The organism is Sphingobacterium sp. UBA7038 (assembly GCF_002494055.1).
GTDB classification, from domain to species: domain Bacteria; phylum Bacteroidota; class Bacteroidia; order Sphingobacteriales; family Sphingobacteriaceae; genus Sphingobacterium; species Sphingobacterium multivorum.
In genome coordinates this window covers 1-83,588 of record NZ_DLAV01000028.1, presented here as the reverse complement: position 1 = coordinate 83,588, position 83,588 = coordinate 1, and the positions used below count along the sequence as shown (strand labels likewise).

Below are 83,588 nucleotides of genomic sequence, written 5' to 3'. Positions count from 1 at the left end.
ACCAGCTGAACTACCAGACCTCAACCCTTCTCCTCAGAAGGTGTGCAAATATAGCGTTTGTTTACGTATCTGCAAAGATTTTTTGAAAAAAAACTAATCTACTTGGCCATCTTTCATCTTCTCTGCATTCTCAGCAAACTGCAATGCATCGATAATTCCTTGAATATCACCGTCCATAATTGCCGGTAAGTTGTACATCGTCATTCCAATACGGTGCTCCGTTACGCGACCTTGAGGGTAGTTATATGTGCGAATTTTTGCCGAACGGTCTCCTGTAGAAACCAAAGTTTTTCTTTTTGCAGCGATGTCGCCGTTCTTTTTGTTCAACTCGAGCTCATAAAGTTTGTTCCGCAACATCTCCATCGCTAACTCACGGTTGGCTAATTGGGAACGTTCTACCTGACAAACAACAACGATACCCGTCGGTTTATGCGTCAACTGTACCTTTGTTTCGACCTTGTTGACGTTCTGTCCACCAGCACCACCTGAACGGGATGTCTGTAATTCTATATCACCAGGATTCACTTCAACATCGACTTCCTCAGCTTCTGGTAACACAGCTACTGAAGCTGCGGAGGTATGTACACGGCCTTGAGTTTCGGTATCTGGAACGCGTTGTACACGATGTACTCCTGATTCGTATTTCAATTGTCCGTAAACGTCTTCACCGATAACTTTTAAAATCACCTCCTTGTAACCGCCAGAGGTTCCTTCGGTAACGTCCATTACTTCGTTGCGCCAGCCTTTGGTTTCGAAATAACGTGTGTACATGCGGTAAAGGTCACCCGCAAATAAGGCTGCTTCATCACCACCTGATCCACCACGAATTTCGATAATGGCATTTTTCGCATCTTCAGGATCCTTCGGAATAAGCATTAGGCGAATTTCTTCTTCTTTTTCTTCTTTTGCTACGTATAAAAGATCCAATTCCTCTTTGGCCATCTCACGAAGTTCTTGATCCTTCTCGTTCATGATGATGTCCTTATTGGTATCAATATTACTCACCATATTTTTGTAAATATGGTATTGGTCCACAATTTTGCCCAAATCTTTGTACTCTTTATTCAATTTGGCAAAACGTTTCATATCTTGCATGGTATCAGGGTTGCTCAATTCAGCTTCCACTTCTTCCCATCTTTCTTTTATCGCTTGTAATTTGTCTAACATATATCAAAAATGCTTCTTCTAGGAATGTATGACCTAGATTACTATTGAGTGTACAAAAGTAAGGAAATTTTGTTGCTTTTAAACAACCTAGCCTGCTATTAATGAGAGGAAACTGCTTTTAGTCCTACGATGGAAGCAATCAGCGTGAAAATAAAGAATATGCGCCAGAAATCTGCTGGCTCCTTAAAGAAGAAGATCCCCATTAAAACAGTACCTACCGCACCTATTCCGGTCCAAACAGCATAAGCGGTGCCCAAGGGAAGTGTCTGTGTGGCTTTGATCAATAAGCCCATACTTGCAAATAGGAATACAACAAAGGCACCATACCAGAACCATTGCCCATTCCCGGTTGCATCTTTGGCTTTACCCAAACACGTGGTGAAACCAATTTCACATAATCCGCCCAATATTAAAAATATCCAGTTCATATCGTTTTCTATTTTTTATTTTGGTACAAAGTTCCAGCTTTTGGCCGATAATAATTTTTACAAATGTTAAAAATTTGTGTGAATAGTTGCGCGAATCCGACTTAAGGTAACTTGACTGACGCCGAGATAGGAGGCGATGTAACCAAGTTTGATCCGCTGGATATATTGGGGGTATTTTTGAAGTAACTCGGCATAGCGCTCTTGGGCAGTATTAAAGAGCTTGGACATGGTTCGTTGTTCGGCCTTGATGAATTCAAGTTCAGCCATCTTTCTTCCCCAGTTTGCAATGGCAATATCACTTTCGTAGAGGTCAAAAAGTTGCTTTTGGTCTATCTGATAAACAACACTATTTTCTAAAAGGTCTATGTTTTCATAACCCGGTGTATCATGGACATAACTATTCATGGATATGAGTGTTCCGCCGGGTGAAACAAAATCCAGGGTAATCTGGCGGTTGGCCGTCTCGTAGTAAACGCGGGCTAATCCTGAAGCCAGAAAATAGATGTCTTTTTGAATTTTGTCCTGTTCGATCAACAGGCTATTTCTTTTCGCCGTAATTTTCTTACTGACCTGCTCCAATTTTGCAGCACTTTCAGGTGTTAGAAAGTGATAACCATTCAGGCAATCGGATAAAGAAATTAGGATTTGCTCGCCCATTTTTCCAAACGTAAAGTTTCACCATCCCAAACTGCATAGGTATGGTAATTGATCCATTCCCCTAAATTTAGAATACGACTATTGGAGTTCAGCTCAACATCATAGGGAAGATGTCTATGGCCAAAGATATAGTAGTCGTGATGTTGGGTTGACTCCAGTTCCTTTGCATAACCGATCAACCATTCTTTGTCTTCGCCCAGAAACTTTTCGTCCTCATTATTCGAAAGCCTGCTATGTTTGGACCAACGTGTCGCGATTCCGATTCCGAGATTTGGGTGCAACCGTGCAAATAACCATTGACAGAGACGGCTCCGAAATACTCTCTTGAGTATCTTGTATTTGTAATCTCCCGAACCTAAACCATCGCCGTGGTGAATGTAAAAATGTTTTCCGTTGAGATGTAACTCCAGCTCATTGTCGATGATGCGTACATTTAATTCCTTTTTGAGGTAATCAAACATCCACATATCGTGGTTGCCTTTAAATAAAGTAATGGGAATGCCGAGATCTGCAATTTCGGCTAATTTACCCAAAAAGCGGATATAGCCTTTTGGGACAACAGTCGCATATTCAAACCAGAAATCAAAAATATCACCAACAAGATAGAGCTGTGCAGCATCCGTTTTGACCTGGTCCAGCCACTGTATAATTTGCAGCTCCCTTTCCCGTGAACGTTCCAAGGGGTAAGATCCAAGATGAAAGTCGGAGGCAAAATAAATTTTTGTTCTTGTTGACATGTGGCCAAAACTAAAAAAAATGGAGGCGAATACAAAATTCGCCTCCACAATATATTTTGCTATGATTTAGATAATTCGGTGATCAGCGCTTTTAGATATTCGGTAGCATCGGGATCAATGCGGTTCAAGGACTGCTGAAGTTGATCTGGATAAGCACTTTTTATTGCCATGATTGAACTTGCGATAACCATATAGGATTTGTCGGTTACAGCATTCAGAATTAGACTTTTGTATTTTTTATCTTTTGTCTGTGCAAGCTTTTGAATCGCAGAGGCACGGATAACAGAGGCTTCGGACTTCTCTGCAAGTGCCAAGATGGTTTTTTCGGCTGACTTACGGACCGCGGGATTGCTTAGATCGAGACCTTGAATCGCTGTTGCGGCAAGATCCGCATCGGTATCCGCCAATGCTTTTGTTAAGATTTGCTGGCTGATGGTATTTGTCGGATTTTTTGAGGCATAGGCAATCGCACCGACGCGGTTGGCAAATGAAGGTGCATGCTCATATTGATATAGATAGTCGGCATCTGATTTATCGATTTGAATTTGACCCACGAGTGTTTTTTCGGGATCAATATCAATAAATTCAACAGCAGCAGGTAGCGGGATCATAAATTGGGCATTCCGCCTGTTGAGTTGAAATGTCTGTCTGATCTTTCCATTTTTGGTATAGATATCGACGGCCAAGGGAAGCTGGAAAGTCTGTACCGTAGAATCTTGAATTTGGGCTACATTCAGTATGACACTGTTCTCTCCGTTTCTTGTTGTGATCTTCAAAATTGGATGTCCGCCTTGGTAATACCATTGATTGAAGTACGGAGCCCAGTCTTTGCCGGTCACTTCTTCCATTGCTAGACGGAGCTGTTGCGGCTCGCCGGTTTTAAAGGAATTGTCTGTCAAGTATTTTTTCAACGATTGATAGAACGCTTCATCACCCATTTGCTCTTTTAGGGCATAGAGAATCAATGAGCCTTTCGCATAGCTGATATTATCAAACATATCTTCTTTATCATGATAATAATAACGGGCTAAAGTCGGGCTTTTCCCATTTTTAGTCGATTTGAGATAGGACTGGAGTTTTTCAAATCTAGATTTATCTCCACGATCTTTACCGCCATCGTGCTCACGCCAGATAACTTCGCCGAAAGTGGCAAAAGATTCGTTCATGGTTAAATTGGACCAAGATTCTGCTGTGACCAAATCACCAAACCACTGGTGAAATAGTTCATGCGCAATCGTTCCTTCCTGATTATCGTCCAACAATTCGCGTTTCGTCTTTTGTACATGTTCGCCATGTAGTGTTGCACTTGTATTTTCCATGGCACCTGAGACATAATCGCGACAGACGATCTGTGCATATTTATTCCAAGGGTAAGGAACACCCAAAGTCTTGCTGTAGAAGTCCATCATCGCTGGTGTCTTACCGAAGATATCTTTGGCATAGGGCGCATATTTCGGTTCAAGGTAATAGTCAACGGGGATATTGTTGTATTTGTCCTGATAGATTTTAAAATCACCAACGGCCATCATAAATAGATATGGGGCATGTGGTAAATCCATTGTCCAGGTATCTGTACGGGTACCGTCATTATTTTTCTGTTGCTTGCTCAATACACCATTCGATAGGCTGACATAGTTGTCAAGAACAGTCATGGAGATTTCTGCTGTAGTCTTTTGGTTGGGGCGATCAATCGTCGGGAACCAGGCTGATGATGCTTCAGTCTCACCTTGTGTCCATATTTGACGAGGTTTGTTCGGCGCGCGCTCATCAGGGTTGATAAAATATAGTCCCTTAGCATCGTTAATCGCTGCGCTGCCCTGAACTTTTAATAAGTTGGGTTTTGCTGTGTAATCGAGGTATACTGTATATTGTTCCTTGGCAACGTAATTACGGTCCAGCTTGATCAGCAGGGAATTATTGTCATAGCTATACTTTAAAGGGACCAATTGTTGGCCATTGACTAGCGACACCTGTTTGATATCCATGCCTTTTGCGTCGAGACGAAGGGAATCTGTTGGATAGAAATGGGGTTGTAACGTGATCCACTCTTTTCCATTGAGGAATTGATTGGTATAGTCAAAACGAACATCCAGCTTGGTGTGGACAAGATTGTTGATCTTCGTAGGAGTGGCTCGATATTGTTGATCTATGGGAAGTTGTTGTGCTTCGCTTATTCCAATTTGAAGAATGGAAATTGACAAAGAGAGATATATGACTTTTTTAAACATTGTTGTGATATTTTCAAGATTTAAATAAATCTAAAGAAATTTCGGTTGCTATGAAAATATACCGCAAAGAAATATGTGTATAATGTTGCTGGATAGGTTGTTGTGCGTTAAAAAATGCAGGTGTATCGTATATTTTAAGATAAGAGATCGATAAATTTATTTATATTCAACTCAAATTGAATTTTCAGGTGCTAAGTGAATAAAACTTAGGTTGGTTGAAACAAGTAGACGATTTTTTATGATAAACAAAAATTTTGGCCTTATTCTAATGATGATAGGTATGGCAGGTACGGCGACGACCGGTTATGGACAACAGTTAACATATCCGAAGACAAATAAAGGAACCGTCGTGGATGAATTTTGGGGTGAAAAGATTGCAGATCCTTACCGCTGGTTGGAGGATGATCGTTCAGCTGAGACAAAAAACTGGGTACAGGCAGAGAATAAAGTGACTTTTGACTATTTGAATGCAATTCCATTCCGTACAAAATTAAAAGATCAATTAACCGAAATATGGAATTATGAAAAAATAGGGACTCCGTTTAAGGAAGGTGCATATACTTATTTTTTTAAGAATAACGGCTTACAGCAACATGCTGTGCTTTATCGTAAACTAGGGGAGACGGGAGGAGAAGAAGTTTTCTTGGATCCAAATACATTCTCGAAAGATGGATCAACTTCATTGGCCGATGTTTCGTTTTCAAAGGATGGCAGTTTAGTCGCCTATTCTATTTCTGAAGGAGGATCAGACTGGCGGAAAGTCATTGTACTGAATGCCAAGGATAAGTCGCCTGTAGGTGAAACGCTAGTGGATGTCAAATTCTCTGGTATTGCATGGAAAGGAAATGATGGTTTTTATTACTCGAGTTACGATAAACCAAAAGGATCTGAACTTTCTGAAAAAACAGACCAACATAAATTATACTACCATAAACTTAAAACAGCCCAATCTACAGATAAATTGATTTTTGGTGGCCCTGAAACACCGAGACGTTATATAGGAGCTTCATTAACAGACGATCAACGTTACCTGATTATTTCCGCTGCAAATACGACAACAGGAAATGAACTTTATTATCAGGATCTCAATCAGCCGAACGGCAAGATTGTCTGCTTACAAGATCATTTTGACGCAAATACAGGTGTCGTTGACAATATTGGGGATAGTTTCTTATTGGAGACGAACTACAAGGCTGCCAACAACCGTTTGGTAAAAGTTGATTTGAAGAATCCTGCAAAGGAGAACTGGAAAGATGTTATTCCAGAAACTGAAAATGTACTTTCGATCAGTACGGGTGGAGGCTATCTTTTTGCAAACTATTTGAAAGATGCCGTTTCGGTTGTGATTCAATACGATTATACGGGTAAAAAGATTCGGCAAATAGAATTGCCTGGTGTGGGTACGGCGAGTGGTTTTTCGGGTAAGAAAAAGGAAAAAGAAATCTATTTTGGTTTTTCAAATTACATTACACCTTCTTCAAGTTATAAGTTTGACGTAAATTCTGGTCAGTCTACACTTTATATCAAACCTAAGGTGAAATTTGATTCCGATCAGTATGAATCGAAACAGGTTTTCTACACATCCAAAGATGGTACTAAGGTTCCGATGATTATTACGTACAAAAAGGGGATTGTCTTAAATGGGAAAAACCCGACGATTGTGTATGGTTATGGCGGCTTTAATATCAGCTTGACACCTGCCTTTAGTACTTCCGTTGCAGTTTGGTTGGCCAATGGTGGTGTTTATGCTGTTCCGAATTTGCGCGGAGGGGGTGAATATGGTCAGAAATGGCATGATGGCGGTAGACAATTCAACAAATTGAATGTGTTTAACGATTTTATTGCCGCGGCACATTATCTTCAGGAGAATGGTTATACATCACCCGAGTATACTGCTTTATCGGGGGGCTCAAATGGTGGCTTGCTCGTTGGAGCAACAATGACAATAGATCCCAAAGTAGCCAAGGTCGCACTGCCTGAGGTTGGTGTTTTGGACATGTTGCGTTATCATACCTTCACAGCTGGTGCAGGTTGGTCCTATGATTATGGTACGGTCAGTGATAGCAAAGAAATGTTTGATTATCTGAAAGCATATTCTCCGGTGCATAATGTGAAATCTGGGGTTTGTTACCCTGCGACGATGGTCTTTACCGGAGATCATGATGATCGGGTGGTACCGGCGCACTCCTACAAGTTTGCTTCCGAACTGCAGTCAAAGCAAGCGTGTGATAACCCCGTATTGATTCGTATTGAGACAAAAGCTGGCCACGGTGCTGGACGGTCAACAGAAGTTCTGATCAATAGTACAGTTGATAAATATGCTTTCGCGCTCTGGAATATGGGTATTAAAGAGTTAAAGTAAGTAGACAGTTTTCCAGTGCTCAAAGCATTATCTGTTGGTTCAAAGCACTGTTTGTAGAGCAATGAATAAAAAAGCCGCGATCAAGTTATTGACCGCGGCTTTTTTATTCATCGACGATTAGAATATCTTCTTATTGCCAAGTCTTTTCACCTTTTTTCATTTTTTGTAAGGTCGCTACATATTCTTCTTTTTGGGTAGCATCTGTGATAAGTGAAATTGCTTTTTCTTGCGTTTTAATAGCTTTTTCTTTTTCTCCAAGGCGATACAATATGTTTGCAAAAGTGTCTAGATACATCGGCGCATCTTTTTCTTTCTCATTGGACAATTTACTCCATTCCGCTGCTGCTTTTAAACAGGCAGGATCATTGCAGTTTTCAAAAATAGACCAAGCCATGTTGTTCAATTCCGCTGCTGTGATGGTCGAACCATATTTTGCAATATATTTATTGAAGCTATCTCTTAAGCCCGGGTAATTTTTGGTATAACCGTAATAACGTGGTTGCATTTCGAGACTTGCTTTTTCTGTATTGACAGTTGGATATTTTTGCGCCAATTCTTTTTCTATGCTTGCGAAATCAACCGTTTCCTTTGCACGGATTTTGGTGTTTACGGCGTTACTAACCAACAGCTGGGACAAGAAGTCATTTGCTTTTACTTTTTCACTGACGGCGTCAAATTTAGCAGGGTTATCTTTGATTAAATTAAAAGCCTTAGAATCGACAACATTTGCCGCCGAAAGTAATAAATTGATATTCTCCTTTGTAAAGATTTGATCTGTAGTCAAGGACGCTAATACGACTCCTTCCGCTTTTGCCTGTGTCTCTTGATCATAAGCTTCTTTGGCTGCCATAGCCATACTTTTAGCAATGTTTACATTAGTTGGGTCGGCATTAAATTTTGCTAATAGCGTTTCATATTGTGTATTTGGATCAAGTGATTTTTGTGCTTTCGCTATAAAATCGTCCGCTTCACCGCCACCAACGATACGATGAACAAGGGTACCTTTTGAATCAAAGATCAGAAAAGTTGGGTATGCCCTAACTTTATAATCTTTGGCAAAACGGTCGGCCTCTTCGTACCATGATTTTACATCTTCATTATCATTCTTGGTTTTATCCATCTGAATTTTTGCATTGATAAACTTTGCATTGAAGAAATCACCTACTTTAGCTTGTGGGAAGATAGTACTCGACATATATTTACAAGGGCCACACCAGGTTGTAAAACAGTCTACAAAAATGAATTTGTTTTCTTTAGCCGCTTTTTCTTTAATCTGACTCCAGTTGAGCCCATGCTCAAATTTGACCCCCTCGCTTTGCGCAAACAGTAGGGTAGGGATTAGAAATAGCATTAAAATCAATTTTTTCATAATGTTGGTATTTTAGATTTTTAATTTAATCGTTCGCATTAGTTGGGATAAGGTTAGTTCTCCCAAGTTTTTATTCCTTTCATCATTTTGTCCAGTGTTTCTTGATAGATAGGACGATCGTCCTCACTGGCCATTTCAATAGCTTTGTTTTGCCACTTTATGGCTTTTTCTTTTTCTCCTTTCTTATAGAGTAGGTTTGCATAGGTATCCAAGAATGCACTGCTTGGATCTTCAATGATGGATTTCTTGCTCCAGCTTAACGCGGATTCAATACATGCAGCATCGCTACTATTGTTAAAAATAGTCCAGGCAAAGGTATTTAATTGATGTGGAGTAAAATCTTCTGACGAAAGGTAATCATTGATCGTATTCTTCATGGCTACATAATTCTTCACCTGAAGGTAGTAGTGTGCTTTTATCTTCTTGAACATCGGAACGAAATCGATGTCTGGATATTTTGCAGCAAGTTCATTTTGATAACTATCCCAGTTGGGTTCATGTTTGGCATCTATTTTAATCTGAAATAATTCGTTGACGACAACATTTGCCAGAGTACGGTTGGCAATACCTGGTGACTCTAATAGAATATCAATTTTCTCTTTATTGTTGCGAATAAGATTGAAAGCTTTTGAATTGGTGAATTTGGCAGCCGCCAATAAAATATGGACATTTTCTTTTTTGAATAGTTCATCCGTGCCCAATGAATTTGCTAAGGTATTTTCTGCCTTTCGTGCTGTATTTTCATCGTAAGCGATATTTGCTGCTTTCAGCATCTGCTTTGCTGTATAAATATCTTGAGGTCTTTTCTCGAATTTTTTTAACAGCGTGTAATACTGTGTTTCGGGATAGAGTCCATCCATCACATGACCGACAAATTCGGGAGCGTCACTTGCACCGACAATCCGGTGTACCGCTTGCCCATTGGGATTAAAGATAAGAAATGTGGGAAAGGATTGAATATTGTATTCATTGGAAATAGCACGCGCATCGGCATACCATTTTTTGACATTGGCATTGTCGGACTCTGTGGAATCCATTTGTACCCTGACACTAATGAAGTTCTGATTAATTGGCTGCCCCACCTGCTCTAAGGGAAAGATCTCATTGCTCATATATTGGCATGGGCCACACCAGGTTGCAAATAGCTCTACGAAGATAAACTTGTTCTCAGCTTGTGCCCGCTCCTTTATTTGTTTCCAACTCAACCCTTCTACAAATTTCACCCCCTTGGTCTGGGCCTGAGCCAAATTCCCGAATAAAATTGTAAGGCATAATGCGATTATACTTCTCATACTCACTCAACAAAAGATTCATAATTATGTTTAAGTTATTAAATTAATCTGAAAACAAAAACACCTCTGAAGTATTAATTTCAGAGGTGTTTTCGTGGACTGATAAATCGCTTATTTGATATTTATCTTCGATTTTAAATCTTTTGTTAGACCGTCTTTATGTAACATCAAAGAAGTTGTTTTATAACGTACAAATTCTTTTGACGCATACAAATAACCATGATAGTCATTTGTTGTGCCCCAAGAGTTTTTAACGATGTAATACTCTTTTCCGTTTTGATCTTTTACAAGACCTACGATATGCATGCCGTGGTCATCTGTAGTTTGCCAGTTGTCGAAAGCTTTTTGTCTTTCTTCCGCTGTTACTTTTAACTCTGGTTTAGGACCAACGAACATCGTTGACTTTTCCTGATCTGTCATTTCCTCGAAAGGTTTTTCTGGCACATAAGCTACACCGTTTTTCCAAGAAAAGCCTTTTTCTGATACGTCAGTTGCCCAAGCTACAGTATAGCCCTTTTGTAACGCATTGTCAATGATGTCCGTTAAATCGTTCATCTTAACATTATAGAAACGGTCGAATGACCAGTTGTCAGGAATCAACAATACGAATTGGCTATAGTATGGATGGTCAGTTACCGAAGCAATACCAACGTAATCATCCGGATTGATACCGATTACCTGATCTGCAAAAGTGCGTGGTGTATAAGATTTACCGTTGTAATCAAATTTCTCAGGTACTTCTCCAAGATAAGAATCCATCGCTGCGGTATATGCTTTCTCCCAGTTTGGCGTTAATGTTTTGCCTTTTACTACTGCTCCTAACATCGCATCCAACATATTTGTCATTTCACCAAAGTTGTTACGTGTAGTGCCGTAGTGAAGACCTGTGTAAGCAGATTGCGGCATTGTACCGTATTTACGGAAAGAGTTCAACACATCATGGAATTGACCACCTTCACCCAATGACAATCCGCCATGAAGGCGTACATACGTGCGTGCTTTATCTAAATACGTGTTGCGCGCGGTATAGATTTGTGAGATCTCCACTGGTTTTTTACCCATACGGATCATTTCTGACTCCAGGAAAGAGTTACCTGAATAAGACCAACAAGTACCAGATGAACCTTGGTTTTTGATGGATGTGTTACCAAGATTGATAACTTCAGTAAATGTAAATCCAGATTTGCTATTGTCATTTTGATTTGCTTTTAGCGCATTGATCAAATTGTCTTGTGCTTGTACTTGGAATGAAGCTGCGAAAAGTGAAGCAGCTAGTACAATCGTTTTATTCCAATTCATTGTTAGTATTTTGTTAATTTAGTGTGGTGCTAAATTAAATAAATAAAATTTAGTAAGGTAAATTCCTCTGTAAAATAATTGTTCTTAAAAATCTGCTGTTTTCTGCAATCTTTTGCTGGAGAATAGGATATGCATAAAGCATAATATCACATAAAAATGGTCAGAAATTTCTTTCTGACCATGGTGTTCTGTATCGTTTGTAATTTCGCGCGGATTACCGGAGTTTCTCGCCGAATAATGACCGTCGGTACGCTTTCAATAGTCGTTTAATCAGTCGGTTCAGCTTTTTTCGGAAAAAGCAGCGAAGCAATGATACTCAATACAAGTATGCCGACAATAACGATCAACGAATGTGTTGTTGTAAAACCTACTTCGGCCAACCAATGATGCAGCAGCATCTTTAGACCAATGAAGACCAGCAAAAATGCTAAACCTACTTTGAGGTATTGGAATTTGTGGATGATATTGACCAAAAGGAAGAACATCGACCGCAATCCAAGTATTGCAAAAATATTGGAGAAAAATACAACATAGGGATCTTTGGTAACCGAGAAAATTGCAGGGATAGAATCCACAGCAAAAATCAAATCCGTAAATTCTATGACCAGTAGTACAAGAAATAGCGGTGTCATATATTTAACGCCGTTCTCTACATGGAAGAAGTGTCCACCATCTAATTTGGGGGTTACCTTAAAGTATCGGGAAGCAAATTTAACGACCGGGTGATTCTGTGGATCCACTTCTTCGTCCTGGTTACGGTTGATAAACATTTTGACCCCTGTAAAGACCAAGAAAGCACCAAAAACATAGAGGATCCAGCCGAATTTAGCAATAAGGGTTGCGCCAAGGAAAATAAACAAGAAACGCATAATGATTGCGCCCAAAATTCCCCACACCAAAACTTTATGGTAATAGCGCTCTGGAATGCCAAAAGAAGTAAATAATAATACCATCACAAAGATATTATCTACGGATAGGGCATATTCCACAACGTAACCGGTGATATATTCCAGACCAAGGTTTTTGTTGTAGAGCTCGAGACTCGCCGCTAAATCACCGGGAATGATTTTAATATCGTGGTGGTGTTTGGTAATGATTTCTTGAAGGTGGTCCAAGTCATGGATATTGTGCAATTCAAATCCATAGTGACGGAGAAGCCAATAGAAACCCAAGGAGAATAAGACCCAGATGGCGCTCATGATGCTAGCCATCTTTAGGCTAACAGGTTTGTCGCCTTTGGAGAATAAGCCTAGATCTATTGCTAGCATAAGTGCAATAAAGATGAGGAATCCGCCAAAAAACATTAATTCGTGACTCATTTTATTTTTTTCTTTCTGTTGTATATTTTACCAGCTGCTCCAACCCCGATTTGTATTCACTGTCGGGAAAGTCTTCCAAGATCCGGAAAGCATCTTGTTGGTATTCCAGCATCTTATTTGTAGCGTATTCGAGCCCACCACTCTGGCGGACAAAGTCGATGACTTCAGCCACTTTGTGTGTGTCTTCATTATGGTTTTTAATCAAATTAATGATCCTTCGCTTTTCACTTGAAGTCACTTGATTCAAGGCATAGATTAACGGTAAGGTCATTTTCTTCTCTTTGATGTCATTGCCGAGTGGTTTGCCAACGTCATCTAAACCAAAGTCGAATAAATCGTCCTTGATTTGAAATGCAATTCCGATCTTTTCACCAAATTGATGGAGCTTGTCGATTGTCTCCTGATCTGCATTCGAAGAAGCCGATCCACAGGCACAGCAAGAGGCAATCAGCGAAGCTGTTTTCTTTCGAATGACCTCAAAATAAATAGACTCTTCGATATCCAGTTTACGGGCCTTTTCGATTTGAAGCAATTCACCTTCGCTCATCTGATCAACAGCTTCCGATACAATTTTTAGTAAGTGATAATCCTGATGTTTTACAGAAAGGAGCAGGCCCCTTGACAGCAGAAAATCACCCACCAAAACAGCAATTTTATTTTTCCACAAAGCATTGATGGAAAAAAAACCTCTGCGTTCGTAGGAGTTGTCTACCACATCATCATGTACGAGTGATGCGGTATGCAGCAATTCTACGAGAGCAGCTCCTCTGTAGGTGGATTCATTGATTCCGTTGCATATCCCAGCAGAAAAGAACACAAACATGGGCCGCATTTGTTTGCCTTTACGTTTGATCAGGTATTGTGTAATGCGATCCAACAAGGGGACGGAGCTTTTCATTGAAGCTTTGAATTTTTTTTCAAAAGCCTCAAGTTCATGGGCAATAGGACGTTGGATCTCTCTTAATTTTGACATGAATTGGGGTGAAATACCAAAATAGTTAAAGCTTAAAGATAGTGATTTTGTTACAACTCTTCGACTGCTTTCTCAAGATTTTTGTACCATTCCTCACCATAGGTTCGGATGAGAGGATCCTTTAAAAATTTAAATACAGGGACCTGTAATTCTTTACCAAATGAGCATGCATCTTTACAGATATGCCAACGGTCATAGTGTAGTACGTCGAATTCGGGGTAATGTGTTGTCCTGATAGGATAGAGGTGACACGAAACGGGTTTTCGCCAATGCACCTCGCCAAGTTCGTAAGCTTTTTCGATAGCGCATTTTGTAGTGCCATTTTCCCAGGTCACATAGGCACATTCTTTATTCCCATCAACACAAGTGGTCGTTAGATCGCCATCAATATCGACAACATACTTCCCTTGCTCTTCAATCGCTTCAATACCTTTCTCGGTCATATAGGGCTTTACTTTGGGATAAATCTCCTCCAATATAGCCTTTTCACTCTCCAATAAAGGTGCGCCTGAATCGCCTTCAATACAACAAATTCCTTTACATTTTGATAAATTACACACAAAGTCATTGTTGATTAGATCTTCGTGCACCAATACATTTCCTACTTCAATCATTCTAATTATTTTGAGTAGCTTGCTTTCTGTCCCAATTTGTATTTTAATCCACTGGCTTCGAGTAATTCCAGTGTTACCGAACCGATTAGAATATCTACATTGGCTTTGACCGGAATACGGTTGCCATCATTGGTTACCCACAGATAAAGCTTGCTATTTTTTTTAAAGATACGTCCTGGTTTAATCTCAGGACTGAATTTGAGACATTCTAAAGTGCCTAATTCCGTTTTTATTTTTTCTATTCCAATATATTGTATGCCTAAGGTGGCAATCTCATCATTCAAAAAATAAGTCAGCTTAAAAGATTCTCCTGGTTTAACAGTCGACAGATCTAGATTTCGGGCGAAATAATAGGAAGAAAGCAAGTCGAAAGTCTGATCTACCTTCGAATTGAAAGTCCCCTTGTTGCCTACAACACTATTTGTTTCCTGGTTGAAGCGCACCTTATCGTTCCGTCTATATCCTCCTTCACGAATGTTTTCCGTATAGTAATACGGTAAAAATGTCTTGCTGTTGATATACGAGTTGTATTCATTTCTCACCGTATATATGGCAAAGGCGCCAGCTGTTTTGCCGGCAGCGTATAGATGAAATGAAGGGTTTCCGGCTCCATCCTTGGTATCCTCAACGGTTAATGTCCCTGTTGCGGCTGAAATAAAGCCATAACGGAGTTTATATTTTAATTTCTCGCCACCTTTAAATGCCGATTCTTTTAAATGCGGTAAATCTTGAGCGAAAGCAGTACTTACGATAACGGATAAGTAAAGGAGCAAAGTCGATATAAGTTTCATGTACGTAAGTTTACGAAATTTGTTTGAAAAAGAAATGTTAATTTCATTCAAATAAATTTAACTTTTGGAGTTAATGAGACCTTCATGGACGATGACATATACTTATGTTGAGCTGAGTTATTTAGGCTGTGTCCGCTTAAATACGGGGACCGTAGAACAGGGTTCACCATACATAATACTCTTTGCTACCTTACTCAATTTTACCGTAAACTGCACAAATGTAGACTCTGGGATAAACGTATCGCCACAACCTTTCACAACCACACGTTGATCTCGAAATTGTTCCATGTCAATCTGTTCAATTGCCGCAGCATACTGTATACGCAACAACTCCTCTGAATCCCCAAAAATAACTGTCTTCGCATAGGGTTCCAATTTGTTGGCTAATAACATATAAGCCCAGGTCGGAACAATAGCATCGGCAGTACACGTAATTGCGACATGTTTACCTTCGTATTGCGACCAGTCGTGTGTCTTAATGAATTCTCGGAAATCCTTTTCTTTAAGAATCAAGCCATGGAAGAGATTATCCTTAATATCATAGACTACATTGTCTGCTTTAGGATGGTAGTTGGCCAGGTCAACTGTGACTAACCCACTTTGCGCAACTTTGTTGACAATATCTGTTTGAATATCCATATTTACATCAAAAAAAAAGCCGGACGATAATTCGTCCGGCTACAAATTTACTTAAAAATCTTTTAAAAGAATTTCACTCTATTGTCAATGATTTCAGCTTTGTCTTGTAAAGCGCGGAAAATAGATCCCCAAGCGCGTTGTGCTTTAGCTGCAAGCATTTGTTTCTTTTGTCCGTTGATATCCGAAATCGCGGCAGGATTGGTAAAACCATTTACTTGTACAACATATACACCGGTATTGCCTTCAATCGCTTTGGAAGGTTTGTTTGGCTGTAGCCCAAAAACAGTACCAACCACTTTGTTTTCTAATGCAACACCAGGAATAACTGGGTTTGCGAAGACAACATTTTCAACGTGAATAGCTGCTTTACCAACTTTTTGTGCTACTTGATCAATAGAAGATGTACCTGCTAAAGCCTTGTCAAATTTATCTTTCAAGATTCTAGCTTTAACCATATTTCTTACTGCAGGTTCGATATCTTTCTTAACAGCATCCAAGGAAAGAGTTCCTTTAGGCTGTATGTCGACCAAGTTTGCTAAGATATAAGAGGTTTCAGTTTCGAAAACTTTATCTGAAATATCGCCTTTTTTAGCTTCGAAAGCCCATTTGATTAAATCACGTGGAGCTTCGGCGCCATCTAATACATTGTCCATCGCTGTTACGCGTGAGGCTGTTTTTGCTTCCAGACCAATTTTTTTCGCTTCTTGAGCAAAGTTCTGTGCTGTAGCTGCAGATAAGAATGCTGTTGCTTTGCTATGTGCATTGTTCAACGTTTCTTTTCCGCTGTTGATCACTTTGTCAATGATAGCAACTTTTGCATATTTTGAACTTCCTGATTGTTTTTCAATTTTAATGACATGGACACCATATTGTGATTTTACAACTTTGATATCGCCTGTTTTACTTTCGAAGATGGCTGTCTCAAGATCTGGAGCCATACGGCCTCTTGTTAAAGTACCCAGCTCGCCACCGTTGGTTTTGCTCTCTGGATCTTTGCTGAATTGAACCGCCAATGCCGCAAAATTGTCTCCTTTTTGAATCAATCCTTTGATCGAATCTGCTTTCGCCAATGCTTTATCCATTCCACCTTCGGCAGCAGGATCCAATAGTATGTGTGATGCTTTCACAGAGTCAGGGCTTACGATCGTCGAAACAACTTTTGCAATTTCATACGCATTGTTGTTTAAGAAAGGTCCCACAGTTGTTCCGGCCGCAACATTGAAGACAACGGAATCCAATGAAGGACTCAACTGTCCTTTTTTCACATAAGTAAACGGAAATTTGTTGTCTGAATTGATCGAAGCAAATAAAGAGTCATCTTTAGCAACGATTAAATCTTGTTTCAATTTATTGATCGTCTCTTTTACGGCCAATGAATCTTTTGCAAGAGGTTTTGCATCCACCATTACGTATTGGATCGCACGTGTTTCCTCTTGTGTTTTGAACATACTTTTATGCTCATTATAATATTCTTGGTAATCTGCATCAGTCAATTTGGCATCAGCATCCTTAACAGAAGCGTAATCCAAAAGAATGTATTTGAAGTCTGCTAGTTTATTACGCTCTTGGTATTCTTCGTTTGCTTCCAAAGAAGTAACATATACGCTATTAGAAAGCAATTCGCCATATTTGCTGCTTAAACGCTCATCTCTAACGCCTTTCAGTAGTTCCTCCCATTGTTCAGCCACTTGTTGGTTACCTGATGTGTTCATTTGGGTGATAAAAGCACGCAGTTGACTCGGGTCAAATTGTCCTGTTTGTGGGTTGGTAAACGCTTGAACGATTTGAGGTGAAGGGTTGTTACCTTGCACTAAATCATTTAATTCGTCTTTGCCGACAGTCAAACCGATTTTTTCAATTTCCTTTTTCAAGATTTCTCTTGATAAAAATTGATTCCATACTTGTTGAACAGCGTAGGTCCGCATTTGAGGGGTCACTGCACCGCCCATTTGTTGTTTGAACATTTCCTCTGTTTGTTCAACTTGCTTACTGAACTCAGGATATTCAATTTCAGTTCCGTTGACTTCCCCTACACGATTTTGATGTCTCGCCCAAAAAGGAGCTCCCCCTCGAACGACATCGCCTAGTAAAAATGCTAAAATTGCGATAGCCATAGCTGCGGTCAAGATGACACCAGCTTTGTTACGCAAAAAGCCCATTAATCCCATAGTCTGCTTATTGTGTTTATATTGTGTAAATACTTGTATTTCGTTAATTTATGCATAGCATAGCAAAATGCGGTGCAAGATACAATTTTTATAAAAAAAAACGGAATATTTTCCTGAATGTAACAAAACAAATTTGAAAACTATTTGTATAAAGTGGAGTTTTTTGTGCTCTTTTAGTTCAAATGATTCGTTTTGAACAACTTAATCGTATAAATAAACTGCCTGGAGGTATTGTCTCGGATCTATACCTGCTGTTAAGCTAAACCTGAATCTGGTTTATGGCCTGCAAATAGTTATTTACCTAAGGAAGGGAAGAGACTATTGTTGGTGATCACCGTATAACCAGTTGCATTGGCTATATTGACGTGTTTAAAATCCTTGTCCGAAGTAAATGATGAACCTTGTAAGTTACCGCGATTATCCCGAAAGAATGCCGTAATGGGAACATGATTATAAAAGGTCATGTTGCTGTTGCTATCGGCTTTACTTTCGTCATAGATGATCTCTTCTGTTTTGATGACAGAACCGTCAGCCATAGTAACCACCACATTTTTGGTAAATACGGTGGTCTTTTCTTTTTCCCGCCGAATAGCATGGTCGGAAGTAATTCGCTGAGTTTCCTTTAAATTGTCGTCGTAAAAGATGATTTTTATGCTTTTTGGAAATTCGTATACTTCGGTGCTATCGTGTTTGATACGCATTTCAGGGGCTGTAAGATTCGCTTTTACCCGTGTGGAATCGCTATAAATAATATCGACATGACGCGAAATGTCGACCGCCTCTTCCTTTTTCATATTGGCAATGCGGTCTACCTCTTTTAGATCCGGTTCGCAAGAGGTCAATGAGAGCGCCCCTAGTAAAAATAAGATTACTAGGGGCGATATATTTTGGAATATGGATGAAGCAAATGTCTTGCGTACCATCGTATTAATTAATCTAAAGGCGGTTTTCTAAACCAGCGGTCATTGAGGGTAAAGCCGATATTAAAGTTAATATAGCGTTCACGTAGGAGACTGTTGCTGATTTTGCCCATTTGGCCAAATTCTGCAGAGAAGTTTATTTTAGAGAAAGCTCCTGAAAATTGATTTCTTGCCAACGGCAGTCCCACACCTACAGTAACCGCCATATCGTTGATATTCTGGTCGCTTAAGAAATATTGTGTTTTATTATACCTGAAACCAACTCTATAGTCTACTTGGTTCAGATATTTAAGCGAAGTAACATCTGGTGTAATCTGACCACCAATCGCTACGCCATAATTCTTCCGTAGTTCGTTTTCACCCGCTCTGGTCTGAAATCTTGACCAATCGGCATATTTAAAATCGGCCCCGATTAACCATCGGTTGTTACGTGCAAGGGTAATACCTACATTATGTCGCAACGGAAGCGTCAAATGCCTGCTGCTACGGTCCGAAACATAGGTGCTATCCAACGGGATATTTTGGTTGTCTGGATCCGTTGAAGGTGTAACCCGTGTATTAAAAATTGTTGCTCTTTCTTTGATATCATTATTGAGCGACCCTGAATAACCAACGATCAACGAGTATTCTCTATTTAAAGGTTGTTCGTATTGCAGACCATAATCAAAGATAATCCCTTGGATTTCGCGCTTATTTTGTTGTTGTGTATTTAATGCTCCGGATGAAGGCAAAAACTCTACACGGCTATAATCATTTAGGGTTCCAAATAGATAAGACATATTGGCACCAATACTCAGACCTTTTACAATGCGTACCCCCCAACCTGCATAGGCTTTAGTTAAACCACCTTCGCCCGTGAAAACTTTCGTATAGGGATCAGAATTGACTGTTCCCGTTGAAGATGTCCGATAGCCTATATCTGAATAGGGAAGGATACCCAAGCTGATACCACCAAATCGTTTCATTGGGAATGTCATGGTGATGTGGCTAAAGGCAAAGTCAGCGGTATTATCCGATCTTGTTGTCGAATTTAACTGCGTGTAGTTCCCGTATAAACCAGCATCAAAGGTCGTAAACTGTGTAGCAGAATAAGATGCAGGGTTGCTTGGGTTGGTATTATACACGCCATTGATTCTCCGGACAGCGGTATTGACACCTCCCATCCCTCTATATTGTGGCAATAAATCTTCACGCATCTGACCAAGTCCAAATTGAGAATAAGGTGATGCGGATGTCGTTTTTTGTGCAAATGCGGTAGTAGAACTAGCTAAAATTCCACCTGCTAACAACAGTTGGAGTGATTTATTTCTTAGAGAGCTTGTAAAGCGTTTCTGCATGGTCAATCTATAAAATTGAGAAACTAATGTTTATTTAGTTTTAGTGAAATTTTCGAGTTATCTGACTCTTATATTAAATGTTCTTTGCTTTTAATCGCATACAAAACTATTCAATTTTTGCGAGCTTGTTAAGCCGATTTTGTTAAAAAAGGTTAAACACTTATTGTACAGTCGTTTAGAAAAACTGAAAGTAGATTATGGTCAGTGTTATGATGGCATATACAACTTCAAAAAACCATTTCTTTTTGGCATAAGTGAAATAATAAGCCATATAAATAGCGATGGAGGGGGCACAAAGTAAAAAATGGGCCTCCGTTAGTTTTTTATTCCAGTAAAAAGAAACTATCGCAAGGCATAACATAAAAAACAACAGTTGAAATGACTTGCGAATATGCACGACACTTTTGAAAAAATTGTCTTTCAATACCAAGAGGAAGAGTATTAACGTAAAGATTACTGGGACGAGTACCAGATAATCGACTAACTGAATGCGAATAGCAGTAGGGAATTTGTAGGTAAACGGTAGCCAAATGGTATAAAACTGCTCCATTTTACCCATCCAAAGGTAGATAACCGCTAAGATGAAATAGACCGTTGCTAGGCCAAGTAAAGGTGTAATCCACTCGCGCCAGTTGAATGGCCTAAAAATGAGTAGGCCTATCCATAGTAAGGCGAACATACTCAGAAAAGGGAAGTAGATCAGACTTCCTATCCCTACAATCATACCGAGATCAAACATTTCGGCTTTAACATCTGTCTGCCGATAGAGGGAGAGCAATTTGCTTAACATCCATATCGAAATGAAATTACAGATCAGTGTGGGTGAAAGTACCAAAAATGGTAAAAACAGGCTGGCCAGTGTCATGTACATCAAAGCAACCAAGAAACTGGGTTTACCCAGCAGGTTAAAATGGCTTGTGATGCGATTGAGTATCGTTGCCTGAGAAATCGTCAGGATCAGTGTGATAAAAACATTGGTCGAAGGAGAGAGGTTGATTAAGTTATTTTCTCCCAAAAGATTCCCCAAGGCAGGCTCAAAGATTACAGAATCAAGTTTGTCCGGAAGGTGAAGAAATATGCCTAAGCATAAAACAAAACCCACGATGGATAGAAATAAAATATTGATGGGTGAATAATTTCTAAACTGACTTATAATCATCGTATGCAATCAATAAAATGCTATTTATTCTTTTTTTCCAATTTGCTGATACGGCGATCGAGCAAGAAAAGGAAGAAAGCCAAACCCAGAAAAATGACCAACATGACCAATACAACAACGTAGATCTTACCTTCGCTACGTAATCCAGTCGCCATCTCGACATCATCCTGTGCAAATGTGCTCAAAGTTGATAAGAGTAGTAAGGCGATTGACAATGTTATTTTTTTCATTTGTTTAAAATATTATTCGTGTCGTTTTCATTGTTATGTATGATTCGATACACGCTATTTGATTTATGTAATATTCTGTTTTTTACTGATTGGGTTTTACCGGATTTCTTTATTTTAGAAATAAAGTACGGTATTAGCCGTTCAATATTATGCGTTCAAGTCTTTCTTTTCGAGCAGGCGTACCCTATAGCGAAGTGAACAAATCCAAGCTGCAATCATTGGCCAGCCGATCATCGCGGCATAAAATGTAGGGCGTAGCTCGCTGCTCATTTTTAAATCGCCAAAGGCTGCGTTTCCTCCACTTCCAGGGTGAAGAGAGTCTGTCATCTTTGGTAGAATATAAAGTAACACGATGATAATCGGAAATGCAAAGATATTGTACACAGCCGATATTTTGGCTCTTTTTTGTTCTTCTTCCAGCGCATTGCGGAGCACCAAATAGGCTAGATACATCAGTGTTGCTATGGCAGAGCCATTAAGCTTCGGGTCGTTTGGCCAAGGCTCTCCCCAGGTGATGTTTGCCCAAAGCATACCTGTTGCAAGTCCAAGAAAACAAAATGTTATTCCGGTATTAACGGCTTCAATGGCCATTAAATCATACTCCTGTTTGCCCGTATTGAGGTATTTGATACTATAAATAACAGACACCAGGTACATAACGAACATAGCCGACCACATTGGGACATGAAAATAAACGTTGCGTATGCTTTCGTGAAGGATGAATAGGCGGGGAACAGGTCCCAAAAGACCATTGATAATGACCGCACAGATAATCATTACCGCTAATATTTTCCACCATTTTTTTCTCATGGATAAATTGAATTTAGTTTGTTCTCAATTCTGACACTTAATCTCGCCAAAGGTACGGAAATAACAATAAAGAAATAGTGATGGTGATTACATTAATTGCAAGTAATACGATTATTTCTTTGCTGCTGGAAGCCCTTTCCACGCCTTCTATTGCATTGCGGGATAGCTTGATTAATACGATTAACAGTGGGATGATGGCGGGGAAACTCAAGATGGCCATTAAGGTGCTGTTGTTGCCAGCTTTGGAGCTGATCCCGGAGATCATGGTAAAGACTGTGGCGAAACTGATGCTGCCTAAGATGACCGAAATGAAGTAAAGTGTTGGATCACCGACAGGGTTTCTGAATATCGTCGAATAGACAAAATATGCAATGATCGCCAGCAGGGTCATCATCATCATATTGTAAATGACTTTCGCTAAAATGATCGCTCTGGGATCAACCAGTGAATAGTAGTAAAGTTGCCGGTTTGGGTTTTCTTGGACGAAGCTTTTGTTGATTGCATTGATCGAAGCGAAGAGCATAATGATCCAAAATAATGCATTCCATGTAGCCGTATCAACTGATTTGAACGCTTGATAGCAGACGAAAACAGTTGATACGACATATAGTAGAATTCCGTTAATAGCATATTTTGAACGCCATTCCAGAATGATGTCTTTAAGAATTAAAGTTTTTACCTGTTGCAGCAAAGTCATATGCAGCAAAGATACAAATGTATTTTGACCACGGGAGTGACCAAAACCATCAATTCTTAAAAAACTGTTTTTTTACTTATGCGTTAGAAATTTTGGATTTTGCAGCATCAGTTGTATTGTCGATTTTGCTTGCCAAATTTTGAGCGGCATTGTTAGCGTGGTCCAAAGCTTCTCTGCCGGCTTCTTTTGCTTTGTTTTTCAGTGCATCTGCATCATCCGATGCTTTGCTGAAAGCTGCTTGTGCTTTTGATTTCAAATTGTCTAATTCAGCCGAAGCTCTGTTCGCTAGTTTTTGTGCCTTTTTAGCTTCTTTTTTTGAAAGATCTTTCAATGACTTAGTTAAGCTTTTAATGCCGTCATTTGCACGATCTAATTGTTTTTTCCCATCATCAGTTCCTAAAAGATACCATGCAGCAGCTCCCGCAGCTAATCCTACCAAAGCAAATGCCACTAATCCATTTTTGCTATTTTTCATAATTCTTCTATTTTGTTATATATTCAAATGATAATCAAGTATGATACCAAATGAACAATCCCAGGGTGAATTTGTTTAAAAAGAATCAATAATTAACAAAATTTTACATATCAATTTTCTGCTGCTTTGATTGCAGATTATAGAGGTGCTGATAAAGACCGCTTTCTTTTTGGAGCAGTTCAAAGTGCGTACCGCTCTCAGACACGATTCCATTTTCGACAACGATAATTTTATCGGCATCAATAATGGTCGATAGTCGGTGTGCAATAATGATCGAGGTGCGTCCACGCATTAATTCTTCCAACGCCTCCTGCACTTGTCTTTCTGATTCTGAGTCTAGGGAAGAAGTGGCTTCGTCCAAGATAAGGATTGCAGGATCTTTTAATAGTGCACGCGCAATGGCGATTCGTTGGCGCTGACCACCAGAGAGTTTAACGCCACGTTCACCAACTAAGGTGTCATAGCTTTCGGGGAAATTTAATATAAATTGATGTGCGTTGGCACGTTTTGCAGCCGCTATTATTTCATCTTCCGTGGCATCGAGCTTACCATAGGCTATATTTTCACGTATTGTTCCGCCAAACAGCAAAACATCTTGCGGCACGATAGCGACCTGGTTGCGGATATCGCAAAGTTCAAAATCGGATGCCGGTTTGTCATCGTAATATACTTCCCCTTTATTGGCTGTATAGAATTGAAGAATCAATGAAGCTATTGTTGATTTTCCGGTTCCACTCGGTCCAACGATGGCTATTTTATCGCCAGCATTGGCTGTAAAGTTGATGTCTTTCAGAATTTCAATATCGGGGCGGCTTGGATAGGCAAAGGAAACATGGTTGAAGCTTAGTTTTCCGGTCATGGTCTTGTGCACTTCCTTGCAAGTTGGTTTTACATTGAGGTGTTCTTGGGGCTCATCTAAAATTTCCAAGATCCGCTCACTTGCACCCAAAGAGCGTTGGATATTGGCATAGAGTTCGGGGAAACTGCCCATGGAGCCTGCAACAAACATCGAATACAAGATATAAGTAGTCAGGTCGCCTACAGTCATTTCATGGATAGAAACCAATGCTGCGCCGTACCAGATGACAGCAATCACCGCACCGAAAATACAGAAAATAATAAAAGAGGCAAATGCACCACGGAAAGTAGCTCCTTTGACTGCCAACTTTACCACTGAATCCATTTGATTGCTGTAGCGATTAAACTCGAAGTACTCATTCACAAAGGCTTTTACGTTGCTTATCCCCAATAATGTTTCTTGAACGATACTATTTGACTCGGCCATTTTATCCTGGGCCTGTCTGGACAATTCGCGGATGAATTTTCCGAAAATAATAGCAGCTACAACGATAATCGGTAAAATACAAAGGTTCATGAGGGCAAGTTTGGGCGATACCCAAACCAAAAGGAACACACCGAAACAAAGACTAATCAACTGTCTTAAGATTTCAGCCAAAGTTGTTGTTAACGTATCCTGGATCTGTGAAAGGTCAGCAGACAGGCGGCTGTTTAATTCCCCAACACGACGATTGGCGAAAAATTCAATTGGCAAAGAAATCAGCTTAAGATAAGTATCCTTGCGTAATGCGGATAGCGTACGTTCGGCAATCTCAACAAAAATTCGGATACGAAAAAAAGAAACGACTGACAGAAAAGACAGAATAATAAAGGCAATTCCACCAATATAATAAACATGTGGTGCAAGCCATGGATAAGTTTGCTTGCCTTGCGCGGCATCAATCATGGCGCCAAGCAAAGCCGGAAAGGCGAGCATGGCCAAACTGGATAATACCAAGAAAAACATGCCGACCCCAAATTTAAAACGATAAGGTTTTAAATAGGTCATCAATTTAGATGCTCTCAATAGGAGCTCTTTATTCAATTTTGGTTTTGGTAGATCTTCTTCTTGTTTGTTACCGCTGTTGAATCCTCTTGCCATATCCGCTACTTCAAATTTTGTTGCGAGGACAAATGTAAAGAGATTAAAAATATTTTGCTATCATACTTTAGTCAATTTTTTGAACTAAACCGTACTTTTTCTGATTTAAAACGGCTGTTTTAAGTGGCTTGTACTTGTGCAAATGCTTGTTGCTGCTGCTTTATCCTAAATTTTGTTGTTTCGAAGCTGTTAGTTGCGCGTTAAATTTATACAATAAATATCCTAATACGGCGATAACAAGTAAAGCGATATAGAGCAGGATATTGCCTATACCTCCGTTGCCTGATGTTTTGTCAATCTGTGCCCGCAGTTTCTCGTTCTCTTTTTGAAGCTTACTTATGGTGCCGATATAGGCTGATACCTGCTTGTCGTAATCTGTTGCCAATTGTTGGAATTTATCTTTCTCAAAATCTTTGATTTTCAATAGTTTTTGAGTCTCTAAGAAAATGTTATTGTCGGTGATAACAATATCTTTAAGGATATCAATGCTCTTTTGCATGTCACCTTTTGATTTGAAAAGGCCAAAAAGCCCTGTTTTTTGAGTGAGGCTCGTGTCATAGGCGCCGAATTTCTGTTGACGGGCATCGAGTAGGTCATTTACACGGCTTCGTTGGACCTCAAAAGAGCTGGAGTCTGGGTTGTTTTGCGACTTGGCCTGTCCAAAGAAGCAAAATAGAACGGCGATTGGAAGTAGGAATTTTAAGAATTTCATCATGTATTTGGACGATCTATTTAATCAAATGTCTAGTTTAAACTAACGTTGATGGTAAAATTTTATTTTGCCACGAAGCTACAACTACAATTTTAGCCTTGTGGTCAGTTTGACCAAGGATAAAAAAATGGAGCGAAAGCACGACAAATGAATTTATGAAATTAATCTTTAAATTCTATACGAATAACATTGGAATCGTCATCATGAAGTCCGAGTAGCTGGCTGGCATTACCTTTATTGATGGCGATTTCAAGGTAGTTGGAAATACCGAATAAACAAAGTTTCTCTCCTTCTCCCACTTCATTGTAATGCCAGGAAAGATTGGTAATGGTTTCATTACGTTTAAAATAAAGGACAAAATGACGTCCTTTCTGAACTTTATTGAATAGATCTTTCGAGATATTGGTAATGGCGTTGCCGAATGCATCAACATAAATGACGTTGCCTCGGATCATGTCTTTATCAAAGATGGGCTGCAAAGTTACTTTTTCGATGAGCTGTTGCATTGAAGTACCGATTTCTTTCAGTTTGCCCCCCTTAGCAATATGACAGGCGGATTTAGAAAGAATATCTGCGAGCGGAAAGTGTAGATACCGAAGGTCTTGCATTAAGTTGAGCTCATAGAGTTCCTGGGGTTCGTTGCCATTCAACAATAAGCTGAAAATACCGTTGTCGGCTCCGACGAAATAATGATCGTTGTATTTCATGCCGATATATTTCGACTCTTCATGAAACAGGGTGTTAATGCCGATAATATGTACGGTTCCTTTAGGGAAATAATGATAAGCGTTGCCTAACACAAAGGCCGCTCGAGGGATATTGAATGCTGGAATTTCGTGGGTAATATCAACAATATTGGCACCGGACAATTGCGATAAAAGACTACCCTTTAACGCGGCTTGATAAAAATCTTTGTGTCCTAAGTCTGTTGTTAATGTAATTACTGCCATTATAATCTAAATCCTAGATCGAATTGCTGTCGAATTCCCTTAAATATACCCTTAAATTTATCTAAATAGTGGACAAAATTACTATTTATCAGATGATTTATAAAGTTAATTGGATAACTTATTTTGAATCTGTCTTTTTTCGATTGATATACACAAACATAGCGAAGATTTTATGCATAACGAAATCTTTGTGCCCCTTTGTCGGCTGTCTCCATAAGCTTATAAATCATCGTCGTTTGTACGCCGTATCTTCTTGGTTGTTTCGTTAGAATACGTTAATTTTGAATAGTATTATACAGGAACGATATTGTGTAATGGCTACAATCTAATTAATTCTAAATAGGATAAAATTTGAACGAATTACTAATTGCATTAGATGGTCTGAATTTGCCCATATTATGGGGAGCAGACAATGAGCACTTCGATTATTTGAAGAAGCAATTCCCAAAACTGCGGATTGTAGCTCGCGGAAGTGAAATGAAGGTGTTGGGAGACGCGAAGGAATTAGACCTGTTTGAGCAATCGTTTAAGGAAGTCATGGCTCATCTGGAGAAATTTAACAACATTACTTTATTGGATTTTGAAAATCTCCTTGGAGCAAGTGCAGGTTCTGCTGTTCAGCAGGAAAAAGAACTTGCGGCCAAACATGCAGCCTTTGGATCCGAACCGATCGTGTATGGACCTAATGGCCTTATTGTACGTGCACGTACGGCCAACCAACGGAAGATGGTGGATAGTATTTCGAAAAATGACATCTTATTTGCTATCGGACCGGCGGGTACAGGAAAGACCTATACGGCGGTTGCATTAGCTGTTCGGGCACTTCGAAATAAAGAAATCAAAAGGATCATTCTAACGAGACCAGCCGTCGAGGCCGGCGAAAATCTCGGGTTTTTACCGGGCGACTTAAAGGAGAAGGTAGACCCCTATTTGAGACCGCTCTACGATGCATTGGACGATATGATTCCAGCAGAAAAGCTAAAAGGTTACCTGGAAAATCGGACCATTGAAGTTGCACCTCTAGCGTTTATGCGTGGACGAACATTGGACAACTGCTTTGTGATTCTGGACGAAGCTCAGAATGCAACGGATATGCAGCTGAAGATGTTTTTGACACGTATGGGGCCAACGGCAAAATTTATCGTTACCGGTGATATGACACAGGTAGATTTACCGAAAAAAAATCAATCTGGATTGTCTACTTCAATTCGCCTATTGGAGAATATCGAAGGAATAGACATTATCCACCTCAGCGGTGGAGATGTGGTTCGCCATAAATTGGTTCGCCGCATCCTCGAAGCGTATGGCGATATTTAATCGGTCTATGCTGCAAACGTATGATTTGGGATATCCCAGTTTGGCATGGGTACAAAAGGTGCCGACTGATATAGTTCAAATAGCCTTATTAAAAGGCAAATCGAGTACAGTGAGCTCTTAAATAAATGCGCTGCATTTATGAATGCCGTTGAAAGCAGTCATAAATGAACAATTACTTACATTTGAATTTTACGTTGAACATGAATGCTATAAAAGAAACAAATTTCAATTTCGAAAACCAGACTGCTTTTTACCGGGGAAAAGTACGTGACGTGTATACGATTGCCGATACGTATTTGGCGATGGTTGCCTCAGATCGTATTTCGGCATTTGATGTGGTACTTCCACGTCCTATTCCTTATAAAGGACAGGTGTTGAATCAAATTGCAGCCAAATTTTTAAAGGCTACGGCTGATATTATTCCAAATTGGGTCGTGTCTGTTCCGGACCCCAGTGTAACTATCGGTCAGCTATGCGAGCCGTTTAAAGTGGAAATGGTTATTCGGGGCTACTTGTCAGGACACGCTTGGCGCGAATATGCTGCGGGTAAACGGGAAATATGTGGTGAGGCATTGCCAGAAGGACTGAAAGAAAATGACAAATTACCTGAGCCAATTATTACACCGACAACAAAGGCTGCTGTTGGACATGATGAGGATATTTCACGTGTCGATATCTTGAAAAAAGGCATCGTAAGCGAAGAAGACTATGTTCAATTGGAGCAATATACCAAAGCGTTGTTTCAAAGGGGTACCGAAATTGCCGCGCAAAGAGGGCTTATTTTGGTGGATACAAAATATGAGTTTGGAAAAAAAGATGGGAAAATTGTGCTGATCGACGAAATTCATACACCAGATTCTTCCCGTTATTTTTATGCGGAAGGTTATGCGGAACGTCAGGAAAAAGGGGAGGCACAAAAGCAATTGTCGAAGGAGTTTGTTCGCAAATGGTTAATTGAAAACGGCTTCCAAGGGAAAGACGGTCAGGTTGTTCCGGAGATGACGGATGAGATTGTCGCTTCCATTTCTGAACGTTATATTGAGCTTTACGAGCATATCGTCGGAGAGAAGTTTGTGTATCCAGATCAGGAAAACGTACTGGAACGTGTGGAAAGAAATGTGGCAAAGGCCTTGAAAACGCTAAATTATTAGTACATTGTATCCTCAAACAAAGGAGATAGACTAATGAAGTATACCATTGATAAGCACGATCGCTATATTGTCATAGAACCTCATGTCGATGTGATTGACGCGGATAATGCCGCTAAACTCAAAGGGGAGTTTTTGTTGCGGAATACGATTGGACAACGGAATATCGTTTTGGATATGATCCACGTTAAGCAAACGGACGAGGTCGGTATCCGTTTAGGTGTGCTTGCCCATCGTTTATGTCAGTCTGTTGGGGGCATATTTATTTTGGTTAATCTTTGTCCAACGTTAATGGATATGGTTCGTGTGTCGCATTTGGATAAATCGCTTAAAATAGCACCATCTTTAAAGGTGGCGGAAGATTTAATCTTTGCACACGAATTGGAATCTGAGTATCGCGGGGCAATCGAGGATTAATATGAAGTTTGAAGTTCTGATATTAGGAAATAGCTCGGCCACACCGATGTTTGATCGTCATCCGACTAGCCAAGTGTTGAACTTTAATGAGCAATTGTTTTTGATCGACTGTGGAGAAGGTACACAAATGCAACTTAGCCGATACGGCATCAAAAGCAATCGTTTAGGACATATATTTATTAGCCATCTGCATGGGGATCATTATTTGGGTTTGGTGGGGCTGCTTTCATCGATGCACCTTGTCGGCCGAAAAAGTGATCTCCATTTGTATGGGCCACCTGCGTTAAAGGAAATTTTAGACGTGCAATTTTTGCATTCCGAGACTATTTTACGCTATAATCTTGTTTTTCATCCGATTTCACCCGAACAGCCAGGGGTCATTTTTGAAAACAGAACATTAAAAGTAAGCACTTTTCCATTAAAGCATCGTATTGCCTGTACAGGCTTTCGTTTTGATGAGGGTCCCCGTGCACGAACATTGCTTGGCGATGTCGTACAGGAACTGAATATACCCACCGCTTATTTTCCGATGATCAAAAAAGGATTTGAATACGTCGATGAAAGTGGTAAAGTATATACTGCAGATGACCTGAGCCTTCCCGCTCCCTTATCGCGCAGTTATGTGTATTGTTCGGATACCGTACGGACGGCAGAATACCTGCCTTATGTGCAAAAGGCTAATCTGATGTATCATGAGTCCACATTCTTGCACGATATGGTCGACCGCGCAAAAGAGACATTTCACACCACTGCGTTGGAGGCTGGAGAGATCGCCCAGGAAACTCATGCAAAGAAGTTGCTATTGGGTCATTATTCAGCGCGGTACAGAGATTTAAATCCCCTATTGGAAGAAGCGAGAACTGTATTCCCAAATACGGAACTCTCTGTGGAAGGTCGGTGGTTTTCCGTTTAATTTTTTTGAATTTTCTCTGATATCCCAACGATAAACGGGTTAACACCTATGAATAATTGCTTATTATATTGCATATGATGAACAATTTATCTAAGTTTACGGCTCTAATTTTTTTATAATGGATAATCCATTCAACTTAAACAACCTACTACGGGAAAATATTAAGAAGCTCGTACCTTATTCATCCGCAAGAGATGAATTTAAAGGGGAGGCATCCATATTAATTGATGCCAATGAAAATCCTTTTGGATCCCCCTTAAACCATGATTACAACCGATATCCAGACCCTCTCCAACATCAAGTTAAAGCAAAACTTTCTAAAATAAAAGGTGTACCATCAGAGAATATCTTTTTGGGAAATGGAAGTGATGAAGCTATTGATATTTTATACCGTGCATTTTGTACCCCTGGTGTTGACAATGTCATATTAGTTCCGCCAACCTACGGGATGTATGAAGTCTCGGCGAACATCAATGATGTTGCTTTCAAAAAGGTAAACCTTACTGCTGATTACCAGCTGGATTTGGATGGTATTGCCAATGCAATAGACGCACATACTAAACTGATTTTTATCTGTTCTCCGAATAATCCAACCGGAAACTCAATCCGTCGTCAGGATATTGAAGCAATCCTGAATAATTTCCAGGGGCTTGTGGTAGTGGATGAGGCCTATATTAATTTTTCTGCTGTCAAGTCATTTACGCAAGAACTGGCTGAATACCCCAATCTAGTGGTATTGCAGACCTTATCCAAAGCCTGGGGGCTTGCGGCCTTACGCTTGGGTATGGCTTTTGCCAGTAAGGAGATTATCGCTGTTTACAATAAAATAAAACCACCATACAACATTAATCAAGCGACACAAGATATTGTATTGGAAGCCTTAGATCAGGTTGATCAAGTCAATGACTGGATCAAGGAGACAGTAGCAGAACGTGAGCAACTAGTGCGTGGATTGCTTGAACTGGATTATGTGCAGCATATTACACCTTCTGATGCCAACTTTATTTTGGTGAAGATGGAGCAGCCACGTGAAGTTTACGATTATCTCGTTCAATATGGAATTATCGTTAGAGATAGATCCAAAGTCGAACTGTGTGAAGGCTGTCTACGGATCACGGTCGGTACACCGGCTGAAAATAAAACATTGTTAGAAAAACTTAATCAAATCAATAAATAATACTATGCCTGATAACTTAAAACGTGTACTGTTTATAGACCGCGATGGAACATTGATTTTGGAACCTGAAGACGAACAAATCGATTCTTTTGCCAAATTAAAATTCTATCCTGGTGCTTTGCAGTATCTACCACGTATCGCAAAGGAGCTGGATTTCGAATTGATCTTGGTTTCCAACCAAGATGGTTTAGGAACGTCTTCCCATCCGGAAGAGAATTTCTGGCCAGTCCATCATTTTGTGATTGATACGTTTGCAGGAGAAGGCGTAGTGTTTGCCGAGGAACATATTGATAAAACCTTTCCACACGAGAATGCGGAAACCCGAAAACCGGGAGTTGGTATGCTTGGAGCCTATTTTGATGCGTCGAAATACGATTTGAGCCAATCCTTCGTCATTGGCGATCGTGTGAACGATGTTAAATTGGCACAAAACCTCGGTGCAAAGGCAATTTGGCTGCGTGCAAACGATCAATTAGGTGCTTTGGAAAACCTTGCGATAGATTCAACTGTTATAGCTTTAGAGACAACGGATTGGAAGACGGTGTATGAATTCCTTAAATTGGGTACGCGCACTGCCGAACATCATCGTAAAACCAATGAAACGGATATTTTTATTCAGTTGAATCTGGATGGTTCGGGTAAGTCAGACATCGAAACGGGGTTACCGTTTTTCGACCATATGCTGGATCAATTGGCTAGACATGGAGCACTTGATTTGACCATTAAGGCGAAAGGGGATCTTCATATCGACGAACATCATACCATCGAAGATACGGGTATTGCGCTGGGCGAGATCTTTTTGAAGGTTTTAGGGGATAAACGTGGAATTGAGCGCTACTCCTATACGTTGCCGATGGATGATTGTTTGGCTCAGGTTGCATTGGATTTTGGTGGTCGCAACTGGATAGTGTGGGATGCGGCATTTAAGCGGGAGAAGATCGGCGATATGCCTACGGAAATGTTTTTCCACTTCTTTAAGTCGTTTTCAGATGCTTCACGATCGAATTTAAACATTAAAGCTGAAGGTGACAATGAGCACCATAAGATTGAAGCGATTTTCAAAGCTTTTGCTAAATCTATCAAGAAAGCGGTAAGACGCGATGCCGACCATATGCAATTGCCAAGTACAAAAGGAGTATTGTAAGATGATAGGAATTATTAATTACGGTGCGGGGAATATTTTCTCCTTGACAGCGGCACTGGATCGTGTTGGGCTTACCTATGGTATGGTCAATACTGCCGATGAGATCGATCAATACGATCGTATCATCATTCCTGGAGTGGGCCACGCTGGAGCCGCGATGGACAAACTACAGGAATCGGGATTGGTGCCCTATATCAAAAAGCTAAAAAAGCCTGTATTGGGTATTTGTGTTGGTATGCAATTACTGACGGCTTTTTCAGAAGAAGGAAATGCCGAAATGTTAAAGCTATTTCCTTTGAAGACCTTACATTTTGATGCCGAAAAGTCGGGTAAAGTACCACATATGGGCTGGAATAGTGTTTCCGTGCCAGCAAACAGTCCTTTATTTGCACATATTGAAGACCAGACTTATTTTTATTTTGTCCACTCGTACTTTATCGAATTCGATGCGACATATACCGCGGCGAAATGTGTCTATGGACAGCCTTTTTCGGCTGCAATTTCCAAAGACAATTTCTTTGGCGTACAATTTCATCCAGAGAAATCTGGAAAAGCAGGAGAGCAGCTGCTGCTCAATTTTTCAACTATTCAAATTGATTAAAAATATTCGACTATGTATATCATTCCAGCAATAGATGTCTTGGACAAAAAAGTTGTCCGCTTGAGAGAGGGTAACTACAATGACGTTACAACGTATGCGATTAGTTTAGAAGAGCAAATCGAAACCTACCGTGCAAATGGTACGGAACTCGTCCATATCATTGATTTAAATGGTGCAAAAGGAGACTTCAGCAATCAGGCCTATTTATTTGATATCATCCAAAAGACAGATATGAAAATTCAGTATGGCGGTGGTGTAAGAAGTATCGAAAAGGTTAAGGAATTGGTTGATGCAGGGATTTATCGCGTTATTGTCGGAACACAGGCAATCACCAATCCTTCATTCTTGGAGGAGCTGGCTACGTTGAACGAAGGTAAAGTAAAATATGCCGACCACATCGTTATTGCAATCGACGTTTTGGATGAGGTAATCAAATACTCGGGTTGGTTGGAAAGTTCGCCAATCAAATTGATCGAATATATTGATAAATGCTTGGTTTTAGGATTCTTTAGGTTCTTATGTACCGATATTAGTAAAGATGGAAAATTGGGCGGTGCAGGCGTTGAACTCTACCAAAAGTTGTTGAGCCATTCTCCGATTATCAAGTTAATAGCTTCTGGCGGGATCAGTTCAATGGACGATATTCAGAAACTTCAGGAATTGGGCAGTGTAGAATCTGTTGTCGTTGGTAAAGCAATCTATGAAAATAGAATCTCGATCGATGAAATCAAAGATTGGAATTTAAAATCGTTAATCAGATTTTAAAATGCTGGCAAAACGTATAATTCCCTGTTTGGATGTCAAAGATGGGCGGACGGTAAAAGGAGTCAATTTTGTGGATCTGCGCGATGCAGGTGATCCTGTTGAATTGGCCTATGAATATTCTCAACAAGGGGCTGATGAACTCGTTTTCCTAGATATTACAGCAACGCATGAGGGGCGTAAAACGACAATTGATCTGGTCAAAGCAGTCGCACGTCAAGTGAATATTCCCTTTACAATCGGCGGTGGTATCAATGAAATCAGAGATGCTGATATCTTGTTGAATGCAGGTGCGGACAAAATATCCATCAATTCCGCTGCGGTACGCAATCCTGCTCTTATCAACCAGATGGCTGCAGCTTTTGGTGCACAATTTGTTGTGGTTGCTGTGGATACCCGGTCGATCGAAGGTCAGAATTTTGTGCATCTGAGCGGCGGACGCATTAAGACGGAATTGGACACAGCGGATTGGATCCTTGAAGCGCAAGAACGTGGAGCAGGAGAGATCCTGTTGACGTCAATGGATCATGATGGAACAAAAAATGGCTTTGACAATGGTTTTTTAAAAACAATAAACGACCAGATTCATATTCCACTGATTGCTTCTGGCGGTGCCGGTAATCAACAGCATTTTGTCGATGTTTTTCAACAAGCTAACGTGGATGCTGCCCTGGCGGCATCGGTCTTCCATTATGGTGAAATATTGATCCCCGATCTTAAAGCTACCTTACGCCAAAATGGTATTGTCGTAAGATAGGATAGCGGAGTAAAGATCGATAATCAAAGGGGTGGAAGTTATAAACTTGCTGAAAGAAATCCTGAGAAATTAAACTGGGCTCATGGCTCTTCGAAAATAATTAAAATTGAAATACTAAAATCATGTTAGATTTTGCAAAAAGTGACGGCCTTGTTCCAGTGATTGTGCAGGACTTCCAAACATTGGAAGTGTTGATGTTAGGCTATATGAACGAGGAAGCTTGGGAGAAGACACAAGCAGAGAAACGCGTTACGTTTTTCTCCCGAAGCAAAAATCGCCTCTGGACAAAAGGAGAGGAAAGTGGAAACTTTTTGAATGTAAAAAGCATCCATGTTGATTGCGATAAGGATACTGTTTTGATCAAAGCAGAACCAATGGGACCTACCTGTCATACAGGAAGCAGAAGTTGTTTTAATACAGACTTCAACCAAAACTTTCTGTTGGAGCTAGAGCGTATTGTCAACCATCGCTATGAACATCCTTCTGACGAATCTTATGTCAATCGTCTGCGTTCTCGCGGTATCAATAAGATTGCGCAAAAGGTTGGCGAGGAAGCCGTAGAAACAGTCATTGCAGCATTGACCGAAACGGATACTGATTTTATTAATGAAACTTCAGACTTATTGTTTCATTTGATCGTATTGTTGCGTGAGAAAGGATTTTCTTTGGAAACAATTGCGAAAAACCTCGAGAGCAGACATCAATAGGTATTTGGACGACGGCATCAGCGTTGAACAAAATCTGAAGCGGAAAGAAGGCTTTAAGCTAAGATGACAAAATAATCTAAGAAGTGCAGTATATTTGTGGATATACTGCACTTCTTGTTTCTACCGACTAACAATGCGTATTGCTGTATTGATCTTTACTGGATCACAGCTCAGTCAGCGGAGAATTCGGTCCTATAACATAAAAAATAGGCTTAAAACAGGTGCTCCGAATAGAGAAGGCGTTTTAGCGAATTACTATGGATATTACATTAAAATCGACGTTACCAGGGCATCAAAACCCTATTTTTTGTGTAGAGAAGGGCTACTATGCACATACTTTTTTTACGGCAGGTAACGATAAGGGCGTTGTCGAATGGGATATTGAGCAAAATGCATTTAAGCGTATTCTCTGTGCGGTAAGTTCATCGGTTTATGCTTTACGGTTGATCCCGGGGACGCCGATTCTGGCCATAGCCTTGCGTGAGGGTAAACTGCTTTTTGTAGATGTCGAAGAGCAAAAGCTTGTAGCAAGTATACAGCTAAGCAGCAAAGCTATTTTTGCATTGGCTTATATGTCCTGGAAAAATGAGCTTCTGGCAGTAGGTGAAGAGGGAACATTGTACGTTATTGATCTGACAACTTATAAATGTATTTATGAGAAGCGAATATCCCCAACAACAATTCGCGCAATTGCAATTGATGAAGGACTTGGAAGAATAGCATTAGGGGATAAAGATGGCAAAGTTTATACCTTGGACAGTGCTGATTTTCATATTATTGCGGATTCAAAATTGCATAGTATGCCCGCTACGTCGCTGGCATTTATCCATAATAAATTGCTAAGCGGTGGACGGGATGCGCAATTGGTGATTTCAGACCCCAATCAATTGACAACTAATTTTTCGTTTGTACCGCATCTGTTTACCGTATATGGAATATATCCCCATCCTGAAGCACCAATTTTTGTTACTGTCAGTCGCGACAAATCGTTGAAATTTTGGTCCACAGCCGATTTTGCACTATTGAAAAATATGAGCCGCGAGAAGATGCAAGATGGCCATCATTTATCTGTAAATGCGGGAGCATGGTCCGAAAATGGTCAATATTTCTTTAGCGTCAGCGATGACAAACTGGTGAAAGTCTGGGAATTTCATGTATAAAATATCGGGTAGGAAGTGCGGACTAACTTAGGGGCATAAAAAGTAAAGTCATTTGTAGCGAATTCATAATTATATCGTTAACTATGGTAATTATAAATTTAATTGACCTTATAGTTATATTTTATGAAAAGAATTTGGCTTATCCTATTAGGCTGTATAGCGCTTTCGAGCTGTGATAAAATCGAAAGTAAAGGAATGTATCTAGCTAGCGTGCCCATATTCGAAACAATGGAAAGTATACGAGCTAAAGCTAATCCCGTAAGCAGCCCTACGACAATTGTTCAAACCGGAAAGATTTATATTTATCAAGATTACTTGTTTATAAATGAGCCACGGAAAGGAGTTCATATCTTTAATAATGTTGATCCGTCAAAACCCGTGGCGATGGCATTCTTAAGTATTCCCGGCAATGTGGATCTTGCGGTTCTAGATGGAAAGCTGTATGCGGATAGTTTTACAGATCTGTTGACCTTCGATCTCGAAAATCCTGCATCTCCAAAATTATTGACACGAAATAAGGATGTGTTTAAGATGTTGCTTCAAATGGATTACTTGAATAATACTGCCGATCGCATCATTACAGGATACCGAGATAGCCTGGTAAGCTATAGCCAAAAAGATAAATATTCACCTTATGACCGAAAAGAACCTCTCTATAACGAGACCAATTCGGGCTCGGGACAGGGCGGATCCATGGCGCGATTTACCATTGCCAATAAACATCTATATGCCGTGGACCAAACGACGTTGCACCTTTTTGACGTGCAGAATGCGAGTAAACCTGCCTATGTAAAGGATATCAAAATAGGTCCTGGCATCGAAACAATTTTTCCCTTTAAAAACAACCTGTTTATCGGCTCCAATACAGGTATGGTGATTTATGATATCACGACGGCATCAGCTCCCGTAGAGCTGTCGCGTTATACACATATTCGTGCCTGTGATCCTGTCGTTGTCAATGAGAAATATGCCTTTGTAACCTTACGTGCAGGCGTGGTATGTGGGGGGCAGCAAAATTTGTTGGAAGTTATCGATATCCAAGATCTGACGAAACCGATGCTGAAACATAGCTTCACTTTGGAGAATCCTTACGGACTGGCGCTATCGGACCACACGCTGTATATCTGTGATGGAAAATTTGGGTTGAAGTCATTCGATGCCAGTGATGTTAGTCAAATAGGTAATAAGCTTTTAGAAACTCACAAAAACCTGATGAGTATGGATGTTATCGCTGGACCAAAATCGCTAATTATTGTTGGAGAAAAAGGTGTACATCAATATGATTATAGCAATAAGGCCAAATTGAAGGAATTGAGCATTATTCCTGTTATTAGACCCAATTAAGACACTATTTCAAGAGCTTCATTATTCTGATATGAAAAGACTTTCGATTGCCATTTTGGCTCTTCTCGGGTATTTAACTGTTGATGCCCAAACAAAAAAATATACAAATCATAATGAATTTTCGGTTATTACTTATGGCCCTGCTTTTCTGGAATCTGGATTTGGCTTACATACATTGCATGGGGTGCAGCTCCATGAAAATATCGCTCTGGGTTTAAATACAGGGGTGGATAGGTATGCTGTAAACAATGAAGGATCAAAATGGTTTTTACCACTCTCAGCCAAAGTAAATTATGTGGAATTCCCTGACAGAAAACGTAGTTTTTTTGCAGGATTGGATTTAGGCTATAGTTTTGCTTTCTTGAATAAAAATCTAGTCGAGAGCAATTTAAAATATGAATATCAGGGTGGCTCGTTGGTAAATCCACAGCTGGGTTGGCGCTTTAAATTTAAGAATTCAGCGAAATATTGGTCTTTGGCAACAGGATATCGGTATCAGCACTATAGCCGAAAGGATACTTATACGCGACCCTCAGCAAGTTTGCCAGACACTAGCATAGGGTATGGAACAACACAAATGGATAAAAAATATGATCTGCACCGTTTTACTTTACAGGTAGGATTTGGTTTTTAGGTATCGATCGGATGTTTTTTTTATTAACAGGTGTCGATAGCTTGAAATGTAAAAAAATAGCGTAAGTATACGGTTCGTTTTTCAAATCTAGGCCGATACTAACGCTATTTCACTCTTTTTTGTGGAGCTTACTTATTCGCCGTCTAAAAGCTGTAATACCTGCGTAAGGTATTTCTCATCGACTTCATCAAAACTATTTAATTCACTACTGTCAACGTCCAGCACACCGATAATCTGTCCCTGTTTAAAAACGGGTAGCACGATTTCGGACCGCGAGAGCGAACTACAGGCAATGTGTCCCGGAAATTGCTCCACATCAGGAACAATCAATGTTTTTTCCTGTGCCCAAGCACCCCCGCATACACCACGACCTTTCTTGATACGCGTGCATGCAACGGGTCCCTGAAAAGGGCCTAACACGAGCTCGTCTCCATCAACAAGATAGAAACCAACCCAGAAAAAATTGAATTGTTCTTTCAGTGCAGCAGCGATGTTAGCCAAATTGGCAATTTGATTCGGCTCGCCTTGCAAAAGTCCCTCAATTTGAGGAAGTAAATTTTGATATTGTTCTTCTTTGCTACCTTTAGCTATTTGTAAATCCTCTGCCATAAAAATCTATGTAAAAAAAATAATCATGCATTTGCTATCAGGATTACAATTGCCAAGCATGTTTTGCCTGTCCGGAAAGCTTCACGGCATATTGAGTTCCAACCTGCATGAAATGAAAAAGCGCTAATACGCTGTTCAAAGTTAACAGAATATTAGCGCTTTCTTATCAGGCAAATGTTATTATTTCTTGGTGTTGATAATATTCACCCGAATGTAGTTGCTTCTTTTGCCGGAAGGCGTTACAACAACGGCTTTGAAAACACGTTCCTTACTATTAGGAACCGTAATTTTCACTGGACCTGTATATTCTAAATCCAATTCTGAAGGATCGTAGTTGTCCAATGTGTAATAAATTTTGGCCCCTTCAACAGATGGTTTCAAGCCTCTGATCGTATATTCCGAAGCATATACGGTGGTATCTGTTATGCCATATACTTCCGGTACACGATAGAATGTATTGGTTTGGTCAAGTTTAGCCAGCTGATTTGCTGCACGCTGTTCTGAGAAATTTTTCCAATTCTTTTTCTCTGGCTGTGTCCAGGCAATTTCAGAAAGCGCTAAAACGCGCGGTAACACTGTAAATTCGACTTTATTGGATGATCCAATATACTCTGTCCAAATATTTGCTTGTACACCTAGAACGTGTTTCTTGTTGTTTTCAGCAATTTTGCTAGGCATTGGGTCTGACGAATATACTTTGCTCAATGTGGAAAGTCCGCCGATACTTAAAGGTTCTCTGTTTTGATCAGGACCTTGTTTGTGATCAAAATATAGACCATAGCTGTTTGCCGTTATGATCACATCGTGACCTTGATTGGCTGCATCAATCGCACCTTGATCGCCTCTCCAGCTCATGACAGTCGCATTAGGCGCTAAACCACCCTCCAAGATCTCATCCCATCCAATGATACGTTTACCTTTGCTATTGATATATTTTTCCATACGTTGGATAAAATAGCTCTGTAACTCGTGTTCATCTTTGAGGTTGTTATCTTTGATTCTTTTTTGACAAAATGGACATGTTTTCCATTTTGTTTTTGGACATTCATCACCGCCGATGTGGATATATTCACTCGGGAATAGGGGAATGACTTCATCAATGACATCTTCCAACAACTTGAATGTTTCTTCTTTTCCAGCACAGAAAACATCGTCAAAGACCCCCCAAGTCTGCGCAGCCGTGTAAGGTCCTGGCTTATCACCACAGCCCAATTCTGGATAAGCCGAAAGTGCTGCTAACGCATGCCCAGGCATTTCGATTTCGGGTATAACCGTTACATATTTAGCTTTAGCATAAGCAACCACTTCTTTGATTTGGTCTTGGGTATAGAAACCGCCATAAGGTGTGTTATCATAATCACCATCTGTCTTGTAGTTACCCAGTAGTGTTTGCTTGCGGTAACCGCCAATCTGAGTCAATTTTGGATGTGATTTGATTTCGATACGCCAGCCTTGGTCGTCTGTCAAATGCCAATGAAACGTATTCAATTTGTAAGACGCCAGAATATCAATGTATTTTTTTACAAACTCTACTGGAAAGAAATGACGGCCAACATCGAGATGTAATCCACGGTAAGCAAAGCGAGGTTCATCCTGGATTGAAGCTTGTTGAATTTCTATGCTGGCCTTTTTATCCACAGGTAGCAACTGGATCAACGATTGCATACCATAAAATAGACCGGCAGCTTTTCCGCTAATAGTTGCGCGGTCTGAACTTATGTTAAGTTCATACGCTTCAGCATTAGTGGATTTTGCGTTTTTGGAGGAGAAATAGATCGTATTGCTGCTCGCTGATTTCACTAGGGATAAATTGAGACTGTAGTTGCTTTTTAGGAAATCCTGAAACAGCGTTGCAACTTTTTTGTCCTCTTCGCTATCAAAGGCGATTTTGGTGTTAGCGTTGATTTTAAATGTACCATTTTTAATTTGAACCTGTTGCGGTAAGGGCACAATGTTCAAGGTAGCATCTTTCTTTTCTTGCGCAAATACTGCTGCTCCTATACTTAGAGCCAGCGCAAGTGAAAATAGTTTCTTCATGCGTGAGATTATAACTGAAATAAGAAGTTCTAAAAATAGGTGAATAAATACGTTTTAGCAAAGAGGAAATGTAACAAATAGGGTATGAAAACACTGTTGAACGTATTTTTGGGCACTTAGAAGTAGTTTGGATAATAACGTGTTTGGGTTAGATCAATCGTTTGTTTAGTCTGTTAAAGGGGATATTTTACTTCGGGGAATAGTATCCAAATTTAGGTAAAAAAATTTATGCCTTTTTAAATGTTCGTATCTCCTGTGAGCTGATGCTTTATCACTAAACCTTCTTTCGTTGTACAGATTATTTCGATCACGTGAAGGGAAGATAACGACCTTATAACTTCTTCTGAATGATGTCATTTTTGATCCGTTTTTAATGCTTAGTTTATAGGTACATTCAACGGAGCTGATAGGGCTTTATCCGAATAAGGTCCGAATGAGGTCCCTATAAAGTCCCTATCAGCTCCTTATTATTTATAGCAATATCTTTTTGATGTTTCAAATTTGAAGCACTGTTAATAGGGCGCGAAGTATTGCAAAACTGAGGTTCGGGAAATGACAAAGGAACCCGAAGGTTCCTTTATATCTTTTACGTTACAGCATGAATAGCACGTATCCGTCATCTAATGATTAATATCGGATATGTTCAGCAAATGTTTATGCATTAAAGTCGTTTCAATGCTAATTTGATCATATCCTCTACGGAAAGATTGCTTTCGGTCTTTAAAATGGTATTTAACACCTTCTCTGCCGCGACTTTGTTGAATCCGAGCATCACTAGTGCTGACAATGCTTCGTCCGGAACTGATTGGGATTGGATAGGTGATGCCAAAGCTTCGAAGCCCTGTTTTTTTAATTTATCCTGAAGTTCCAGTATAAGACGTTGTGCTGTCTTAGGGCCAATTCCTTTAATCTTTTGAATGAGGACAACCTGGCCATTGACGATGGCAGACTGGATCTCATCGGGTGTGTTTGACGATAGGATCATACGGCCTGTATTGGGGCCAATACCAGAAACAGAGATCAAATTTTCGAATAATTTTTTCTCGCCTTCTGTTGCAAAGCCATAAAGCGTGTGTGAGTCTTCCCGAACTTGAAGTGAAATAAATAATTTACAGTTTTCCTGATCCTTGATTTGGGAGAAGGTATAGAGCGAGATGTGGACATAATAACCAATCCCACTCACATCGATAACAACATGAGTGGGGGCTTTATATGCTAATTTTCCAATGAAATATTCGTACATAGTATACGAATATAGGAAGATTTTAAGCTATTCTATAAATTTTTAAGATGTGCTTGTACATCTACTACGGCAATGGTAACCATATTGACGATTTCGCGCACAGAGCTATCCAGTTGCAATACGTGAATAGGTTTGTTCATACCCAGAAGGATTGGACCTACTGCCTCAGCTTCACCAACTTCTTGCAATAATTTATAAGCGATATTTCCAGACTCCAAATTAGGGAATACAAGTGTATTCGCCGATTTTCCATTCAAGCAGCTGAACGGGAAGTTTGCGGTCAACATTTCGCTGTTTAAGGCGAAGTTTGCTTGTAAATCACCATCAGCAATAATCTCTGGATGTTGATCGTGTAGAATCTGCGCTGCTGCTCTTACTTTTGTTGGCGTTTTTCCTTCACTTGAACCAAAATTAGAGTAAGATAGTAATGCAATACGTGGCTGAATGTTCATACGTTTCACAGCTTTATCCAGTAACAGGGTAATGTCTGCCAATTCTTGTGCTGTAGGGTCTTCATTTACGGTTGTATCGCCCATGAAGATTGGTCCTTTTTTGGTTAACATCATGTACATACCTGCCACACGGCTGCCTGGCTTAGCACCGATTACATGCAATGCCGGACGGATTGTATTTGCATAATTTTTGGTCATACCGGAAATTAGGGTATCAGCTTCGCCAAATTCCACTAAAGAGGCACCAAAATAGTTACGGTCGTACATCAACTTACGGGCGTCGTATTTCGAAATACCACGACGTTGTCTTTTGCTATAAAGATGCTCAATAAATTTCTTCGAGCGCTCCGTTTCGCCATCTACTTCAGCAACCGGGTCGATAATTTCAAGGCCATCCAGTTCAAAAGCATATTCTTTGATTAGACGTTCGATTTTATCTTTTCTACCCAAAAGAATTGGAATAGCAATGCCTTCTTCTTTAACAATCTGTGCCGCACGCAACGTTTTGTAATTGTCTGCTTCTGCAAAAACAACACGTTTAGGATCTCTTTTAGCAGCCATGGTTAAATTGCGCATAATCGCATCATCTTTACCCAGACGTTTACGTAATGCGTCGCTATATTGATCCCAGTCTTCGATTACGGTCTGTGCTACACCTGATGCGATGGCAGCTTTTGCAACAGCCATGGAAACTTCAGTGATCAATCGCGGATCGGTAGGTTTTGGAATAATATATTCTTCCGAGAATTTTAAATTGCTGGTGTTATAGGCTTGATTTACTTCTTCGGGAACAGGTTGTTTCGCCAAATCTGCAATTGCATGCACTGCCGCAATTTTCATTTCTTCGTTGATTGCTGTTGCACGTACATCCAAAGCACCCCGGAAGATGTATGGGAAACCCAATACATTGTTTACCTGGTTAGGATAGTCTGATCGACCTGTACCCATGATAATATCGTTACGTGTAGCCATTGCCAAATCGTAAGCAATCTCCGGATTTGGATTTGCCATTGCCAATACAATTGGGTTTGGAGCCATCGATAACAACATCTCTGCCGACATAACATCCGCTGCCGATAGACCAATAAATACATCCGAATCTTTTACAGCATCTGCCAGGGTGCGGATATCGCGATCTGTTGCATATTGTGCTTTCATGCTATCCAGATTTTCTCTATCCGTACGGATAACACCTTTGCTGTCCAGCATCACAATATTTTCTTTGCGGGCACCTACTGAAATATACATTGCAGTACATGACATTGCAGCTGCGCCAGCGCCATTCACGACGATTTTCACTTTAGAAATATCTTTTCCGATAATTTCACAGGCATTGATCAATGCAGCACCCGAAATGATTGCCGTACCATGTTGGTCATCGTGCATCACTGGGATGTTCATTTCTTCTTTTAGACGACGTTCGATTTCAAAACATTCCGGTGCTTTGATATCTTCCAGGTTGATCCCGCCAAAAGTAGGTTCCAATGCTTTGACGATGTTGACGAACTCATCGACATTTTTGGTGTCCACTTCGATGTCAAATACATCAATGTCGGCAAAAATTTTGAATAATAATCCTTTACCTTCCATGACTGGTTTACCAGCTTGGGCGCCGATATCGCCTAAGCCCAATACTGCTGTACCATTACTGATAACAGCAACAAGGTTTCCTTTTGCGGTATATTTATAAGCATCTTCTTTGTTCTCAGCAATAGCCAAACATGGCTCCGCTACACCCGGAGAATATGCTAATGACAAGTCTCTTTGCGAATTTGTTGGTTTGGTCGGAACAACAGCTATTTTACCAGGTCTACCCATTGCATGGTAGTTTAACGCTGCCTGTTTACGATTAGTGTTACTCATTACGATTTTATTAATTTAAGGCTACAAATCTATCATTCTTTTTGATAATTGGAAATATTTGCCAATATCTTATTATAATTAGACAATAATATGTTACTTCAGCACATCCAATAGTTTAAACATTTGCTGGCGCATATTGGACGCAGACCCAGAATAGTTATTGACCAGCAAAGTATAGGTAAATGACTGTCCTGTTTTATTGGTATGTACACCTGTATAACCAAGTACGCCACCAATTGTTCCACTTTTCATCTTCATATTGTTATATGTAGGAAGACTTTCGTAGAAGGCGGGGTACCAACTTTGTTTTTGTGCATATTGCATAATCTTATTCATGGCAGATGTGGTCACCCTATTTTGAGGTGATAGACCAGAGCCATCCATGCTATTGAGTTCACTGGATTTTATGCCTAATTTGGCATTCCAATATTTCTGTATATAATAGGCGCCATCTTCGGTGCCCGTTTTACCAGCTGTTGTATAAGCAATCGCTTTCAACAAGGCCTCTCCGTAAAGGTTGATGCTCTTTTGGTTAAACCAGTAGACAATTTTGTCTAAGGTTGGAGATAAATGGATATCGAGGGTCTGTTTTTTTGAAATATCAACTGAATCCATCTTGGTCCCGGTAGCTGGTAGTTCGCTGGCGGTAATACCGTTGTTACTTAGTACTTCATTTAATTGATAAGCGAGATCATAGGCCGGGTCTGGCGAAGAGAGCTCGATAGTTTTCTTGAGGTCCTGTCCATAGGTGCCGCGCACAAATATCTTGGTCGAATAGGGAGCGGCATAGGCGTACACATTGTCTCCGCTTCCCGATTTACCCGTGGTTGTTTCATTGATGATTTCCAGATACGGAACTGGCGTTGTGTAATTGGCGATCTCAGCTTTAGCTCCGACTTTAGTGCTTGGCAGAAAATTTATGCCGAAGGCATTTTCACACCAATTGAGGGAAGAAATTCCAGCACCATAGTAATTGCCCATGTCGGTCCAGATCCAGCCCCCTGGAAGCTGGTTGCCATTGTAAAGCCGGTCATCGGCGATGATTGCGCCATTTATACTTTTAATACCGGCATTCTGGACTGCTGTAAGCCACTTGTTCAGTATCGTTGTTGCTTGAGTCTCCGGGTAGCGGGCGCTGCCGAGGGTAGGATCCCCCGTACCTGTCACAATAATATTTCCGTTTAACACTCCGTTCTCGTCGATTTCACCTGTATAATACAGGGTTGTTTTGAAGTGAAAATTCTTGCCCAGGAAGTCCAAGGCCGTAGCCGAAGTGATGACCTTCATGGTGGAAGCGGTCGCCAATCCGACGTTCTCATTTGCTGCGAATACAGTCTGGCCTGTTTTTGCGTCGAAAACGGTCAATGAGCTCAAACCATTTCTGAGGTTTTCCTGATTTTGAAATTGCGTGAATGCATCCTGAATTTTACTACGAAGATCCTGTGCATATACTGGCGTAGCAACGGTCGTTAACGTGTAGGCAGAAAAAGCAATGGCACTTAGCACAAATTGGTTCATATATCATGTTTTTATAGTCCTATGGTATATCCAGCTTATCTTCGATGAGCTTGTTGGCACGGTTATTTTTATTCGTGTTTGGAACTCATGGATATTCCATTGGACGTATTGTAATTCCTGGAACGCTGCCAATTTTAGGGAAAAGCGTTCGCTGTGTTTCGTTTGTTTTATTTGGCTTAAAGTTAGGCATTCGCCCCTAAAAAATCCTAACTTGCGTAAAATTGTATAAACGACATGAAGCATATCGAAAAATTAGCTGCCATTCGTGAGGCGATGAAGGCTCAGGGAATCGATGGATATATCATCCCATCATCAGATCCTCATATTAGTGAATATCTACCGGAACGTTATAAATGCATCGCCTGGGCATCGGGTTTTACCGGATCAGCAGGTACTTTGGCAATCACGCAGGATTTTGCGGGCCTTTGGACCGATTCTCGTTATTTTGTCCAAGCAGCAGAGCAATTGGCGGGAACAGGCTTTGAATTGGTGAAATTGAAAGTGCAAGGTGCAGCGGAGTATGCAGATTGGTTGGGCGAACAGTTGGGCGCTGGTGCTAAAGTTGCGTTTGACGGCAATCTCGCTTCTTTATTAGTGGCTCAATCTGTTCAGCATACTTTGGAGCCTTTGGAGATTAAAGTAGATGGTCATGTTGACCTGTTGTCATCATTATGGGAAGGACGACCAGAACTTCCTAAGGCACAGGCCTACCTGCTGGACGAAAATATTACGGGACAGTCAACGGTTTCTAAAATTGAAGCTGTCCGCGCGGAGATGAAAAAGAATAGAACGGAGGCTCATCTGATCTCATCTTTGGATGACCTGGCCTGGTTATTAAACATCCGTGGTCAAGATGTACCTTGTAACCCTGTTGTTTTAGGATTTGTATTAATTACAGCAGAAAATGCAACGCTTTATATCGAACCTTCGAAGCTGACAACTCAGGCAACTGAAGAACTGAAGGGCTACGGAGTGGATATTGCAGCTTATGAGGATCTCTTTGAGACAGTTCCGACATTGGAGGTTGCATCTATTCTTATCGATCCCAAACGCACCTGTTTTGCTGTTTTCGACAGCGTACCTAAAGGGGTTAAAATTGTTGAGAAAATAAACCCTTCGACGAGTTTAAAAGCAATTAAGAATAAGGTTGAAGTTGAAAATAACCGCCATACGTTTGTAAAAGACGGTATAGCGTTGACTCGTTTCTTCAAATGGTTGGAAGAGAATGTCTCCTCTGGTGAGCTTTCTGAATTATCTATTGCTGACAAATTACGTGGATTTCGTGAAAGTCAAGATGGCTTTGTTGACGTCTCATTCACGACAATTGCGGGATATTTGGATCACGGTGCCCTGCCGCATTATTCGGCTAATGAAAAATCGAATTATACACTAGAGCCTAAAGGTTTACTATTGGTCGATTCTGGGGGGCAATATACTACAGGGACAACGGATATTACCAGAGTGGTAACGCTTGGAGGTCTTACGCAGGAGGAAAAAGAGGATTATACCCTTGTGCTCAAGGGAACAATAGAAGGCTCTCAGGCTATCTTCCCTACTGGAACGCGCGGCTATCAGATCGATGCAATTACGCGTCGTCCATTGTGGGAAACATTACGCAATTATGGGCATGGTACGGGACATGGTGTCGGTTTCTTCTTGAATGTACACGAAGGTCCACAAGTGTTCAATGCAGCAGCAATAGATGTTGCTGTTGAACCAGGTATGATCACTTCAATAGAGCCTGGATTGTATCGCGTCGGCAAACATGGTATTCGCATTGAGAACCTCGTGTTGACCCGTAGAGCAGGATCTTCCGAATTTGGAGACTTCCTGGACTTTGAGACACTAACAATATGTTATATCGCAACTGATTTAATCGAAAAATCCTTATTGGATAAGAAACATATTGCCTGGCTAAATAACTATAATCAGTGGGTATTTGATCAATTATCGACTCATCTTACGGTTGAGGAAAAGAATTGGTTGGCAGACAAGTGTCAGGCGATTTAATCGCTCAAAAAGAATAACGACAGTGGCTGTCCGCTGTCCACAACAATAAGTTGTCAAAATAAAAAGCCCTCCAATAATTAAGTAATAAAGTTTTGGGGGCTTTTTTTTAATCGATTTTTTTCAAAATCTCGTAAATAGATTCTTTTCCAAAAGGTTTCAGAATAAAACCGCTTATAAAAGGATAATTAGCCAGTTGCTCCTGATCGCTTTTGCTCGTAGAGGAGCTGACAATAAAAATCTTGGTTCGTTTGATGAAGTCTGTACTATTTTCAAGTACATCCATTAACTCCCAACCAGTCATAAATGGCATATTGATATCCACAAAGAGTATGGGTGGCATCAGCGACTGGCAGATGTCATTGTTATCCAAAAAATCCAATGCATCCAGTGCATTTTTGAAGGAATGAAAGTCAATCTCATAGTCGGTAAATCCCTGTAGCATATGGCCGAAAATAGTACGTAAAATGGCATTATCATCAATGAGAATGATCGTTCTTTTAGTTTCAGGAGTCATGGTCTTTTTGATTAATAATGTTTTCATCGTGTCAATAAACCTCATCTTTGTCGTTGATTGACATCGCAGTTTTTCTTTTACTCTTTTACTTGTGAGATCACGCTGTCCAGGATCTTAGCAGTTATTTTCTACGAACAGGATTGAACGCTATTTTTTATAGTTGTATCAGCGGATTTTTATATGCTTTTTCTAAAAATTTGACATAAAAGGTACTACCCGAATCGATTTTACTTTGTACATCGATCTTTCCGCCCAATGATTCGATCTGATATCTTATGAGAAACAATCCGACACCTTTAGTCTCAAATCCACGGTGAAAAACCTTTTTGAACATAAACAGCTCAGATTTGTATTTTGGTAGGTTAATACCCAGCCCGTTGTCTTTAACCGTTAATAAGGTTCCTTCTTGTTCCAGATGCGTATGTATTTCGATCCTAGGGGCTCTATCTTTTGCCGTAAATCGGAGTGCATTACTCAGGAGATTGCTTAAGATACTTTCCAGGTAAATCTTAGGATAATAAATATCTTTTACATTGAATTCGATGGAAATAGTCGCATTTTTTTGCTGTATTTCTTCCAGAAATTGCTGTTGCACTTTTTTGAATACATCGAGAAAATTACATTGCTCGTAAATCAGTGAATTGTTTGATTTGATATCAAGTATACCCCCCAAATCATGTAATGTTTCAGTCAGGTTGTCACTGCTAATATCCAGAAGGTTCATAAAATCTGCTTTTATTTTTTCGTCATCAGTTACCTTGATTTCGTCAATAAGCATCTGTATATTACTGAGTGGGCCCTTTAGATCATGAGCGAGGATGTTAGCAAATTCTTCCAGTTGTCGTATTTTGGTTTCAAGATCTATTTTGACTAGATCCGATTCAATCTTTTGCCTCTTTAGAATTTCTATATTCTTTTTTGATTCGGAAATATCCTGCACCTGGACGATCAGAAATTGTGCGGTATTGGCATTATCAAAAACTGCCGCAACCGTTACAGAACACCATACAAAATGTCCTAATTTATGTAAATAGCGTTTTTGAAGCGTAAATGCTTCAATTTCGCCCCTGACAAGTTTTTCTCTAAGTTCAACATCTTTATCTATATCGTCTGGGTGTGTTCGATCAGTAAACTTGGTTGTCGACATTTCTTCATGAGAATAACCAAGAATTTTGGTTAACATGTTATTGGATTCTATGCAGTAACCTTCGAGGCTTGTCAAAGAGATTCCCAGACCAGATAAATAAAATGCTTGATTAAATTTGTGTTCATTGAATTTACTCTTTTCATTGGACTCGACTTGTTTTGTAATGTCGGAAATAACCAGGGCTACCCGGTTCAGCGCCCTATGTATAGGTTTTATCTGTAAACGGTACCATTTGTCTTTGTGCTCTTTTAAATTGGATTGAAAATCCATCTTAAGTTCGCGGTCCAATTTTAATGAACTTTGTATTAATTGAAGAGCGGGCACTGCAAGATCAGGTGGGAAAAGCTCCGTGAGGCTCTTATTTAGAAATTCTTCTGGCGTATAGAACAATAGATCCGGATTGTTGGTCCAGTAGTTTTTAAATACTCCAGTATCGGTTACTTCGAATACAAGATCATTCAATGAGGCAACAAGCAATTGAAGTTGGTGTTGTTTATCTTCTAGGACACGATTTTTATTGACCAATTTCGATACATCAATAAATGAGATTGAAAGACCTTTTTTATTGTCTTCTATAGTAAGATGAACATTGAATTGATACCATCTAAACTCTTGATCCTTTTTTCTTCCTAGGATAATTTCATTTTGGTTTTGGTTTTTGGAAAGAGCACTAAAAAATGGCGTTTCTGTAGGCGATAGTTCCGAAAGATCATCTGCTGAGTAAAATGTAATTAAATCATGTAGTTTGTTGGTGGTTGCCGTACTTTCGAGGTCTAAAAGCTCTTGTGCGCGTTTGTTAAACAGTAGAATAGTGCCATCATCGGTGGTCGTGATTAATCCCTCCAACCTTGTATTTACAGTTTGGTCAGAAAGCACAGATAAAGAGTCCCGTTGCAGATGCATTATCTAACAATGTTTAGGGTTAATTTTCTCATTTATAAGCATAAGTGGCCTATCAGCCCCTATTTGCAAAATTGGTAACTTTTACCCCAAAATAATAAATAAATAATAAAATATGTAACTTTTTGTATAAATTGCTAGCAAGCAGATTGTTATGTAGGCATAGTAATCTGCCTGCTGGTGTTTTACATGTTCTGTACCGAGGAACGTATGTTTAATTCTTCATTTTTTCGAGCCAAATCCAGTTAAACCAAAGTGGCTGTAGTTCTTTACTTTTAAAGGTTACGATATATTTTCCGGGCTTATCGAATTTAAATTTGCCGATGCGGTTTTCGACAAATTCTTCTGTGTAGTTGTTTTCATTGGGCTCGACCACCATTTTGTTTGTAGGAGCAAAACTTCCTTGCAACCGCTGATTGGCAGTACTGACTTCAAAAACACTGTTTTGTTTATTGGGATTATGTGCTGAAAAATCGAGTGAGTAGACGCCTGCTTCAGGGATGGTTACCTCCCAATCGATCTTCGTATCACCCGTCAGGATCGCATGCGTTGGATTTTTGCCGTTATAGCGTACAATTTTGAGTCCTTGGTTGAGGCTATTGGTTGATTTCAACGAAAAGCCACCAAAGGTTGATTCCGGGATTGTATTTTTGTCCAATTCTAGCGGGCTGTTAAAAGTCAATTTAACTTCTGAAACATAATGATCAGGTTGCGCGTCAGGTAATTGGATATGGATTAGACTGAGACTTTGATCAAATTTTAGCGCCGTAGATACACTTCCGTTCATCAGGGAAACCTGTTCTGGGGTCGATTTGATTCCTGTAATCCGAAGTGTATGATCTAAGGGCCAATTAAAGACGTGCGCATATACGACTGTTTTTTGCCCTTCTTTTTTGGTCGTGAGGTAACCCCAATCGAAATGGTTGTTTTTTAGATCAAGGCCGGTGCTGCCATAGATGCCCTCTCCATAACTGTTTAGCCAATCTCCGACTTCGTGCAGACGACTGACACTTTCGTAGGGAACTGTTCCATTGGCACGTGGCCCGATATTTAAGGTGAAGCCCCCGTTGAGACTTACATTGGAGATCAACGATTGGAAAATTTGACTGGTTGATTTCCATTCATTCTCCTGACCGTTGTAACCCCATGAATGGGCAATCGTCCCAGGGGTTTCCCATGGATGGTTAATGTAATTGCTGCCAAATTGGTTATCTCCTAATGTCTCAAAATCCACGTTCTCCGCATCCGTAGGAAGACCTAGACGTGAATTAATCAAGCAATTAGGCTGTAGTTCACGGATCAGTTTGACAACTTGCAGTAATTGTTCTTTTTTTATGATCGACTTTTGATAAGGGATCCACATGTCGAACCATATCAAGGCAATGTCGCCATAGTTGGTCATCAGTTCGCGAAGTTGAGGGATAACTTTCTCCTGCCAATATTGATTGTATTGGGCATCGGTAACATGTCCCGACAGCTCCTGTTGATGATTCCAGCCGTATGGATGTTCCCAGTCAATCCAATGGGAATAGTAAAAACCTAATTTCATGCCGTGCTTTCTACAAGCCTCTGCGATATCTTTGATGACATCCCGATTGGAACCACTCAATTTTGGGAGGCTATAATGACCAACTTTTGTGTCCCAAAGGGCAACACCATCATGATGTTTGGCGGTGATGATGATATATTTCATCCCAGCCTCTTTTGCTAGAAGAACCCATTGCTCAGGATCTATTTTACTCCAGTCGAAACGTTTTGCCAAGGTACCGTATTCTTCTTTGGAGACGCGGTTGCGATATCTTAACCACTCGGCATAGTTATTCATATAACGCAAAGGTTCGCCCTTCCACATGCCTTCAGCTGCACTGTACAGCCCCCAATGAATGAACATGCCAAAGCGGGCATCTTTAAACCATGAGGCTTTTTCAGAAGTTTGTGCAAATATTTTGGCCGAAATACTGAATAGCAATAATGACAGAATCAGTAGTCGCTTGATTGATGGTATCATAAAGGTTGTTCTGTTTTTTGACTTACAAGATAGGCAAAAAATCGAATATCGATCCTTAAATTGGGTTTTGAAGTGGCTGTGAAGGATAAAATGTCGTCTGTAAAAAAGTGAAAACCCCTCGTATTTAAACGAAGGGTCTTTGTTTAGTATGAAGCTTTAACGCGATTATTTCAAGTTAAAGGCCTGGATAATCTTTTTAAAAACTGCTGTATTGTTGTAGATGCCAATAAAATTTTGCGCACCTGGTCCATAAGCAAAGACAGGTACCATAATATTGGTATGGTCATCGCTACTGAAATTGCCCCTAACAGTTCCCTTTTTATAATTGGCATCCAACAGGGAAAGTCCGCCAGTTTCGTGATCTGCAGTGACAATGACGAGTGTTTCACCATCTTGGTCCGCAAATTTTAGGGCTTCCCCGACAAGCCGATCAAAGTCATGTTGTTCGGTAACAACATAGGGAAGATCGTTGGCATGGGCTCCATAGTCAATTTGTGCACCCTCGGCCATGATAAAGAAGCCATTTTTATTTTTAGACAAAAGCTCAATCGTTTTTGAGAGGGAAGTTTTTAGCATTTCTCCCCGTCCATCGAGTATTCTTCGTGTCGCAGAATCCGCCAGGAGTACGAGCTGTTTGCCTGATGTCGCTTTTTCAAAATCACCTAAATTTTGCTGAAGCTGATACCCTTTTTCGGTCAGTTGCTTCATCAGCGTGTTATCCTTGTTGTTGAGGAAGCTTTCGCGACGGGATCCAACTAAGATATCCACATGGCTATTTTTGAAATCTGCCGCAATTTCCTGTGACATGGTCCGATCGATCTGATGTGCGTAAAATGCAGCCGGAGTGGCATCTGTAATATCTCCCGCACTGATTATACCGCTTTTGATCCCGTGTTGAGCAAGTGTATCAGGAATAGCGCTCAACAATTTACCGTCTGCATCCACGCCAATGTAACGGTTATTGGTTTTATGTCCAGTAGCCAAAGCTGTCCCGCCCGCAGCGGAGTCGGTAAAATCCGAATTGGATGCTTCGGTGCGTGAAAGACCAATATGTTTCATATTGATGATATTGGACTGACCAAAATTGGCACTTAAACCCGCTTGTATTTGAGCCAAGCCCATTCCATCACCAATAAGTAAAATAACGTTCTTAACCTTGCTCGTTGCACCATCATTTTTATAGGTTGGCTGATAGGGAACGTAGGCCTTTGGATTTTCGTATTCGACTTTAGCGTTGTTTAAATAGAAATTCTTAAGCGCAGTAGGATGGTCTGTATTGATCCAGTCTACCCCCATGTGACCAAGTTCTTTCCAACTATTGGGACTGTCTTTGGTTGCCCAGAAACGAAAGGTTTTCCCCAATTTATGCGCTTTGTCTATCACAGATTTCATCTTTTCAAGGTCGGGTGGAGTAGGTGTCCCTTTGCCATTCCAGACAGAATACTGCTTAATATCCTGACTGATCATCCCAATATGTTTGAGCTGTGCCGGCGTATAATCTTTTTCCGGCCGGCCATCAAAATAAATCATCGATGGATAATTGTCGAACTTTTCCGGCGGCGGGATTTCACCGCTGACGACAATTTTAATGGCGGAAGGATTTTTCTGCTGGTCGAATATAGATTCGTTGCCCTTCAAATCGGCCAACAATTTAGACAATACCTGTTCGTAATTTTCTTTGATATCAATCACGAGCTGCAAGGTCTGCTCAGGTTTGGCATAAGGTTTATTGCCGTTCTCCTTAAAGAAAGCAATTAAAGGGTCGATGTAAAGTTTTTTTAACGTCTTCCCTGGTTTGATTTCGCTGCTTTCATGGGCGACGTAAAGCTCTCCATTGCGATAGAAGACGTCCGCTTCGATAGAGCCCATTCCAGCATAGTAAGCCTCCAACAGCGGGATTTGCTGTTTGTAATCATTGTGGCTGTGACCTGCATTGGCAGTCAGTTTCTGTTGTGCAGAAACTGACTGAATGCTTAGGCCGGCAAATAGCAGCCACATTAATTTATTGTTTTTTACCATCCTGCATTTTGTTTAATGACGCCGGAACTGTTGTTGATCTCGCGTTGTGGAACTGCCCAAACATCATGTACTTGCGGATTGAAATTTCTAGCCGGCCAAATTACAGCACCATCGAAATCGTGTAAAGGTTTGGCATAGGTAGCTTGCGCATCGCCCCATCTGACCAAATCACGGTGACGGTCTGCCCATTCACCAGCAAGCTCATTGCGGCGCTCGCGTTTTAGGTCTACAAGAGTCATTCCGCTTTTTGCTATTAAACCAGCTCTCTTCCTAATTTTATTTAATTCAGTATCACCGGCTCCAGCCCCATTTAAATTAATGGCGGCCTCAGCTTTAATCAATAATACTTCGGCATAACGCATCAATGGTACATTGAGGTCTGTTGTTCCGTTGTCGCCATTTGGATTAACGTGTGTTGGAATAGGGTTGGCGTATGAAAATGGTTCCATATACTTTTTGAACTGGTAGTTCGAAGTCGCACCACCGTCTTTTGTAAATGTACGTTCTTCGCCAAAAAACTGGAATTTATCCCCTGGTTTCAAGATTGTTGCTTCACGACGCAAGTCACCTGTTTCAAAAGAATCGTAAAGTTCTTTTGTCGGTAGATAGTAGCCCCAGCCGTTGTAGATTCCCCAAGCTTTATTGGTAAGCATAACACCTGGAAGTTTGCTGCCCCAGCCAGTACCACCACCATTTGGCGTACAGACCACCGACCAAATATATTCTTTGGACCAGTTGTTAGCCGCCTTAAACACATCCACAAAATTGGTCAATAAATCATGTTTGCCCGAACTGATCACCATATCCGCGTACTTCGCAGCATTGGTATAATCTTTTTTGTACAGATATACTTTTGATAAATAGGCCCATGCAGCTGTTTTGTGCGCTTTACCATAATCGGTATCCTTCATCTCAGAAAAATAAGGAAGGTTGTCGGCCGCTTTTAATAGTAGTGAAATGATATAATCGTAGTTTTCGTTAACGTTGTTGGCTCTAGCTACAGGAACAGAAGCATCTGTTTCAGGCGTAACAATAGGCACACCCGCCTTGTCGTTACCATAGTTTGCCGCTAATTGAAAATAAACCAGACCTGCATTGAAATAGGCATCGCCAATGATCTGTTTTTTTCGCGCTTCATCCATGCTTATATTGGGAACATTGATAATAATATCGTTGGCCCTCTTTATAATCGCATAACGCATGCTCCATTGAGATTCTGTATAACCACCACCGATGTAATTGCGGTTGAAGTTTTTAATATTGTCGGCTTCGGGCTTGTTACGTCCTGTCACCATGTCGTCACTGGCATTAATAAACCAAAACATCCCGCGACCGTAATAATCCTCTTCATTGTACTTTTCGTACATCCCGGCTTCTGCTTTGATCGCATCTTGTTCCGTTTTCCAGAAATTCTGTGCGGAGGGAGAACCCTCTGGTGTTATATCTAACTGTTTATTGCACGATGCAAAAAGTGCTACTGCTGCTATTGCAAGGTATTTTATATTCGTTTTCATCGTTTTATTTTTTTTATGGCTGATGAGTATAAATCATCGGCTTTTTTTAGATTAAAAATTGACATTTAAACCAACAATAAAGCTTCGGGCTTGTGGGTAACGTCCCACGTCGAGACCATTGTTATCCATTCCAATTTCTGGGTCAAAACCTGTATATTTCGTAATGGTAAATAGGTTGTTGGCCGTTGCATAAACGCGTACGTTGCCCATCTTAAATTTGTTTGCAATTGATTTTGGTAAGGTATAGCCTAATGTAACGTTACGAATGCGGAGGTAGGAACCATTTTCGATGTAAAAATCGGACGCATTGAGATTGCCATTTGCATCTGAAGTGGAGATGATCGGCACTTTACCGTTTGGATTTTCTGGAGACCAGGCGTCCAAAATGCCCGTTAACTTATTGTAAGAAGGTCCACTCGCACTATACGTTGTTCTTTTGATAGCGTTGAAAAGCTTGTTGCCTTGAACGCCCTGAGCAAAAATATTGAAATCAAAATCCTTATAATTCGCATTAAAGCTCAATCCATAGGAGAAATCCGGGTATGCACTGCCCGCAAAATAACGATCTTCAGGTCCGATTGAACCATTGCCATCGATGTCTACAAATTTGAAATCGCCCGCTTTTGCATTCGGCTGAATTTTTTGTCCATTGGCGTTTTTGTAATTATCAGCTTCGGCCTGACTCTGGAAGATACCATCTGTTTTGAGCACATAGTAGCTGTAGAGCGGTTGACCGACGGTAATAGAGAGCGGAGCCAATTCATTTCTGAAATTAGTACCTACGGCAATGGTGTTCAAGCCCGGTGCTAATTCTTCAACCTTGTTATTTAATTTGGTTAAGGTTGCGTTGATGGAATAAGTAAAGTCGGAATTTTTTGAACTATTGTACGTTAATCCCAGCTCAATTCCTCTGTCTTTGACTAAACCCGCGTTGATCGTTTGACTATTTAAACCTGCTGTACCTGGCAGTGATCTGGTCAGGATCATTTTATTTGTTTCCTTAATAAAGTAATCGGCGACTAAGTTAAAATGGTTGAAAATTCCCAAATCTACACCTATATTGGTCTGCTTACTTTCTGCCCAAGTGAGGTTCTTGTTGGCCAAAATCGTTTGTACGTATCCTTTTTGTAAGGTCGGTGTTTGGCCGAAATAACTTTGTGTCGATGCTAGTAGCGGGTTGACAGCTGCAGCTGACAAACTACCGAGATTTCCTAAAATACCATAGCTACCGCGTAATTTTAATTGATCTAACCAGGTTGCTGATTTTAAAAACTCTTCTTTACTGATTACCCATCCTGCAGAAGCAGAAGCGTAGTTTTTAAATCTATTTTCTTTTGTCAACATGGATGAACCATCGCGTCTACCAATTAACGATAGTAAATACTTGTCGTTATAACTGTAGTTTGCTCTTAAGAATAGCGATGATATTGCTGTTGAAGCATAGCCACTTTCCGAAGGTTGAATGGTATTCGCATTTGTTAAATAACGGTATTGTTTGGACTCATCGTCAAAACCTGCTCCGGAAGTATATAGATAGGTGTTCTTTGTTTTTTGAAAGGTATAACCACCAGTTAGGTCAAGTTGATGCTTGTCGAAAGAAGTTTTGTAATTTAAAACTTGTTCTGCAAGGATATCATTTGCATCATCAGCTCGTTCAACTAGACTATTGCTCAGAACCGGTTTACCTATTTCAGGACGTCTTGGTGTAAAGCTTTTAAATCGAGCATTCGATTTAGTAATACTTAAATTAGATCTGAATGTTAAGCCTTTTGCCAATTGGATGCTAGCATAAGGATTGACAACAAGGACATTGACCGGATTGTTGATGTCGATGCGCATCAGTTCGGCAACGGGGTTAATGATATCACCGTAATCGCCAGGGAATGGACCCGGTAGACCAGCAAAACTTCCATCTGCATTGTAAGGGGTCCCATTGGTTGGATAATAAATGGCGGAAAGTAGGGCTCCTGTATAGTCACTGCTGGTATTGGCACCATTCCCATTGGTACTGCTATAGGATAAGTTTTCACCAACTTTCAACCAAGGGGTAAGTTGATGTTCTGAATTTATACGGAAATTATAGCGCTTGGTTTTGGTATTCAATACAATACCCTCGGCGTTGCGGTAATTAAAACTCAGGTAAAAGTTAGACTTTTCGCTACCACCATTAATTGCAGCATTGTAATCCTGTAGTGTCGCGTTTCTAAAAACTTCATCCATCCAGTTTGTTTTGGTGACTAAACCTTCTGGGTATTTGGTCGAATCAAAAGCAGGTAGGATAGTTGTTCCACCATTTTTAGCGGCTGTTGCAGCTACTTGTGCACGTTGTTCGGCATTTAAAGGCTGTAATTTTCGCCATGCACTTTGTTGACCTAACTTGGCATCAACGCTAATTTGCATCTGTCCTTTTTTTCCTTTTTTAGTGGTGATCAATACCACACCACCGGAAGCTCTCGCTCCATAGATCGCTGCCGATGCGTCTTTAAGGACCGAAATGGATTCGATATCGTTTGGATTGAGCTGTGGGGTGCCTAGGAAAATTGAACCGTCAATAACGTAGAGTACACTTTCGCCATTGATACCACCGGCGCCTCTGATATTGATACGTGGCGTTGCAGTTGGGTCACCACCTTCATTCGTAACAATAACACCTGGTGATTTACCGGCCAATACTTCGCCAACACTGTTGACAGATCTAGACGATAATTTGTCAAGTGATACCAAGCTGACAGCACCTGTTAATGTTTCTTTTTTCTGGGTTCCATATCCCACTACAACAACTTCTGATAAGGTCGAACGCTCTTCGCTTAGCGTTACATTAATAACTTCATTTTCGCCAACTGCGACTTCCTTGGAATGGAATCCGACCATCGAAAAGGAAAGTACGGCTTGCGGTCCTGCTTCGATACGGAATGCACCTTTTATATCTGTTGTGGTCCCAACCTGCGTACCCACTACTTTTACAGAAACACCCGCAATTGCAGCCCCTGTTGTATCTCTTACAAAACCGGTAACGATTCGGTCTGCCTTGATGTTTGCTTGCGTGTTCAGGATCACATAGTCCTCTTTTTCCACTGCATTGATTCCAAGCTTATTCAAGAGCGCGCGAACGGGTTCAGTTTTAAAGCTGCCGCTTAAGACTGTGTTCCGTTCTTGCAATAGATCGGGATTGTACACAAAATGAAGGCCCGAAAGACTCTCGATTTTGTGGAGAATCACATCGAGTTTTTCGCCCTTGCTTATTTTGATGTTTACGCTGCTTTTGTCCAAACGTTGGGCCATGCTTGGGGAGGCCATCAATGAACTGCAGAATACTGAAGTAATCGAAAATGCGATGCAGGGATACTTCATGATCCGGTAAAAAGAGAATTCTCTCTTGAATGCAGGTGTTTTCATTTTTTTGTAATAATTAGGTAATGAATTACGCATGGTGACTAAGATGTTTTAGGTAAATTTTTAGACATTATTTGTGGATTTTAAATACTTTATCCTTTTCAATCGTACTGTACTTAAGGTGATGTAGGCTGCAGATAATATCCAGTATTTCTGCTGGATTTTGTGTGCTATTGAATGTGGCTGTTGTTTTTAGAGACCTAAGCGATGTATCCTTTAAGATAATTTCAATGTTGTAGATATATTCCAGTTTTTTTGCGACCTCTTGGAGGTTTGTTCCATCAAACGCTATGGCGACAGCGGTATTTTTTTCTACTACGCTACGCGAAGATTGTGCGGTTTCTTTGCTGTAACGTAAACTCTGGTTTTTGGTTAATATACCCAAGATTTTATCTTGTTGCTGTACCGCAACCTTACCGGTAGCAACAGTGACTTCGACTTGGTCGGAAGCCTGATAGGCTTTTATCCGAAAGGAGGTACCCAATACTTTAACCGCTAGCTTGGATGCAAGCTGTACCTGAAATGGGTGTTGCTCGTCGTGGGCAATATCAAAGAAAGCTTCCCCTTCAGTAAGTGCTATTTCACGGATATTTCCCCTGAATTTACTTGGATAGCTGATTTTTGAAGATGGTTCCATGATAATTTCCGAACCATCTGCCAATACAATCTTTTTATGTTCACCTGCAAGGGTTGTCGTGACGACCTGCGAAGATGGTGCGATAGGTTGATTATTTACTTTCCAATAAAGAAGTCCTATAGAAGCAATCATTAAAATAGCGGCCGCTATTTTGAATACAGGTGAATACAGCAGGGAAGGTCGTTTATTTTCCTTTTCTGAAATACCGGACTGGATATTGGCCAATAATTGTTCGCGCAGTGCTGCCTTGCGTTCCTGCGGAATTTTTTTTGATGCGTTATCCAGTTGGGCGTACCAAACTTCGACTTGTTTAATCTCGGCGGCGCTGGCCTCTCCATTTAAATATTTTTGCAGTAGCTGCTTTGCTTTTTCTTCCATCATTTGAATACATGTCACTTCAAATGGGAATTGGTACTAGTCGAAAATATTAGGAGTATATTAATTTATTGTTAACACTCAAAAAAATGGAGGAACTGCCTAAGAGAGGCTTTTTTTGAGCAGTTTCATGGCCGAGGTAATTTGATTCTTGACAGTTTGTACGGAGACATTCAGCTCGCTCGCAATTTCCTTGATTGATTTTTCTTGCTTGCGGCTCATGGTGACGACCAGTCGCATACGTTCGGGAAGCTGCATCAACGCTTCTTCAACTTTTTGCTGCGCATCTTTTAGGATCAGCAGGTCGTCCGCTGAATCCGCATATTGTTGGTTCATTAAAGTCGCTAGTTCGGCTTTGTGTCCATCTTTAACTGTCGTATTCCGAAAATGGTTGATTACTTTGAATTTTACAGCCCCATGTAGATAGGCTGCAAGGCCACCAGATATGATGACCTGTTCACGGTTTTCCCACAGCGAAATGAAGATTTCCTGGGTAATGTCCTGAGCCACATTTTCGTCGCCTATTTTCTTAAAAGCTGCATCAAATATGGCTTCCCAATACAGATTAAAAATCTGTTCCATGGCAAAGTGGTCACCTTGCTTTAATGATGCTATCAATAATTCGCTCACAAGATCAGTTTTAATTGGACAAAGCTAATAACTCAGTATTCCTTTAAAGTTAATAAATCTTAAAGAGTATATTTTGTCTGTTATAAATTAATCTTGGTAATTTTTGCTGAGATTGAGCGGTATATTTTTATTCTTTATATTCCTTGCCCGTAGCAATGTCAATAAAATAGCCGTCGTCCCGATTGCACTCATTTTTATGTTGTACCCACCCGTTGGGATTGATGGTCATGTAGCTTTTGTTGCCGATTCGTTGTTTTGTCTTGTTGTTGTATAAAGTATAGCGACCATCTTTATGCTCCTGTAATGCGAAGATTTGTCGTTTACCATCTAAGGTTTCAATATGTTCGAAATCGGGGTTTATATCCCAAGTCTTTGCACTTGAATTCCATAGGCCTTTTGTAGGTTCCAGATCACCTCGTTTTACATCAATTAAATAAAGATCTTCTGATGAATCGATGTATTTTATTTTTCCGGTCTTCCAATTCTTTTCCATGGCATTCGAGGTGAATAACATGTGTTTGTCTGGCCAGACCAAATTACCCACCTGATCCAGGATATAGAAGTTCGGGGCTTTGATGGTGTCCAATAAGTTGCCATCTTTATCCATATATAACCAATCATAAGCCCAGATGGCATGATCGTAGTTAAATCTGCCTAGAATAAAATAGGGCGAATTAGTCACCGAATAAACTAAGGATATTTCTTTTAGAAAGGCAATCTGTGTCGCATTGGCTTGTCTAATTTGTTTTGGAAAAGCTTTGTCGTATTGTGGAAAGGCATATATGCTGCCTGTATTATTGTCCTTTAGTAGTTTGGGGATTGCTGGGCTGTAGCGCTCCTGATTGATAGAATCGAGTTGTATGGCCTCATTTTTCCAAAGAAGGTCTATTTTGTCTATGCTTGTCAAAGCGGATAAAACCGGTTTTTTGCTTCGGATATCAAGGATGGTAAAACTGTTTGCTGATGCTGGAATATAACGTCCGTTTTCCAAGGGCATTTCAATGTGTTCTTCTATTTTCTTAAGTTTTTGATCTTTTAGCAGATACAGGTTCCCATTGAGGATCAGATGCTTGTCGTTTAAGGGGTAAGTTGCAAGGTTATATTCGTTCTCATCGTAAGGAATATCTTTTTTCAGCAGAATCTGATTACTTTCCAATACCCGTATTTCAAGCTTGACATAAGTAGCTGTTTTCTTGATATAACTGCTTAGGATATTCCAGTCCCATTTCCAGAAGGACAATTTCTTTTCGTATTCCTGGCGTTTCATCAGAAGAGTCAGCTGCTTGATGTCTAAGAGCTGTAAATCTGTGTCGGAATAATGTTCGATAAATTCACCTTCGCTGTTAATGATCCCCGTTTGATCCTTTTCATTGGCTACCAGTGCATATCCTGTGGACGTGAAAGGCTGAGCCCAATGGAACTCTTGGGATAGCTTCTTCTGGAATGCGCTGTCGACATAGACAAACTGCTTGTTTTTGGTTTGATAGGGAATCCATTTAACCCGGTCATTTTTTGTGATTATGGCGGATTCCTGTGCACATGCTGTGATACATAGCATAGTTGTTATACTTAGCAATAATGATTTGATCATCCTTTTTTCTATAAATTGAACCTGGTTGTTTGTAAGTAGCCCGTGTATTGCTGCGGTTACCAGCTTGTTGATTACCGGTATTTAAACTATACGCTTACTAAACCATTGGGTTTGGAAGCTAAAGTAGGGGAAACAATCGTTAGAAAAATAGCCGATTTCAGTGATTATCTTGAAGATTCAAAAGGAAGGGAATTTTTCCCTTGCTGGATTTGTAAATTATCGTCAAGAGAGGCCAATAATGAATATGCTTTTTCCTTTGAGCCGATTAATTTGGTTAATCGGCTCAAATTTTACTTATATTTGAGCCGATTAGATTTTTAAATCGGCTCAATATGTATAACTGGCAATATAAAGAGTGGCCTAATTTGAGCATGGAATTGAAGGTTTTATTGGCGGGATGACTGCAAAAAAATATATTTCTATTACACGGACCTCAAAAGCTACTGCGACTAGGGATCTGCAAAGGTTGCAGGAACTGGGGATAGTTGAACAGTTGGGACATGGGAGATCTGTACGGTACGAACTCATACTTTCTTAACGCCGGGCGTAAAGTCCTCGGTGCTTCTATTACTTCTTTGTAACCGGAACCAAAATAACCTCCCCTTTATTGGTTTGATACCAGTATCTGTTGCCAAGGTCATCTTCGAAATCATGGTTCACCCGAGATTTATCAACCTTTTTGAAACTTTTTACATCTGGTCCGTTGAATATTTTATTGCCAATGAAAATATGTTTGGCATCCTTGGCGACGGCAAACTTGAGGACCTCAAAAGTCTTTGGATCTGCTTCTGAAAATATCTGTTGCTTATAATAGACATGATTTTTGTCGCGTGACCAAGTGGCGTTTCCGTTTGATCCTTCTAATAATTCAAAGCTGCCCGGATCGACCGCAGGGTATCCAAATTTCTTTCCCGAAATAACTATCAATTGGTCAATGATTACTGTTTTCTCATTAAGGAATTTGATTTTATTTGACGAAGGAATATTGATTTCCAACAGGCCGATATGTTGATGAGGTTCATAATAAAGTAACTTTTTACCATCCAGTAGGATATATGCTGCATTGAGCGCCTCAACGCGAGCAGTTTTGTAGTGCAGCGAAAGAATACCTTTGTCCGTAACAACATAAAGCTGATTTTTATCTTTTACAAAGTTGCTGTTGATAACGCTGAAAGTCGCATAGTCGACGTGAAGGGGTTGATACTTATAAAAGTAATGTGCTTTATCTTTAGCTAGTGCCGGCAGTTGATCATATAACGTCGTATAAGTTGCCGGATCGGCTCCATCAATAATGGTAAGCTGGTTTTGGTTGCAATCGGAAGTAGCCGACGCAAAACCTTCAAACTTGAATACGTGTTGTTGATCGACAGGAATCCTGTTTTTCAGTTGAAAGGTCTTTACATCCACCAGCTCTTGGGGACAACCCATAAAATAGACGCGATCCTTATCGCGGGCATAGACCTCTTTAATCACTGAAAAACTAGCTACATCGGCAACGGTCTTTCTAGACCCTCTTTCAAAACCATTGCCGCCCGGTATAAAATAAATTGCACCGCTCTTTTTGTAGTAAGCTTCAGACAAAGGACTCACTTGCTCTTTGCAGGAAAAGAGCAGACCTATCAAAGCACTTATTAGTCCCATTTTTAAGCTATTTTTCATACTCGCCAACGTTATATCTTATCGCAATTATTGATTATTCATTGATGTAACGCACCGCAAAATCGATCCAGTCTGAAATGGACTCATCCAAATAGATGTCGGGCTGTATACCTATATTATCAATTGGATATTGTGGTAGTCGAGTAGATCGGTACGTTGGCAAAAGGAGTTGGTAGTTGTCGCAACCAAATTTGAACTCACGTATTGAGCCATAGTCAAGGGCACCCATACTCGGGGTTCCCATGATTTTTACTTTTTTGCTCTGGCGGGAACTGAATAAAAAATTCTCCGCTGAAATGGCTACATTTCTATTGACTAGGATAATGACCTGTTGCGGACTCTTTTTATTAATGACAATCGTATCTATGATCACCTTCTTGTCACCATACAGTACAAATTTTCCGATATTCTCCCTGTATTCCCGAAGATCTTCGTCAATTCTTTTTACTTCATTGAGAGAATCCTGCTTAATATTCTTGATGGCATAATCGCGCAACCCATTGACTAAGGTATGTGTCGCAAAAAACTCAACACTCATAATCCGGATAGGGTTAGTTAAGATATAGGGCAATAGAGGCTGGTATACATCGTCCGTTCCACCACCATTGTTTCGTACATCTATAATAAGTCCTTTACTGCTTTCGATCTTTTCTTTGTTTTTTTCGATCAGCTCTTTGAAAGGGGCTATGTTTTCGTAGCCGAAGTTTGAGATCTTCATATAAAATATATCGGGATTGATCGATTTTGAACTTATTTCCTCTTCTGGTTCTGCTTTTGGGGTTTCGGTACTTGTTTGTGGAGCATTTTTCTTTTTGGAAAGATCAGCTAAGACAATGTGTTCATCGTGGAAGAAGTCAAGATATTCCTGCAAAAGTTGCATACAGGTCTCATTTGAAACCAGCAAGCTTTTCTTCGTCAATATATTTTTTTTAGCTTGATACAGGTCCTTATTCTGCTTGGTTTTTTCTGGAAAACCAGGGTACTCGCTCTCTATTTTTACAATTAATTGCTTAAGTGCCTGTGAGCAGTTGCAGGTAGTTTGACCATATATTGGTCGAACAAAGAAAACAAGACAAAAGATGAGGAATAATTTGGTATTGGTCATGGATATGGTTGTTAAAATTAATGCAATTTAAGAAATAGCGTATTTTCTGATGCTTAAAAATTGAATAGCCTAAAAATAATAGAAATATATAATTGATTCGTGAGTTGTTTACAATTCGTAGCATATATTTATAATTTGTAAAAGCCGGAAATAAATGGTCGTGTGTCTATGTACAGGCCCGTATCCTTTATTTAAAACTTTAATGATAAATAATATTTTGATTTGGTTTTGTTTATTTATATATTTGTATATATAAACTATATTGATGTATTCTATTTTGTTTTTCTTTTAATGGGAAAACAAAGTGTTTTCTCTGTCTATATTGCCAGCGACGGGGAAACACTTTTTCGCTAAATGAATGATTTGAATACATGTTGATTTAAATGCTGGTATTTCCTGAAAAGCCAAGGGGCGAACGTCTATATGTAGTAATGTGTTAACCCCTCTTTAGTCTCCTTGGTTGTAATACTGTTTTTTTTACAATAAAGTATTGATTATTTGCAATAATGATCTGTAACAGTCTGATCTGTTGGAGTAATTTATTGTGCCAAATTTTTAATCTTAAATCATTTAGTATGGAAATTAATAGCCAATTAATTATCGATCGGCTTTCTCAGCGTATGGATCTCGATCGTGCCTATCTTTTTAAATATCAGTTTCTCGGTCAGGAGCATTATCATTTGCTTCTCGCACTCAAGCATGTGAGCGGGCTTTCACCGAAGGTATTAAAGCCTATCGTGGAGTTATGTTTAATGGATCAGAAGAATATTTCCTTTGAGCTGGTGCCAATTGCTGAAATGCTCAGTAAAGTCAAAGTGGGCAGCCTGTATTATTCCTATGCCTCCCTACCTGAAAATACCGTTCATCAGGCTGGTAACAAAAAGAACCCACCCCTTCAAGCGAAAGAGCTAAAAAGTGTTCTAGAAATAGCTGATGAATATTACCAGAAGCTCTTGCCTATTTCAGCGGGATTCCTACAGGGGGCTGAAACATTTGGTCAGCAGGGGAACTATCAAAGGGCTGTATTTATGTTACATCAAAGTATGGAAAACCATTTGCGTTTTTTACAGCTAATGATTGACGGAAAAGCCAATAATGTACATCATGTTAGCAACAGAATTAAAAGCCTCAATGAACATTTTTCCATGTTAAGGGAGTCCCTTGTCGGAAAGGATGAGGAAGAAAAGAAACGTTTTAGATTATTGGACAGTGCCTTTGATGCGGTGAAACAAAATAAGGACCTCGAAATTTCCGCCTTTGATGCCTCCTGGCTTTATGAGCATTGCAAGTTTGTTCTTCATACGATTGAACAGCTGTACTTGAGTTTTATGGAAGGCCTTAAAACCGGCTATGAAAAATTGTTGGCAATAGTGGAACAAAAAGTCGCAAATAAAAACGTCGAAGTTGCAGTAGGTAATCTGGCGGCGAAGGAGACTACATTATCGAATGCCGCGGCCTCGCAGTTTCATGCATTTCCTTGGCCGGATCGGTATGAGGCAGATATACTTCATGTGCTGGCTCAGATTCGTCAGGAGAATAATCCCGAACAAATGATGCTGCTCAATTATTACGTCAGCGATGCGCATGGAAAAGGACTTTTTCATTTTCCTGCAGTGGAAAATGAAAAGGCAGAAATCTACCTTGTCGTAATAAAAAAGAAAATAGGTCACTGTCACTTTCGAAAAATCGTTTATGGTCGAGTTACTGCAGTTGTAGCTTTTATGAGCACAGATTTCCTGGCAACAAAACTGGATCTGGGCAGCCGTTTCTCCCATACTATCTGGAATGAATCTGTTGTTGTTTACCGTCGTCCGAGTTATAAACCAACATATCCCGTTTCTCCGATCAATTGGCATGATACATTGTTTAAGACATCCATTTCATGGACACGCAATTCAAAACTCATGCAGGATCTGCTAGGTGTATTTGCTTTTGAAGGACTTGCTAGTTCACAATTGGCTGTATTATTTTTAAATCAATTGACTTCAATTGGACTATACAGTTATCTCTACCTACGAATTGGGTATGCCCCGATGAATGTGACTATAGCCGATCTGGTGGACTGGACCTGTATCTGTGATAAAAAGGTGAAGGAATTTTTTACAGCCAGAGGGGATGTGGAAGAAATATTGAATGCAGAGTTATTAAAACAGATGAAAGGGCGGATCTATGAGCTTCCTTCACAATTAGCTCAGCTTGATATGGATTACTTTAGGTCAAAAGCAAAAGAAATTACAGATTTCTTTGTCGATCTCTGTGATCAGAGCATACGGTATATGGAGCTGAAATCGGAGGCTAAATTAAACGAAGTGATATGATAGGAATTGGCTTTAACTGCATTACGACGGATGCTAAGATCCATTCAGTCGAAAAAATACTTCCAAAAAGAAATTCTAGTGAACCTCTTGTAATTCCTTGGGAAGATGGATTTATAGGGAGAATGACTCCGCGCTACCTGAGCAAATATTATGCTGATGATGAGATTCCATTTATGGAACGAGAGAATATTGTTATTCAGGTCCGACCGTATCCACCGAAATATGAACTTAAGTTAAAAAAGTTCTCGGGTACTACGGTTAAAGTCGAGCTGACTACGGAACACCTCAGCATTAATTGTTCTTGTAGCGACGATGTAGCAGGGCTTTGCGTACACGAAGCAACCCTGTTATCGAATAAATTACTGGATAGTTGCCCAAATTATTTAAAGGGCCTATATCGGGCTGAAATCAACAATTTGCCACCATGGAAGAAAAAGATCGTGCCATTTAAGGTCTGTGAGAACTATTCTTATGCGGAGTTAACTGTAGAAATGAATAATGAATATGGACGATTTTATCGTTTAGCTACTAATGATTATGAGAATGGACTTCGTCTGCCTGCACGTAACTTGGAAGGATATCTCGATTTAAAGCGAAACGATGAAGTATGTTTTTTTGTTACAATAAATTTTTCCGCTTTTGGTCTGCCTGTTTTTTTTCCTTTTCATTATAAATTTAAACGCTCTCGTTCCTTTTCGCACTCTTATCTATTGGACGAAAGTAACTTGAAGATGTCTTTAAATTCTTATGATCAGTATCTGGAATTGTTCAGTCGTCGATTTGCCGCCCTCCTTTATGAAGATAAAATACTTCGGGAAGAGAAGAAGGATCTAATCAGTGAAGATATCAACTACTTCGAGCGGAAACAATGGGAAATTATACAGATATGGCGTGATTTACTGGAGGATCCTCCGTTTCCAATTAAATTACGTTTTGCCCAAACATTTAAACGCTATCGATTTGCACATCAGATTAATTTGAAAAATTCGAGCGTGCTGGGTGCCGCTACATTAACTAAAGCACGGGGGAATTTGCAGCTCAAAGTCGAAATTGATGATCAGGATCAATATCTGAAAATGCGAATTTGTCTCTATTACAGAAACCAGCTAATAGATTGTCCTGAGTTTTTGGGGGATGAAAATTGTTTCTTTCTGAAAATATCTAACGAGGAAATTTTATTTATTGATAATCTGACCCAGGCTGGAGTATTGCAAAAGTTTAGACAATGGAAATATAGATTGACTGTCTTTAAAGAGAATTATCATGCCTTCTTAAACGATTATCTGATACCCCTATCAAAAATAGCGGAACTTGTCATCTTAAATAGGGTAGGGGAAAATATGACAATTCCTCAAGTCTTTAAGCCGTTTAAAAAAATAGCTACTATTTCTGTAATTGACCAATTCCTTTGTATAGCGGCTTTTGCCGAATATGAGAAAGAGGGTAGGTTTTTGTTAAACTCCAGTAGCAATTTGATTTTAGGGGAGAGACAGAATCAATTGGCATATTTTGAAAGGGATAAGCTCGAAGAACAGGTTTTTCAGGAATTTGTTAAAACACAACATCCGATTCTTAAGGAGACAGCATTAGAAAATAACTGGTTGATTCCTTTGAAAGAAATTGAAAATACCACTTGGCTATTTGATTTCATGGAAAGCTGCTCTCTCAATGAAATTTCGTTAGAAATTGACCATCTTCAGCAAGGTAGCGCATACTATCCTTTCCCTCTAAATTGTACTGTACGTAATATCCGTTTGGAAAATAACCTATGTTCAATTCTACTGGGGCCGAAATTTGGAAGACACACAATTTCAATGGATGAATTTGAGGATTTGATTATGGGAACAGATAAAGTTTTTATTCTTACTGAAGGGGCTTTTGGCATTATACGCCGCGCTGACCGAGAAATCTTCAGGCCATTGTTTTTAGGAGGAAGAAGAGAAGAAGATTGTTTTGTCTTAAATACAATTCAACTTGTGTCTATGCAGAAGGTTTTGGATAAAATAGATAAAAAAATTATTCAGGACAGTATTCGGGAACGTCGTGAAAAACTCGCAGCTTTGGATGAAATCCCTCTTTTGGAAATCCCTAGAAGCTTAAAAGCGCAATTACGACCTTATCAGCAGGTAGGTTTTAGCTGGCTAACTTTTTTGAATGAATTTCAGTGGGGCGGCCTTTTGGCTGATGATATGGGTTTAGGGAAAACATTGCAGATTATAACAGTGCTGGAATACTTTTATCAACAGCATTCTACAGGAAAATCTGCTTTAGTGGTTGTCCCGAACTCTCTTTTGTTCAATTGGGAAAATGAATATAAAAAGTTCGCCCCCTATCGAAAAATAGAAATCTATCATGGGAAACACCGGGAAGCATTTATTTTTGAAGAGGAAGGCACTGTAGTTCTTACGACATATGGAACGATGTTGACTGATGCGGCGTATTTAACCAGTTTAGACTTTAGCTATCTGATTATGGACGAATCCCAAGCCGTCAAGAACCGTAATTCGAAGCGTTTTGAGGTGCTGTCAATGGTTAAGGCCGATTACCGTGTAGCGATGACAGGAACGCCAGTTGAAAACGGTATACAAGATATTTATGCGCAAATGTCTTTAGTTAATCCTGGTTTCTTTGGAGATTATCGAAATTTTAATAAGGCATATAAGGGTGTCAAAGAGGTAGATATGGTTCAAGAGACGACTTCTAGCCTCCAAAAGATGATCCAACCTTTTATTCTTCGGCGTACAAAAAAACAGGTTGCTTTGGACCTTCCTGAAAAGACCGAAACAATTCTCTATATGGATATGCTTCCAGAGCAAAGGAAAATATACGATAAGGTCAGAAAAATATTCAAGGGAGAGATTGAAAATAATCTGAATAGCGCTGATTCCACGAAATCCAAATTTTTAGCGATCGAGGCGCTGCAAAAACTACGGCAGCTTTGCAACTCCCCCATTCTGATGAAAGATGGCGGCTTCGGTCATGAATCTATTAAATTGGATTTTATTGATGAGATCATGGATGAAGTAGCTCCAAATCATAAGATTCTTCTCTTTTCGGCGTATACTTCCATGCTTAAGCTGGTGGCTCAACGAATCGAAAATAAGGGAATAGCTTATGTCTACCTTGATGGTAAGATGAATCAAGATCAGCGGCAAAATGCGGTCGAAAGATTTCAGAACGAGGACGAATGCCGTGTGTTTCTCATTAGCCTTAAAGCGGGAGGAACCGGCTTAAATCTAACGGCTGCCGACTATGTCTATATTTTGGATCCCTGGTGGAATCCTGCTGCCGAAGCACAGGCGATAGATCGTTGTTATCGAATAGGGCAAGAAAAGCATGTGATGGCTTATAAGATTGTTTGTCGGGATTCCGTTGAGGAGCACATCTTAGCCCTTCAAGAAAGTAAAAAACGAATATCCGAAGGACTGATTTTAGATGAGGCTAATCTAATGAAATCGATCAGTAAAGATGAGCTGCTTAAATTATTTGAATAACCAATGGCAAAATAAATTATGAAAACAGAATCTATTATAAAAACTTCCTATTCGGGAATGATGTATTCGTACGATTTTCAGCTTTGGTACACCTATCTTAAGCGGCGTATCCAACAAGAATGGAGGCAAGTGGAAGTTTTGTTTTTACTTGCTCGGCTTCGGATTTATCCAAGACATTTGAAAAATGTACTGTATGGACTCATTCAGCAAAATAAATTGATCATCATAAATGTAGAAGGAAGATATTCTTTTTATCCGGTTGATAGAAAGGAGGGGCATGCAAAATTTAATTGATGATACCGGAAAAGAGAGATTTCACGCAGAATTTTCCATGTACTATGCGGGTATTATCTATCTCTTGCTATTAAATCGGATCAGCTTCGGTTTTACCCGTGAAGAAATGGCTTTCTTGATGGGACAAGAGCAAACCTATGTTAAGGAAATGGAAGAACTTAAAATCCCGGCCGGAAATCTTGAAGTTATGGTCCATCTTAATTGGGTGTTCAACTGCAGGAAAGTGGATATCAGTAAATTTGATAATAAAACCAGCTATCGGTTTGAGTTCACGATTTGGGAGGAAAAAGGGATCCGCTACTACCGAATGGAATATTTTATCAATGCCGTAGAAACCATCACCTTTTTTCAAGTAATGGAAGAGATCAACGCCGAAGATAAAGCACAAGCTGAACAGGATGTATGCGAGCGGATGGCTGTGGAGGTGCTTTTGGATAAGCTCCTCGAGATGAATTATTTTAAAAAGTATAGAACACCGCTTGAACTTTGGCGCTATGTTGAGAAATATCTTGAAGAAAATATTCGCGTGAAAAGCTTGATGCAGGAGCTTGGGGTGTTCGCAGGAAAGAAAGGGAGTGCGCCGCTGCGGAAAACTAAAGCCAAAAGTTTTGGCTTCCGCTATATTGAACATAAATAAAAAAATATGGAAGATCTTACTGGAGTACCTTTAGAGGTACCACGAAATTTTCGCTTAATATGCGAGCTTTTTGGCATCGCTGTGCCAGCTTTTATTCAATTGTTTTTGGATCATTATTCTTTTATAGATCAAAATTTTAAAGATAATTCAAGCTATAATATTGCGACGAGAGCCGTACGTTTTATCAACGATAAAATTCCTAAAGGCGATAATCCTTTAACAATTGAATTCAGAAAGAATGAAAGGGACAAAGGGGTGAAATTATTGCAACGTCAGGTAAAATTGGCAATCAATAGAAATTATAGCACTGGCGAACGCAGAAATAAAGGCCGAATTATTACTGCCCAGATCTATGACCTTTTTGCTACAAAAGTGCGGCTTAAAGACCGCATCTATTTAGACGAAAACACATCTTTCAAATTGAGTAAGGATTTTCTGCTGACTTGCATGATGAATGCTGTTCATCCATCGCACTATATCAACACCATGATGCAACAGGTATCTACAGTGACTTTTTAGCAGCAATGCACCTGGATAAACCTACCTATAATCCAGTTTTGGGACTTATTCATCGTGTCCATGATGGTTATGGAGATCTTATTGATTGGGAATATCGTCATACGCCTTTTTTTAAACGATTTATCATGGATTTACAGGAACTCAATAAACGCTATTTTTTTTATCGCGATCTCGATAAAAGAATAGCACTTTATGAAGCCTGGCTCGATCGTATTTTGGAAACCAAAGATGAAGAGTTTTTGCTATAAGCGAATTTTGGAAAGTTAGGGAAGTTACTTGTCTTTTTATAAAGTTGGACTTGTCTTACAACGGCTAGATAGAATTTCGATGAAGCAATTGATGACTTTTTAAATTAATTAAAAATGAAAACATTAGAAAATATTAAATTAACGACAGCATTTAAACAATTTTGCGACCTGTTCAATTTTAGCCCCGAAGAAGTTGTACAGGAATTTATTGATAAAATTGACATTGCTGAGTATATGTGTGATCCAATACACCCCGACCGTTGGGCTAACGTATTTGCGATGGAATATTTGATCCAATATACACAGTCTGAAAATAGTATTGTGGAATATGGAGAATTTGCAGAAGAGTGGGTTAAAATAATCGAGGCGAATGAGGGTGACCTTATTGGAAAAACAAGAACGCTATTGGATGCTTGGCACAAAAAAGTTTTGGAGGATCGCATTCATAGTATTATGAAAGGAGATGAAGGGAAGGATACAGCATAACGCTATGTTAAGTTTGATCAATCTGGTAAAATACGACGATCGAAATGTGTAGACCTAGCTAGTCATTAGCAAGGTAACTATAGTGATTATAACATGCAATCAAAATGAATCGCTATATTTAAACATGCACGAAAAACCCGAACAAAGAAAACATCAATAGTTCCAGCATTAGTCAAAGTTTTTGTTGGTGCTATTGGTGTTTTTGCGATTTTGACAGTTTGTTTCTATCATAATGACCTGGACGTCGACGGCAATTTAACTGTAGGATTTCCCTGGATATTCTTTCGGAAAGGAAGTGGCTATAGCCTGGATCTTAATGAGCAGGTCGGATACCACGAATTTGAACCTCTAAAATTGATCGGCAATATTCTTTTTTCTGCAACACTGGCTCTGATGATCTTCTGGATATATCGCGTCATCATAAGAAAGCGCTAAACATTTTATAAATTTCACAAAGAACGCCAAGAATACATTCGCTAATTTCGGGCTCCTTGACTATAATAAATTATTCTCTTTAATGAGATTTCTGTAAAACTGTAAACTCTCCTCTAAATAAGAAATATAACTTTCTTTGTCGCGTAAAAGCTGCTTTTCCTTTGCTAAGGGCAATTTTTCTTGCTTTAACTGAGCTGTCGAAGAATTGATCAAACTATTTATATCCGTTTGTAATATATCCGCAATTTGCCGTAAACGCTCAATGTCTATCTTCGTTGTTCCGATCTCAAGATTCTGATAAGCTTTTAATGATATATATAACTGTTCAGCCATTGCCCGTTGTGAAATCTTGAGATATTTCCTACGCTCTTTAACGGCTTTGATAATTTCTTGTGATGTAACATTGCTCATGGTTAATAGAATGCAAATTAATGTGAATATATGACGGCCGTAAAATAACCGATGAGAAACGTGGCAAACTTACGTTCCGAAATTTTCCCAATACATCCATCGGTCAGCTTGGCGACGAAGTCAATAACCCCAATTCTGATGACTATGTGTGGTTGTTGGAACAGGAAGTGCAGATGCCCTAGGTGTATTGAAAGGACGTACCGCAGGTTTACCGATATTTCTTGCTTCGGAAACGTATTTCTTACTAGCCGAGGCGGCCTTATATGGGCACGAGCTTAGTAGCTCGGCATCAAGCAACTTCGAAAAAGGTATTTTAGCTTCATTTATTTATCTGGAAAAGAATGCGACCAACGCATTGGCAACAGGACAGGTGCCTGCAACTGATGCCGCGAATTATAAAGCCGATAATAGCACAAATTATCTAGTCAATTATGCGTTAGCGACCTCGACCGCACAACGATTAGAAGCAATCATCACGCAGAAATATATTGCCTTGAATTTTTTTCATGGTCATGAGGCCTGGAACGAATTTCGCCGCACAGGATATCCAAAAATTGTCAATGGTTCGCAAGTTGCCACGGAAACATTTGCATCGGTCCAATCGGGTTCGCCCCGCGCGGATAAACTTCCAATACGAAATCTTTATCCACAGACTGAAATAAATTTAAATGTGAACGTTCCCAAATTGACGAATGGATTTTCGGATCCAATCTTTTGGGATATCAATTGATCAACATCATCAACTAAAGCTTGAAAATCAATGAAAATAAATAAAAAATCAGTATTAGGCCTGACAGCGGTCACCTTGAGTATGGCGCTCTGGGGCTGTGTAAAAGAAAAAGGTGTCTTTGAAGATGGTGGAAGCTCAGGCATTGTGCAGCTTGTACTTCCTGCACGGACAAGCAGTACGGCAATTGCCCGTGCTGTAACAACTGTTTTTGAAGCCCTTGACGTGGTGACCCTTCCTCTGAAAGTTCATTTGACAGGTGCACAGGGTGCCCCAGAAGACCTGAAGCTAACCTTTACAACCTGGCCTGGCAATCTAAATACGAAGCATTACCTACGCGTTTATATGCCGTCGACACCTATGATGTTACTATACCCAAAGGGGCAAAAGAAGCTGTTTTAAATGTTAAAATTTATCCTCCACGTTTTACAGCTACTGATTTTACCAAGTCCTATGCGCTTGGCATCCAGATACAGACCGCGACAGGTGGAAAGATCAGCGGAAATTATGCCGAAGGGATCTATGCTGTATCGATAAAGAATAAATACGATGGTGTTTATGAGATCACAGGAACCTACCAGGACTATGTCAATGCTGCCTTTAAAGGAATTTATCCACAGACCGCAAATCTGGTTACGCTCACAGGTAATACCACTGAAATTAATTATACAACCTTCAATAACGGTAGTTCTCCGCATTCCTATTATTTTAACGCGGGGGGATCAAATTCTTATTTCGGCAATTGGAGCCCGATATTCACGTTCGACAATGCAACAAATAAGGTCACAGCAGTGACAAACTATTATGGACAGGGTTCCAATAGTAGTGGACGGTATGGCGAGATCGACAATACGGCAAATAACTATTATGACCCAGCAACGAAAACCATACATGTGACGTATTATCTTGTCCAGCCTTCGGGACGTCGGGGAAAATTTACAGAGATCTATACGTTCAAGAAAACGCGTTAGTCCGTACGATTACCAAAGCACTTTTTCAATATATTTATAGCAATTTTGCGCGGCGGCTGAGTACACAGCCGCCTTTTTAGTATTACCTTTTTGTTAAGTCTCATCAGTTTGCTAACCCGGTTTAGTTAAAAACTGTTAATGTTTTGTTGACCCTGCCTTCATATAGCATTTGTAATCTTGTACCCATAAATCAAATGCGCTACTTATGAAATTTAAAGCCAACAATGTCTTTTGGTTGTTATGTACCATTGCAGCGAGCTCAACCGCTGTTCAAGCCAAACCGTTCACACTAACCACCTCGCAATTTACGTATGCACAGGGGATCGTCAAAGGCCGTGTCCTAGACGCCCAAGGAAACGCAATCGCAGGAGCAACCGTTCAAAATTTGAAAAGTAAAAAATCTGTTCAGTCTGACGAAAGAGGAAATTTCCAGATCGAAGCTGAAATGGGCGATAACCTGAGTATTTCCTTTATTGGATATAGCAGACTCGTGCAAGCTGTCAGCCAATCCAATGGGCAGATCTTTTCTCTAAAGACCGATGAAAACACACTGGAAGAAGTGACCATCTCTATCGGTTATCAGCGGATCAGAAAGTCGGATGTCACTGGCGCAATCGCTAGCGTTAAGGCGGAAGAGCTCAATCTGAGCGCACCAAAATTATCCCAGGCATTGGTTGGTAAAGTAGCAGGTGTACAGGTGATGCAGACAAGTGGCGCTCCATACGATGGGACCAAAATGCGCGTCCGCGGAATGGGATCGATCAATGCTGGTTCGGATCCATTGTACGTTATTGATGGATATCCAGCAGGAAACAATTTAAATATCAACCCCAATGATATTGAGTCTATCGATGTGTTAAAGGATGCCGCTTCTGCAGCGATCTATGGATCTCGTGGTGCTGGCGGTGTTGTCTTGATTACAACCAAGCGGGGTAAGGAAGGTAAAAGTAATGTGGACTACGAAGTATTGGGTGGCTTTGGTCAGCTCTCCAAGAAAATCGATGTTTTAAATTCGGAACAATTTATTGATCTCCTGATTGATGGTCGTAACAATTCGTATAAAGACCTTTTGGCGACGAAAGGGATTGCTTGGAGCGATAGTAGACGCTTTGATGATAATAAAACACGTATCGCCAATGTCGGAAATGCCGGCTCGGTGAGTATTCCTGAAGACTACTATGACTTTGCGTCTGGTACAGCGAAAAAAGCGAAATATGATACGGATTGGCAGGATGCCCTATACCGCAATGCACCTTTCCAACGTCATAATCTATCTACCTATGGCGGTAACGAAAAAAATCGCTATTTCCTCAGTGGATCTTATCAGAATCAACAAGGGATCATGCTTGGGACGGATCAAAAAGTCTTTAATTTTCGTGCCAATATCGATAGCAAAGTAAGCAAGAGGTTGACCGTTGGCGCAAATGTTTCATTTACATATAACGACAATAACGAGGTAACGACAGGCCGTTACGACAGAAGTCCGTCAATGGCGGCATTAATCTATCTGCCGACTCTCCCAGTTTATAACGAAGATGGAACCTATGCCAAATATCTGATGGCCGATCTTTCGGCGAACAATTACGGTATCCAGAATCCTGAAAACCCACTGGCTTATGTTACAGAGATTAAAAACAACCGTCGTGGAAAGAGAGGGCTATACAATGCCTTTGCTGATTTTTCCATTATTGATGGCCTAAATCTTAAAATAAACGGTGGATTGTCTACTTACGACGAGAAGTATGATTATTTCCGTCCAACAAGTATATCCGATGGAAACAATAAACCGTTTTCACCGCAGGCAATTTCTGCTGCCTATGCAGATGCCAAGACAAAAAATGAATTGGACAAATTGGTCGAAACAACGTTAAACTATAACAAGACTTTTGGTGGTAAACATCAGGTATCCGCTTTATTGGGCTATTCGGCTCAACGAACAGATTACGATTATCAAGGTGTGAGAGCCAACGGTTTTAATAATAATGCGATTGGGGAAATTACGGATAAAGGAGCCGACCCTTCCAATTTCCAATTACTAAAAGACGATACGTTCAAACGTACTACAACGCTCCAGTCATACTTTAGTCGTGTAAACTATAGCTTTGATTCCAAATATTTCCTTTCAGCGTCCATCCGTACCGATGGTTCATCCCGTTTCGGCCCGAATAGCAAATGGGGAACTTTCCCGTCGGTGTCAGGAGGGTGGACGCTCTCCAAAGAGGAGTTTTATACGGATTGGTTAGGGCAACAATCGACTGTCAAACTGAGAGCGAGCTGGGGACGTAGTGGAAATAATAATATTGGTGATTACAATGCGATATCCGTGATCAACTCACCAGCAGGTGTTATTCTTGGGGATAAAGTAGAAACCTCTTATACGGCAGGCAATCTACTTGATCCAAAATTGAGCTGGGAAACAACCTCGCAATACAACGCCGGTCTGGATCTCGGTTTGTTGAAAGGCCGCCTCAACATTATGACCAATTTCTACCTGAGCCGTTCCTTCAATTTATTATTCAACCAGCCACTCTCCGCTGTATCTGGATCAACAACAATCTTGACCAATTTGCCAAATTCGAAGGTGCAGAATAAAGGTTTTGATGTACAGATTGATGCAACATTGATTCGCAAAAATGAATTTGAATTAGGATTGAGCGGGAATATCAATGTCAATAGAAATAAAGTGCTCGATCTTGGTGGGGCTTCTACCATCTTGACGAATGGTGCTGAACGTTCATACTTAACGCATATTACACAAGAAGGAAGTCCAATTGGTATGTTCTACGGCTTTAAAGTTCTGGGCGTTGCAACAGAGGAAAACTATAAAACTGTCGCTCCTTCAGCGGCTTCAACAACTCCACTACAACCTGGAGATCTTTATTTTGAAGATGTGGACGGCAACGGTGTTGTCAATGATGCCGATAAACGTGTGATCGGCAATCCACATCCTAATTTCACCTATGGCTTTGCCATCAACGCACGCTATAAGGCATTCGATCTACGCGCATCATTTAACGGTTCGCAGGGTAATAAAGTGCTGGATGGCTATGATTATTACCTCTATAATATGGAAGGTTCCGGCAATCAATATGCAGATGTTGCACAACGCTATCGTTCAGCTCAAAATCCAGGAAATGGTAAAGTATACCGTGCATCGCGTGGCGGTACGCAAAGTAACAGTACGCGTCTTTCTGATTTTTATCTGCAGGATGGTTCATTCCTGCGGATGACAAATATTGCTTTGGGCTACAATCTTCCCAAAAGCCTAGCAGAAAAGTTAACACTTTCTGGCGTGAGGGTCTATGCTACAGTGGACAATCCATTTACGATTTCCAAATACAAAGGCTACAATCCGGAACCGGATTATAACCAACGCGGCAACTTAACTCCAGGTGTGGATTATGGACTTTATCCACTGGTGCGGTCGTATAACCTTGGTGTAAAAGTAACGTTCTAATAGCAGGATCAAGGAGCTATTGTGCGTGGAAATTTCAAGAAAACCTCCGTGTTAATAGCTTCAGCATTGTAAAACTAGTCCTACGAACTGCTCTTTGCGGTTATGTAGGCTGATGAAAAATAAAAAAATAACAGGATGAAAAAAAGATATATATTACCCTTTGTTTTGTTGGCATTGTCTTCATGTACCAAAGATTTTTTAAATCAGAAAAATCCAAATGCTGTCACGATCGATGATTACTTCAAGTCGGAAAATGATGTGCTTTTGGCTGTCAATGGCCTCTATCAATCACTTCGTTCGGGAAGCACGATCGGGGAATCGAGTACATTGTATAACGAAGAACGTTCGGATAATTCGGGACGTAATGATAACCAATCCAATGCTGGGGAGCCTTTTCAATTCAATGACTTTTCGTTGCTGCCAAGTAATACCTATTTAAAGACACATTGGTCGGCTATGTACGCGGCAATCAGTCGCTGTAATGTAGTTCTTTCACATGTCGACGATGTGACTTTTACAAGTGCAGAATTAAAAGGACGTTATATTGCGGAAGCGAAATTCGTTCGTGCATTATTATATTTCCATATGGTACGTAAATTCGGAGACATTCCACTATCTACCGTACAGGTGACCAGTAAAGAGCAAGCAAATGAATTGGCTTTTCGTCAGAAAGAGTCGATTGTGTACGAACAGATCATTAAGGATTTAACGGAGGCATTGTCCAGCAATCTTCCCAATACACAAAAAGATTACGTTATCGGCAGAGCATCTAAATCGGCCATCAATGCAATTTTGGGGCAAGTATACTTAACGTTAGGTGCAACGCAGACATCAGGTAATGCGGAGAATTTTGCGAAAGCAGAACAGTACCTCAATGCGGCCTACCAAATGCGAACTTTTGGTAAACTGAACGAAATCCCCTATGCGGATGTTTTCGATGTGACCAAGAAAAATAGCTGTAAAGAACTCGTTTTTCAGATTCAGTATAAACAGGGAGACCAAAACTATAGCTCAAGTATTGCCCGTAATTACCAGGCGCGAGGAGAAACCATCAATTCACGCTATAACTCGACCGGTGCGGGTGAAGTGGCAAAACTAGATTTGGTTAAAGATTACGAGCAAAGCGATATCCGAAAAGATTTCTCTGTGAAGTTTGCAACAAATACCCAGGTTAACGATTGGTTTGTAACCAAATTTAGGGATAACAGTGACGCTGCCGGTACCAATGGTTGGGGCGGAAACGACTGGATCTTGATCCGTTACGCGGATGTGATGCTGTTGTTGGCCGAGGCCAAGTATCATCTGGGTAAGGATGCGGAAGCTATCGCGCTGTTAGATCAAGTACGTGAACGTGCCAGATTGCCTTCCTATGCTGCTTCCATGTTGAATACGGCTTACCGCAGTAAATATCCAACTTTAAAGGAGGCTATATTGCATGAACGCCGTGTGGAACTGGCATTTGAAAACCAACGTTGGTTTGATCTCATCCGTAATTACAATGCACAGGAACTGGTGACTTATTTCAAAACGAAAAGCCAGGCTGATTATGGAAATGCTAAAATCTCCAATATTTCGACAAAAGATCGATACTATCCAATTCCTTTTGATGAATATAAGCTGGATCCGACACGTATGTATCAAAATCCAGGTTATTAATCTGTTATCGAATGGATATGATAAAGAATATCAGAAAAATCTTGTTACTTGTCTTGGGAATATGCTGCCTGCATATTTCCAAAGGTCAGGTAAACAATATGCCTATTGGTCCACAGGATTGGCTGATCAAGAAGAATTATTATGCATCCTATTTGCTTTTAAAAGATTCTGCCCTTATACAGGAGCTCGTCAGCTCCAAGCCGATAGCACAGGTATTGGAAAAACGGTTCGAACGTTTTAACAACAGCGCTAGCTGCGCCGATCTCATGTGCTATTTGAATGCTTTCAAATGGCAGGATAACGAAATCGACCTGTTGACAGAGCAGCTGGCGGAGCAAATTGGTCATAACAAGAAGTTGGACCAGCTTGTTCAGGCGAGTCTTATTCCATCAATGACCTATGGTGTGCTGCATCATGAAACAGCAAAGGTCTATTTTACGAAAGCCTTGAAACAGGATTTAAAGGCAATGAATTATGTCGTGGACGTCTATGCGGGTGGTAAAAGTCCCAATTACCCCAAAATAGATTCGATCTCTTTCGATGTAAAACGTGCGGCCTACCTTCATCTTTTGGACGATGTAGGCCAAGACATCCGCAAAGATATTCCGACGCCTAAAACGGCATTTTTTATGACCATGATGACTGCGGTACGCTTGTTGGAAATTAATGAGCGATGGGACGCGGCACAACTAGAGCCACTGATTGAACTCGAAAACAAGAAAGCTTACGAAGCAGTCAAAAATACCGACTTCGCAAGCTATCCCTATAGTCTATTGCTGACCTTAGGAGCGGGGCCCGAGCTGTATGGACAGCCTATTAGCCCGGGAGGCATGTTGCGCGCGCGTATGGCAGCTCGAAGTTACTTTGAAAAATTGGCCCCTTTTATTGTATTGTCTGGTGGTAAAGTACATCCTTATAAGACGCATTTCATTGAGGCAATAGAAATGAAAAAGTATCTTATCGAGGTCATGGGAGTACCTGAAGCGGCGATATTGATTGATCCACATGCCAGACATACAACCACAAATTTGCGCAATACGGCGCGTATCTTGTTAAATTACGGTTTTCCGAAAGATAAGTATGCTATTGTTAACAGTAGTAAAATGCATATCGATGCGGTTGAAAAAATGGGCGATCGTTGCATGCGTGAATTGGGGTATATTCCCTATACATTGGGTAAACGAATTTCAGATGTGATCATCGAGTTTAAGGCAAAAGAAGAAGCCTATACGATCGATCCAGATGAACCCTTGGATCCTTAGCCGACTAACTGGGGCCAGCTGCTGGTCTATTGACTGAGCAGATCGACTTTGTCTATTGCCTAATGGCAGTGCTTGAAAAAGAAGCTGTCTCAAATT

At 40.2% G+C, this 83,588-nt stretch carries 70 protein-coding genes; 29 read left to right on the top strand and 41 right to left on the bottom strand.

What is annotated here, in order from left to right:
* Window positions 1-93 precede the first annotated feature (93 nt).
* The 5 genes from prfA to B3H30_RS18490 all read right to left on the bottom strand — a co-directional run bounded on the left by prfA (window position 94) and on the right by B3H30_RS18490 (window position 5,217).
* Window positions 94-1,167: a peptide chain release factor 1 gene (gene prfA, locus B3H30_RS18510; RefSeq protein WP_088160156.1), complete on the bottom strand. Its 1,074-nt coding sequence runs from the start codon at window positions 1,165-1,167 to the stop codon at window positions 94-96.
* A gap of 98 nt (window positions 1,168-1,265) precedes the next feature.
* Window positions 1,266-1,595: a DMT family transporter gene (locus tag B3H30_RS18505; RefSeq protein ID WP_075990964.1), complete on the bottom strand. Its 330-nt coding sequence runs from the start codon at window positions 1,593-1,595 to the stop codon at window positions 1,266-1,268.
* Window positions 1,596-1,661: 66 nt separating this feature from the next.
* On the bottom strand, window positions 1,662-2,252 hold the full coding sequence (locus B3H30_RS18500) for a Crp/Fnr family transcriptional regulator (protein WP_286834763.1): 591 nt from the start codon (window positions 2,250-2,252) through the stop codon (window positions 1,662-1,664).
* Window positions 2,234-2,989 carry a UDP-2,3-diacylglucosamine diphosphatase gene (locus B3H30_RS18495; protein WP_286834762.1) on the bottom strand — a complete coding sequence of 252 codons (756 nt, stop codon included), beginning with the start codon at window positions 2,987-2,989 and terminating at the stop codon, window positions 2,234-2,236. The genes B3H30_RS18500 and B3H30_RS18495 overlap by 19 nt, the downstream gene beginning before the upstream one ends.
* Before the next feature lie 59 nt (window positions 2,990-3,048).
* Window positions 3,049-5,217, bottom strand: coding sequence for a M1 family aminopeptidase (locus B3H30_RS18490; RefSeq protein ID WP_286834761.1), 2,169 nt, complete (start codon window positions 5,215-5,217; stop codon window positions 3,049-3,051).
* 238 nt (window positions 5,218-5,455) lie between these two features.
* On the opposite strand from B3H30_RS18490, the gene B3H30_RS18485 reads away from it, so the two are divergent.
* Window positions 5,456-7,579 carry a prolyl oligopeptidase family serine peptidase gene (locus tag B3H30_RS18485; RefSeq protein ID WP_145328929.1) on the top strand — a complete coding sequence of 708 codons (2,124 nt, stop codon included), beginning with the start codon at window positions 5,456-5,458 and terminating at the stop codon, window positions 7,577-7,579.
* A gap of 130 nt (window positions 7,580-7,709) precedes the next feature.
* Here the strand turns inward: B3H30_RS18485 and B3H30_RS18480 are convergent, their stop codons facing one another.
* The 19 genes from B3H30_RS18480 to B3H30_RS18390 form a co-directional block, all read right to left on the bottom strand.
* Window positions 7,710-8,948 carry a thioredoxin family protein gene (locus B3H30_RS18480; RefSeq protein ID WP_145328927.1) on the bottom strand — a complete coding sequence of 413 codons (1,239 nt, stop codon included), beginning with the start codon at window positions 8,946-8,948 and terminating at the stop codon, window positions 7,710-7,712.
* 53 nt (window positions 8,949-9,001) lie between these two features.
* Window positions 9,002-10,240 (bottom strand): thioredoxin family protein, encoded by a 1,239-nt coding sequence (locus tag B3H30_RS18475; protein ID WP_075990969.1) that lies wholly within the window; start codon window positions 10,238-10,240, stop codon window positions 9,002-9,004.
* A gap of 111 nt (window positions 10,241-10,351) precedes the next feature.
* Window positions 10,352-11,539, bottom strand: coding sequence for an aminopeptidase C (locus B3H30_RS18470; protein WP_120333595.1), 1,188 nt, complete (start codon window positions 11,537-11,539; stop codon window positions 10,352-10,354).
* A 266-nt stretch (window positions 11,540-11,805) separates the two neighbouring features.
* Window positions 11,806-12,858: a TerC family protein gene (locus tag B3H30_RS18465; protein ID WP_070563311.1), complete on the bottom strand. Its 1,053-nt coding sequence runs from the start codon at window positions 12,856-12,858 to the stop codon at window positions 11,806-11,808.
* A 1-nt stretch (window position 12,859) separates the two neighbouring features.
* Window positions 12,860-13,831: a polyprenyl synthetase family protein gene (locus tag B3H30_RS18460; protein ID WP_070563314.1), complete on the bottom strand. Its 972-nt coding sequence runs from the start codon at window positions 13,829-13,831 to the stop codon at window positions 12,860-12,862.
* Between the two features lie 50 nt (window positions 13,832-13,881).
* Entirely contained in the window at window positions 13,882-14,445 is a 564-nt protein-coding gene (locus B3H30_RS18455) for a DUF3109 family protein (protein ID WP_286834760.1), read from the bottom strand.
* Window positions 14,446-14,450: 5 nt separating this feature from the next.
* Window positions 14,451-15,236, bottom strand: coding sequence for a DUF3108 domain-containing protein (locus B3H30_RS18450; protein ID WP_070563318.1), 786 nt, complete (start codon window positions 15,234-15,236; stop codon window positions 14,451-14,453).
* 117 nt (window positions 15,237-15,353) lie between these two features.
* Complete coding sequence (locus B3H30_RS18445) at window positions 15,354-15,875, bottom strand: DUF2480 family protein (protein WP_070563320.1); 522 nt, start codon at window positions 15,873-15,875, stop codon at window positions 15,354-15,356.
* Between the two features lie 62 nt (window positions 15,876-15,937).
* Complete coding sequence (locus tag B3H30_RS18440) at window positions 15,938-18,043, bottom strand: peptidylprolyl isomerase (RefSeq protein WP_182983334.1); 2,106 nt, start codon at window positions 18,041-18,043, stop codon at window positions 15,938-15,940.
* A 293-nt stretch (window positions 18,044-18,336) separates the two neighbouring features.
* Window positions 18,337-18,966 carry an LPS export ABC transporter periplasmic protein LptC gene (gene lptC / locus B3H30_RS18435; RefSeq protein ID WP_070563326.1) on the bottom strand — a complete coding sequence of 210 codons (630 nt, stop codon included), beginning with the start codon at window positions 18,964-18,966 and terminating at the stop codon, window positions 18,337-18,339.
* Between the two features lie 8 nt (window positions 18,967-18,974).
* The gene (locus B3H30_RS18430; RefSeq protein ID WP_046672330.1) at window positions 18,975-20,300 is read right to left on the bottom strand and encodes a membrane protein; all 1,326 of its coding nucleotides are present in this window, start codon (window positions 20,298-20,300) and stop codon (window positions 18,975-18,977) included.
* 175 nt (window positions 20,301-20,475) lie between these two features.
* The gene (locus B3H30_RS18425) at window positions 20,476-21,459 is read right to left on the bottom strand and encodes a DUF6427 family protein (RefSeq protein WP_070563329.1); all 984 of its coding nucleotides are present in this window, start codon (window positions 21,457-21,459) and stop codon (window positions 20,476-20,478) included.
* A 20-nt stretch (window positions 21,460-21,479) separates the two neighbouring features.
* Window positions 21,480-21,689 carry a CcmD family protein gene (locus B3H30_RS18420; RefSeq protein ID WP_046672332.1) on the bottom strand — a complete coding sequence of 70 codons (210 nt, stop codon included), beginning with the start codon at window positions 21,687-21,689 and terminating at the stop codon, window positions 21,480-21,482.
* Window positions 21,690-21,836: 147 nt separating this feature from the next.
* Window positions 21,837-22,499, bottom strand: coding sequence for a cytochrome c biogenesis protein (gene ccsA, locus B3H30_RS18415; protein WP_046672333.1), 663 nt, complete (start codon window positions 22,497-22,499; stop codon window positions 21,837-21,839).
* Between the two features lie 37 nt (window positions 22,500-22,536).
* A complete protein-coding gene (locus B3H30_RS18410) occupies window positions 22,537-23,196 on the bottom strand; it encodes a heme exporter protein CcmB (protein WP_070563333.1) in 660 nt (219 codons plus the stop codon).
* Between the two features lie 76 nt (window positions 23,197-23,272).
* On the bottom strand, window positions 23,273-23,671 hold the full coding sequence (locus B3H30_RS18405; protein ID WP_070563336.1) for a hypothetical protein: 399 nt from the start codon (window positions 23,669-23,671) through the stop codon (window positions 23,273-23,275).
* Window positions 23,672-23,774: 103 nt separating this feature from the next.
* On the bottom strand, window positions 23,775-25,610 hold the full coding sequence (locus B3H30_RS18400; protein WP_070563339.1) for an ABC transporter ATP-binding protein: 1,836 nt from the start codon (window positions 25,608-25,610) through the stop codon (window positions 23,775-23,777).
* A 160-nt stretch (window positions 25,611-25,770) separates the two neighbouring features.
* Window positions 25,771-26,325: a hypothetical protein gene (locus tag B3H30_RS18395; RefSeq protein WP_070563342.1), complete on the bottom strand. Its 555-nt coding sequence runs from the start codon at window positions 26,323-26,325 to the stop codon at window positions 25,771-25,773.
* A gap of 158 nt (window positions 26,326-26,483) precedes the next feature.
* On the bottom strand, window positions 26,484-27,272 hold the full coding sequence (locus B3H30_RS18390) for an SAM hydrolase/SAM-dependent halogenase family protein (RefSeq protein WP_046672337.1): 789 nt from the start codon (window positions 27,270-27,272) through the stop codon (window positions 26,484-26,486).
* Between the two features lie 351 nt (window positions 27,273-27,623).
* Here B3H30_RS18390 and B3H30_RS18385 point away from each other — a divergent pair, with 351 nt between their 5' ends.
* The 13 genes from B3H30_RS18385 to B3H30_RS18325 all read left to right on the top strand — a co-directional run bounded on the left by B3H30_RS18385 (window position 27,624) and on the right by B3H30_RS18325 (window position 39,353).
* Complete coding sequence (locus B3H30_RS18385) at window positions 27,624-28,589, top strand: PhoH family protein (RefSeq protein ID WP_046672338.1); 966 nt, start codon at window positions 27,624-27,626, stop codon at window positions 28,587-28,589.
* 200 nt (window positions 28,590-28,789) lie between these two features.
* Complete coding sequence (locus B3H30_RS18380; RefSeq protein WP_070563345.1) at window positions 28,790-29,740, top strand: phosphoribosylaminoimidazolesuccinocarboxamide synthase; 951 nt, start codon at window positions 28,790-28,792, stop codon at window positions 29,738-29,740.
* Window positions 29,741-29,773: 33 nt separating this feature from the next.
* Entirely contained in the window at window positions 29,774-30,154 is a 381-nt protein-coding gene (locus tag B3H30_RS18375) for an STAS domain-containing protein (protein WP_046672339.1), read from the top strand.
* 1 nt (window position 30,155) lies between these two features.
* Window positions 30,156-31,067: a ribonuclease Z gene (locus tag B3H30_RS18370; RefSeq protein WP_070563348.1), complete on the top strand. Its 912-nt coding sequence runs from the start codon at window positions 30,156-30,158 to the stop codon at window positions 31,065-31,067.
* Between the two features lie 118 nt (window positions 31,068-31,185).
* Window positions 31,186-32,244, top strand: coding sequence for a histidinol-phosphate transaminase (gene hisC / locus B3H30_RS18365; RefSeq protein WP_070563350.1), 1,059 nt, complete (start codon window positions 31,186-31,188; stop codon window positions 32,242-32,244).
* A gap of 4 nt (window positions 32,245-32,248) precedes the next feature.
* On the top strand, window positions 32,249-33,388 hold the full coding sequence (gene hisB / locus B3H30_RS18360; protein WP_046672342.1) for a bifunctional histidinol-phosphatase/imidazoleglycerol-phosphate dehydratase HisB: 1,140 nt from the start codon (window positions 32,249-32,251) through the stop codon (window positions 33,386-33,388).
* Between the two features lies 1 nt (window position 33,389).
* The gene (gene hisH, locus B3H30_RS18355) at window positions 33,390-33,989 is read left to right on the top strand and encodes an imidazole glycerol phosphate synthase subunit HisH (protein WP_046672343.1); all 600 of its coding nucleotides are present in this window, start codon (window positions 33,390-33,392) and stop codon (window positions 33,987-33,989) included.
* A 12-nt stretch (window positions 33,990-34,001) separates the two neighbouring features.
* On the top strand, window positions 34,002-34,754 hold the full coding sequence (locus tag B3H30_RS18350; protein WP_046672344.1) for a HisA/HisF-related TIM barrel protein: 753 nt from the start codon (window positions 34,002-34,004) through the stop codon (window positions 34,752-34,754).
* A gap of 1 nt (window position 34,755) precedes the next feature.
* Window positions 34,756-35,508, top strand: a complete 753-nt coding sequence (gene hisF / locus B3H30_RS18345; RefSeq protein WP_070563353.1) for an imidazole glycerol phosphate synthase subunit HisF — start codon at window positions 34,756-34,758, stop codon at window positions 35,506-35,508.
* A 122-nt stretch (window positions 35,509-35,630) separates the two neighbouring features.
* A complete protein-coding gene (gene hisIE / locus B3H30_RS18340) occupies window positions 35,631-36,215 on the top strand; it encodes a bifunctional phosphoribosyl-AMP cyclohydrolase/phosphoribosyl-ATP diphosphatase HisIE (protein ID WP_115047132.1) in 585 nt (194 codons plus the stop codon).
* A 257-nt stretch (window positions 36,216-36,472) separates the two neighbouring features.
* Window positions 36,473-37,375: a WD40 repeat domain-containing protein gene (locus B3H30_RS18335; RefSeq protein WP_286709374.1), complete on the top strand. Its 903-nt coding sequence runs from the start codon at window positions 36,473-36,475 to the stop codon at window positions 37,373-37,375.
* 123 nt (window positions 37,376-37,498) lie between these two features.
* Window positions 37,499-38,719 carry an LVIVD repeat-containing protein gene (locus B3H30_RS18330; protein WP_286709375.1) on the top strand — a complete coding sequence of 407 codons (1,221 nt, stop codon included), beginning with the start codon at window positions 37,499-37,501 and terminating at the stop codon, window positions 38,717-38,719.
* A gap of 31 nt (window positions 38,720-38,750) precedes the next feature.
* Window positions 38,751-39,353: a hypothetical protein gene (locus tag B3H30_RS18325; RefSeq protein WP_286834759.1), complete on the top strand. Its 603-nt coding sequence runs from the start codon at window positions 38,751-38,753 to the stop codon at window positions 39,351-39,353.
* A 132-nt stretch (window positions 39,354-39,485) separates the two neighbouring features.
* On the opposite strand, the gene B3H30_RS18320 is transcribed toward B3H30_RS18325, so the two are convergent.
* The 5 genes from B3H30_RS18320 to dacB all read right to left on the bottom strand — a co-directional run bounded on the left by B3H30_RS18320 (window position 39,486) and on the right by dacB (window position 47,075).
* Window positions 39,486-39,962, bottom strand: a complete 477-nt coding sequence (locus tag B3H30_RS18320) for a GAF domain-containing protein (RefSeq protein ID WP_286709377.1) — start codon at window positions 39,960-39,962, stop codon at window positions 39,486-39,488.
* A gap of 180 nt (window positions 39,963-40,142) precedes the next feature.
* On the bottom strand, window positions 40,143-41,999 hold the full coding sequence (locus B3H30_RS18315; protein WP_286709378.1) for a beta-N-acetylhexosaminidase: 1,857 nt from the start codon (window positions 41,997-41,999) through the stop codon (window positions 40,143-40,145).
* Window positions 42,000-42,660: 661 nt separating this feature from the next.
* Window positions 42,661-43,242 (bottom strand): Holliday junction branch migration protein RuvA, encoded by a 582-nt coding sequence (ruvA, locus tag B3H30_RS18310; RefSeq protein ID WP_115047142.1) that lies wholly within the window; start codon window positions 43,240-43,242, stop codon window positions 42,661-42,663.
* A gap of 32 nt (window positions 43,243-43,274) precedes the next feature.
* On the bottom strand, window positions 43,275-45,557 hold the full coding sequence (locus tag B3H30_RS18305; RefSeq protein ID WP_115047144.1) for an NADP-dependent malic enzyme: 2,283 nt from the start codon (window positions 45,555-45,557) through the stop codon (window positions 43,275-43,277).
* 93 nt (window positions 45,558-45,650) lie between these two features.
* Window positions 45,651-47,075, bottom strand: coding sequence for a D-alanyl-D-alanine carboxypeptidase/D-alanyl-D-alanine endopeptidase (gene dacB, locus B3H30_RS18300; RefSeq protein ID WP_083295836.1), 1,425 nt, complete (start codon window positions 47,073-47,075; stop codon window positions 45,651-45,653).
* A 234-nt stretch (window positions 47,076-47,309) separates the two neighbouring features.
* On the opposite strand from dacB, the gene B3H30_RS18295 reads away from it, so the two are divergent.
* Window positions 47,310-49,085, top strand: a complete 1,776-nt coding sequence (locus B3H30_RS18295) for an aminopeptidase P family protein (protein WP_115047148.1) — start codon at window positions 47,310-47,312, stop codon at window positions 49,083-49,085.
* Between the two features lie 106 nt (window positions 49,086-49,191).
* Here the strand turns inward: B3H30_RS18295 and B3H30_RS18290 are convergent, their stop codons facing one another.
* The 9 genes from B3H30_RS18290 to B3H30_RS18250 all read right to left on the bottom strand — a co-directional run bounded on the left by B3H30_RS18290 (window position 49,192) and on the right by B3H30_RS18250 (window position 63,813).
* A complete protein-coding gene (locus B3H30_RS18290) occupies window positions 49,192-49,626 on the bottom strand; it encodes a response regulator (RefSeq protein ID WP_159332726.1) in 435 nt (144 codons plus the stop codon).
* A 127-nt stretch (window positions 49,627-49,753) separates the two neighbouring features.
* On the bottom strand, window positions 49,754-51,649 hold the full coding sequence (locus B3H30_RS18285; protein ID WP_286775371.1) for a sensor histidine kinase: 1,896 nt from the start codon (window positions 51,647-51,649) through the stop codon (window positions 49,754-49,756).
* Between the two features lie 211 nt (window positions 51,650-51,860).
* On the bottom strand, window positions 51,861-53,654 hold the full coding sequence (locus B3H30_RS18280) for an alpha-L-fucosidase (protein ID WP_239468797.1): 1,794 nt from the start codon (window positions 53,652-53,654) through the stop codon (window positions 51,861-51,863).
* A 165-nt stretch (window positions 53,655-53,819) separates the two neighbouring features.
* Window positions 53,820-55,673 (bottom strand): alkaline phosphatase, encoded by a 1,854-nt coding sequence (locus B3H30_RS18275; protein WP_112373852.1) that lies wholly within the window; start codon window positions 55,671-55,673, stop codon window positions 53,820-53,822.
* Entirely contained in the window at window positions 55,667-57,187 is a 1,521-nt protein-coding gene (locus B3H30_RS18270) for a RagB/SusD family nutrient uptake outer membrane protein (RefSeq protein ID WP_182983328.1), read from the bottom strand. The genes B3H30_RS18275 and B3H30_RS18270 overlap by 7 nt, the downstream gene beginning before the upstream one ends.
* A gap of 51 nt (window positions 57,188-57,238) precedes the next feature.
* A complete protein-coding gene (locus tag B3H30_RS18265) occupies window positions 57,239-60,583 on the bottom strand; it encodes a SusC/RagA family TonB-linked outer membrane protein (protein ID WP_286834758.1) in 3,345 nt (1,114 codons plus the stop codon).
* Window positions 60,584-60,650: 67 nt separating this feature from the next.
* Window positions 60,651-61,598 carry a FecR family protein gene (locus B3H30_RS18260; protein WP_182983327.1) on the bottom strand — a complete coding sequence of 316 codons (948 nt, stop codon included), beginning with the start codon at window positions 61,596-61,598 and terminating at the stop codon, window positions 60,651-60,653.
* 96 nt (window positions 61,599-61,694) lie between these two features.
* Window positions 61,695-62,222 carry an RNA polymerase sigma-70 factor gene (locus tag B3H30_RS18255; RefSeq protein ID WP_112373850.1) on the bottom strand — a complete coding sequence of 176 codons (528 nt, stop codon included), beginning with the start codon at window positions 62,220-62,222 and terminating at the stop codon, window positions 61,695-61,697.
* A 127-nt stretch (window positions 62,223-62,349) separates the two neighbouring features.
* The gene (locus tag B3H30_RS18250; RefSeq protein ID WP_182983326.1) at window positions 62,350-63,813 is read right to left on the bottom strand and encodes a hypothetical protein; all 1,464 of its coding nucleotides are present in this window, start codon (window positions 63,811-63,813) and stop codon (window positions 62,350-62,352) included.
* Window positions 63,814-64,210: 397 nt separating this feature from the next.
* Between B3H30_RS18250 and B3H30_RS24925 the strand changes: the two genes are divergently transcribed.
* Window positions 64,211-64,351, top strand: coding sequence for a hypothetical protein (locus B3H30_RS24925; RefSeq protein WP_376746074.1), 141 nt, complete (start codon window positions 64,211-64,213; stop codon window positions 64,349-64,351).
* A 29-nt stretch (window positions 64,352-64,380) separates the two neighbouring features.
* Here B3H30_RS24925 and B3H30_RS18245 read toward each other — a convergent pair whose 3' ends face one another.
* Together B3H30_RS18245 and B3H30_RS18240 are read right to left on the bottom strand one after the other, a co-directional pair.
* Complete coding sequence (locus B3H30_RS18245; RefSeq protein ID WP_286834757.1) at window positions 64,381-65,472, bottom strand: DKNYY domain-containing protein; 1,092 nt, start codon at window positions 65,470-65,472, stop codon at window positions 64,381-64,383.
* A gap of 34 nt (window positions 65,473-65,506) precedes the next feature.
* Complete coding sequence (locus B3H30_RS18240) at window positions 65,507-66,577, bottom strand: S41 family peptidase (RefSeq protein WP_286834756.1); 1,071 nt, start codon at window positions 66,575-66,577, stop codon at window positions 65,507-65,509.
* Window positions 66,578-67,152: 575 nt separating this feature from the next.
* Between B3H30_RS18240 and B3H30_RS18235 the strand changes: the two genes are divergently transcribed.
* The 7 genes from B3H30_RS18235 to B3H30_RS18205 all read left to right on the top strand — a co-directional run bounded on the left by B3H30_RS18235 (window position 67,153) and on the right by B3H30_RS18205 (window position 74,573).
* The gene (locus B3H30_RS18235) at window positions 67,153-68,895 is read left to right on the top strand and encodes a hypothetical protein (RefSeq protein WP_075991004.1); all 1,743 of its coding nucleotides are present in this window, start codon (window positions 67,153-67,155) and stop codon (window positions 68,893-68,895) included.
* The gene (locus B3H30_RS18230) at window positions 68,892-72,389 is read left to right on the top strand and encodes a DEAD/DEAH box helicase (protein WP_286834755.1); all 3,498 of its coding nucleotides are present in this window, start codon (window positions 68,892-68,894) and stop codon (window positions 72,387-72,389) included. The genes B3H30_RS18235 and B3H30_RS18230 overlap by 4 nt, the downstream gene beginning before the upstream one ends.
* 18 nt (window positions 72,390-72,407) lie before the next feature.
* Window positions 72,408-72,683, top strand: coding sequence for a hypothetical protein (locus B3H30_RS18225; protein ID WP_201639759.1), 276 nt, complete (start codon window positions 72,408-72,410; stop codon window positions 72,681-72,683).
* Window positions 72,667-73,320: a hypothetical protein gene (locus tag B3H30_RS18220; RefSeq protein ID WP_286775363.1), complete on the top strand. Its 654-nt coding sequence runs from the start codon at window positions 72,667-72,669 to the stop codon at window positions 73,318-73,320. Before B3H30_RS18225 ends, B3H30_RS18220 begins: the two co-directional genes overlap by 17 nt.
* A gap of 6 nt (window positions 73,321-73,326) precedes the next feature.
* A complete protein-coding gene (locus B3H30_RS18215; RefSeq protein ID WP_286775362.1) occupies window positions 73,327-73,839 on the top strand; it encodes a hypothetical protein in 513 nt (170 codons plus the stop codon).
* A 5-nt stretch (window positions 73,840-73,844) separates the two neighbouring features.
* Complete coding sequence (locus B3H30_RS18210; RefSeq protein WP_286775361.1) at window positions 73,845-74,087, top strand: hypothetical protein; 243 nt, start codon at window positions 73,845-73,847, stop codon at window positions 74,085-74,087.
* Window positions 74,088-74,201: 114 nt separating this feature from the next.
* Window positions 74,202-74,573, top strand: a complete 372-nt coding sequence (locus tag B3H30_RS18205; RefSeq protein ID WP_201639756.1) for a hypothetical protein — start codon at window positions 74,202-74,204, stop codon at window positions 74,571-74,573.
* Between the two features lie 495 nt (window positions 74,574-75,068).
* Here B3H30_RS18205 and B3H30_RS18200 read toward each other — a convergent pair whose 3' ends face one another.
* On the bottom strand, window positions 75,069-75,419 hold the full coding sequence (locus B3H30_RS18200; protein WP_201639755.1) for a helix-turn-helix domain-containing protein: 351 nt from the start codon (window positions 75,417-75,419) through the stop codon (window positions 75,069-75,071).
* Between the two features lie 148 nt (window positions 75,420-75,567).
* On the opposite strand from B3H30_RS18200, the gene B3H30_RS18195 reads away from it, so the two are divergent.
* The 6 genes from B3H30_RS18195 to B3H30_RS18170 all read left to right on the top strand — a co-directional run bounded on the left by B3H30_RS18195 (window position 75,568) and on the right by B3H30_RS18170 (window position 83,492).
* A complete protein-coding gene (locus B3H30_RS18195; protein ID WP_286775360.1) occupies window positions 75,568-76,149 on the top strand; it encodes a SusD/RagB family nutrient-binding outer membrane lipoprotein in 582 nt (193 codons plus the stop codon).
* Between the two features lie 30 nt (window positions 76,150-76,179).
* Window positions 76,180-76,548, top strand: coding sequence for a hypothetical protein (locus B3H30_RS18190; RefSeq protein WP_286834754.1), 369 nt, complete (start codon window positions 76,180-76,182; stop codon window positions 76,546-76,548).
* Window positions 76,449-77,117 (top strand): BT_3987 domain-containing protein, encoded by a 669-nt coding sequence (locus B3H30_RS24920; protein ID WP_376746075.1) that lies wholly within the window; start codon window positions 76,449-76,451, stop codon window positions 77,115-77,117. Before B3H30_RS18190 ends, B3H30_RS24920 begins: the two co-directional genes overlap by 100 nt.
* A gap of 205 nt (window positions 77,118-77,322) precedes the next feature.
* Window positions 77,323-80,574: a SusC/RagA family TonB-linked outer membrane protein gene (locus B3H30_RS18180; RefSeq protein ID WP_286834753.1), complete on the top strand. Its 3,252-nt coding sequence runs from the start codon at window positions 77,323-77,325 to the stop codon at window positions 80,572-80,574.
* A gap of 135 nt (window positions 80,575-80,709) precedes the next feature.
* A complete protein-coding gene (locus tag B3H30_RS18175; protein WP_286834752.1) occupies window positions 80,710-82,230 on the top strand; it encodes a RagB/SusD family nutrient uptake outer membrane protein in 1,521 nt (506 codons plus the stop codon).
* 11 nt (window positions 82,231-82,241) lie between these two features.
* Window positions 82,242-83,492, top strand: coding sequence for a YdcF family protein (locus B3H30_RS18170; protein WP_286777071.1), 1,251 nt, complete (start codon window positions 82,242-82,244; stop codon window positions 83,490-83,492).
* Window positions 83,493-83,588: the final 96 nt, after the last annotated feature.

Excerpts from the sequence above, each read along its gene's own strand:
- B3H30_RS18490 (WP_286834761.1), bottom strand. The coding sequence starts at position 5,217 with ATGTTTAAAAAAGTCATATATCTCTCTTTGTCAATTTCCATTCTTCAA.
- B3H30_RS18280 (WP_239468797.1), bottom strand. The coding sequence starts at position 53,654 with ATGATACCATCAATCAAGCGACTACTGATTCTGTCATTATTGCTATTC.
- B3H30_RS18225 (WP_201639759.1), top strand. The coding sequence starts at position 72,408 with ATGAAAACAGAATCTATTATAAAAACTTCCTATTCGGGAATGATGTAT.
- dacB (WP_083295836.1), bottom strand. The coding sequence starts at position 47,075 with ATGAACCAATTTGTGCTAAGTGCCATTGCTTTTTCTGCCTACACGTTA.
- ruvA (WP_115047142.1), bottom strand. The coding sequence starts at position 43,242 with ATGTACGAATATTTCATTGGAAAATTAGCATATAAAGCCCCCACTCAT.
- B3H30_RS18480 (WP_145328927.1), bottom strand. The coding sequence starts at position 8,948 with ATGAAAAAATTGATTTTAATGCTATTTCTAATCCCTACCCTACTGTTT.
- B3H30_RS18375 (WP_046672339.1), top strand. The coding sequence starts at position 29,774 with ATGAAGTATACCATTGATAAGCACGATCGCTATATTGTCATAGAACCT.
- B3H30_RS18500 (WP_286834763.1), bottom strand. The coding sequence starts at position 2,252 with ATGGGCGAGCAAATCCTAATTTCTTTATCCGATTGCCTGAATGGTTAT.
- B3H30_RS18285 (WP_286775371.1), bottom strand. The coding sequence starts at position 51,649 with ATGCATCTGCAACGGGACTCTTTATCTGTGCTTTCTGACCAAACTGTA.
- B3H30_RS18205 (WP_201639756.1), top strand. The coding sequence starts at position 74,202 with ATGAAAACATTAGAAAATATTAAATTAACGACAGCATTTAAACAATTT.
- B3H30_RS18455 (WP_286834760.1), bottom strand. The coding sequence starts at position 14,445 with ATGATTGAAGTAGGAAATGTATTGGTGCACGAAGATCTAATCAACAAT.
- B3H30_RS18430 (WP_046672330.1), bottom strand. The coding sequence starts at position 20,300 with ATGCAGAAACGCTTTACAAGCTCTCTAAGAAATAAATCACTCCAACTG.
- B3H30_RS18395 (WP_070563342.1), bottom strand. The coding sequence starts at position 26,325 with ATGATGAAATTCTTAAAATTCCTACTTCCAATCGCCGTTCTATTTTGC.
- lptC (WP_070563326.1), bottom strand. The coding sequence starts at position 18,966 with ATGGTACGCAAGACATTTGCTTCATCCATATTCCAAAATATATCGCCC.
- hisC (WP_070563350.1), top strand. The coding sequence starts at position 31,186 with ATGGATAATCCATTCAACTTAAACAACCTACTACGGGAAAATATTAAG.
- B3H30_RS18220 (WP_286775363.1), top strand. The coding sequence starts at position 72,667 with ATGCAAAATTTAATTGATGATACCGGAAAAGAGAGATTTCACGCAGAA.
- B3H30_RS18460 (WP_070563314.1), bottom strand. The coding sequence starts at position 13,831 with ATGTCAAAATTAAGAGAGATCCAACGTCCTATTGCCCATGAACTTGAG.
- B3H30_RS18305 (WP_115047144.1), bottom strand. The coding sequence starts at position 45,557 with ATGAGTAACACTAATCGTAAACAGGCAGCGTTAAACTACCATGCAATG.
- B3H30_RS18465 (WP_070563311.1), bottom strand. The coding sequence starts at position 12,858 with ATGAGTCACGAATTAATGTTTTTTGGCGGATTCCTCATCTTTATTGCA.
- B3H30_RS18505 (WP_075990964.1), bottom strand. The coding sequence starts at position 1,595 with ATGAACTGGATATTTTTAATATTGGGCGGATTATGTGAAATTGGTTTC.
- B3H30_RS18210 (WP_286775361.1), top strand. The coding sequence starts at position 73,845 with ATGCACCTGGATAAACCTACCTATAATCCAGTTTTGGGACTTATTCAT.
- B3H30_RS18245 (WP_286834757.1), bottom strand. The coding sequence starts at position 65,472 with ATGAAAAATAGCTTAAAAATGGGACTAATAAGTGCTTTGATAGGTCTG.
- hisH (WP_046672343.1), top strand. The coding sequence starts at position 33,390 with ATGATAGGAATTATTAATTACGGTGCGGGGAATATTTTCTCCTTGACA.
- B3H30_RS18335 (WP_286709374.1), top strand. The coding sequence starts at position 36,473 with ATGGATATTACATTAAAATCGACGTTACCAGGGCATCAAAACCCTATT.
- B3H30_RS18315 (WP_286709378.1), bottom strand. The coding sequence starts at position 41,999 with ATGAAGAAACTATTTTCACTTGCGCTGGCTCTAAGTATAGGAGCAGCA.
- B3H30_RS18260 (WP_182983327.1), bottom strand. The coding sequence starts at position 61,598 with ATGATGGAAGAAAAAGCAAAGCAGCTACTGCAAAAATATTTAAATGGA.
- ccsA (WP_046672333.1), bottom strand. The coding sequence starts at position 22,499 with ATGAGAAAAAAATGGTGGAAAATATTAGCGGTAATGATTATCTGTGCG.
- B3H30_RS18400 (WP_070563339.1), bottom strand. The coding sequence starts at position 25,610 with ATGGCAAGAGGATTCAACAGCGGTAACAAACAAGAAGAAGATCTACCA.
- B3H30_RS18450 (WP_070563318.1), bottom strand. The coding sequence starts at position 15,236 with ATGAAACTTATATCGACTTTGCTCCTTTACTTATCCGTTATCGTAAGT.
- B3H30_RS18425 (WP_070563329.1), bottom strand. The coding sequence starts at position 21,459 with ATGATTATAAGTCAGTTTAGAAATTATTCACCCATCAATATTTTATTT.
- B3H30_RS18485 (WP_145328929.1), top strand. The coding sequence starts at position 5,456 with ATGATAAACAAAAATTTTGGCCTTATTCTAATGATGATAGGTATGGCA.
- B3H30_RS18445 (WP_070563320.1), bottom strand. The coding sequence starts at position 15,875 with ATGGATATTCAAACAGATATTGTCAACAAAGTTGCGCAAAGTGGGTTA.
- B3H30_RS18175 (WP_286834752.1), top strand. The coding sequence starts at position 80,710 with ATGAAAAAAAGATATATATTACCCTTTGTTTTGTTGGCATTGTCTTCA.
- hisF (WP_070563353.1), top strand. The coding sequence starts at position 34,756 with ATGCTGGCAAAACGTATAATTCCCTGTTTGGATGTCAAAGATGGGCGG.
- B3H30_RS18180 (WP_286834753.1), top strand. The coding sequence starts at position 77,323 with ATGAAATTTAAAGCCAACAATGTCTTTTGGTTGTTATGTACCATTGCA.
- B3H30_RS18405 (WP_070563336.1), bottom strand. The coding sequence starts at position 23,671 with ATGAAAAATAGCAAAAATGGATTAGTGGCATTTGCTTTGGTAGGATTA.
- B3H30_RS18420 (WP_046672332.1), bottom strand. The coding sequence starts at position 21,689 with ATGAAAAAAATAACATTGTCAATCGCCTTACTACTCTTATCAACTTTG.
- B3H30_RS18170 (WP_286777071.1), top strand. The coding sequence starts at position 82,242 with ATGGATATGATAAAGAATATCAGAAAAATCTTGTTACTTGTCTTGGGA.
- B3H30_RS18240 (WP_286834756.1), bottom strand. The coding sequence starts at position 66,577 with ATGACCAATACCAAATTATTCCTCATCTTTTGTCTTGTTTTCTTTGTT.
- B3H30_RS18440 (WP_182983334.1), bottom strand. The coding sequence starts at position 18,043 with ATGGGATTAATGGGCTTTTTGCGTAACAAAGCTGGTGTCATCTTGACC.
- B3H30_RS18295 (WP_115047148.1), top strand. The coding sequence starts at position 47,310 with ATGAAGCATATCGAAAAATTAGCTGCCATTCGTGAGGCGATGAAGGCT.
- B3H30_RS18350 (WP_046672344.1), top strand. The coding sequence starts at position 34,002 with ATGTATATCATTCCAGCAATAGATGTCTTGGACAAAAAAGTTGTCCGC.
- B3H30_RS18390 (WP_046672337.1), bottom strand. The coding sequence starts at position 27,272 with ATGGCAGTAATTACATTAACAACAGACTTAGGACACAAAGATTTTTAT.
- B3H30_RS18265 (WP_286834758.1), bottom strand. The coding sequence starts at position 60,583 with ATGAAAACACCTGCATTCAAGAGAGAATTCTCTTTTTACCGGATCATG.
- B3H30_RS18475 (WP_075990969.1), bottom strand. The coding sequence starts at position 10,240 with ATGAGAAGTATAATCGCATTATGCCTTACAATTTTATTCGGGAATTTG.
- B3H30_RS18370 (WP_070563348.1), top strand. The coding sequence starts at position 30,156 with ATGAAGTTTGAAGTTCTGATATTAGGAAATAGCTCGGCCACACCGATG.
- B3H30_RS18380 (WP_070563345.1), top strand. The coding sequence starts at position 28,790 with ATGAATGCTATAAAAGAAACAAATTTCAATTTCGAAAACCAGACTGCT.
- B3H30_RS18215 (WP_286775362.1), top strand. The coding sequence starts at position 73,327 with ATGGAAGATCTTACTGGAGTACCTTTAGAGGTACCACGAAATTTTCGC.
- B3H30_RS18270 (WP_182983328.1), bottom strand. The coding sequence starts at position 57,187 with ATGAAAACGAATATAAAATACCTTGCAATAGCAGCAGTAGCACTTTTT.
- B3H30_RS18320 (WP_286709377.1), bottom strand. The coding sequence starts at position 39,962 with ATGGCAGAGGATTTACAAATAGCTAAAGGTAGCAAAGAAGAACAATAT.
- B3H30_RS18290 (WP_159332726.1), bottom strand. The coding sequence starts at position 49,626 with ATGAAAACATTATTAATCAAAAAGACCATGACTCCTGAAACTAAAAGA.
- B3H30_RS18275 (WP_112373852.1), bottom strand. The coding sequence starts at position 55,673 with ATGGTAAAAAACAATAAATTAATGTGGCTGCTATTTGCCGGCCTAAGC.
- B3H30_RS18410 (WP_070563333.1), bottom strand. The coding sequence starts at position 23,196 with ATGACTTTGCTGCAACAGGTAAAAACTTTAATTCTTAAAGACATCATT.
- hisB (WP_046672342.1), top strand. The coding sequence starts at position 32,249 with ATGCCTGATAACTTAAAACGTGTACTGTTTATAGACCGCGATGGAACA.
- B3H30_RS24925 (WP_376746074.1), top strand. The coding sequence starts at position 64,211 with ATGACTGCAAAAAAATATATTTCTATTACACGGACCTCAAAAGCTACT.
- B3H30_RS18470 (WP_120333595.1), bottom strand. The coding sequence starts at position 11,539 with ATGAATTGGAATAAAACGATTGTACTAGCTGCTTCACTTTTCGCAGCT.
- prfA (WP_088160156.1), bottom strand. The coding sequence starts at position 1,167 with ATGTTAGACAAATTACAAGCGATAAAAGAAAGATGGGAAGAAGTGGAA.
- B3H30_RS18325 (WP_286834759.1), top strand. The coding sequence starts at position 38,751 with ATGAAAAGACTTTCGATTGCCATTTTGGCTCTTCTCGGGTATTTAACT.
- B3H30_RS18230 (WP_286834755.1), top strand. The coding sequence starts at position 68,892 with ATGATAGGAATTGGCTTTAACTGCATTACGACGGATGCTAAGATCCAT.
- hisIE (WP_115047132.1), top strand. The coding sequence starts at position 35,631 with ATGTTAGATTTTGCAAAAAGTGACGGCCTTGTTCCAGTGATTGTGCAG.
- B3H30_RS18330 (WP_286709375.1), top strand. The coding sequence starts at position 37,499 with ATGAAAAGAATTTGGCTTATCCTATTAGGCTGTATAGCGCTTTCGAGC.
- B3H30_RS18250 (WP_182983326.1), bottom strand. The coding sequence starts at position 63,813 with ATGATCAAATCATTATTGCTAAGTATAACAACTATGCTATGTATCACA.
- B3H30_RS18235 (WP_075991004.1), top strand. The coding sequence starts at position 67,153 with ATGGAAATTAATAGCCAATTAATTATCGATCGGCTTTCTCAGCGTATG.
- B3H30_RS18190 (WP_286834754.1), top strand. The coding sequence starts at position 76,180 with ATGAAAATAAATAAAAAATCAGTATTAGGCCTGACAGCGGTCACCTTG.
- B3H30_RS18495 (WP_286834762.1), bottom strand. The coding sequence starts at position 2,989 with ATGTCAACAAGAACAAAAATTTATTTTGCCTCCGACTTTCATCTTGGA.
- B3H30_RS18200 (WP_201639755.1), bottom strand. The coding sequence starts at position 75,419 with ATGAGCAATGTTACATCACAAGAAATTATCAAAGCCGTTAAAGAGCGT.